This window comes from Cylindrospermum sp. FACHB-282 (assembly GCF_014697195.1).
Classification (GTDB): domain Bacteria; phylum Cyanobacteriota; class Cyanobacteriia; order Cyanobacteriales; family Nostocaceae; genus Cylindrospermum.
In genome coordinates this window covers 1-115,343 of the sequence record NZ_JACJRJ010000009.1, presented here as the reverse complement: position 1 = coordinate 115,343, position 115,343 = coordinate 1, and the positions used below count along the sequence as shown (strand labels likewise).

Here is a 115,343-nt window from a genome sequence, read left to right as displayed (position 1 = left end):
TTATCCCTCAGAAACTGCTAAACAGCCTTTAAACGTGTAAATGTGTAGAGTGGGTTAATAGCCCACCCTATTTACTAATTTATTTTTACCCATTACCAATCGCTAATCATCAATTACCAGATATCATAAGTATGTAAAGAGACATCATATAAAGGTTTGATTTTGAGGATTGTCAATAATGTATCAAACAGATCCGCCGCTTTCCCCTAAAGAGACATTACCGACAATGTATGATCTCAAGAGTGAAGACCCGGAGGAACCAGGTTTGCCAGATCAGTTTCATTTATTACAACCACAACTATTAACAGATACCTTTTGTCCATCTAATTATCCTACAGACCAAATATTTACAGTTAGTGACATGAATCTTTATTACGATTCTCGTCACCCACTGTGGTATAAACGCCCGGATTGGTTTGCGGTTTTAGGTGTTCCCTATCTTTATGAAAATAGAGATTTACGTTTAAGTTACGTAGTTTGGCAAGAATCAGTTAATCCTTATATTGTCGTTGAACTACTCTCACCTGGAACAGAAAAAGAAGATTTAGGTCAAACATTGCGAAATGTAGAAAAACCCCCTGGTAAATGGGAAGTTTACGAGCAAATTTTAAGAGTACCGTATTACGCCATTTTTGACCGTTATAAATCTGAATTTAGAATGTTTCAGTTAACTGGCGGTAGTTATGTAGAGAGGTTTCATGAAACTTCTATAAATTCCGATTCTCGGTTTTGGATTCCAGAAATAGAATTAGGTTTAGGAGTGTGGCAAGGAAGTTATAAAAATGTCGAAATGCCTTGGTTACGTTGGTATGATAAAGATGGTAATTGGCTTTTAACTACCGCCGAACAAGAACGTCAACGCGCAGAACAGGAAAGACAAAAAGCAGAACAAGAAAGGCAAAAAACAGAAAGATTAATAGCCCAACTGCGTGCCCTTGGTGTTGAACCTGATTTAGACTAAAGATAGTCGCTAACTGAGAAAGAGGAAATGCTGATTAGACGGGCGTATTGCAATACGCCCTTATCTTGTGCTAAAAAATATGTTTTATGGTCTAAACTCTGATATACTATAACTAATGAGGACGTTAATAGTTGTTAACCATAAACAATTACTTACTGTATTAAATATATGTCCAGCACAGCTTTTAAAGCCCAAGATATAGAAAATGCAAAGCACTTAATCGCAAACGATTTGGAAGAAACTATCAAATTTTTAAATCGTTGTGCTGAAGTTAGCCCTGAAAATGGCGAGGAAAAGAAAAAATTTGATGAATATATTAAAATTGCCCAAGGGAAAGGTAAATCGCTTGTAGAAGTCAAGCAAGATTTTTTGTTAGGAGTGAATAAATTTTTACAAGCAACGCAAATGCTATTAGAAAGTTCTGATTCAGATACTTTCTTAAAAACTAGTATTTTCGTATTCGATTTAATGACAGAATCTGTTGCTGAATGTTGGGATTTTTATTCATCAGATACACGAGAATCTTTAATAAAATTTGCTTTTGCTTGGGATGGCAGTGAATTTAACAGAAAATTAAAAAATATTTTAAGAAATATTGCTTCATCTGATGAATTTAGCCATCTTACCGCAATAGAAAAACGGAATATACTTGAAGACGCAGACAAACAACAAAAAGCAGTACAGAGATTTATCAACTCTGTCACAGGAGCGATAGACTGGAAAAATTGTGAAACAGATTTAGGAAAAAAGCTTTTTAAAATTAAAGAAAAAATCATTATGTCTGGAGAACCGCTTTTAACTTCAGCAGAATTTGATCAATATCTTGAAGAAGAAATAGAAAATAACTAAATAACCAATTTAATCTGGTGAAAAGAACTTATATAGATTCTTGCGTATTAATAGCAGCAGCTAGGTTAGACAATAGGGATCAAATCTGCCAAGAAGCTTTAAAAATTTTAGCTAGTGCCGAACGCTACTTTATTTCTAGTTATTATGTAAAATTTGAGGTATTACCTCATGCCATAAGAAATAAAAACAACCTAGAAGCGGAGTTTTATGAAACATTTTTTGATAGTGTACATGAATGGGTAGAACCTAATCAACAACTATTAGAATGCGCTTATAACGAAATTATAAAAAATAATAATGGACTGAGTGGAATTGATGCAATTCATGTTGCTGCTGCTTTAATAGGAAAAGCAGATGAATTAATTACCGCCGAAAAAAAAGAAAAGCCGATTTGTCAAGTTAAATCAATTAAAGTAATTACATTAAGAAAATAACTGTCGTTTCTACGGTAATGCTGAGTTTTTTGGTTAACAAAAGCCAGTACATTAGAAAGATGAAGTCAAAAATAAACTGATGAATCTCATTGCTTCTAGTCTTGCATCTATTGTCAGCGAAGAAAACGCTGTTATATCTTGGGAAAATATCGAACTCAGTCAGCAACAACCAATCCAGCAGGCTATTTTCTCCCCAACCCCTCCCAATTGTATCGTTTATCCCCGCACCCAAGAGCAACTAGCCGCAGTCATTGCCGAAGCAAACCGTAATAACTGGCGTGTTCTCCCTTGCGGTAGTGGCAGCAAACTAGGCTGGGGTGGTTTAGCCAAGAGTGTTGATATTGTCGTCAGCACAGAACACATAAACCAACTAATAGAACACGCCGTTGGTGATTTGACCGTCACCGTAGAAGCAGGGATGAAATTTGCTCATCTCCAAGCAATTTTGGCAAAATCTCGCCAATTTCTAGCCCTTGACCCCACAGTCCCAGATTTAGCAACCATTGGCGGCATTGTCGCCACAGCCGATACAGGTTCCCTGCGGCAGCGTTATGGTAGTGTGCGTGACCAACTGCTAGGCATTACCTTTGTCCGTGCTGATGGACAAATTGCCAAAGCCGGGGGGCGAGTGGTAAAAAATGTTGCCGGATACGACTTGATGAAGTTGTTTACTGGGTCTTACGGCACATTAGGAATTATCAGTCAAGTAACTTTTAGAGTTTATCCATTACAAGAAACTTCAGCATCAGTGGTGCTAACTGGTACATCTGAGGCTATATCCCAAGCTGCTGCTACTTTGCGGGGTTCGGCTCTAACACCAACTCAGGCTGATTTACTATCAACTAAACTAGTTTCTAGCTTAGATTTGGGTACAGAATTGGGATTAATTGCTCGCTTCCAAAGCATTAGCGAGAGTGTTAAGGAACAGTCAAACCGACTTTTGGAAGTAGGGCAAAAGTTGGGTTTAAATGGGACAATTTATGCAGCAGAGGATGAAGCTAATCTATGGCAGAGATTGCAAGAACGAATGCATTCTTCTGGCACAGAGTCTGACATTACCTGCAAAATAGGAGTATTACCGACTGCTGCTGTGGAGATTTTAACTCAGGTGGAAGTAGGTTTAATTCATATCAGTAGTGGTTTGGGGTTTTTGCAGTTTGAAGGACAAAATCAGGTATTAGCAGTGCGTGAGTTATGTCAATCTCATCGCGGCTTTCTGACAATTCTTGAAGCGCCTATTTCGGTTAAACAAAAGTTGGATGTTTGGGGCTACACTGGCAATGCTTTGCAGGTGATGCGGGGGATTAAAGTACAGTTTGATGGTAAGAATATTTTAAGTTCTGGTCGGTTTGTGGGTGGGATTTAAGAAACGAACCGCGAAGGACGCAAAGAACGCTAAGGAAGAGGGGAGAGAGATAAATGCCAGAAGTTTCGGAAAGTTCTGTTAAGAATAATGTTGCTAGTTTGAAGAATTTGAAGGGGTTTGATGGGAATAATCCGCCTGACCCGAAGTTGATTGATAGTTGTGTGCATTGTGGGTTTTGTCTTTCCACTTGTCCTAGTTATCGGGTGTTGGGTAAGGAGATGGATTCTCCTAGAGGACGCATCTATTTAATGGATGCGATTAATGAGGGTGAGATTGCTCTGAATACGGCAACGGTGCAACATTTTGATTCTTGTTTGGGGTGTCTTGCTTGTGTGTCAACTTGTCCTTCTGGTGTGCAATATGATAAGTTGATTTCGGCAACTCGTCATCAAGTTGAACGGAATTATCCCCGCACTTTGCCTGATAAGTTGGTGCGGCAATTGATATTTACTTTGTTTCCTAATCCTGATTTGTTGCGCTTGTTTTTGTTTCCCTTGTTTGTTTATCAAAAGTTAGGATTTCCTAAATTGTTTCGCGCTACGGGTTTACTTAAGAAGGTATCTCCCCGTTTGGCAGCAATGGAATCAATTTTGCCAGAAATTACGCTCAAATCTTTTCAAGATAATTTACCGGATGTGATTAGGGCACAAGGTGAGAAGCGTTACCGAGTTGGGGTGATTTTGGGATGTGTGCAACGGCTGTTTTTCTCTCCTGTGAATGAAGCAACGGTGCGGGTTTTAACGGCAAATGGTTGTGAGGTGGTGATTCCTAAATCTCAAGGTTGTTGTGCGGCACTTCCTGAACACCAAGGACAAACGGAACAAGCGAAGGCTTTAGCAAGGCAGATGATTGATAGTTTTGCTGATACTAATGTAGATTTTGTAATTATCAATGCTGCTGGTTGTGGTCATACTTTAAAAGAATATGGTCACATTTTAGCAGATGACCCAGAATATGCGGAAAAAGCAAAGGCATTTGCGGCTAAAGTTAAAGATGCTCAAGAGTTTTTAGCAACCGTTGGTTTAACTGCAAAACTGTCACCGCTAACTGATAAACCTTTGAATTTAGTTTATCAAGATGCTTGTCATTTATTGCATGGACAAAAAATTAGTGTGCAACCGCGTCAGGTGTTGCGGCAAATTCCTGGGGTGAAGTTAAGAGAACCATTAGATGCAGCTTTGTGTTGTGGTAGTGCGGGTGTTTATAATATGCTGCAACCGGAAGTTGCTGAAGAATTAGGTCAGCAAAAGGTGCAGAATTTATTGAATACTGGCGCTGATTTAATTACTTCTGCAAATCCGGGTTGTACGTTGCAAATTACTAAACATTTGCAGTTGCAAGGTAAAGCAATTTCTGTGTTGCATCCGATGGAGTTGTTAGATTATTCTATCCGGGGTGTGAAGTTAGAAATTTAGCACAATACATATCATTCTCGTTCCCAGTCTCCGACTGGGAATGACTTACAGAGGCTCTGCCTCAACTCACAAATCAATCAATTCCACCTCCAACAACCCCGGTAGACCCATGTAATTACGAGAACTAGAATAACGCCAGTAAATAGGCTCGTCTACATAACCACGTCGTACCGGATTATTGTGTATATAATCTAATTTTTGCCTAAACATTTCCTCATTCAAAATTGCCTGAGAATGAAATCCTTCTTGCCAAACCTGATACTCTTGTTTTGTCTTGTGTTTTAATTTATAAAATTCAAATTGGTTAAGTAGATAATTAGCATTATTTTTCTGGAGTGAGTCAATAATACAGCGAGCAGTGAATGATTTAAAATTTCCTATTTCTTTAGATAAATTTGTACCAGAGGCGATGAGATGGAGATGATTTTCCATTATTACATAAGCATATAAAATCAAACGCTGCTGAAGTTGTAGAAAGTTGAGAGAGTCTAAAATAATTTGTACAATTTCAATTTTGCCAAACAGAGGTATCCAGTTTACAACTGTGCAAGTGATAAAGTGTGGCTGATTTTCTAGTACATGATAGCGGCTGCGTCCCATTGTGTTATCTGGTGATGAGGTTGAGGCAGAGCCTCTAGTATGGCATTAAGAGTCGGAGACTGGGAACGAGAGAACGAGAGATAGATTTTAAGTAGAAAATAGTGTAAGTTTTATTTTGAGGCTTTAAAATTTATATACGCATTTCTTAACTAATGAACTCATTTGCTGTTTACCTTAGTAACCTGATTGAAATTCAATCTTCTGGTGCTGCTGTTAAGGAAACTTCTTATTATGGAGCTTTGGAGGTTTTTTTAAATGAGCTTGGAAAGTCTTTAAAACCGAGGGTGAGGTGTATCATTAACCTGAAAAATCAAGGTGCAGGACTTCCTGATGGTGGTTTGTTTACTGCTAACCAGTTTCAAAGGTCGAAAGATGCTGAACCGCGTGATTTGCAAAACCCAGAAAGAGGAGTAATTGAAGTTAAGGGAACTAAGGATGATGTGAGGGTAATTGGTGATAGTGATCAAGTTTCTCGATATTGGCAAAAGTACCGCCAAGTTTTAGTAACTAATTATCGAGATTTTATGTTAATCGGTCAGGATGAAAACGGGAATCCTGTTAAATTAGAAGAATATAGTTTAGCTAATAGCGAAGCAGAGTTTTGGAAAAAAGCCAGAAATGGTGATTTAGTCGAAGAACATTCTGATCGCATTATAGAATATCTCAAACGGGTAATGTTACAGGCTGCACCTATCGCTGCACCCGCTGATGTGGCTTGGTTTCTGGCTTCCTACGCCCGTGATGCTAAAGCCCGAATCGATGTACAAGCGACAATACCAGCCTTAACGGCGATTAGAACGGCTTTAGAGGAGGCTTTAGGGGCTAAGTTTGAAGGGGAAAAAGGCGATCGCTTTTTTCGGTCTACTTTCGTCCAAACTCTATTTTACAGTGTATTTTCTGCTTGGGTGCTGTGGCATAAAGAAAACCCCAGCAGACAAGATAAATTTGATTGGCGAACTACAGCTTATTATCTCCATGTCCCAATGATTGAGGCGCTATTTCGTCAAATGTCCACTCGCAGACAATTGAGAGAATTGGGATTAGTGGAAGTGCTAGACTGGACTGGAGGAGTTTTAAATCGTGTCCGACGAGAAGAGTTTTTTACAAAGTTTGCAGAAGCTGAAGCTGTACAATATTTTTATGAGCCTTTTTTGCAAGCTTTTGATCCAGAATTACGCAAAGAATTAGGCGTTTGGTACACTCCCCGCGAGATTGTACAATATATGGTTGCTCGTGTGGATACTGTGTTGCGGGAAGAATTAGGAATTGAGGATGGTTTAGCAGATCCAAATGTTTATATTCTTGACCCTTGTTGTGGTACTGGTGCATTTTTGGTAGAAGTTTTAAAGCGCATTGCAGAAATTAAGGGTGATGATGCTTTGGGAAGTTCTGAGGTTAAAAAAGCAGCGATTAAACGGGTTTTTGGTTTTGAAATTTTAACTGCTCCTTTTGTTGTCGCTCATCTCCAATTAGGGTTGTTTTTGCAAAATATTGGTGTACCTTTGGTAGATGAGAAAGAGCGAGTTGGTGTATATTTGACCAATGCTCTGACTGGTTGGGAACCACCGGACGAAGCAGCTAAACAGCAAATTCAACAATTAGAGTTAAATTTTCCTGAATTGAAGGAAGAACGAGATGCGGCTAATGAAGTAAAACGGGATAAGCCGATTTTAGTTATTTTAGGAAATCCTCCTTATAATGCGTTTGCTGGTATTAGTCCCAAGCAGGAAGAAGGTTTAGTAGAAGTATATAAACAAGGGTTAATTTCTGAATGGGGAATTAAGAAGTTTAACCTTGATGATTTATATGTGCGTTTTTTTAGATTGGCTGAACAGCGCATTGCTGAGAAGACACAAAAAGGTGTAGTTTGTTACGTTTCTAATTTCTCGTTTCTGAGTGATCCATCTTTTGTAGTCATGCGTCAACGCTTTTTAAGCGAATTTGATAAACTCTGGTTTGACTGTATGAATGGTGATAGTCGAGAAACCGGAAAACTCACACCAGAAGGTAACCCAGACCCTAGCGTTTTCTCTACAGAATATAACCGTGAAGGTATTAGAGTAGGAACTACGATATCATTAATGGTACGTCAAGAAAATCGCTCTCAAGAACCATTGGTTAGGTTTCGTCATTTTTGGGGAGTGAATAAACGTGCTGAGTTGTTAGAAAGTTTGAATAATCAAGATTTTGATATTCAATATGAATCTACAAATCCAACTGAAATAAATCGGTACTCATTTCGTAGTTCTGATGTATCTGCACAATATTTAAACTATCCTCAAGTGGTAGATTTATCTGCTCGTGAGCCTTTCAATGGAACAATAGAGAGGAGAGGTAATTCTTTAATTGTTTTTCAAAGTGATCAAGAGAAATTAGCATTACTTGAATCATATCTTGACGATAGTAAACCTAATGATGAGATAAAATCTATAGCTCCCCTATTTATGAAATCTTCGGGTGAGTTCAAAGCTGAAAAAACAAGAGCATTCCTAAAAGGAAGTGTAAAATACGACGCTACAAAAATTGTCCGATATCCTTTCAAGCCATTTGATTTACGTTTAGCTTATCTTGATGCTGATATTCAACCTCTTTTTTCTAGACCCAGCCCAGAACTACTAGAACAGCGTTTTAGTAACAATAAATTTTTGATTGTACGAGAAACAGGTGTTACAGAATCTAGTAGTTCTCCATTTTACTTTTCGTCTTTAATTTGTGATTACCACTGTTTAGTTGTAGAAGCAAAGCATATTCCTATTCGTATAATTCCTACATCTACGAAAAAAGGTAAAAAAGCACCTAAACAAGATGCACTTTTTAACCTTGATGAAGTTACAAATACAACATCAACAGCAAATATTTCATCAAAAGCGCGTACATATTTAACCCAACTAGGTATCACAAACCCTGATGCTGATGCTGACACAGCCGGATTAATATGGATGCACGCCTTAGCTATTGGCTATTCACCAGCATACCTAACAGAAAATGCTGATGGCTTGCGTGAAAATTGGCCAAGAATACCATTACCTAATTCTCAATCTGCATTACTCGCTTCAGCAGGATTAGGAAAACAAATCGCCGCACTTCTTGATACAGAAATTACTGTTTCTGGTGTAACATCGGGAATAATTCACTCCGAATTAAAAACAATAGCGGTAATATCCCGTGTCGGTGGAGGGCAATTAAACCCTGACACAGGAGAATTAGCAATTACAGCCGGTTGGGGTAATGCAGGTAAAGGAAGTATTACAATGCCAGGAAAAGGGAAAATCAACAGCCGTTCATATACTCCAGAAGAATTAACAGCTATTTCTTCAATTGACTTACTAGGAAAAAACACCTGTGATATTTATTTAAATGAAATAGCATATTGGCGCAATGTACCCAGCAAAGTTTGGGAATACACTATTGGCGGTTATCAAGTTATGAAAAAATGGCTCTCCTATCGAGAAGAAAAATTATTAGGACGTTCTCTGACGAGAGAAGAAATACGAGAAGTAACTAATATGGCTCGTCGCATCGCGGCAATTGTACTATTAGAAACTGCCTTAGATGCTAACTATCAAACTATTAAAAAGTCATGTTTCGACTGGGGAAACTTGCAGTAGACTTTTCATTAAGTAGAAATTTTGCGATCGCACTCACAAATAAAAATGCGATCGCATCCAGCGGGGTGTAGCTCATCACCTATTCCATCTTAAACTACACCCCAACCGGAATCTTCACCTGTTGCCGTTGAGCGGTTGCAACCAACCACTTACCGCCAGAAGGGGCTAAAGTCACACCACGGCGGATAGGCTTAACTGGAATATTATCAACTAACGCTAACTCCACATTTGACAACACCGTAGCTAAAACTAGTTTCATTTCAAACATAGCAAACGCCATACCCAAACAGCGACGATTCCCACCACCAAAGGGAATATATTCATACTGTGAATACTGCCGTTCTAAAAAGCGCTCTGGTTTAAACTGCTGGGGTTCTGGATATAAATCCGGTCGGCGATGGGTTAAATATATACAAGGCGCAAGCATTGTACCCGGTTGAAATTCATAACCACTGATTTTTATTGGTGACTTGACAATGCGAGGTAACGTAATCATCGCGATAGGATAAATGCGTAGCGTCTCTTGGCAGACTGCTGTAAGATAGGGCAAACGAGCAACTTCCGACAAATCTGCGTTATCACCAAAATTATCTAACTCAGCCAGCAGCTTTTCCCGCACTTCTGGCAAACGATGAATCCAGTAAAATGCCCATGTTAAACCTGAAGCGGTAGTTTCATGACCTGCGACTAACAGAGTCATCAACTCATCGCGCAACTCTTCATCCGTCATCGGTTCGCCATTTTCATCACGCGCTAACATCATCAATGAAAGGATATCGTTGCGAGATGGATCAGGATGATCTCTGCGTTCCTGAATCTCAAGATCCAGCAGCTGATTAATTTGCTGTTTTTGATGCAAAAATTTTCCCCAAGGACTCCACGTGCCCAAATCTACTTGTAATGCGGGAAAAAAGAATATACTTGCACGCATCGGAGAACCAGATAAATCTAGCAAAGAACCCAATAATTCTTCTAATTGTGCAAACCGCTCTCCCTCATGCAAACCAAAGACAGTTTGTAAAATCACCTTGAGAGAGATTTCTTGCATTGCCGAACGCACCGAAAAAGGTACGCCAATTTTCCAACCGCTAATGACCTCATTAGTGATTTTAGCCATAATTTGACCGTAAGTCTTCATCCGTTCTCCATGAAATGGCGGCGTCAACAACCGTCGCTGGCGTTGGTGAGATACACCATCTAGCAAAAGTAACGAATTTTCACCCATCAAAGGTTTAAGAACTGGGTTTGACCTCCCAGCATCAAAAGTTTCTGGAGAAGCGGTAAAAAGCTCCTGAATTGCTTGGGGATTGCTAAAAAATACTATGGGTTTCTGGCTAGTCAGGCATAATGCAAAACATTCGCCATGCGCCCTTGCAGATGTTTCCATCAGTTGCAAAGGATTAAAAAGCCACTGCATCCGCTGTATAAATTTTGGACTTTGTGGAATAGCTGGGAGTTGCATGATCAGGGTTCCTATTATTTATTTTTATACTAAACTAACAAATTTAGAAAAGAATAGATAGAAAATATATTTATAAAATCTACCTATAGGTTATCTATACATAAAGAAATCACAACTAAACTTGCAAAGTAACACCTGGATTTTATACAAACACCCATGGTAGATATATATATTATTGACCTGCTTGTGATTGGTCTACTCTTACTGGGAGTAACATTAGGCTCAGGCTGGATTTCGCGTTTACCTCTTTCCTTCGCACTCATCTATCTAGTAGTTGGTATTTTTCTAGGTCCCTATGGCTTAGGGCTGATTCAACTGCGTCGTGATGAAGTATTCAACGCTGAGTTTTTGGAGCGTCTAACGGAATTTGTGGTGATTATTTCTGTATTTAGCTGCGGGTTAAAAATAGTTATGCCCCTAAACTTAGCTGTTTGGGATATCACAGTGCGGCTGATTGGATTTTTGATGCCAATTTCAATTTTTGGCTTGGCTGCTGTGGGCAAATTATTTTTAGGAATGGATTGGGGTGCGGCTATTTTATTAGGGGCAATTCTCGCCCCAACTGACCCAGTTTTAGCTTCTGAAGTGCAACTGACTGATAAAAATGATAAAGATGAGTTGCGGTTTGGTTTAACTTCTGAAGGTGGGTTAAATGATGCCTTAGCGTTTCCCTTCGTTTATTTTGGTCTTTATGCTTTAAAAGATAATAACTGGGATAACTGGTTTAAACAATGGGTAATGGTTGATTTAATTTGGGCGATCGCATCAGCTATTGTTATGGGAATTATTGTAGCTAAAGCAGTAGTTTGGATTGATAAAAGAATTCAAAAGCGCCGTTCTGTTGATGAATTAATGGAAGATTTTATTGCCATAGGTGCAATTTTATTAACTTATTCTCTAACAGAAATTGTTAATGGCTATGGTTTTCTGGCGGTATTTGTTGCTGGGTTAGTAGTCCAACAAAGTTACAGAAATCCAGAAATACCGCTGGGACAATTAGAATTTCTTGAGCAAATGGAAAAGCTGCTAGAAGTTGGGACAATTTTGCTATTGGGATCAATATTATTATGGCCGCCAATGCTAAAATATGCACCTCAATCTTTGTTAGTCATAGTTTTGTTATTCTTTGTCATCCGACCTCTAGGGGTTTGGATCAGCACCATTGGTAAGCGTCCTGTTGGTTCATCCCGCCGAAGTTTAAATTCAGGAACTCGCTGGTTATTTGGTTGGTTTGGCATTCGCGGTGTTGGCTCTTTATATTATCTTGGTTATGCATTTGGTCATGGATTAAAAGGCGAAGTTGGCGAACAAATTGCCTGGATAACTTACACTACTATTGTAGTTTCTGTGATTGTACATGGCATTAGTGCAACTCCATTAATGAATTGGTATGAACGCAATATTGCTAACCAGATAAAGTCTACTCCTGCTGCTACAATTAATGAATTTAAATAGGTCTAGTTAATTGGCACATGAAAATATAAAATGAATGAGAATTTAGCTTGTGGTGAGGGATAAATCGCTCAATCAAAGAATTTTAAGGACTAAAGTCCTTACTACAAGCTTTAATTTTTAATTGTTTAAGATGGCGATAACCAATTATGATTAATTTGAATACCTCGGCTTTGCATTACTTGAATAAATAAATCTGTAGGTAGTGCTTCTTCCACCGGAAATACCCCTGGTTTGTTGAGTTTGCCATTTAGCAATAATTGGGCGATGCTTCCTGTGCCGCAACCAGAAGCGATGGCGGTATTTTCATGTACTAGAGTTGCACAATAAGCGGCTGTTTCGCCATTTTTTTGCCCTGTAACTTCTGCACGAACTGCTACGCCAATACCACTAAAGTTATTGGTGACATCGGTCATTAAATGACTAACATGAGACAAAAATTCAATCATGTAACGACGCTGCATTAACCATTTAGGAAATATATGTGCTGCTATCCAAGTTAGGTGATTGTAAAAATCAGGCACAGAGCCAAATTTAGTTATTACAGTTTTCACTGATGGAAAGGCATGGGGTAGGGTGAAAGTTTCTGGCATATCAAACCAGTAAACTCCATGGCGTCGATATGGTGGTGGGAAGTTAATAGATTCCCGGTCAGTATAAGGTTTAATTAATTGCCAATTACCATTAATCCAAGCTTCAAAAGGATGCTGTAACCCCAAAAAAGTTGTCCGCATCACTGTAACGCCAGCACCGCCAGAACCAGAAACTAAATAACTTAAATGTATTTTTTCTGGGATATCTAATTGCTCGATTCCCTGACGTACCATGCTGTTGGAAATGCCAGGAAAAATGCCAGTATTAATGATTGCCGTTACACCAGCAGCAGCAGCTTGTTGATGATAATTAAGCGCTTTGCTAGTATAGGAACGGTGATCGCTGACATCTAGATAGTTAACGCCTTGGGCAATGCAAAGTTCGAGAACATTAGTATCTCGGTAGTGAAAGGGCCCAGCGCAGTGAATGACTAAGTCAGAATTTGCGATCGCCTCCCGCACCTTGTCAACTTCCGCCAAGTCCAATAGCAAAAACTGCTCTCGTCCTCCCGAAGAAACGTTTACAGCCTCTCCCATCTCTGGAGAACGCCCAGTGATGGTAATTTGTGCCTGCGTGTGGGCGACTAGATCCTGAGCAACGCTGCTACCAATCCGCCCCCGTCCTCCAAGAATCAAAACCCTGTCTGTCATTACTCTGCCGTGAGCAACATCATTCTTATTTGACCAGTTTATTGTCCTGTTTGCCATCAGTAGCAAGTATGACTTACTTCACTAGAAAGAAAGAATTATCAATTACTGGTGCTGATAGAGGATTTCAGGGATTTGTAGAGTAACAGTTTCAGCAGGCATATTTAGTTATTAGCCCTACATCCGGGAAATATACAAGGACTAACTAATCCCAAAAACAGACCCAACGGTTGACTTAATCGAATTTCCTGCATCCTTTAAACCTTGGGCTATGGGATGTTTTGCCTGTAAAAATACACGGGCACAATTGCGCCCTGGCATTCCAGAAATAGAACCACCTGGATGAGTGCCGGCACCAGTCAAAAATAGATTTTCAATCGGAGTTTTGTAGTTCGCTAATTCTGGTAAAGGACGGAAAAATATCATTTGATCTAGGGTCATATCAATATGGTAATAATTTCCTTTACGTGCGCCTAATCTTTCTCCCAATTCTGCCGGACTTTCTACACGGCGGGCGATAGTTGCTTGTTTTACATTCGGTGCATAAGCTGCCAACTTATCAATTACCCTATCTGCAACTTTGTTTTTTAATTCATCTGTCCAACCCGTACCTTTTAACCCAGTACCTTCTGCACCAGCAATTTGATAGGGGGCAAAAAATTCAATCCATAGGGTATGTTTGCCTGGTGGTGCTAATGTGGGGTCAAGGGCGCTAGGCATGACTACATACATCGATGGGTCAGCATCGGGAATCTCTCCCAAGGTACATTTACTATGAGCTTGTTCTACATGAGCCACCGAATCTGCAATTAAAATAGAGCCAATCAGGTATTCGTCTTTGTGCGCGTGGAAGGGAAAGCGCAGAGGTTCGTCTAAAGCTAAATCTATCTTGAGGATAGTTTCATTATTATTGACGATGCGGCGTTCTAATCTTTCCCATAAATCAGGATCTACTGCATCAATATCACTTTTTTCGGTCATTTGTAAAAATAACCTCTGGGCGTCAATATTAGAAATCACGCCGTATTTAGCACGATATTCTCTATTACCAGCAACCCGCACACCTACAGCTTTTCCATCATCAATTAAGATTTTTTCCACGTGCTGATCTGTGAGGATAACGCCACCTTTACTTGTGACTAAGTTCACCAATGCTTGCACTAATGCACCCGTACCACCGCGAGGTCTAGCCATACCTGGATTATGACGCATTGCCATCATAATTGCACCAATGGCAATGGTTTTTTGTGAAGGTGGTGCACCAAGTTCTGAGGATAATCTTGCCAATGGCGCTTTGAGAAATTCGGAATCAAACCACTCGTTAAGTAAATCTTCGGCGCTGGTCATCATGTTGCGAATAAAGTCCAGCGTTTTCGATGGGGAACCAATGACTGAAAATAAATCTTTCAGCTTTTTGACATCGTAGTTACCAAAAATATCTATAATTGATTTGGGCGGGGCATTAAACATGGGAATCATTGCCCCCAGTGCCCGCTGCCAGTAGTCTGTAAATTCGGCATATTTTTGAGCGTCTCGCTCACTGTAACGGGCAATTTCAGCACAAGTTTTTTCTAAAGACTTATGCCCTAAAAAATACTTGCCATCTGGATGGGGACAGAATACAACTGGATCACACTCTAAATATTCTAAGCCGTATTTTGTCAGTTCTAATTCTTCAACGACTGGCCCCAAGTGAATAAATTCATGGTCAATGGCACAGAGGTTAAATTTAAATCCTGGTGCTTCTTTTGGCATGCATTCTTCTGTTGTGGCTGCACCACCAGGAACGGAACGTTTTTCTAGTAACAAGACGCTATAGCCCGCTTTCAGTAAATAAGCAGCACATACTAGCCCGTTATGTCCTGCGCCGATAATAACAACATCATACTCTTGCATAATTGTAATTGTAGACTTAGATTTATTTTATGATATTAGAAAATTGTGGAAAATTTAATGTCATTACCTACAGTTATTTTCAGGTAAATGAACTAAGCTGTTGGGCTTTTAATTTGAACATCAAGGGCGGGCAGGATGCCCACCCCACAAGAGTTAGATTGAATGATGGTATGCACATTATAGGATTGTCAGCTTACACAACAAAAACTCTAACTCGTTAAAGACGACGAAAAGAAATTTATAGTCCGTTTTAACGGAATGCGAGTTATTAGCCCTGAACTGAAGTTCAGGGGGAGTTATGTCTAGAACGGAATAGCCTTGTATTGACCATGAATTTGTGCTTTCTTAATAACCTATTACTGGTTACTATAAACTCTACCTCCTCAAGTGCGTATCTGTAGAAAGATATAACCAAATTGGAGGAGTTAGAACCCAGGGCGAATAGAGTTCCTGGAAGGATACAGGCAAAGTCTGGGTAGGCTGACTTGAGAAAATAAATAGGGATATTTACACATCAGGAGTTGTGATCATATTTGGGTTTCTTTGTGTATATTCCTAGGGTAGATACCATGGGGAACTTATGATATTGTGAGGCATTTTTTTCAGTAATTTTTATCTCGCGGATATGCCTCTAAGCACCCTGAACAAGGGGGCTATTTTTTTCTTTATCCCTTTATCTAATGTGGGGGATGTTATCGGAACTGTATTGGCAGGATTTGGGGTTGTTACCAAATTAGGGAGTTGAGTTTTCAGGAAAAGCAGAAGTTTTTGTGAGGTGAGGATTTAAGTTTCTTATTCTGTGGTTGCGAAAAAGCAATAAACTGTTACAGACAGAAAGATGTAAAATTTTTGTTAAATTAATCGAGCATCTACAGTTTTCCCTCATTTTATAAGGTATTCAGCATGACAGCAATCAGCCCAAAGGCATCTTCAGCACTTCCCGATTTTTGCGAAGGAATTCAATATTTTGGGGAAGCATTACCAGATTTTAAAACTTATGGTGCAAATCCTGCGATTGAGTTGGGTAAAGTGGCGATCGCATCCCCCACAGATCCAACTGCAGTTTATCAAACTGTACTCGCTGCCGATGCTCTCCGCTACTTAACGCTACAAGTGACTGGTAGTAAGGCTTCTGGACATCCTGGAGGTTTTGCTAGCCAAGCAGAAGCTTATGCCTCTCTGGTGATGCTGGGATATAAAAACATTATCACCGAAGTTGGACACCACGCCCCCGGTTTCTATAGTGCCATGTTTTTGGATCGTTCCTTAGAGGACATGGGAATTTTTACAGTCCAACAATTGCGCGATCGCTTTCGAGAAAAGCACGGTTTATTGGGGCATCTCTCTGGCTATATCCCCGGCATTTTAGCACCTGCCGGGCCTTTGGGGCAAGGACAGCATTTTGCCATGTCTGCTGCACTCCTGCACCAAGACAAGCTGTTTCCCTTCACCGTTGGAGATGGTGGATTGGGTGAACCTTATATCGTGAGTGCGATCGCCCATTTCCACACAGCTTACCCCACAGTCACCAACTTTTTACCAGTGCTAGTGTGGAACGGTTACAGCCAAGAACACCACAGCATGGTATCTCTAAAAACCAACGAACAGATGACGGCATTCTGGAAAGGTAACGGTTTTGACGAAGTCATATTAGTAGATGCCAAAGAATTTGATGATCAAAACCAACCAGGAGATTACGTTGATAGTACCGCTTTTTCTTTCGAGAAGCGCCTAGCATTTACCCAAGCAGTACTTTTGGGAGTAGATAAAGCTGCCCGTTCTGCTCTCAGCGGACAACTTACCGTATTTATTATTAAACAACTTAAAGGCGCAGGAGTCCACGCCAGAGGCGCAAAATCTCACAACCTTTATCCCAAAGATACCCTCGATGCTCCCCATATCATCAGCGCTTTACAAACCCGTGCTTTATCAGCAGAAGCTTGGCAAATAGTGCGAACAAATGCCGAACGTGCCGGCAGTGGCCCAGCAGCAAAAACAGTGGTAACAGAATTTGAATTACCATTAGCAGAATTGGGTAAATTGCCTTTAGAAGAATATGCAGTTGGGCCTATTCCTCAAGTTTCGACTACAGCCATGGGAAAATTAGTAGGAGTTGTAGGAAATATAGATAAAAGTTTCCTTGTCACCAACGCCGACGGTAACGAAGCATCAGGAATTGCCAACATTAACCAAGCATTAAAGATTATCCACCCCACCACCGACGACTTATATAACCAAGCACCAGGGGGACAAGTTTACGAACCATTGAGTGAAGATGCTTGTGCAGGTTTAGCTGCTGGTTTATCTTTAATGGGTGCGAGAACATTATGGTGTTCTTATGAATCTTTTGCCATCAACGGGTTACCAATTTGGCAAACTGTCACCCAAGCAATGGCAGAATTGCGCCGTCCAACTCCCTCAACTATTACATTATATACGGCAGGGGCATTAGAGCAAGGACGTAACGGTTGGACTCACCAAAGACCTGAAATTGAAGCTTACTTTGCAGCGTTGATGCGAAATGGCAATGTATTTCCGTTATTCCCCCCTGATGCTAACAGTATTCAAGTCTGTTATGACTGGGCTTTGAAAACTAAAAATAAGGGAATTGTGATTACTGCCAGTAAGTCACCTTTGCCAATTCGCACAAGTTTTGAACAAACTCATAAAGGCTTGCGAGATGGTGCGGTGTTATTGCATGAAGTTGCTGGTGCGAAGAAGGTTGTATTTGCGGTAATTGGTGATTTAACACTAATTCCCGTATTTGAAGCTGCTTCTTTCTTAGAAACTGAAGGTATTGGTGTAAAGATTGTTTCTATCATCAATCCTCGACGTTTATATCGTCCTGATGATACTGCATGGGAAACTTGTTCTGAACCAGACGGCGGTTTCTTGAGTGATGCCGATTTTGATAAATTGTTTGGTGGAGATGCCTTAATTGGTGTTACAGGTGGTGCTGCGGCGATGTTAGAACCAATTATGTTACGCAGTAATTCAAAGCGCGATACCTTCGCATGGAAGCGTGGAGAAACTACCGCCAGCGCTGGGGAACTCATGGCCTTTAATGGTTTGACGGCTGATGCGTTGACAAAAAGAGCGATCGCATTAGTGCATTAAGTTTTTTAAACCGCAGATGTACGCAGATAAATGCAGGTAATTTGGCGTTTTCTTGCGTGTATTTGCGGTATTTTTTTAAATTAGAAGTGCAATAATGAAGTAGTTTTTGAATTTATGTGTAATTTCTCTACCAAAAAAGAATATTCATGATTGAACAACAAGCCCAAAAATTCCTTGAAGCTTTTCAAGCAAAACTTCCAGTGGCGCGTGAAAAAAAGCTTGTATTCCTTTTAATTGGTCGTACAGGAGTTGGAAAATCTAGTACTGTAAATGCCTTAATGGGGAAACAGATTGCTGAAGTTGGAGACTATGAAGCAACAACAATGGGAGTTGAATCTTATGAGTCTGAACTTGATGGTATCAAGTTTCAAGTTATTGATACTCCGGGTCTATGTGATGACATTGAGGAAGCAGAAAGGGATCAGCAGTATTTAGACCTGATGCGTTCAAAAATAACGCAGATTGACTCAATGTGGTTTGTTAGCCCTCTGAATGATACAAGGGTTAGGAGCGATGAGATTCAAGCTATTGAATTGATTTCAAAAGCATTCGGTTCAAAAGTATGGGAACACGCTATTATCATTTTTACATTTGCTAACTCTGTTAGTGCAGTAAAGTATCCAGAAGCCTTAAAGAAGAGAACAGAGCTTATCCGCAAAGCGATAGCCAAGTGTGAAGACGTTGGCTTAGTTGTAGCAAACGAAATTCCATCACTTGCTGTAGATACTGGAAGCGAAATAACTCCAGATGGTGAAAAATGGCTTGGAGAACTTTTCACAAAAGTATTTTCAAGAATATCCGAACGTGGTACTATACCATTTTTTTTAGCTATGGCGGATAGCCTCAAATCGCCACAGTCGGGAAAGAAAAAATCTGAACTAGATTCTACACCATATGCTTCTGCTCAGGCTAGTCCTCAAAAACCACGCATCGAGCTTACTCAAGAACAGAAGAAGGAAGTCAAGAAAAGAATTGATGCTTCAATTATTCCAGGTTTAGCGATAGCAGGATCTGGCATTGGCTCGGTATTTGGGCCAGCTGGTGCTGCTATTGGTGGCGGAATTGGTGCTGCAATAGGATTAATTGCGTGGCTTTGGGATTAAATTTATATAGACTATAAAATCGAAATAATAATACCTCAGCAAGTAGGTTGGGTTTAGCAACAAAACCCAACAATTTTTGTGGGGAAGCAAGTAGGTTGGGTTGAGGAACGAAACCCAACAATAAAAAACATAACCCACCATTAATAACGCTAGATTACAACCCAAAAACCCTGTATCTGTTCACATCATCTCACCCAACCCACCCAACCATCACCAGCTATCATGTAAATAAGAGATGAGATAGAAATAGAACAATGACAGATATACCTGGAAAGATTCACCTCACCTGAGAATTATCACCCGAACTAAATCAAACGTCCTACCTACCATCACTGCATAGTTTATAATAGGATCATACTGAAAAATTATCCTCAATTGAGGAGTTAATGATGGTAATAAAAATTGAAGAAATATCTAGAGATATTGATACCTTACCAGAAGAAGCTCAAATCTTACTACTTGATTTTATTCAGTTACTCAAAAAGCGTTATCCACAACGAGAGCCAGAAAATCATAGTCAGGAAAAAAGTCTCTATGAAAAGTTTGATGAAATTGGATTAATTGGTTGTTGTGCTGTGGAAGAAAATTTATCAACCACATATAAAGAAGTTTTATCTAATACATTACCGAATAAATATGATCATCGTTGATACAGGATTTTGGTTAGCTCTTATTGATCAAAAAGACACCTACCACCAAATAGCAAAACAAGCTTTAAAACAATACAATGAACCTTTAATTACAACATGGTGTGTTGTCACAGAAACCTGTTATCTTTTGCTTACTCGCAAGGGAGTTGAAGCTCAAGTTACTTTTTTAAATAGTCTGCAACAAGAATTGTTTACGATTTTTAATTTAGAAGCTCACCATACTTCTCGAATTATTGAATTAATGAAAAGATATGCTAATCTTCCAATGGATTTAGCTGATGCTTCCCTAGTAATCCTAGCAGAACATTTAGGACATGGACGCATTTTTTCAGTAGATCAACGTGACTTCAACACCTATCGTTGGAAGCAAAGTTATCCTTTTGAAAATCTTCTATTTTGAGCTAATTAAAAACAGTGTGTCCATATAATCTTTATTAGTAGATAAATCACTGGCTGCTTCAACACAACCAACGTATTCTTGAGCAAGACTTAAAGCGGAAATTCCTGATTTATTTGGTTGATTATACAACCCTTGGTTTTGCATTTTGGCTAACAAAAACTCTACAAAATCTAACGCTTCTTGTTGCTTGTCAGGAGGTAAGATTTTTACTTTATCTATGATAATTTCTTCAATAGTCATTTTATTTGTCCTCTAGGAGAAATTAATATTTACTTTTCTGCTTTTATATTTTACCATCTACCGCTAGATTAGAACCCAAAAAATTTGTATCTGTTCACATTTTCTCACCCTACGCACCTAACCAACCCTATATTCTCATCACCAGCCATCATGTAACAATGATCTGTTAAGATATAAATGATAGACTTAACAGCAAAGTGATGATTAGATTACAAGAATTGCAAGAACAGGTATTAAAATTACCAATTAAAGAACGCTGGCACCTTGTGCAAACTGTTCTAGCGTCAATTCAACAAGAAACCCTCTCTTCTATTCCTCCTAACTTAAACCTAGAATCTTTATCTGAACTTGACCCCTGGACTCAAAGCCTAATAGGTGTAATTCGCTTAGAATCAGAGAATCTAGAAGAAAGTTATGTTAACTACCTAGAGAAGAAATATAGTTGAAACGGGTATTATTTGATAGCGATGTTTTGCTTGATATCTTAGCACAGCGTCAACCGTTTGTTGTTGCTTCAGCACGAGCATTAAATACAGTGATGCAAAAACAAGTACAAGGCTTCGTTTCAGGACACGCTGTTACAAATATTTTTTATATTTTACGCCGTCAAATTGGTAGCGAGACAGCACGTAAATTAATAGAAACTTTATTGCAAAATATTCAAATTGCCAGCGTTACACATGAGGTAATTCGTCAAGCTTTAAAAAGTCCAATTAAAGATTTTGAAGATGCCGTGACAAGTGCAGCAGCAATGGCAACAGGTTTAGAAATAATTGTAACACGAAACAAAGCTGATTTTGTAGCATCTTCAGTACCAGCAATGTTGCCAGAAGAGTTGTTAAAAATGCTTTCTGAATAAGCTGATATCCGTCCCACCATCTCACCCTACGCAACTTTTTTGAATAGTTGCTTTCATTCCAATGGCATAAAATGACAGGAACTGCCATAATATAGAAAAGCAGATTCAAGAAGTAACCCTCATGAAAAGTATGAATATTTCCTTACCTGACACCATGCGAGCTTATATAGAAGAACAGGTAGCTCAAGGTGGTTATAGCAGCGTCAGTGAATATTTTCGGGAATTAGTGCGACAAGACCAAAAACAGAGAGCAAATGAACGTCTACAAACTATGCTCCTGGAAGGATTAAACTCTGGAAATGCAACAGAAATGACTTCTCAAGATTGGGAAGATATCCGTCAAGCAGTCAGTGAAAGAATTAATAAACGTCAAGGTTCAATTTAGCCGTGATGTTTGCAATTAAAAAAAGACCTCAAGTTATCCGCGACTTGATAGATTTAGCAACCTATATAGCAGAAGATAGTTTAGACGTTTCCGACCGCTTTTTAATAGCAGCATAAACAACATTTAAACAATTAGCAAAAACTCCAGCTATGGGAAAGCTTTGCCAATTCCCCCATCCCGATTTAGCAGACATTCGACAGCAATCTATCAAAGGGTAAAGAAATTAGGTGCAATTAGAACAGAATCACAACGCTTTCTAGCAGCTAAACCACTCTAATATCATCAGGTATTATGTAATTAATAGATTGCATAAATTGTGCGTTAGGGAACGCACCCTACGGACAACGAAGCAAAAAAAATCAGTATTTTAAAACCTGGGTTGGCTGGTTTTGTTCATCTAGCCGCGACTTTAGTCGTTAGGCTAGCGGATAAAGCAAATATTAACCGAGCAAATTAGCTTATCGCTTTTGAAATAATAATTCAGTATGAATCGGCACAAAAAGACTAATTCACAGGAAAAATTTAGAGAAAAGTTTTGTGTTTAAGAAAACAAGCACACAACTGAGGAAGCAATTAAATTTATATGACAATCAAACAAGTTGCATCTATCAAAGGAGAGATTTTCTTGATAAGCTAAAGTAAAACAGTAAGCTGTAAACCCAAAGCGGCTTGTTGTGAGATATTGCCTGTGATTTTGGGCAAAATAGAAGTAGTGACATTCTGAGGGCATAAAAATGACTGCACAGCGGAAAAAGCAACGCACACAAATAAACCTGGACTTGTCAGCGGAACTTTACGAGACGTTAAATAATCTGGCACAACAGATTAACGGAGACAATGCTGATGTACTGTTAAAAGCGATCGCACTCATGGAGTTAGCAGTCGAAGCCAAGCAAAATGGCAAGCATATCTGGATTGCAGACGAGAACCAAAAACTTGAGGCGGAAGTTGTTGGTATTTAGCAGCATGGCAGATGTAAAAGATTTATCCCAGATAATCGCCAACAAAGGCGACAAGCCACTAGTTCTGTTACCAGTAAAATTACACACACAAGCAGACGCCGAACTTGAACGCCAGCTACGGGAACTCAAGGCTAAACAGGAACTGAGAAAAGATTGGATTTTATTTATTGTCAGGGATGTAGTAGTCTTTTCTGTCGCCATCCTCTTCATGTTTGCGGTAGGTGGCTATTCTGTATTCATCCAGATGAAAGCGCTATATTGATGATGTAGGAATCAATCACTTAGCTATGATTTTACAAACTTTAGATCAGATTACCACAATCCCAGAACAGCGGTTTCTCCTACCCGGTGATTACACTTGGGAAGAATTTGAGAAAATAGAAGTCTTAATGGCACAATCACCAGGTTTACGGATAACTTATCTTGATGGGTGTGTAGAACTTATGACTCTTGGTGAACAACATGAAATTATTAAAACTATTTTGGCTATCTTGCTAGAAGCCTTCTTTTTTGAAAAAGGTATAAACTTTATCCCCGTAGGTAGCGCCACCCGTCGCGCTAAAGAAAAGGGTGCTTCCTTTGAACCTGATGAATCTTATTATATCGGCGAAAAGAAAGAAAATCCAGATTTAGCAATTGAAGTTAATATTACCAGTGGCAGCATTGATAAATTAGAGAAATACAAGCGCTTTAAAATTACTGAAGTCTGGTTTTGGGAAAATAATCAGTTATCTCTATATCGCCTCACAAATGATAACTATGAGCAAATTACTCAAAGTGAATTGCTCCCAGAGTTAGATGTATCTTTATTAGCTAGTTGTGTTTTAATACCATCCATAATTGAGGCTAGAACAGTATTTCTTAAAGGAATTCGCCAGTAGTTAACCCAGAGGCTTGAAGTTATTCTCAACCTAAGTGTTGCTGCTAGACGTTCCCCTGGCTAGAATAGTTATTTAGCCCTGTCTCTACAGAGAGCCTTTATTTGGCAATTATAGAGCAAAGCAGGTGCGGGTGGGTTTATTTACATTTACAGGCTACTTGATTGGCTGTCATCTCTCTCTAGCATTAACCTATAACTAGTTATCCGCAGATAAAAGTAGCAGATTCTACAAAAATAACATTTTATATCTAGAAAAAGTTTGAATAAAATGCCAGCTTGAACACAATTTGATAAAGTAGATTGTTATATTATATTAAATTACTATTCTGGCAAGGATTGGGAAGCTGTGCGGGATGATTTACAAGGTTTGGAGATTAGTCAAAAGGAACTGCAACAATTGACTAATTTGCCTGTGAATAATGAATTGATTATAATTACTCATCCTCTGAAAAAGTTTGGCAAAAGATTGATAGCAAAAGTTAAAGGTACTGAAGGTCCTACTGTAGTTTTTATTGGATTTTCTACATTTGCTTTTACCTATCTACTATTTGAGTTAATTATCAAACTATTTGCTACCTGGATCACAATTCCATCCTGGCTATTGTTAATAATATTTGGTCTGTGGGTTGGTGGGGTTACACAAACTATCTTATATTTGGTATGGAAGAGTAGACGTAAATTTTTCAAATCTAATATGACAAATTCTCTGCAAATTCTGCTAAATGATGTTGATAGATATAATGCTGTTATTAAAGTAATAGATATTAATGACCAAATAGAAGAAGCTGGCAACCCAAATGTAGCTATACAGGAAAGAGATAGAGTTCTCGCTGCTCTAAAGCTCACTAGAGTAGATTTAATTCGCGCTTTAAAAACAGAAAAGATTTTGCGAGAAAATAAGAGTTTTATTTTGAGTAATACCGAGCTTTTTGTGAATAATTTAGCAACTTTAACAGCAATGCAAGTTAATGAGCAGGCGACTGAACATGGAAGATTATTAAATGAGGCGCTGCAAATTGCTTTAGATGTGCAATATGAAATGAAAAGATTGCAAAGTCAGGGTTAAAACTAATACTCTGGGTGAATGTGCCTCAAGGAAGTAGACAGGAGAGAGGGATGGCAAAAACCAGCTTTTTCCGGCATCCACCCCACCGTTGCGATCCCCGGACTAACATTAAAGAATATCAATCAAGCGATCGCACATCGGTATGGACTGGAAAGAAATCAGAGGCAACTGGGTAGTCATTCCCCGCAATCCCATCGGTATAATCCACTTCCTAGGAGGAGCATTTGTCGCCACCGCACCCCACCTGACTTACCGCTGGTTACTAGAACACTTGGCCAGCAAAGGATATGTTGTCATTGCTACGCCTTTTGTTAACACCTTGGATCATCAAGCGATCGCTAAATCTGCGCTGCTAAACTTCGAGCGCACCAGAGAACTCTTACATGATACTGGAGAATTACGCAAGCTATATCTCCCAATTTACGGCGTCGGGCACAGTATGGGCTGCAAACTCCACTTGCTTATTGGTAGCTTATTTGAAGTCGAACGCGCAGGTAATATTTTAATATCCTTCAACAACTACGCTGCCAAGGAAGCTATCCCCTTAGTAGAACAGTTAAATTCTACTTTGGCAATCGAGTTTACCCCCACACCCTTGGAAACTAACCAGCTTGTGCAAGAACGCTATCAAATCCGACGCAATTTATTAATAAAATTTAGCAATGATACCATCGACCAATCAGTAGCCTTAACCAAAATATTACAAGCACGCTTTCCTGAGATGGTGACAGTGCAAACATTGCCTGGAACTCATACCACACCTTTAGGTCAGGATATTAAATGGCAACCAGGAGTATCTTTCACCCCCTTTGACGCCCTAGGGCAATGGTTCAAGCAAGAAGTATACCGTGACTTGACTCAGCTAAAACGCGCTATGCTTTTGTGGTTGAATCCTCTCTCACCGCCATAATATGTAATGGCTCTCCAAAGGTCTGGAAGTCGCTGAGTCATGGATAATGGGTGACTGCTATGGACATAGAGGTACTACTAACCCATTAGTCCTTACTTTCTTTTTATTTTTATTCTTCTACAAAATATTAATTAGCATTTCCCTGGTTATTATGTTTCAAATACTAGTAATTGATGATGATCTTTCCATACAAATACTCCTAAAAAGGATGTTAGAAAAACAGGGCTATGATGTAGTCGCTGCCAGTAACGGAGAAGAAGGAATTGTCAAAGCGAGCCTCAGCCATCCAGCACTAATTATTTGTGATTGGATTATGCCGGGATTGAATGGTCTAGAAGTCTGCCACCGGATTAAGCGTGACCCTAGTTTATCCACCACATTCTTTATTTTATTAACATCTTTGGTTTCAGTTGCTGATCGTGTCAAGGGATTAGATGCAGGTGCTGATGATTTTATCTCTAAACCCATCGAGCAAAATGAATTGCAAGCGCGGGTAAGAGCAGGATTACGGCTACATCAGTTGAGTCGAGATTTACAAACCCAAAAGCTACTGTTAGAAACAGAACTGGCAGAAGCAGCAGAATACGTGCGATCCCTTCTGCCTCTCCCCGTGACTGCACCCTTGAGCATCGATTCCCGATTCATTCCCTCACGACAACTTGGCGGTGATTGTTTTGATTACTACTGGCTAGATTCTGATTATCTGGCAATTTACTTGCTGGATACAGCCGGACATGGTCTCAGAGCCACTCTTCCCTCTATTTCAGTCCTAAATCTACTCCGTTCTCGTGCGCTCAAAAGTTTGAATTACTATCAACCAAGTAATGTGCTGGCAGCTTTGAATGAAACCTTCCAGATGAGTTATCAAAATGACAAATACTTTACTATCTGGTATGGAGTTTATAACCGAGTCAATCGCCAATTAATTTATGCCAGTGCCGGTCATCCACCAGCAGTATTAGTATCTGGTAAATCTTCAAATAGTGCTGAAGTAAAACTCTTAAAAACCCCCGGTATGCCAGTTGGTATGTTTCCAGAAGCCAAATATGTTGATGGGTTTTGTCATATTGAAAAATGCAGTACCCTTTATATTTTTAGTGACGGTGCTTATGAGATTACTAAATCAAATGGCACACTTTGGAGTCTGGATGCTTTTATTCAGCTACTAGTTAGCTTACAGCATCCCACTGATTATCAACTCAATCATATACTGAATTACCTAATCAATTTAAACTCCAAAGAGGCTTTTGATGATGATTTATCTATCCTTCAGATTAAATTTGATTAATTAATTGGCGGATAGTACAATCCTATTAAATGCATCTTGACTAGGAAATATCTCAAAGACCTTATCCATACTAGTCAATTCAAATAATATCCTGACTTGCTCATTAATTGAGCAGAGAACCAGCTTGGTATCTGCTGCCCGCAGGGTTTTGAAAGCTAACACCAAAGCACCTAAACCAGAACTATCCATAAAGGTTACATCTTGACAATCAACTAACACAATTTTTACGCCAATTTCGAGAGTTTCTGTAATCGTTTGCCGAAATTCTTGTGAAGTGCTGGCGTTTAAATTTCCGCTGAGTTTAATAACTTTCACCTGCTGTCTCATAATAGGTCACTCTAATTAGCGTCAACAATGTTCTGATTTTGCTAGTATATACCAATCATAAGACATTTCAAAAATGCTCACCATATAAAATTCAGAGAGTATTCATGTCCCAAGCTTAGTAGATAAATTCTCAATTTTCACTTCTCCAATATTTAAGATTATTTTATTTATAATTACTCAGGCTTAATCTATAATTATCACCTGACCTGGAAAACCTGATTGAGTACAAATGAAAATATTTATGAAAGTTTTTAGTGAACATTAAAAACTGAAGACTTGTCTAGACAAGTTTCTTTATAAAGTTATCATTGATGTAAAGGGATAGTAATTACAAACTCAGAACCATTCCCTAGCTGGGAAAAACATTCTAAAGAGCCGCCATGCCGTTGGGAGATAATTTGGTAGCTAATGGATAGCCCCATGCCAGTACCTTTTCCAATGGGCTTTGTGGTAAAGAATGGATCAAATAGTCGATTTTTAACTTCCTCTGTAATTCCCCCTCCGTTATCAGCAATGCTAATTCTGACTTGATTTGCATCTACTAATTGAGTGCGAATATGAATCTGAGGATTGCCATTTAATTTGTTAGCGTTCATCGACTCTTCTATAGCATCAATTGCATTTGCCAAAATATTCATAAAGACTTGGTTGAGTTGCCCCGCATAACATTCCACCAATGGCAGTTTACTGTATTCTTTGACCACCTGAATTTCGCAGCGGACAGGTGTAGCTTTAATCCGATGTTCTAAAATCATGAGGGTACTATCAATACCCTCATGAATATTCACCTGTTTCATATCAGCTTCATCCATGCGGGAAAAGGTGCGTAGGGATACTACAATTTCCCGAATCCGCTGTGCCCCAATTTCGATAGACTTGAGGAGTTTTGGCAAGTCATCGATCATAAATCCTAGGTCTATCTCTGTTACTAGTTCCTGAATTTCCCGTATGGGATCGGAATAGTGTTGCTGGTAGAGTTTGACCAGTTTCATTAAATCTCGGATGTATTCGTTGGCATGAGTGAGGTTGCCGTAAATGAAGTTGACAGGGTTGTTTATTTCATGAGCAACACCTGCTACCAGTTGCCCTAGACCAGACATTTTCTCGCTTTGGATCAGCTGTATTTGAGTGTGCTGGAGTTCAAGTATGGCTGTTTCTAAGTCTTCTGCCTGCTGTTTTAGCTGAGTTTCTGCCAGTTTGCGCTCTGTGATATCAAGCACTATTGAGGCAATACTAATCACTTCACCATTGTCAGCTACTAAGGAGTTGTTATACCATTCGCAAGTAATTACCCTATTGTCTTTTGTCAGATTTTCATTGACACCCAAAATTTCGCCTTGTCTTTCCAACAGAGCAGCCATTACTAAATCTACATATTCTCTAGAAGCATCAGGAACTAAAAAGGTAAAATTACAACCCAGAACTTCACTTTTGCTGTATCCAAAAATTTTTTCTGCCGCCGGATTCCATTCCTGAATCTCAAAGTTGGTATTCCATTCAATCACACCTATTGGTGTTTGTTGAACCAACAAGGCTAATCTTTGCTGGGAAGCCCTCAATTCTATTTCTATCTGTTGCCGTTCGGTAATCTCAGCCTGTAGCGCCTCGTTACTGCGTGCCAATTCTTTAGTACGCTCTTCTACTCGTCTTTCTAGTTCTGCATAAGCTTGCTGTAGTGCCGCCTCTGCTTGCTTAATCGGGGTTATGTCCATTACTAGACCATCCCAGATCACTGACCCATCGGCTTGCTGTTCTGGACGGGATGCAGCCTTTACCCATTTGATTTGTCCGCTAGGAAAAAGCAGTCGCCTTTCCCACCGCCACGGTTCCAAGGTTTGGGCAGAAACAACAATGGATGCTTGAAAGTCCTGAAATTCATCTGGATGGATGAGTGACATTAGCGAGTAAGCATTTGCCAGAAGTTCCTCTGGTGTCAACCCGAATAGTTCGTAGGAACCAGAATTAACATAAGCGAAGGAGATAGAGCCATCGGAATGCAGTACAAATTGGTAGAGCATTCCCGGCACGTTTGCCGATAGCTTTTGGAAGTTGGCCTGACTTTGATGTAGGGCTTCTTCAGTTCGTTTGCGCTCGGTGATATCTTCGTAAGTACCAAGGATACCTACCACATTGCCTTGAGCGTCGCGCAGTGGAATTCTATTAGTATCTGCCCAACTCAGCTTGCCATCAGCTTGTTGTTGGGTTTCAATCATGTGCAGTTCTGCTATACCTGACTCCATTACACGGCGATCGCATGAACGACGCCAGTCAGACTCTTTGTTTGTCCAAGGCAAATCATAGTCAGTTAAACCCACAAGATGCTCTGGCGAATTCACACCGGCAACCCGGGCAAAGTTCTGGTTACAGCCTAGATATACTGACTTAAGGTCTTTCCAAAAAATTAACTGGGGAATGTTATCCATCACCTGCTGCAACAGTTGTTGTGAGGATCGCTGTTGCGTTTCTAACAAGGTGAGTTCCCGTAGGGCGGCCTGGCGATCGCTGATTTCTTGCTCCAATCTGTCAATTGCACGACTGAGTTCGGCAGTGCGTTCCTCTACTCTGTTCTCCAGTTGATTATTTAATTGCTGTAGGGCTAATTCTGCTTCTTTGCGAGTTGTGATATCTGTAAAATTACCAAGAATGCCAATGATATTACCCCCCTGATCGTGAAGCAGTATTCTATTGGTTTCTACCCACCGCTGTCGGCCATCTGCTTGCAATTGGGTTTCAATTAAACTATATTCCGGTGTCTGAGACTCCATCACACGGCGATCGCATTCTTGATACCAGTCAGCCTCTTCCTTTTTCCATGCCAACTCATAGTCTGTCTTACCCACAATGTTCTCTGGGGAATTTACCCCCGCCACAATCGCAAAGTTCTGGTTGCAACCCAAATATACTGAATTACGGTCTTTCCAAAAAATTGCCTGGGGAATATTATCCATTACTAGTTGCAGCATCTGTTTGGAGGCATGTAATTCAGCTTCCACCTGCCGATACTTTGTACTTTCTCGAATAGAACCAACTAGAAATTTATTACCTGCATTATCCACAAATAACCATTTTTTAGTAGAGATAACATGCACCACACCTAGAGTATTGGTCAAATATTCTTCATTTTCATTGGTAATGCCTGTGGTCAAAACCAATTCATCTTTTTCCCAAAACACATCAGCTTCAGCTTTGGGAAAAAACTCATAATCTGACTTGCCGATCAGTTCTTCTCGAGAACGCCCTAATAAATTACAGAAAGCATCATTTAACAGCACCCAGCGATGTTGGCAATCTTTAACAAAAATCGGATCTTCAGCAGCGTTGATGATTTGCAGCAGAAAGGCAACAGAGAAATTTTCCGGCTGGTTTGAGGGCGGATAATTGCTAACGGCTTCTTGTGATTGGTCGGGGGTATTCTTATTGTTCATACGCGAAGTCCTATTTGTAAGCTCTTAAACCCACTTTCCACCTTTTAGGCATCACACTTTAAGAAGTTTTGAATAAAATTTGCCTGAAATATTCAGTCAACCAGAATTTTAGTTTATATAAGCACCTTGCCTATGGTCAAAACTGATTCTCAATCAATACTATTCGTTGACAGCAAGGCTTTGACCAATGCGTAAAATCTTAATTTCTTGGTCAAAATTCTCATGTGTGCCTGTGACAAAGGCTAAATTTAAATTTAACCCTCCCATCCCTGGAAGTTAGTTGTACTGAGCCTCGAATAGCAGTTCTATGAGGCTCTTGACTATGCTGTTTTATTATTCTCAAGTCTAGTAAATTTATAGAAATAGTGCTTTTGGATGTAAAATCCTATCTTAAATTATAAGTGTTAATAATTAATTTAAAAACATCAATTAGGTTACTTATCAAAATCTAAATATTTACACAGGACTCACCTTGGCTCGATAAAGCAGCTTCTCTCCTTGATGGTAGCCAGTATAACGTACCTTAACTATTTCCCCTGGTTGTGCAATTCCCTCCATCAATTGGTGCAATTGGGGATTGTATGGTAGTTCTGCTCCTACAGGTGCGATCGCTTTGACTCCCCACGCCTGTAACAAGGTTTCTAGGGGCTTTTGCACCAACATTACTAATTTTATCGCCTCGAATTGGGGATTTTCCTGGGCTTTTTGCACTGCTGTCGGCCAAGACAACAGAAAAGACTCCAACAATTGCAAACTCGACTGTTGAAATTCTTGCAGTAATACCTCTCGCTGCTGTTCCAAGACTAGCAATATTCCCTGGTACTCTTTTTGCAAAACTGTAATTTGTTGTAATAATTCCTGCTCACTACCTGAAAATTGGGTGATTTTAGCTACGTCAACAGTACTTGGTACGGAGAAAGTTGCTACTAATTCACTCAATGAGACTTGTAGCACTTGTGAGAGCTTTAGCAGCCCATCCACCTGCATCTGCCCTAGCAATCCGCGCCGTAACCGCAAAATTTGACGCTCTGAAACGCCAGCAGCGCGACTCAGTGATTTAAAACTAGAAATACCCACCCGTTGCATTAAATCTTGCAACTGGTGGGTGAAGTCAATTTGGGAATTTTGGGAATTTAAGCTGTCATGCATAGTCAGGAATTGTTGACACTCTCAGGTCTAAAGACACGCTCGCTTTACGCGTACCGGGTAATCTTGTAATTTGGCAGAGGACATTATTCATTATCCCCAATGCCAATTCCTTTTATGCATGAGAAATCAATCTTCTGGCGAACTTTTTAGCATCCAGGCTGTTTTTACTAAATCGACTTGGTTTCAGATATCTCCCATCAGGGGTTTGACTCATGCCATGTGCATTTTAAGAACGCTCCGGGTAGCTCTGCGAACTCTGGCTAAGATGGTAAATTGGCCTAAACGTTGGCAAGCTTCATAGCGATGGCAACCAGAAAAGCCATAATACCGTCCATCTACTTCTAGTACCTCTATGGGTTCTTGCTGCCCAATTGCCGCTATCGATTCCATTAAGGTTTGTACTTTATGTGCATCGTTCTGACGCGGCAAGGGCCGATTAATCTGATTTAATGGAATTTCTTGTACTCTAACCATAGGGAGCTCTGCTGATTAGTTCTTTTTTATGACTTTAGATAAATCATAGTCATTCTGACTTCGATTTGCAAGTGTTCGGTGCGAAACGGGTAATGGTATCATTAGAGCGTTCATGCGACAAAACCACTACATTACAAAGCCAATTGAAAATCCTCCTCAACGCCGCACTGGGGGTTTCATTAAAGTTATCCAAAATTGGTCAGCCTTATCCAAAATCTATTCGTTAGATGCGCTAACTCGGTGCTTTTTTCCGGCATCACCCAATATCTACGGTGAAAACGAGATTCTCAAAGCCGCCAAAAAGCAAAGACTGACCAATTTTGGACAGGTTTTTCCCAAGGGACAAAATCAACTTTTCATGAAAATCTTCTTCTGGCGTTGTTCCTACACTGCACTGACGACATTTTGCTTAATGGGGCTGACAGCTGCCTCAGGGCCTGTGAGCAACTCCCAGGATATGGAACTGAGAATTGGAATTGTGCAGCGATTTGGTGACAGACCTACGAATAAGCTGCAACTGGCACCGACAAAAGGCGATCGCTTAAAACTAACATTTCCGGTAGGTAATAGGCAGGAAACCCTAATCACCCAAAACCCGATCAAGCTGGAGACAGCCATGGAGGCTTTACCCCAACCAGTAATTGAGGAAGTAGTGGTTTTGGGTAACTACCGCACCTTTGAAACCGCTGAAGACAGTGCCCAAAATTGGCGTTCTCAGGGAATAAAGGTAGAAATAGCCCAACCAGAACGTTGGCAAGTCTGGGCGAAACGGGATGTCTATAGCACTCCCTTACTGCGACGCTTATTATTGCAAAGCATAGAAGCATCTGGCCAGAAAATTGCCTACCTCGATACTAAAATACTCCAACAAGTGCCGCGAGTTAGTTGGGTAGTCAATGGCAGGCGCTACCAACAAAATTATCTGTCCATTAGCACTAACAAAAACTTGATTCGGGTGAATCAAGGCGAAAAACCGGAAAGCGATCGCCTTTACGCTGGGCGGATGAATTTGCAGCCAAACGCCTACGGTACTTATACTCTGGTTAATCAAGTCCCCCTAGAAACCTATGTGCGCGGGGTATTGCCCTATGAAATTGGTATCAGTGCCCCTGCTTCAGCCATGGAAGCCCAGGCGATAATTGCCCGCACCTACGCCCTGCGTAATATCCGTAGATTTGCTATAGACGACTATCAGTTATGTGCTGATACCCACTGCCAAGTCTATGAGGGACTACAGGGAGCTGCGGCAAGCACAGACCGAGCGATCGCCGCCACAAGGAGCATGGTACTAACTTATCAAAACGAGTTAGTGGATGCTCTGTATTCTTCTACCACAGGCGGCGTCACCGCCAACTTCAGTGATGTCTGGAATGGTGCGGATCGTCCCTATCTCAGGCCAGTAGTCGATGCACCGATGAATATTTGGAACTTATCTGGGCAGAGTTTAGCAGATGAAAAAAACTTCCAGCAGTTTATCAGTATGAAAACAGGATTTAATGAAAGCAGCTGGGGTGTATTTCGTTGGCGCAAAGAAACCAGCCTAGAAAATATTACCAAGGACATGCAAAAATTTTTGCGCGTAAAAAACAGCCCATACTCCAAACTCAAAAGCATTCAGGGCATAGCTGTAGTCAAGCGCAGTCAAAGCGGGCGCATTCTGGAACTGGCAGTCAAAACTGATATCGGCACTTTTAGCCTACACAAAGACGAAGTGCGTAGTGCCTTTGCGGCTCCTGTAAGCACACTTTTTTACCTACAACCCCTAAATAAAGGCCAACCAGAACTGTGGGGATATGCCTTTATTGGCGGTGGACTCGGACATGGAGTCGGCTTAAGTCAAACTGGTGCTCAAAATTTAGCCAAGCTAGGTTGGTCAAGTCCGAAAATCCTCCAGTTCTATTATCCCGGCACTCAAATTAAAATCCTAGAGCGAGACATTAAACCATAGCTAACCGAAAAAGGGATTGGGATCTGGGGTCTGGAAGGGGGAATTATTGGAGAAGTTTCATTCTTGTCTCCTCCTTTTTCCCAATTACCAATACCAATACCCATTGCCCCTAATCCCTTTCTATGAAAATCAAGTAAGCTTGCTAGACCCACTCATCCGAATACTTTCAGCTTGCCTTGTGCCTAATTTTTCAGGCAGGTTTATTGTTGAGGCTTGTGACGTACTCCACACACTCCGCGTTCGGGTGAGTGTAAGCTCTCTCAGGGACTCTTCTTTGAAGACATTGACTGAGCTTTAAGACCGTGCGCCCCACGGTTCTTTGGTTGATCCAAACAATTAGCTTTTATTTTAATAGGCTGCTTTTCAGCATTTAATTGGATTACACCTATCAATCGAATCGTATCACAAAGAGAGAAGAATAAGATTTGTTCGTTTGGGACCTGTTCTCCTCCCTCGCCTGGGGCATTGGTCGGAGAACTGTCGTCAACTCACTCGTATTCATCTCATCACCTCCCTATCGGGTAGGTGAGAGGCTTCTACTTTTTAAGCTAAACTTTTAGTAAAGATCTTCTTCTTTGTGGGTTTCGATTGTACAGTCAGAGGCTGGGTAGGCAACACAAGTTAGTACATATCCAGCTTCTATCTGGTCGTCATCTAAGAATGACTGATCAGACTGGTCAACGGTACCCGATGTAATTTTACCTGCACAGGTCGAGCAAGCACCAGCGCGGCAAGAGTAGGGCAGGTCAAGACCAGCTTCTTCGGCCGCGTCTAGAATATAGGTATCGTCCTCAACGTCAATTGTTGTATCTAAACCTTCGGCTTCGTGGATCAGTCTCACTTTGTAAGTAGCCATTTAGTAATCCTCTCTTTTTCAAACAGCAGTATAAGTTATCTTAAAGCAAATAGTACGGCTACTCTTATGGGAGTGGTCGCAGGTTCAAATTTGCTTCAATTCTGATACTACGGGAAAAGTTAAAGGATGTAACTGGAAATCGACCCCGATTAGTAATGAAATTTAGTTAGTTATTACCGATAAGTTTTTATTATGCAAAAAACGACTAGGGAAACGGCAATGAAATCTTTGCAGGGCTTTAGTTTTTTGCCAGTTCAGAGATTGTTGCCATAACTGTCAGAATATATTCTACACTACCCCAAACTCCCTATCTGTTAATGTTTTTTATCAAGCTGACAGGTGGTTGCTCTCCTTGAAAATCGAAATAGAACCAGTTTCTACCCAGAAAAAAGTAGAATTAGTGGGCATAGATTTACGATAATCAACAGTAACTATTTTGCTAACAGAGGATCATGTATAATTCCGAGGCACCTTTGTCTAAGTCAAGAGTGCGGGTGGGTTTAGTTGGTACCGGGTATGCAGCAAAGTTAAGGGCCGAGGCATTGTTGCATGATGAGCGTTTGCATCTAGTAGCGATTGTGGGTCATACCCCTGAAAAAACAGCAGCTTTTGCCAAAGAATTCCAGACTGAGGTGATGAGTTCTTGGCAACAGATGGTAGAGCGTGAAGATGTGGATCTGGTGGTAATCTCTACTGTTAATCGAGATCATGGTAAAATTGCCCGCGCAGCACTTGTTAGCGGCAAACATGTGGTTGTAGAGTATCCCCTTTCTGTGGATCTAAAGGAAGCTAAAGAACTCATTGCCTTAGCCAAAGCCCAAAACAAACTACTGCACGTCGAACACATTGAACTCTTGGGCGGCTTACATCAAGCTTTGAAGCAGCACTTAGCCAAAATAGGCGATTTATTTTATGTTCGCTACAGCACGATTAATCCCCAACATCCCGCACCCCGCAAGTGGACTTATCACCATGAACTTTTCGGCTTTCCCTTGATAGGAGCGCTTTCCCGGTTGCATCGCCTCACCAATTTGTTTGGCAAAGTTTTGACGGTTAACTGTCATCAGCGATATTGGGAAACAGAAGCAGAATATTACCAAACCTGTTTTTGCATGACTCAACTGTGTTTTGAAAGTGGGTTGTTAGCACAAGTGATCTATGGTAAGGGCGAAACCCTTTGGCAGTCAGAACGCAAATTTGAAGTTCATGGGGAAAAGGGGGGTTTAGTTTTTGATGGTGACACAGGTCTTTTAGTCCAGCCAGGGGAAACAACGCCGATTGAGGTTGGTACTCGTCGGGGTTTATTTGCCAAAGATACAAGCATGGTGTTGGATCATCTTTTTGATGGCACTCCCTTGTACGTTACGGCTACTGAGAGTTTGTACGCCCTGAAGGTAGCTGATGCTGCTCGCCGTGCAGCACAGACGGGTTTAACTATATTTTTAACAGAAGAGCAGTAAATCAAATTCCATGAAAACCGAGCTAATTGTGATTTTATCCCAACGAGAACTGGACAAAATGCGTCAGGCTGGACGCTTGGCTGCAAAGTTGCTACAACATCTAGAACCGTTGGTGAAGCCAGGGGTGAGTACTCTCCAACTCAATGATGAGGCTGAACGTTGGACGCAAGCTCAAGGTGCTAAAAGCGCACCTTTAGGTTATAAGGGCTATCCCAAGTCAATTTGTACCAGTGTGAATGAGGTGATCTGTCACGGTATTCCTAATGCCAAACAAATCCTCAAGGAAGGCGACATTATTAATATCGATGTTACACCGATTGTCGATGGCTACCACGGTGATACATCTAAAACATTCCTAGTCGGGACTCCTTCCCCAACTGCAAAAAAACTGGTGGAGGTAACACAAAAGTGTCTCAGCTTGGGTATTGCTGAGGTGAAACCAGGGGGACGTATTGGGGATATTGGTGCAGCTATTCAAGAGTATGCTGAGGCACAGGGTTTTTCTGTGGTGCGCGATTTCGTCGGACATGGCATCAGCAATATTTTTCACACTGCGCCGGATGTTCCTCACTATGGTACGCGGGATAAGGGTAAGCGTCTAAGACCAGGGATGGTGTTTACTATTGAGCCGATGATTAATGAGGGTAGTTATGAAGTGGAGATGCTGAATGATGGCTGGACTGCTGTGACTCGCGATCGCAAACTTTCAGCACAATTTGAGCATACCTTAGCAGTGACCGAAGATGGCGTGGAAATTCTGACTTTACCCTAACCACCGAATATCCCTCCCTCAAACGTTTGCACCTTTTTTGGTTTGATAGGGAGAGATTCGGTTAATAATGGGTTTATCAAGTCAACATCAGGAGTGGTGGTTATGCCTTTAGTAACTATTCCTAAGCGTTATCTCGTTTCTGAAGATGAGGATTCGATCACATTAGATTTACCAGAGTCTGTTTTAGTGTCATTGCAACGGGATTACGGGAAGGTTGCTCAGGCTAAGGGAATTCTTCAGCATCAAAAAGAGAAGATGTTGGCTCATCTGAATGCTGTACGTGGTGAATGGGAATGAACTATCTCTATGATACGAATATTCTTATTTACTATTTGGCAGGAGATGAGACAGTTTCTAAATTATTCTCGGATGCTTTCCTCAATCAGAATTACGTCATGATATCGCCGATTGTGCGGATTGAGTTACTTTGTTTTTCTGAGTTGTCTGATGATGATGCAGAGGTTATTGAAGATTTATTCACCTATAAAAAGTCCCTTATTATAGGGGTTGCCTCCTTGTAAAAAAACTTGCACCAATTTGGATACCCATAATTTTATTATCTCCCCAATTTATTGGGAATGCCTTCACAACCGCCGGGAATGGTGAGTCTGGTTTTTTCACCACCCCAGGCACAGCAGTAGCATCGGGTAGTATCAGACATCCGCTGTACATTGCTGAAATCGGCATTTTCTACTACAGCACCTGTGTGTTCGCCGGTTTCATAGTCTGGGGCTTGAGTGCGACTACGGGGTGATGCTTTTTCTAAGGAACCATAATATATACGAATGCCGTTGAGGTCAGCACCGCTGAGGTTGGCATCATATAAAATGGTGCGGGAGAGGTTGGCTTTGACTAAGTCGCAACCGCTTAAATTTGCACGGACAAGATTGGCTTCACTTAGATCAGTCCAACGCAAATCGTTGTCAGAAAGGTCTGCTCCCGCTAACATTACCCCTATGTCAATGACGCGCACACCTTCTAGACGGTCTTCGGCGTACCCCCCTATGCCGTTGAGAATTGGTCTGCCTAAACGGCGATCGCGTTTTAGGGGTGAGAGTAATTTGGAACGAGAGAGAAAGCGGAGTATTTTCGCTTTGCCACTACCATCAACACTGCTAAAAATGGCGGCGGTGCGTCCTTCGGCTATGGCTCTTTCTTGGGGCCAGTCTTCTAATAATCCTTCTTCATCTAATACTAAGTCGGAAATGCCTTGGAAATAGGAATCAATTGTCTGCTGCTGGGTGATGATATTTTGCTGTGCCGTCAGCAGGTTTTGCTGAATTGTCAAGTCTTTGGAAATCACGTATTGTCGCCAAGCAACGTAAACGGCGATGATGGCAATGAGAATTTGCCCTAGGGCACCAAACCAATCCGCTAGGGTACCAGCAACGTCCCAGTTAATCTTGCTTCCCCAAACCAATAGGCGATCGCCTGCACCAGTAAATTTTACCAAGCCGATAATGGCTACTATCAGTCCCAACAAAGCCACCAGTATGGTTATATCTTGGGGTGAAAACCACGATTTTAATGTCTGTTGCAACCAAGGTAACAGCATTGCCAGGGATAACAGCAAAGTTACCAGGATTCCCAAAACCCCCACAATCGAGTTATTGATGGCTAAACCGATCACAGTGATGGCGATCGCTACTAGGGTAATTACTAATGCCCTTGGTTGAGCTGCAAATTGATTGCTAGGGTGTTCCTGAAGGCTAGAACGGGCTTGTTTAAGGGCCACTGTATTCTGGGGAGATTGCAAAGACGCAATTACCCCTAAGGCTTGTTTTTTAGCCAGCCCTTCTGGGGTCAAGTTATTATGACTTGCTTCAGGAGCAAAGTCATCTGGTTGCAAGTCATCTTCCCGACTGGGTTCTGGTGCTGGTAGATTGTTTGAGTTAGATTCAATCGACATGGTTTCTATTCTTACCCAGCAGGCTTAGTGCTACATCTGTTTAATCTTAATTGCCAGTAACTAAGGTGTACAGGAGATTGGGAAACTCAGTACCCCTCTGGGTATTGGGTATTGGGCAATTCAATCTCAGAATTTCGGATTTTGGCTTTGACTTCATTTCCCCAATCTCAAATTTTTTGCCTCAGTTACTAGTACAGCACGGTGTAATTAAACAATTCAAAATTCAATTTTTTAAAATTAAACTAATCATTCAAAATCACACAAAAGCTGATAATATAAGCTTTTTATGCCTCTTTCAGAGAAGCCACCCTTACCCGTAGCCTGCCCCAGGCATATTTTTAATTCCGCAGTTAATTTTAGGGCAGTAATTTGGTTAATTTGGATTTTTAATTTTTAATTATATCTTGCCGCTTGATCTCAAATAGTCAATTCCCGATCTAAAATTTTTACAGTTAGTCTCACAAATCATCAACTAAGCTCAAACCACAGTAATTGCTTTTCTAAGCCTAAATATGATATGATGATTTTGCTTCATGCTTACTTAAAAAATAACTTTTTTCTGTGAAATAAAAAAAATAATTGATAAAAGTTTATATATTTTGCTAATATTTGAAAAACCAGTGAGGTTTTAGCCTTGTAGTACGAGTTCTGTAGGTATAAGATGGTCGTTTGGCGCGGCTTCGTTGCCTCTAGCGTTATCAGTTTGGTTATATGTAGCTGTGGTGATTCGGCGATTTCATCGACAGAAAATATCAAGCAAGTTGTGCAAGAAACTAATGTTGCTCAACTGCTGACAGAAGCACAGGCTAGTCAAAAAGCCAGAGATTTATTTACTCAAGGCAATAATTTATTAGACAGCCAAAGGTTTGAAGAAGCGATCGCATTCTATGACAAAGCGATCGCCATTAAACCCGGAAACGCGGAAACTTGGATTAACCGAGGGAATGCTTTAACAGCTTTGCAAAGCTATCCAGAAGCTTTAGCATCCTACGACAAAGCGATTGCCATTCAACCGAACAAAGATGAAGCTTGGTATAACCGTGGTAATAGCTTAACATCTTTGCAACGCTACCAAGATGCAGTTACAGCCTACAACAAAGCGATCGCCATCAAACCAAACAAGTATGAAGCTTTGATTAACCGAGGCATAGCCATGGCAAAATTGCAACAGTACAAAGAAGCCCTGGGATCATACGACAAAGCGATCGCCATCAAGCCAAATTTGCACGCCGCATACTATAACAAAGCTTGCTCTTATGCTTTACAAAGCAATGTAGATGAAGCCATTGAGAACCTAGACAAAGCCATCAAATTGGTTCCTAATAAATACCAGAAACTAGCAAAAACCGACCCAGACTTTGATAAAGTACGTGGTGATAAGCGGTTTCAAGAATTAATAAAATAGCAAAAATGCCAGACGATTAGAAATCGCGGCTACAAGAACAAAGTCTGCCTCCGCAGACTCAAAATTTCCTGATTCTATTAGTCCTTGTCTTGTGGACTTTGCGGAAAGTGCCGCGACTTCTAGTCGTTAGGGCTAAAAGTTTATTCTTTATAAAAATAAAAATCTAACACTATAGAATAGATATCAAATCAAAATTATCAGGTACAGCATGATATCTTGTCGCTGGTTGACTAGCTTTGTCGGCTTGAATTTTATCGCCCTATCTCTCACCAGTTGTCACCACCCCAAGACAGCGAGAGACATTGTTAAACAAGCCACAGAAAGCGTAGTTTTAATCAACTATGGCGACAAACTAGGACAAGGTACAGAACTGATTGCCAAACTCCAAGGTAAAACACCCCGAAGACAACAGCATTTTACAACAGGTGCAAATTCCCAAGCAGTTGATGCAGTTGGGATATTCAAATGGGGTATGCCGATAAATGTTGATTTGGCAAATGCTCTCCCTACTCTCACAGAGTCAGAAGCTGCCCAAAAGGCGGAGGAATTTTTCAATGAGGGTAATGATTACTTTGTTCAGCAAAACTATCAGCAAGCGATCGCATCATATGAAAGAGCGATCGCCATCAAACCTGACTACTATCAAGCTTGGTATAACCGAGGTAATGCCCTACGTCAGTTACAACGTTACTCCGAAGCGATCGCATCATACGAGAAAGCGATCGCCATCAAACCTGACTTGCATCAAGCTTGGAATAACCGAGGTTTTGCCCTTAGTGAGTTAAAACGCTACTCAGATGCGATCACATCATATGACAAAGCGATCGCCATCAAACCTGACAAATATGAAGCCTGGATTAACCGAGGTAATGACCTTAGTGAGTTAAAACGCTACTCCGAAGCGATCGCATCTTATGATAAAGCGATCGCCATCAAACCTGACAAATATGAAGCCTGGATTAACCGAGGTAATGACCTTAGTGAGTTAAAACGCTACTCCGAAGCGATCGCATCTTATGATAAAGCGATCGCCATCAAACCTGACAAATATGAAGCCTGGATTAACCGAGGTAATGACCTTAGTGAGTTAAAACGCTACTCCGAAGCGATCGCATCTTATGATAAAGCGATCGCCATCAAACCTGACAAATATGAAGCCTGGATTAACCGAGGTAATGCCCTTAGTGAGTTAAAACGCTACTCCGAAGCGATCGCATCATATGACAAAGCGATCGCCATCAAACCTGACTTAGACGAAGCGTATTATAACAAAGCTTGTTCCTATGCTTTGCAAAGCAATGCAGATCAAGCCATTGAGAACCTAAACAAAGCCATTCAATTAGCTCCTAATAAATACCAGAAATTAGCAAAAACTGACCCAGACTTTGATAAAATTCGCGACGACAAGCGGTTTCAAGAATTAATTAAATTATAGTAGAGACTTTGCATGCAACGTCTATAAATATGGTTCTAAATTAAATATGAAAAAACTCTTAATCACTGGTGCTAGTGGTTTCTTAGGATGGCATCTTTGCCAGTTAGCCAAGCAAGAATGGGAAGTTTATGGCACATATTTATTCCATTCTCTAGAAATTCCTGGCATCAAAATGCTGAAAGTTAACTTAACAGACTTTCAGGAATTGAAAAGCATATTTAGTCAAATTCAACCAACAGCAGTTATTCATACAGCCGCCCAATCTCAACCGAATTACTGTCAACTTCATCCCCAAGAATCATATATAATTAACGTCACCACATCTTGCAACATTGCTGGACTTTGTGCCGATTACGGGATTCCTTGCGCTTTCACCTCAACCGACTTAGTTTTTGATGGTTTAAATGCACCTTATCGGGAAACAGATATCGTTTCTCCTGTCAACATTTACGGTGAGCAAAAAGTCCAAGCTGAACAAGGTATGTTAGCAAGATATCCCCTAACCACAGTTTGCCGAATGCCGTTAATGTTTGGCAGAGAAACACCAACAGCTAAAAGCTTTATTCAGCCATTTATCCAAATATTAAAAGAGGGAAAAGAACTAAGTTTATTTATAGATGAATTTCGCACACCAGTAAGTGCTACAACTGCGGCAGAAGGAATATTATTAGTATTAGAAAAGGTGAACGGTTACATTCATTTAGGCGGTAAAGAAAGAATATCTCGTTATGAATTTGGGCGGTTATTAGTCGAAGTATTTCAACTCCCCGTTGAGAAGCTTAAATCTTGCCGACAAGAAGATGTAAAAATGGCAGCACCCAGACCGGCGGATATTTCCTTAGATAGTTCTCAAGCTTTTGCATTAGGTTATCAACCGCTATCTATTAAACAAGAATTAGAGAGATTGCTGAATATATAAATTTGATGCATCAGAGGACACATTTTACCTGTAGGGTGCGTTCCCTAACGCACGCCTAACGCACGGATTAAGATTTTCAATGAATAAAACCAGCCCACATATTTAGTTAAGAGGGCGGGGAAACCCCCTACAGAAAACTGTATCTCCTGAAATTAAATATGCATTATCCAGATACTTTTTAGAGACGTTCCGTGGAACGTCTCTACATTTTTTCACTCCTATGTCTATTGTGAATAAACTTCCATTGGTAGACAAGAACAAACAAAATTCCTGTCACCAAAAGCAGCATCAATTCTGCCTACATTCGGCCAGAATTTAGATTCTCTTGTCCAAGGCGCGGGGTAGGCAGCTTGTTCACGGGAATAGGAATGAAGCCATTCTCCAGCAATGAGACTTTCAGCAGTGTGGGGTGCATTTTTCAAGAGATTATCTTGGATATCTGCTTTGCCTAATTCAATTTCGGCAATTTCTTGGCGAATGGCAATCAACGCATCACAGAAACGATCTAACTCTTGTTTAGACTCGCTTTCTGTCGGTTCCACCATAATTGTACCGCCTACAGGCCAGGAGACAGTGGGCGCATGGAAACCATAATCTATCAGACGCTTGGCGACATCATCAATTTCGATGCTGGCAGATTTTTTCAAAGAACGCAAATCTAAAATACACTCATGGGCAACTAGACCATTTTTCCCTTGATACAAAACGGGATAATAAGACTCTAGTCTCTTGGCGATGTAGTTGGCGTTGAGAATTGCCACCTTAGTTGCATCTGTCAAACCATCTGCACCCATCATGGCGATGTACATCCAAGAAATTACCAAGATGCTAGCACTACCCCAAGGTGCAGCAGCAACCGCCCCAATGCCTTGTGTACCAGTTATCTTCACCACAGGGTGTCCGGGAAGGAAGGGGACAAGATGGGAAGCAACACCAATGGGCCCCATACCAGGGCCACCACCACCATGGGGAATACAGAAGGTTTTGTGCAAGTTCAAGTGACAGACATCTGCACCGATATCTCCAGGGCGACAAATTCCTACTTGGGCATTCATATTTGCCCCATCCATGTAAACTTGTCCACCGTGGCGATGAACTACAGCACAGATTTCTTGAATTGCTTCTTCAAAAACGCCGTGAGTTGAAGGATATGTCACCATCAAAGCAGCGAGCTCATGGCTGTGTTTTTCTGCTTTCGCTTTCAAGTCATCCAAATCAACGTTACCTTGGGAGTCACAAGCCACAGCTATTACTTTCATCCCGCACATTACCGCACTTGCTGGGTTTGTTCCATGTGCAGACTGGGGAATTAAACAAATGTTGCGGTGTCCTTCTCCACGGCTGGCGTGATATTGATGAATCACTAAAAGTCCTGTATATTCGCCTTGAGAACCAGCATTTGGTTGCAGAGATATGCCGGAAAATCCAGTAATTTCTGCTAACCAGGCTTCAAGTTGCTGGAAGAGGATTTGATAACCTCGTGTTTGGGATAAAGGTGCAAAAGGATGAATTTTGCCAAATTCTGCCCAAGTTACGGGTATCATCTCAGATGTGGCGTTTAACTTCATTGTGCAAGATCCCAAGGGAATCATTGATGTAGTTAAAGACAAATCTTTAGTTTCTAACTTGTGCAGATAACGTAACAACTCGGTTTCTGAGTGATAGCGGTTGAAGACGGGGTGAGTTAGGTAACTGCTTTGGCGGGAGGTTATCTGGTTGGGATATTCTAACTCTTCTATGGTGAAAGGTAGTTCATCAAGACCGGCGAAAATTTGCCAAAGGTCAATTAAGTCTTCTGGGGTTGTGGTTTCATCCAGAGAAATGCCGACGGCAGTTGTATCAAAAATCCGCAGATTAATATTTCGCGCTGTGGCAGCTTGGAGAATTGTTTCTAGATTGTGTGTTCCCAACTCTACCCGCAGGGTATCAAAGAAGTTTTCAGAACTGATGCTGTAACCTAGGCGTTTGAGTCCTGCTGCTAAAGTTGCAGTTAATTTGTGGATATTTTGCGCGATCGCTTTTAATCCATCTGCGCCATGATAGACAGCATACATACTCGCCATCACTGCCAACAACACTTGGGCTGTGCAGATATTACTGGTGGCTTTTTCTCGGCGGATGTGTTGTTCGCGGGTTTGCAAAGCCAGACGCAATGCAGGCTTACCGTTGACATCTTTAGAGACACCGACAATCCGCCCTGGAACCAGCCGTTTATACTCTTCCTTGGTGGCAAAGTAGGCGGCATGAGGCCCCCCAAAGCCCAAGGGAATACCAAAGCGCTGTGTGCTGCCTACGGCAATATCAGCGCCAAATTCGCCGGGGGGTGTGAGTAAAGTTAAGCTGAGAGGATCTGCGGCTACAGTCACCAATGCACCCTGAGCATGGGACTTTTCGATAAAAGCGCGGTAGTCGTGAATTGTGCCATCAGTGGCGGGATATTGGAGAATTGCCCCAAAAATCGGTTGATCAAATTCAAATGTCTGATGATCGCCGACAATGATCTTAATTCCCAAGGGTTTAGCCCGTGTTTGCAATACATCGATGGTTTGGGGATGGCATTCACGGGAGACAAAATAGCTATTGGCTTTATTTTTGCACACACCATAGCTGAGACTCATGGCTTCTGCTGCTGCTGTGGCTTCATCTAGTAAGGAAGCATTAGCAATTTCCAAACCCGTCAAATCAATAATCATCGTTTGGAAGTTCAGCAGTGCTTCTAATCGCCCTTGGGCAATTTCTGGCTGATAAGGAGTGTAAGCCGTATACCAACCGGGGTTTTCGAGAATATTCCGTTGAATCACCGCCGGGGTGATACAGTCGTAGTATCCTGTGCCAATGTACGAGCGGCAGACCTGATTTTTGGCAGCTATTTGTTTTAACTTTGCCAGTGCCCCATATTCGCTTTGTGCTAATGGTAATTGTAGCCCTTGAGTTAGGCGGATGGACTGGGGCACTGTTTGGTCGATGAGGGCATCAAGGCTAGAAAACCCTAATACATCAAGCATTTGCTGAATGTCATCAGCGTTTGGGCCGATGTGTCTTTGGGCAAAATTATTTAATTTTTGACTGCTTGCATCTAGCGATTGGCGATCGCTAGACTGAGTACGAGGGGCGTAACTTACCACAAATTGCTCTCCAGATGCTACTACTTAATATTTTGCAACAAATACTGATAAACTACCCTAACCTTAGCCTTCAGGCAGGTTAAAGTAGTTTACTAATTAATTCCCCTAGTCTCCCTTGTCTCCCCTAATCGCCTTCTACCAGGGCGCTATACTCTTCTGCTGTCAAGGTATCTTCAATTTCTAAATCATCGAGGCGCACCTTCAGAAGCCACCCCGCACCGTAGGTATCATCAATTATATCTTCAGGAGAATCAATCAAGGGTTGATTGCGTTCTATAACTGTACCGCTCACTGGTGAATTGAGTGTTTCCACAGCTTTCACTGATTCAATCGTGCCCAAACTATCCCCCTTGACTATAGCGGCACCAACTTCTAGCAAGTCCAAAAACACGATATCACCCATTTGATTAATAGCAAACTGCGTAATACCAATGGTGGCAATATCGTCATCTATCCGCACATATTCATGAGAATCCAGGTAATACAAATCCTGAGGATATTCCGAAGACATAACAATTCCCCTTACATATTCAAAAATTACAACACATTATTCCTCAAAACATCAGCCGTTATCAATTAATGGCTCGATTTTTTGAGCGATAAAAGGGACGTTTAACCACAACTGCGGGATAAGCTTTACCACGAATTTCCACAAATAGCTCCTGGCCGACAGTTGCTAGCTGGGTGGGAAGGTAAGTTAAAGCTATAGGATAACCAAGTGTAGGAGACAGAGTACCGCTGGTAATTTCCCCAACTACTTCACCTGCGGCTAACACTGGGTAGCCGTGACGGGCTATATTGCGCCCTTGGGTTTGTAAACCCACAAGTCGGCGTTTTACTCCAACCGCTTTTTGCTGTACCAAAACGTCACGTCCAATAAAATCGCCTTTAGTATCCAGATGAACCAACCACCCCAAACCCGCCTCTAAAGGGGTGGTGGTGTCGTCGATATCTTGCCCATAAAGTGCCATTGCAGCTTCGAGACGGAGGGTATCTCTGGCACCAAGTCCGCAAGGGATGACACCAGCATCATAAAGACGTTGCCATAATTCTATTGCCACTTCTGGATCTACCATGACTTCAAATCCATCTTCCCCGGTGTAACCTGTGCGGGCTAGGAAGGCTGGTTTGCCCAGTATTGTTGTTTCTAAATGACCGAAGGCTTTAACCGGTGTTAAGTCTGCTGATACTAAGGACTGGAGATGGCTGGTTGCTTTTGGCCCTTGGACGGCAATTAAGGCTTTTTCTAGGGAAAGGTCTTGGAATTGCACTGTATCGGGGTCAAGATGTTGCAATAGCCATGCTTTGTCTTTACTGGTGGTTGCGGCATTGACAATGATTACCGCTTTTTGAGTATCACTGGTGTCTGTTCCTTGGTAATAAATAATGATGTCGTCAATAATTCCGGCTTGGGCATTTAACAATACGGTGTATTGGGCTTGACCGGGTTGTAAGCGACTCAAATCTGAGGGAACTAAACTTTGGAGTTGAGAAATCAGGTTTTTACCTTGGAGGGTAAATTTGCCCATGTGGGAAATATCAAACATCCCGGCTGCATTTCTCACAGCTTCGTGTTCGCGGGAAATGCCGCTAAATTGCACGGGCATTTCCCAACCGCCAAAGCCGATAAAGCGTGCTTTGAGTTCTACACCCAGTTGATATAAAGGGGTTCGCCCTAGGGATTGGGAGATATCTTCTTGATTAGCCACAGATATTTATGCGATCGCACCTCAACATCTATCTATACTAGGAGATCGCTTCTAGTTTGGCAGGCAGGATGCATTGTGACCATTAACTACCGAGTGGCGGCGATCGCTGATCTCACTATCTTGCTAGAGTTGGTAAAGGAGTTTCATGAACACGAACACTTATCATTTGATCAAAAAAGTGATGGTGATGCGCTAACAACTTTTTTAGATGATCAGTCTCTGGGACAAGTCTGGCTAATTCAGCAAGACAGTGAGGTGATTGGTTATCTGATTTTGACCCTTGGTTATAGCCTGGAATTTCGGGGACGAGATGCCTTTATTGATGAATTTTACCTCCGCCCCCAGTATCGTCAGCAAGGGGTGGGAACTCAATCTCTAGCATTTGCAGAAAATGCCTGCCGGGTTCTGGGAGTGCAAGCACTTCATCTAGAAGTGGATTTTGACAATCCCGATGCACAGCGGCTTTATAGCAGAGTTGGCTATCAACGTCATCAGCGCTTTCTCATGACTAAACAGTTGGATAACCATTCTTTTAAACAAGAGTAGTTCTCTATTAAGGTTTAATGGTTAATGGTGCAATTGTTGAGATTTATTAAGAAGACGTTATGAAGTATTGGCAAATACTAGCTAGCTTTGTCTTAGCTATGGTGCTTTTTTTGTTTCCCCCATCGGCATGGGCTGCAAGTTCTTCCAGTGTTACCCGTTCTTTTGGTAATGAAGAACTCAGTGGGAAGGATTACGCTGGTCAAAGTTTAATTCGGACTGAGTTTAGCAATGTCAATTTAGAAAATGCTAATTTTAGCGGTGCTGACTTACGGGGCGTGGTGTTTAACGGTACCCTGTTGAAGGGTGTAAATCTCCATGGTGTGGATTTTAGCCAAGGTATTGCCTATCTGGTAAATTTCAGGGGCGCTAATTTCAGTGATGCGGTGTTGACAGATGCGATGATGTTGCGATCGCTTTTTGATGATGTCGATGTCACTGGTGCTGATTTCACCAATGCTGTTTTAGATATACCCCAGGTGAAAAAACTTTGTCTCAAAGCTAGTGGTGTGAATTCTAAGACTGGTGTGGATACTCGCGAGTCCTTGGGATGTAAGTAGCATCTTACTTTTCTCCCTTGGGAAAAGGCTGACCAATTTTGTCCAGGTTTTTCCCAAGGGTTCATGCTGTTTAAATTGAATAATAGATTGGGAAAGATTTGGCATCCTTCGGCTTGACATACACGCGCTGCTGTGGTTCTAACTCTAACTGATCAAAGCGATCGCGTGTTAAATGCGCCGTCATCGTTTGCCCATCATCTAATCTTAATTCCACTTGAATTTCCCAACCCAAATGAATCACTCGGCTGACTGACGCAGGTGTTGTTGTACCATTAGCAACTTTCTCGATAATCACATCTTGGGGACGCAAAAATACTTCTGGGTTTGGTGAATTGAAACCGCTGCTTTGGAAAATTTTGGAAGAACTGGGCAAAACATTCACCGGGCCGATGAAACTCATGACAAAGGCTGTAGCAGGATTATCGTAAATATCCGCTGGTGTCCCTATCTGTTCTACCCGTCCTTTATTCATCACCACGACTTCATCAGAGACTTCCATTGCTTCTTCTTGGTCGTGGGTGACAAAAACCGTGGTAACGTGAACCTCATCATGCAAGCGGCGTAACCATGCCCGTAAATCTTTGCGGACTTTGGCATCAAGTGCCCCGAAAGGTTCATCTAGCAATAATACATTAGGTTCTACAGCTAGGGCCCTAGCTAAAGCTACCCGTTGTCTTTGACCACCAGAAAGTTGTGATGGATAGCGATCGCCTAATCCACTCAGTTGCACCAATTCTAGCAACTGGTCTACCCGTCCCTTCACCTTCTTGGGCAGTGTTTTCCGAATTTCTAAGCCAAAAGCAATATTCTGCCGCACAGTCAAATGCTTGAACAGGGCATAGTGCTGAAACACAAATCCAATCTTCCGTTCTTGCACACTTTGATTTGTGGCATCTTTGCCAGTCAGCAAGATTTTGCCGCTATCTGGCTTTTCCAGACCGGCAATTAACCGCAGCAAGGTAGATTTACCAGACCCCGAAGGCCCTAGCAAAGCAACCAATGAACCACTCTGAATTTCCAAATTTACCTGATCAACTGCTTGGAAACTGCCAAATTTCTTGGAGACATTCTCAACTACTATGCCCACTGATGGTATACCTCTGCGACTAATCTACGGTTCGTTGCTCGGATTAACGTGTTTTATATATATCATACATACTGGCTTTTGAATTAATTAAATTACAGAAAAATTACCAACTACAACCCCCGCAATCCAGAAAACTGCAATCAGCACCACTGCAATCGAGAGCACCAAAATCGAGGGAACCGCAATCAGGAGTCATGGTGAGAAGTTCGGCACAACTACAGCTTAAATCAGCGCAGTCAGGGCAGGAAGAAATATCATTACCCGTGAATGAGAATCTTTGCGCAGCCTTAGCTGGTGCCTTTTGTTCTTTCTCCTCTTCCTCTGTCGGTTCTTTCTTTCTCGGTTTGGGAGTGCAAAATTTGATTAGCTTGCTTACAGGCAAGAAATCGTTCCCGTGACTTGATCAATGCTCTTTTTAAGCCATCTTGTGCGATCGCCCCCTTGATGTATTCAGAGCAAGACTCACCACCATATAAGACTCGATGAGCGCAAGCAAAGCCTTTGTGGGGCGAAATATGCCTTTGATATCCAGTAATTGCGGTGGTGCTGATTTGTCTAGTAAAAGAATCAAACAAAGAAATTTGCATTTTTTTTCTGTTATTGGCGAGTCTATCATTTAGATAACTTCCCATCTATAAATGCAGATTTTGCTGCTATTAAATATTATTTTTTTCTGAAATTTAATGGTCTCTAAAAGCTGATATTTGTATCGCAATGTTAAGGAATATTGCATTTCTATCAAAACCCTAAGGTTAAGCGAGAAATCAGCCAAAAGTCCGTGATACGATGCTTTCGGTAAATGTGAAGATTGGGAGAAAACCTTTGACACTACGGGTTGCTGTTGTTGGCTCAGGCCCAGCTGGTTCATCTGCCGCTGAAACACTGGCAAAAGCTGGAATTGAAACTTACCTGATTGAACGGAAGCTAGATAACGCTAAACCCTGTGGGGGCGCGATTCCTCTGTGTATGGTGAGTGAATTTGACCTACCACCAGAGATTATCGACCGTCGAGTGCGGAAGATGAAAATGATATCTCCCTCAAATCGTGAGGTTGATATCAATCTGATAAATGAAGATGAATATATAGGAATGTGCCGCCGGGAAGTCCTAGATGGTTTCCTGCGGGATCGGGCGGCAAAACTAGGTGCAATTTTAATAAATGCTACCGTTCATAAACTCGATATACCCACCAACAATACTGACCCCTACACCATCCATTACGTAGACCACACAGAAAGTGGGGCCCAGGGGATTGCCAAAACCCTGAAAGTAGATTTAGTAATTGGGGCAGATGGGGCTAATTCCCGCATTGCTAAAGAAATGGATGCTGGGGATTACAATTATGCGATCGCTTTTCAAGAGCGCATTCGCCTACCCCAAGACAAAATGGACTATTACAACGACCTCGCCGAAATGTACGTTGGCGATGACGTTTCCACCGACTTCTACGCTTGGGTTTTCCCCAAATATGACCACGTAGCCGTCGGTACTGGCACAATGCACGTTAACAAAGCCAGCATCAAACAATTACAAGCTGGTATCCGCGCCCGTGCCTCTGAAAAACTCGCAGGCGGTCAAATTATCAAAGTAGAAGCTCACCCCATCCCCGAACATCCCCGCCCCCGGCGCGTTGTCGGTCGCATAGCTCTAGTGGGAGATGCAGCTGGTTACGTTACCAAATCTTCTGGTGAAGGTATCTACTTTGCAGCTAAATCTGGGCGGATGTGTGCCGAAACCATTGTAGAAGCATCCAACAGCGGCGCCCGTATTCCCTCAGAAGGCGACCTCAAAGTTTACCTGAAGCGTTGGGATAAAAAATATGGACTCACCTACAAAGTGCTAGACATTCTCCAAAGCGTCTTTTATCGTTCCGACGCCACCCGCGAAGCCTTTGTAGAAATGTGCGGCGACATGGATGTACAAAAGCTAACATTCGATAGCTATCTGTATAAAACTGTGGTTCCAGCTAATCCCATCACCCAACTAAAAATTACTGCCAAAACCATTGGTAGCTTAATTCGCGGTAACGCCCTCGCACCCTAAGCAATTGTCTCAGGTTTGCGAGTATGCAGCAAAGAGGAAGTAATTCATAACTGTAATTGTGAATTACTTTCTCCATTTCAATAACATTAAATATATTTAATTCATTTAGTAATTTTATTATTTTTCATTTTAGAGTGACTTACAAAATAAATGATCCCGTAGGACAGGCGTCTCGCCTATTATACAGAATATTGGGGATATTTTGAAAGTTGGAAGCCCCTGAGAAAATGTTCTAGAATGGGAATAGGAGGCTACTATGACTAGCATCACCCTTAAAAAACTAACTTTTGAAGAATTTCTAGAACACCATCCTAATGATGGTATCTACGAATTGGTAAATGGGGAAATTGTCAAAGTGGAAGCAATTAGGGCACATAAAAATATAGCCAGATATCTTGTTAAATCTTTTGACAGAGAAAGTGAGCGGTTAGAACTTGATTATATTGTAGATAAAGATATAGTCATCAGAACTGTTACTGCTAATGGGGAAGAACGAGGGAGAAACCCAGATGTCAGCGTAGTAAGTGCATCTTTATGGAACACCAATGCTACAACTTACGGCGCTGTTATCGAACCCATTCAACTAGCTGTAGAAGTAACATCAACTAACTGGGAAGATGATTACATCGACAAACTAGATGAATATCAACGTTTGGGAATTAAAGAATATTGGATTGTGGATTATTTAGCTATTGCCTCTAGAACTTATCTAGGCAATCCTAAATCACCTACTATTTTTGTTTATAAGTTGGTTGATGGACAATATCAGGTACAAGCATTTACAGGAAAAGACAGAATAATTTCTCCTACTTTTACAGAATTAAATATAACAGTTGAGCAGGTTATTGCCGCTAGTCAGATATATAAACTGTGATATCTGAGTGAAGCCGTGAAATCAATTTCTGGCTCAAAGCGAAAACCCGTTGCAGCGGGTTAATTTTTCAGTGCATTTAGTCATCCGATTAGATGGCAGCCAGACTCCATGATTACTTCTAATCGCCATAACATAAGTTAAGTAAGTAGGCGAAAAGAAATCAAACTATGTTAAGCAAAGTAAAAACTATTGAAATTTGCTCGTAGTGAGGGCTAAAGCCCTCACTACCAACCTTGAATTATTTACGCCAACCTACTTAAGTTATTTTCATCTAAGTTGCTCCCTCTCGCACCCAAAACGCGAAAATCGTACGCGCTTGGCTGAAACTCTTAATCATCAAGCAACTTAGGAACTTAGAGCCTTGATAGGACATGAGAGCATTGAAACAGCATTAAGGGATTAAATTTATAATCAGCAAAAATAGCATGGTGAAGGAGGGATTGCTACTATATTAGAAAATATGAAAATACCAAGGACACGACTATGGCTACGGTGAACATTGCTGGGTATGAGCTTTGCGAACAACTCTACAATGGTTCTCGAACCTTGGTTTATCGGGGTTATCGAGAGATTGACCACAAATTTGTGGTTATCAAACTTCTAAAAAACCCAAATCCTACCTTCAATGAACTGGTGCAGTTTCGCAATCAATATACTATTGCTAAAAACCTCAACTCATCCCTAATTATCAAACTCTATAGCTTAGAACCATATCAGAACAGTTATGCCTTAATCATGGAGGATTTTGGGGGAGTTTCTTTAAAAGATTATTTTACCAGACAAGAAAAATCTTTACATGAATTTTTGCCCATAGCCCTTGCAATTACTAAAGGTTTAGAAATATTACATCAGCATTATATTATTCATAAAGATATTAAACCCAGCAATATTTTAATTAATCCTGGCACAGAAAAAGTTAAATTAATAGATTTTAGTATTGCATCTTTGCTGCCAAGGGAAACACAAACCCTGTTAAATCCTAATGTTTTAGAAGGCACACTGTCTTACATTTCACCAGAGCAAACAGGCAGAATGAATCGGGGAATTGACTACCGGAGTGACTTTTATTCATTGGGTGTAACTTTCTACGAATTACTCACAGGAGAGTTGCCTTTTTTATCAGATGACCTGATGGAGTTAGTACATTGTCATATTGCTAAAACATCTGAGCCAGTACATAAAATTAACCCTGAAATTCCGACCGTTATTTCCGAGATTATTAGTAAATTGATGGCAAAAAATGCGGAAGACCGCTATCAGAGTATATTGGGTTTGAAATCTGATTTAGAAAAATGCTGGGAGCAGCTAAGAGACACAGGTAAAATAGCAGAATTTCCCATAGCTCAAAGGGATGTAAGCGACAGATTTATTATCCCTGATAAATTATATGGCAGAGAAGAAGAAGTAAAAACTCTGCTCCAAGCTTTTACCAGAGTCAGCGAAGGAACAACAGAAATGATGTTAGCCGCGGGATTTTCAGGAATTGGGAAAACCGCAGTAGTAAACGAAGTTCACAAACCAATAGTCGGGCAAAGGGGCTATTTTATCAAAGGAAAATATGACCAATTTCAAAGAAATATTCCCTTCCGTGCCTTTGTACAAGCATTTCGAGATTTAATGAATCAATTATTAACAGAAAGTCAGGCACAAATTCAGTTATGGAAAAACCAAATATTAGAAGCAGTGGGAGAAAATGGACAGGTAATAATAGAAGTAATACCGGAATTAGAAAGAATAATAGGACAACAGCCACCAGCTATAGAATTATCAGGAACAGCAGCCCAAAATCGGTTTAATTCATTGTTTCAGAAATTTGTCCGAGTATTTACAACAAAACAACATCCATTAGTAATGTTCTTAGATGATTTACAGTGGGCAGATTCATCATCATTAAAATTAATACAATTGCTGATGACTGAATTAAGAGGAGAGTACTTTTTATTAATAGGTGCTTATCGAGACAATGAAGTATCTGCGGCTCATCCTTTAATGTTAACTCTGGAAGAAACAAAGAAAACAAAAGCCATAATTAATACTATTACCCTAGCTCCTTTGAGCAAGGACAGCTTAAATCAACTGGTAGGGGATACCCTTAATTGTGCAACAGAAATTGCTAAACCATTAACTCAACTAGTCTACCAAAAAACCAAAGGAAATCCATTTTTTAGCACACAATTTCTCAAGGCACTGTATGAAGATGGACTAATTAAATTTGAATGGGAAGGGGGAAATTGGCAGTGTGATATTACCAAAGTGCGGAAATTAGCCCTGTCTAATAATGTAGTAGAGTTCATGGCAGAGCAATTAAACAAACTGCCAGAAATCACACAGAATGTGTTAAAGTTAGCAGCTAGTATCGGTAACCAATTTGATTTGACAACGTTGGCAATAGTATTACAACAATCAGAAATAGAAGTAGCAGCTGGTTTATGGCAAGTATTACAGGAAGGCTTAATTTTACCCCAAAGTGAAATTTATAAGTTCTATTTAGGCAATGAAGCGCAAGAGATTAAACAAGATAGACACATAGCTAATTATAAGTTTCTCCATGACCGCGTTCAACAAGCTGCTTATTCCTTGATTCCCGAAGACCAAAAACAAACAACACATTACCAAATTGGACAACTGCTGTTAAAGCAAATTTCACCATTAGCTAGAGAAGAGCGAATTTTTGAACTGGTGAACCAATTAAATTACGGAACAGGTTTAATTACGCAACAAAATGAACGCAATGAACTAGCTCAACTCAATTTGATTGCTTGTCGTAAAGCTAAAAGTACAACTGCCTATCAAGCAGGACTTGAATATGCCAAAATTGGATTGTCTTTGTTAGGAGAAAATGCCTGGCAACAAGAATATGAAATGACTTTAGAATTCCATGACTTAGCAGCAGAATTGGCTTCGTTATGCGGCGACTTTGAGAGCATGGAACAATTCATAGAAACAGTTATTAATCAGGCAAAATCTTTACTAAAACAGGTGAATGCTTATCGAATTAGAATTCAAGCAAATACTTCTCAGAATAAACCGACCGAAGCGATTGCCACTGGACTACAATTCTTAGAAAAATTGGGTTTCACCTTTCCTCAAACACCAACACAGGATCAAATTCAACAGGCGATAATAGAGACTGGACAACTGATTGGAGAAAGGAAAATTACAGATTTATTTCACTTACCCATTATGACAGATAAGGATAAAATTGCTATTGCTCAGATTAGCAGTAGCCTTTTTGCACCTGCCTACATCTCTGGTTCTCCCTTGCTTGCCTTACTGGTTCCTAATACAGTCAAGCTATTAATTCAGTATGGGAATACACCTGTTTCAGCCTTTACTTATGCCGTCTATGGCTTGATTATTTGCAATGTTTTGCAAGATATCAATACAGGAGTAGACTTTGGTCAGTTGGCACTCCAGTTCGTTTTTCAACTCGATGCCAAAGCCGTAAAACCAGAGGTATTATATGTAATAGGAATTTTTATCTGGCATCAAAAGTTTCACATTAAGGAAACACTGCCATTTTTCCAAGAGGGTTACACAATCAGCTTAGAAGTTGGTAATCATGACTTTGCCGGATACAATGCCCACGGGTTTTGTCTCTATTCTTTTTGTAGAGGTCAGTCCCTTGCGACCTTAAAACAAGAGGCTTATGCTTACTGGAATACTTTATTACAGTTAAATCAATTAACAACAGCCAATTACTGCTGGATTTATTGGCAATCTATTTTAAATTTATTGGAGGTTTCAGATTATCCCAGTATTTTGTCTGGAAAAGCTATAGAAGAAACAAAATTTCTGACCCTACTACTCCAAGCGTCTGACTTGACTGGAATATCTTTATTCTATATATATAAGCTGAACCTGAGCTACCTGTTTGGGGAAATTGAATTAGCTAAAGAATATGCAACTGAGGCTAAAAAATATTTAATAAGCGTTACTGGATTTGTTAGCAAATCAGTATTTTATTTATATGATTCTTTGGTTATTACAGCAGAATTAAATCCACAAATAGAAGAGATATATGAATTATTAGAACAGGTGGAGCAAAACCAAACTCAGTTAAAGCTTTGGGCGCATTATGCCCCTATGAATTACCAACATAAGGTTGATTTGATAGAAGCTGAGAAACACAGAGTATTAGGACGAAAAACAGAAGCTATTGAGTTATACGACAAAGCGATAGCTGGAGCAAAAGCTAATGAATACATTCAAGAACAAGCTTTAGCTAATGAATTGGCTGCCAAGTTTTATCTCGATTGGGGTAAAGAAAAAATTGCTCAATCTTACCTGCTTGATGCTTATGACTGTTATAATATTTGGGGAGCTAAGGCAAAGGTTGAACATTTAAAAAATTCCTATCCTCACTTACTTAAGTCGGTTATTAACCCACAAATAAACAACATAGATATTAATGATATCAATGATTTAATATCTAACTCAAGTACTGATTCTACTAGTAGCACAAATATTTCAGCCCAGTTAGATTTAGAAACTGTGACGAAAGCGGCTTTAGCCATTTCTTCGGAAATCTATATTGAACAATTAATTTCTAAGTTAATGCAAGTAACTTTAGAGAATGTAGGAGCAGATAAAGCTGCTTTAATTCTCCAGAAAGAAGAAAATTTAATTTTAGTAGCTGATTGTGCAAATTATCAACAATGTAATTTACAGTCTACTCTAATTAATACTGTTCAAAATCTGCCCATGAGTATTATAAATTATGTCTCTAATAGTAGAGAAACTATATTAATTAATGATGCTGTAAATGAGAATAATTTCTCTTCAGATACTTATATTATCAATACTCAACCCAAATCTATATTATGTACTCCCATCCTCAATCAAGGGCAATTTATTGGTATTATTTATTTAGAGAATAGTCTAACTGCTGATGTATTTACCCCTGAAAGGTTGAAAATATTAAAACTTCTTTCTTCTCAGGCAGCTATCTCTTTAGAGAATGCTCAACTTTACTCAAATTTAGAAGAAAAAGTTGCTAGTAGAACTAAGGAATTAAATGCTAAAAATTTACAACTGCAACAAACTCTAGATAAATTAAAAAGCACACAGATGCAATTAATTCAAACCGAAAAAATGTCTAGTTTAGGACAAACAGTTGCAGGTGTAGCCCATGAAATCAACAATCCTATTAATTTTATTTACGCCAATATTCAACCTACCAATGGTTATATCAATGATTTAGTACGATTAGTAGAAGTATATCAACAAGAATATGCTAATCCTTCACCAATTGTTCAAGAAACTATCGAACAAATAGATTTAAATTTCTTGATTCAAGACTCGCAAAAAATTCTCGGTTCGATGAAATTGGGTGCTGAACGTATCCGCAATATTGTGTTAGGGTTACGTAATTTCTCACGATTGGATGAAGCTGACATGAAACTTGTAGATATCCATGAGGGAATTGAAAATACATTAATGCTTTTACAATCTCGGTTTAGAGAAAAATTAGGTGATGTGGAAAATATAGTAGTTAAAAATTATGCACAATTACCTTTAGTTAATTGTTATGCTTCCCAACTGAATCAAGTATTTATGAATATTCTCAATAATGCTATTGATGCCTTATCTAAGCGTAATCAACAATTATCACTCACAGAACAACAAAATAATCCAAGCCAGATTCTTATTTATACTCAATTGCTTAATGCTGAATGGGTGATAATTGGTTTTAAAGATAATGGTTTAGGTATGACTGAAGAAATTAAAAACCGCATTTTTGACCCGTTCTTTACTACTAAACATGTGGGTGAAGGTACAGGTTTAGGTTTATCAATTAGTTATCAGATTATAGTGCAAAAACATCAAGGTAAAATTGAATGTACTTCTGAACCTGGTGGAGGTGCAGAGTTTATAATTGAGATTCCTATTAAATAGGAATAACCAGTAGTTTTGCCTACAAAATTCACTTGTGGAAATAGAGAACAGGGGAGAGGAAAAAGGGGAAAATCATTTGTGTAAGTACTAATGCCTTTTATTAGAAGGCATTGTTACTTAACTAATCAGAAAAACCATTCATCGTTTTCACCAACAATTGGTTCATTCTGTTTAGTCCCAAAGTTTTGTTGTGTTAATATTGCTTTGGCGCATTGCATTGCAGATATAACCGTAGCCTCAACACATCCTGAATTGTAACCATTATTCACCCAATCTCCAGCCATATAAAGGTTGTCAAATCCTGACTCATCCACTTTCAGTCGGTAACGTGTACTCCCAGGAACAGACATAACGTATCTCTCTGATGGGTTTAGGTTGAATCTCCAATATTGCGAATAAAATCTATCTCTGCCTGTTCTGTTCAAAGGATCTACTAACAAGTCCCAATTAAAACCTGGGGGACAGGCTCCTGTACGTGATTCATTCCACAAATAACCAATATGATTTTCTAAAAAGTTGATTGCTGAGAGATTGAGTTCGTCAATATCCTTCTGCGGAAAAGTTAGAGGAATGCCAGGATCTTTAATTACTCCTGTAAAGTAGGCAAGGGAGTAAGGGTAATTTTTTTCACTCCAATACTCAATTTTGATCAGATCAGTCATATCAGCGTATACGCTAATTGGCTCAACATAAGCACCAAGCACTGGACTTGACTTTTTCCAACCAAGCCCATTCAAAGTTGATTTCAGCCATAACTGTCCCCCTTGTGTAGGCACAGTTTTTACCATACAGAGCATATCGCGCCACTCATCTGATCTGTCTACAATTTCTTTGCAGATGAAAGATAAGGGAGCAAGGGAAGTAGCTAAAACTGCGATATCAAAATCTTCGCCTTTTTGCAATTTTTTAGTTTCTCCCTTCCAATTAGTCCAAAAAGACTCCAAATCGATCCCATCTTGCTGGAGTTGCTCGGCTTGCTCATACACAATCTGATCATACAGAGGTTTATTAGGCCAACAGTCTAGGCTTTTAAACTCGATCAAAGGTTCATATTCCGCTTGTTTTAGATCAACTTGCTTCTCAACAGTGATACCAGCAATGGTGTTTCCGTCAATATGCAATTGTTTGACGGTATGGAAAAATTTGAATTTTACACCCCGCTGTTTGAGGAGTTTGTAGATAGGCGAAACAACCACATCAGCAAAACCGGCTTGGGGTTTCCACATAATTGCACCATTATATTTAAACAGCACAGTTATAAAAACCCTAATTGCCACTCCCGCGGCTAGGCTCGGCTTGCTTGTGTCACCTTTAGGAAAAGCATAAACAAGGTCATAGAGGACTCGAATAAAACAAGATTCCGTACTTTCTTTTCTTGCTCCATGTTTTTTCAACCAATCTCGATAATCTTGGTTATCGAGACTATCTAAGTTTTTACCATAAATAATCCCATCAACAATTAGTCCGCGAATGTTGGCTAATGCTAGGTCGAGCAAAGCCAGCCGCCAACTGGTGTCAAAATCACGACTGACAATTCTCAACACTTTTTCTCTAAATTGCTCCAAAAGGTGCAATACCAGCTTCTGGTGTGAAGGCTTTTTACTGTTAATATTAGATGCTTTGTCCAGTATCTGAATTGATAAGTTTTCGGGATCTAAATTTCCAAATTCTTTTTGTCCACCTAAAATCAGCAATATTTCTTCTGTGATTTCAATAAATCCAGAGAGTAACAATAATTGAACTAAATCTTTACCTGATTCTAGGAAATTCAATATTGAACCTTTATCTGAGGCTTTATCTGAGGGTTGTTTCAACTCACCATAAGTTTGCAGCACAAATTTAATTGTTGTGAGAACATGATCCCATAAGGTTCCTTTAGAACTCTCATCCCAAGGCACTAATTTATTCTGCGATAAATTGAACTCCAAAGTTTTCCACTTACCTTGAAAATATTCGGTTAGGAAAATATCTGAGTGAGGCTTGAAAGCATCTTCTAAACTTTTAAATGGGCCTGCTCCTCCTATTTCTTTATAACATTGATTTAAAAGCCTAAAAGTATTTACATAAAAGCCAAAGAATATGTGTAAACCATGCTCCTCCACTCGGTAGTCGGCAGGATTACTGCCGTAACTTACTATATTTCTACCAGTGGCGCATTTCCCACCTAGCCTCCAACCCTGTTGGTAAATCTCTATTGAGTATTTTTTTTCCCATCCGGGAATGCTGGTTAGTTCGTATGCCAAAGCTAATCCGGCCATTCCACCACCTAAAATCGCTATTTTCTTAGTCATAATCTCACTATCAAGATTGGATGTTGTATGTTAGGAGTTGAATATTGGAAATCCAGAAAAACTATCAGTCTAAATCTGTCTCTTGATCTTTCCATCTCTTCTGCCACCCCTCCTCCCAAAGCACTTTACCATTGTCCACTTGAAAGTCAAAATTGATGTAGAAGCTCAAGCTAGGAGTGATTTCTGCTACCTGTGCATCTGAGTTTGATAGCCCCAGTTCTTGACAAATCCGGTGACTAGCATAGTTGTGAATTTTCACTAAAGAATTTTTAATGATTGTCCCTCGGGAAAAATTTGTGACTCTCATCGGAGTATAGACTATTGCTTTATAACAAGCGGTTGATGAATCTTCTATGTCCCGAAATTCCTTTAAACCGATTATGTTGACTGCTTTTCCCAGTGCGCCAGAAATTAAGTCTAAACTAATATCAAAATTGGGAATAGTAACTTGGTTGATTTTGAGATTATTTACCATATCTGCCAAGAATTCAGCAGGATCTTCATAGCTATTAGTTTGATCATTTAGAGATTTTTTAGTTTTAACTTCTATTATTCGTGCTTCTTCCGCTTTTAAATTTTGAAAAAATTTCTTAAAAACTAGAGTATCAACCGACAAAGGTTCAGTTTCCCCTGGTTGTGATGGGAAGGTGAATGTGGCTATTTGTTTTGGGAAACCGAATATTTCTCTGCCAGAAACTAAAACTGGAGAGTTATTGACAAATAGGTATGCCATAAACCAGACTAATCTCTCTGGCTTAAATAAAAGCCCAACTTTTGTACCCATGAGAACAGGAACCCAGAAAATTGCCTCTTGCTCAGTTACGTAACCTTTTTCGGAGTCAGGAGAATTAATAGATTGCAGAGATTCAATATTATTTATTGTCAAAACTACATATGGAGCAGCTGGACAATAAAATTTAGAAGAGCCGATATTCAAATACTTGTCGCAAATTTCTTGCAATTTATAACATTTAGCATTGAGCAAAAAACCGTACATATCAACACCTTTAATAAGGTAGGGTTGATTAAAGGCTTGCTCATCTACCCTTTCAATGTACTTTCTGCTTGGCGTTTGACCGCAGAAGTGCATTTTCAGCAGTTGCCAAAAATCCTCTTCAATCTTCTGACCTTTTAAATCTAGTTCTTGAATTAAGGTTAGGGGATTTTTGTCAATTAATAATTCCCCAGCAAGAAGCTTGCTTAAAGCACCTAGTATTACTTTCACCAGAAATTCTCACATACACAATGTTTACATTGTACCCGCAGGGCGATCGCATCTAAGTATTGACGGGACTGAATCAGAGTAAAATTCACCAATACCCTGACCAAATAAGGCTTACAGGAAATTAAATGCCCAGGTTTATAGTAATGATACTCATATAATTTTAAATAAATTGGCACTCCTGGAAAGATTCAAGGAGTGCCAATTTTGTCATTAGTGAAGGGAAGTGAGCAAATTAAGAGATATATTTACTCAACTACTGTTGTGGTAACCCCCTCACTTGCTGACTGTACACTGGGTAACTCTAGACAGTATCCCGCACCATATACCGTCTTGATATAGCGAGGGTGGCGGGGATCTGGTTCGAGTTTGGTTCGCAAATGGCGGATATGGACTCGAATTGTTTCGATATCATCATCTGGATCGTAACCCCAGACTTCTCTAAGAATTTCGCTGGGGGAAACTGTTTGTCCGTGGCGCTGAAGCAAACAGTGAAGTAGCTCAAATTCCAAGTGAGTCAGTTTTACAGTCTCATTGAACCATATAGCCTCAAATCTTTCTGGAACGAGGGTAAGAGGCCCATAGTTGAGAATTTCACTATGCTTTGCTGCTTGGGGAATGCGGTCAGTACGCCGCAAGAGGGCCCGCACTCGTGCCAGCATTTCTTCCAGTTCAAAGGGCTTAGTGAGGTAGTCATCTGCGCCGGCGTTAAAGCCTTCTACCTTGTTCTGAGTTTGGCTTAAAGCCGTCAACATTAAGACGGGGATCTCAGCGGTGCGCTCATCCCGACGCAAGCGTTGGCAAACGGTAAAGCCGTCTACCCTGGGCAACATCAGATCGAGCATGATCAGGTCTGGTTGTAGCTGGAGGGCCAGCGCTTGACCTTTGATGCCGTCTTCGGCTTGGCTAACATCGTAGCCAGCCATCTCTAGATTGACAGCAACGAGTTCTGAAATCGCTGGGTCATCGTCTATGACAAGAATCCTCGGCATTCTTAAAAAATTATGGCTACTTATTTAAGGATAATTAAGAACCTTTGATAGATACAAAGATTGCTGTCCTGATTATAAAAAAGATTTTAAATCTTACATAAATATTAAGATTAAAGAATCGTCAAATCAAGACCAAATCACTCGAAATTCCATCTATGAAGCATTATCCAGCCTATAAACCGCCGCAGTTGCTGCAAAACGGTGTAGCTCTGACTGTGTACACTGCTTTGTGGGGAGAACGTAATTGGGAGAATACCACTCTACATCCAGAGCCGCCTTACCACAAAATGATCTTTATGGGTGGGCAAGGTGTGCCAATTTTTGGTTGGGTGGCCATACCGGAAAATGCTCACAGCACAATTGTGGGTACTTATGGCATTACAGGGGATTTAGATGAAGGTTGGTCTTTGCGACTGCTGGGACGGAAAGCTTATGCTCAAGGATACGCCGTGGTGTTATTTGATTGGCGTGCCCACGGCAAAACCGCCGAGTTGTCGCCGACTTTGACCTCCGATGGCTTGTATGAGGGGGAAGATTTTGTGCATATTGCAGCGGCGGCGGCAAATATGGGATGTCCGAAGAAATTTTGGTTTACAGGGTTTTCATTGGGGGGGCAATTGGCGCTTTGGGGGCTGAAAATTGCGGCGGATTTGATGAGGGGAAATGAGTATTTAGGGCTAAAAGACAGTGACATTGCGGGTGGGGCGGTAATTTGTCCGAGTTTGGATTCTTTGCGATCGCTCACTTATTTAGTCAAACAACCGATTGGCAAATACTTTGAAGCCGGGATTGCCAAAGATTTGAAAAAACTCGCCTGGAAAATACATAATGCTCATCCTGGTAGCCTTGACCCAGAAGCGATTTCACGGGCAAACAGCATTTGGGGATTTGATGAACAACTGGTAATTAAGCGCTTGGGTTTTTCCACTGTGGAAGCATATTATGAAGCCAGTAGTGCTTTACAACTGTTACCCAAACTTTCTAAACCGACCTTAATTGTCTATGCTGCCGATGACCCATTTTTTCATCCAGCGATTGTACCCGAATTGGAAGCTGGCTGTGCTAGCAACCCGGTAATTGATTTGTTACTTACCCGTCATGGGGGACACCTGGGCTATTTGAGTAGCAAACAATGCCAGCGGCAAGCCCAAGACCCTGATCCTTGGTGGGCATGGAATCGCGTGTTACAGTGGCTGGGGGAAAAACGGCAAGAAAAGATAGAGAGCATTTCACTGGTTAGATAATTTATCTTCCAGTTCATCAAACATCCTGACCATCCCTCCTGCTTAAATTTTGAATTGCTTGTGACTGATTCTAATTATCCCTGGCTGCCCGCACCCACAGATTTAACTTTATCGCCCAAGGATGTGCATATCTGGAAAATAGACCTTGATCAACCAGAAGCACAACTACAATCTTTAGCCGCAACCCTCTCCAGCGATGAAATAGCGAGGGCTGAACGGTTTTATTTTCAAGAGCATCGGCAGCGGTTTATCGCTGGACGTGGTAGCCTCAGAGCTATATTAGGGCGCTATTTGGGTATCGAGCCGGCAAAAGTGCAGTTTGATTATCAACCCCGTGGCAAGCCGATGTTAGGGGAGATATTTGCTGATAGCGGACTGTTTTTTAACTTGTCTCACTCTGAGGGGTTGGGTTTGTGTGGGGTGAGTTGCGGCCAAATTGGTGTAGATATAGAATACATCCGCCCTGTTTCTGACCTGGAAAGCCTGGCCAAGCGGTTCTTTTTACCAAGAGAATATGATGTAGTGCGCTCATTAACTGCAAAAGAGCAACCAGAGGTGTTTTTCCGGTACTGGACTTGCAAGGAAGCCTATTTAAAAGCAACTGGAGACGGACTAGCTCAACTAGAGGAAATTGAGGTGTCCCTGACTCCCACAGAACCAGCTAAGTTGCTGATATCTCAAGACTGGAGTCTTAAGGAATTAGTGCCTGATAGCAATTATCGAGCTGCTGTGGTTGTTGCGGGTGATGGTTGGTGTTTCCAGTACTGGCATTATTGATTTATTTATCTTCCTGCATAGTTCTCACAATTCTTGTCACCAGCTTTCTGGGTACAAACCTGACACATTTGGCAAGTAGCCGATTTAGCAAACCAGGAATGACAACCGTTTTACCCTTCATTAGAGCCTGATAACCAATCTGAGCTACTGTTTGGGCATCCATCATCTTCTTACCCTTGAGCAACTTAGAGTCTGCCATCCCTGTTCTTTCGTGAAAAGCAGATGTAGTTGAACCTGGACAAAGAACTGTCACACTGACACCAGTACCTTCTAATTCATTGGCGATCGCTTCTGAAAAATATAAGATATAAGCCTTAGTAGCAAAATAAACTGCCATCAAAGGGCCTGGTTGAAAAGCCGCCGCCGAAGAAACATTTAATATTTTGCCCTTGCCTTGCTTGACCATTTCCTTCAAAAATAACTTGGTTAAATGGGTGAGACAAACCAAATTCACCTGAATCATTTCCAATTCGATAGGTAGGTCTGTTTCATTAAATAACCCATAAGTACCAAATCCAGCATTATTCACTAGCACATCAACCTTAATACCTGCTTGCTGCAACTCTGTGAATATTTCTTGAGGAGATGTTGATACGGATAGATCCTTGACAATAACTCTAACAGAAATTTCCAATTCTTGTTGAAACTGCACCGCCATCTCTGAGAGTTTTAACCCGTTTCTATCTACTAATACAAGATTGTAATCATCATGGGCAAAAATACAGGCTAATTCGTAGCCGATTCCACTAGCTGCCCCAGTAATCAGAGCAGTTTGTTTACACTGAATTTGTTCTGTTGTTTTCATATCAGCAATTTGGTGAAGTCAACTTGATGAAGCTGCCCTGGATATGAGCGTGGTTTTCAGTTGCCTACAATCAAGTAACTGTCATATTTGAACCACCAGAAATGTCTGAAGTCGTTCCCCTTGCAAATGCTTAAAAAAGCTCGTAGTCAGGACTTCAGTCCTTAAAATAATTTAACTGAGCGATAAATCGCTCACTACAAACAAAATTTTAATCCTGCATCTAATTGTAGTTAATCCTGAATAAAGAATGAAGAAAATATTTACTCATCATTTTTCTTCATTCTTACTCAGAAAATACTATTATAACTGAGCCATATTCAAGAAACCAGTTTGAACCAAGTAGGAGGTGTAAGTGATCAACAATTGAGAGTCAATCGGTGGACAGACAATAGAACTGCCTGCGAGTGCATTTAGGGTATATTGGCAGCTAATATGAGGTCTTCTAGCTTGCAAATACAAATCAGGAATAGTCAGTTGCTCATCAGACCAACGCTCTAGCAAAAAAGGTCGCAGGGTGTATAAAGGATTGTCCACAGAAGAGACATCATTAATTAACTTGTCTTGCCATTGTTGATAGGGAATCATCTCAATTGAAAAACCAAAAGAGCGAATCCAGTCAATTAAAGCTTTCAAAGGAACAGGTTGGGGATGTTGTAAATTAAAAGCCTTACCAATAGATGATTTTTGCTGGGATAGATAAACAACCGCTTTGCTAACATAGTCTACAGGAGACATATCTAACATATAGTCTACATCAGGAAATGCTCCCATTTGTAAACAGCCTTTGACCATCAAATTGATAAAATCATGTGTGTTACAAATACCTGTTTTGCTATCTCCTGAAATTAAAGGTGGTCTATGGATGGTGACAGGAAGTCCTCGGTCACGAGCTACCTTAACTAACTTTTCTGCTACCCATTTAGTCTGAGAATAACCAAGAAAAATACCTTCCCAGTGATTGAAGTCATCCTGTTCTTGAACAAGCTTACCAGCATAAGCAGGTGATTCAAAAACAGCGACACTAGAAACGTAATGTACAGGTTTAACTTTGACACGACAAGCCAAGCGCAAAACTTCTTGAGTTCCCAAAACATTGGCTGCTTTAAGTGCCGAGTAGGGAAAAACATAATTCAGCAAAGCAGCGCTGTGGTAGATAGTATCAATATTTGCCGCAAGTACTTGAAACTGTTCAGCGCCAATTCCCAACAATGGCTGAGACAAATCACCAACAATCGGGATAATTCTGGAATTAAACTGCTCATCCCAAAGTGCATAAGCTTCCAGGTTTTTTTGCAGTTTAATCTTGCCTTCTGCGGCATTATCAGCACGCACTAAGCAATAGATATTCGCCTGAGTTTTTTGTAATAATTCCTGGATAATAAAAGCGCCTAAATAGCCTGTTCCTCCAGTTAAAAATATCTGCTTAGGTTCATCTACAGCCACATAAGAGGCAATATCAGGTTGGATAGTAGAATCAAGAATAACTTCCGCACCCAAATCTAAGATAGGGGTAGCAGTCTTGACAGGAGAGAGGGTATCTTGAACCTGAGAATTGGCTGGTAATTCTTCCGCTAAACGCTGGGAAAGAGCTTCAATATTTGGGTAATGCCATAGGAGAAGCGGAGATGGTTGAAATCCCAGCAATTTCTCCAACTTACTCACCAAAATCATTGCCTGGGCTGAATCTAAACCGTAGTTTTCTAAATGTTCTTTAACATCTATTTCATCTGTAGAAACCCCGATTAATTCAGCCAGGTTAGCCACTAACCATGATTGAATATCTTCGGCAGTATAAGACTGTTTAAAACTCATTTTTACATCTCCTATTTAGCACAAAATGGTTGAAATTGACTATAATGATCAGATATTTGCAGCCCTTGAATTTTCAAACTTTGCATACGGTATAAATACGCTGCTCCCGTCATAATTTGGTCGGCAACGTCAACTACACGACGATTATTTGGTTCAGACAAGTAGGAACCCCGAACCCAGTCGTTGAAACTACCCATTGCCGGGCCACACCAAATTTGATAATCGGCTTCTCGTCCTTTTTCTCCAGCAAGAGACCAACGGGAAGACAATCCTAAATACCAGCGGAAAATCACAGCCATTTTCAGTTTGGGATTATTGACTGCCTTGCCCAATTTCTCAGGATTTCTTTGAGATAAATAAGCGGCACTGCCTTCCCATACTTCGGCAATAGTTTTGCGAAAAACTTGTTTTTCTAACTTCTCTCTTTCTGCTAGAGGAATTTCTTCAATTGAGTCATAGCTGCGGTAGAGTTCAAATAGTTTTTGCGCGCGCATTGGGAACATTGTGCCGCGTTTGAGGACTTGCAGCTTAACGCCCATTTCAAACATATCTGCCGCTGGAGCCATCATCATATCGGCCATTTCGGCTTGAGCTAGTAACTTCTTGGTGTGTTCTGAGCTTCCAGCTTCAATGCAAGACTGATTGATTGAGCCTGTCATCACATAAGCTGCCCCCATCATCAAGGCAGCTAAGGCTGATTGTGGCGTACCAATTCCACCAGCAGCACCTACTCTAATGGGTTTTGCGTAATGATATTGTGCTTGAATTTCATCCCGCAAGCTAATGATAGAAGGTAACAAACAAACTAAGGGACGATTATCTGTATGACCACCAGAATCAGCTTCTACGGTAATATCATCAGCCATGGGAACTTTGGTGGCGAGAGTTGCTTGTAACTCACTAATTAGTCCTTGCTCAACAAGTTCTTTGAGAATTCTTGCTGGTGCTGGCTGCAAAAATTTAGTGGCAACTTCTCGGCGAGAAATTTTGGCAATGACTTTATTTTTAATTTCAATTTGATTAGCAGCATTCAAACTTAGCCCAGCTGCCCGGTAATAGACAATGTTAGCGGTTAAGTCTAGGAATGCAGAAGCTTCTACTGTTCTCACCTCATATTTGAGGTATAAATCTACTGCGCGGCGTTCAATTGCCGGTTCACTAGGACTGTGAATTAAATTGAAAGCATAAGGGCCGTGAGGTAAAGCTTGTTGAATGCGGTTAATGGCTGATTCTAAACGATCTGGACTTAAACCGCCTGCACCAAAAGAGCTTAATATTTTCTCTTTTCCGAGTGCAATTACCATTTCTTCAGAAGCAATACCGCCAGCCATTGCCCCAGTTATGTAGGCATATTTGACTCCATGAAAGGCGAGAAAATTTGGATCGCCTAACTGTTGAATGCGGAGTGGGGGAACAGACAATAGTAGTTCTACTTGGGCGGCATTGTTATCGGCAGGGGATAAATACCCATCATTAGTAACACCGATTTTTTCGGCGACTTTAACAATGTAACAAGATTTATCCAATGCCAGCAATTTATCTTTGATGGCGTTTTGCTCAAAAGATATGCAATCTAATGAACCTTTCCATACTTGGGTTTGATTGTAAAAACAGGGGAAAAAATCAAGACCATTATTATGTTTGCTGCGTACCGTATCTACGGTTGTCACGGAAGTTATCCCTCAAGTTATTAAATAGGAGGCAAGGAGGCGGGAGCCTCTGAGAATGCATTCCCAGTCAGAGACTGGGAACGAGTAAAAACTAGGGAAAGTTTGGGTTAAATCAGGATTTTTCGTTGAGCAAATTTTGGGCGCAAGCTAATTGCAATTGAATGATTTCGCTCATTTGCTGACTGAAATCCTGTCTAGCTTGTAAAAAACTAGTGTGTGCTTGAGCCAATTTTGAATTGTTAGCATTCAGCTTTTGATACTGAGATGTATTTAAATCCGGCATGGTAATTGTATTACCAGGTTCCTGAGCGAGAGCGGGTTGAGGACTTAGGGGTGTCATGGCAGTTAACTCTGAAGATTGTAATTGCTCTCTCGGTTCAAAACCGTTACCCATGATAGTTTTCATTACAACTTTTTCTAGCTGGGGATTGGATGGTGGTATGGGGCGAGAATTAATTGCACTAAGGCTAATTTCGCTGTGAGCCTTGAGGGAATTAATAATTTTAGATTCTCGGTATTTAGCTATGCTTTGATGGTGTTGTTGCCTCTGCTCACTGAGGAAAAGTTGTCGGTTTTCTTCACTTAAGATAGAAGTAGTAATTGAGTTGCCGCCCAAGGTGATTTTCCTGAGTGTTAATTTAGTTTGGTTGGCAGTATCTGGTGAAGGAGAATACAGTGGTGATAAATCCAAAGACACTCGATGGCTGAGGAGTTTTGCTAGTGCTTTGACAAGAGAAGTATGGTCATCCATACCTCGGCGATTTAGAGATACGGTGATGTGTTCTTTGTGGGCGAGTATTTTATCAATCCATCGAGAACAAACACCACCAGCGCCAGCTTCGATAAAGATTTTGGCACCATCATCGTAGATGCGGTTAACTAGTTGGGGAAAGTCTAGTTGTTGGCACAGTCCTTTGGCAATATTGTGGGCAACTGCATCGCTATCTAGGGCCACTGGTTGATAATCAGCGGCGGAGTAAAATACAATACCGGGGACTTCTTGGGTTGGTAAGGTGTTTACCTTTTTGATTTCGCCATATTGCGATCGCATCGCCTCAGCATGAATTGCATGGTCAAAGGGAGCCGCAAAGGCATTACAGCCAAGGGTTTTAATCACTCTCTGACAAGCTGCGTCATCCCCAGCAATTAATACTTCTTCTAGTGTATTAATCTGAGTTAAATAGACATGATTTTCTTGTTTAATACATTCTCTCACCTGGGCAGGTGTGGCCATGAGAACATAGGTATTCCAGAAACTCTTGTCTTCTGAGTCTGTAGAATTCGGTAATCCCCAATACTCACGCACAGCATTTTTCGGGCCAGATAACTTGTCTCCAAATAGGGGAGATGAGTTTAAGGTGTTACTTCCACCCTCAAAATCACTCCAAACCCCTTGAGCCACCATCATGCTAGTTTCACCCAAGCTATAGCCAAAAACAAATTGGGGCTTAACTTGAAAATCATCACGGAAAATCGCCGTCATGTATCTAGCAAAGGCGATTTCACTCTCAAACATGGCCAGGGAATCATCCAACAATCGTTTTTCGAGAGTTTCTAGTTGCCTGGTAGATAATTTCGGCAAGCTTCTGGGGTAAACTAGTTTCTCAACATCGGCAGCGCGGTTGTAGAGATTGTTGCTTTTCAAGTCCTCAAAGACTTTGGGGAATAAGCGGAAGACGCTGCGACCGATGCCGACATAGGAATTTACAGCCGCTGGATACACATAAGCAGTGGCCCCTTCTTTACCCAATGGTTTAGCGGTAAAGTAACTACCAAGGGGTGTTTGCCAATCTGTACCTTTCTCAAAGGCATCATTTACGCCTTTGTGAGCAGATTCGATTTGTTTGAGTATTTCTTTTTTGTTTCGTCCGGTGATGGCTAGGACATACTTGGCTTGAGAATGCTGCTGATAGGTAGCATAAGTTTGGCTAGCGCTATTGGATAAAGAGGAACTATTTTCAATAGTTTGTTGGAGATTGTTCAGTACCTCTAAGATAGTTGTGCTGCACTCACCTGCCAAGGGAAACAGATAAAAGGGCATTTGCTGCAAATACTTGCTGCTGCGTTCTTCTTGGCTGGGTTCTTCCGACAAAATTAAATGAGCATAAGTGCCATCACAACCCAGGCTATTAATTGCCGCTACTCGGTTAACACCATCTTTCACAAACCAAGGTCTTGACTCTGTAGCGACGTAGAAAGGGCTACCCTCCCACACTTGGGGTGTTTTTACACCTGACCAGTTGGGGGTGGCGGGAATGTATCTGTAATGGATACAGAGGGCAGTTTTGATTAAACTAGCAATTCCTGAAGCCACGTAAGTATGGCCAATATTCGCTTTGACGCTACCAATCGCACAATGCAAACCATTGCCCACGGGGGGATAAGCTTGCAGTAATCCGGTGATTTCTGCTTCGTCTTCTTGAGGGATTCCACTGCCGCAAACCTCCACATAGTTGACATCTGTGGGTTGAATGCCTGCCATTTCAAAAGCTTGATTGCAGACTTGGTTGACAGTTGCTGCATCGGCAGCTACAGAATGAGCTTGTCCGATGTTAACGGCATCAATAACTGCATAGATACGCTCGCTATTTTCTAAAGCAGTTTCCTGACGCTTAAGAACAACAGCACCGGCACCTTCCCCAACCATCCAGCCGTTAGCTTTTTGGTCAAAACTCAAGGTATTGACACCAGTGTTAATTGCCCCCCATTGATTTCGCAGCAACACATTTTCTACACCACCAGCTAAATCGACGGCACCAACGACAACTGCATCTACTTCTCCAGTCGTCAGCAACATTTGTGCCAATTCTAAAGCCTTGAAAGTGGCTGTTTCCACAGCGCTGATGGTGAAAGAAGGCCCGGTGAAATTCCACATAGCCGAAATCCGACCCGCCATAATGTTGGCGATATAGCTGAGATATTCACCGGTCTCTACTTGCTGGTGCAGACTGTCTTTAACAATGGTTTCCAGTTGAGCAATTTTATCTCCAGGTAAGGCAATTTCCGCTGCGTTCAAACCGTCTTTAATCTGCCAAGATAAATTCCAGCGTTGTTGTAACTGGTGGACAGAAAATTCGGTTTCAGCAACGATAATTACAGCTACATTGCCCCCTTCAGACATTTTCGCATCTTTCAAAGCGCGATCGGCAACCTTTAGCAGTAGCAACTGTTGAGAATTCAGCTTTTCAATTTCATTTGGGGGGATTTTGTAAGCCAAAGTATCGACTTCAAAATCTGTAATGTATGCCCCCAAAGGTGCTTTCCCCTCTGGCAAACCATACTCTTTCAGTAGGTTTTCTTGCTCATCTATGCCATGCCATCTTTTTGGAGGTAGGGGAATGAAATGCTGTTTTCCGTCGTAGATACTGCGTTCAAAGGCATCTAAACCATTACATTCACCAAAAATCGCATCCATGCCGACAATTGCCAGTTTCCCGTTGCTTCCTTGTTCAAGACTCATTAGATTACTTCCCCTTGTTCCAAAATTAGATGAGAGTTCGTTCCACCAAAACCAAAAGCACTTAAAGCCGCGTGTTTAGTTGCCCCTTTGCTGGGCCATTGCGTGGTAGTTCTCACAATGTTTTGGGCGGAAATCACACTATTTTCAGAACCGAGAGGTTCAGTAACATTAATAGTCGCGGGAATCACGCCATGAGACATACTCAAAACTGTCTTTGTCAAGCTCACCATACCAGCAGCAACGAGCAAATGACCGACATTACTTTTGGCAGAACCGACCAAAGGTGCTGCTTGGTGTTGACCAAAAAAGCTATCAATGGAGTTTAATTCGGTGGTATCTCCCAGAGAAGTGCCAGTTGCGTGACACTCCATATAGTCAATTGCTTGGGGGCTAAGTTTGGCTTCAGTGTAAGCTCGTTCAAAGGCTAGAGTTTGTCCCTTAGAATTGGGGCTGAGTATGTGTTTGCCCTTGCCATCATTAGAGAGTCCATTGCCGCAAATAGTAGCAAGAATGCGATCGCCATCTCTCACAGCATCACTATAGCGCTTTAGCATCACCATCCCAATGCCTTCGGATGTAATTAGTCCTTTAGATGACTTATCTAATGGGTGACTAATGCCATTTTCGGGATATCCTTGAACCCCAGAAAATAACATCCTTAAAAACAGCGGATCTGTGCAACTAATAGCACCAGCTAACATGACATCAGCTTTCCGTGACCAGAGATAATGAGATGCCATCTTAATCGCATAAAATGATGAAGAACAAGCAGCATCTATACAGAAATGAATCCCCGAAAGATAAAATGCTTGAGCAACAATAGCTGCTGGCAAGCCGGAAATCATGGCATTACATGGAGAGGCTTTAGTGGTTGGTAAAGCAGGTAAATGGAAATCTGGCTCCTGTAAAAGTTCGCTGATCGCGGGTTCAATTGTTTGCTGATAAATTGGGGCAAACAATTGATTAGAAGACTTGGTGGGAAAGGAGAGATTTCCTAAAACTACACCACATTTAGCGAGTACAGCTTGATTTCCCAAATAACCACTTTGTTGAATTGCTTGTTTAGCAGCATAAAGTGACCATTTAAAGGTGTTATCTAAGCTTTGGAGAAATTCTGTAGGTAAGTTGTAGTCGCTGGCATCAAACTTAAAGTCGCGGACGAATCCTCCTTTTTTAAAATAGATTTTTTCGGGTTTTCCTTTTTGGGAATCGTAAAAAACTGCGGGGTCTACTCCAATTTCGGCGACGGTTACGGATGATGTTGAATCTTTTTCGTCGGTCAGATTCTGCCAAAATTCTTCTGGGTTGTTAGCGTCTGGGAAGAGGCATGATAACCCAATGATGGCGATTTTTTCCACTGTTGAAATCCTCGTTGGGGCGAACTTTTTAGGATTTACGCAGTTCCCCAAAACGGCAAGGATTTAACGATTTACGCTAATTGCCTTTGATGCAGAGGTGTGTTGACTTGGGCGGTGATGTTTTGTGGAAAATACTTTTTAAACGAACCGCAAAGGGCGCAAAGATCGCAAAGGGAAGAAAGAAAAGAAGGAAGAAGAGATTTTTTTGGAGAGGTTAGTTTGAGCAATAGCAAATAGCTTGCCGTAGACAGAACTCAACCTACTAGCTTCCTCTTTCCTCCCTCCTTCTTCCCTCTTCCTTCGCGTACTTTGCGTACTTTGCGGTTCGTTCCTCTAAAGTCTTTTCCACAATTATTCAGAGATTATTTTTACTTGAGTAGTTTCATTGGCCAAATTACTGCTTTTGCACCTAATATCTGTGAGTATATCTCACCTGTGCGGCTGTGGAGTATGAAGTTGGCGTTGACGCCAGTATCTGTTTTGCTGATGATTTCACAGGATACATAAAAAGGTTCGTTGCATGGTGTGGGTGCAAATTGTTCGGAGTGTGTTAATTGCCCTGGTAAACAAACTTCTTGATGGAAATGGCTTAACCACAGCCATAAGGATTGGGTGCTGATGTCGTTGGTATAAGGGTTGTGCCAGTTAACAGGAAATTGTCCCTGTTGTTGAAGGCTGATTTCTTCCCAAAAGCATTCGGCTGTGAGTTTGGTAGGGCTGACATTTAAGACTCTGGTAATTTTCTGAAATGCTGGCCCATGAAATAATGATGAATCTCCATTTTGATAAAAGTCTTTACCTGTGGTGGTAATGATGTTATCTTCTGTGAGATCCACTGATTGGTAAATGGGAATAGGTGGTTTTTTTCTGACTAGTTTGATGAAGGATGAGAAGTGATACTGGGTTTTACCTTTGGGATTGATGCTGAAGATTTTGGTCTGAAATTCGATGGTTTCGCCATCGATTTTTGTCACTTCTTGAATGTCTATAATGTATTCGTCGGCAAGATTTTCATTGAAGGTAATACCTTTTAAAACTTTGAAATCTTGACAACGTAAATAACTATAGCCTGGATACAGTCCTTCACAGGCGTTGATCATCCAAGACATGGCGCAGGTTGCTGGTAATACTGGTGAACCTGCTATTGTATGATCGTGCAAAAAGGGGTTTTCTGCTAATATCATCCGTCGTCGGATGCGATAGCTTCGCAGTTGGGAATCTAGGGGTGCAGGTGGTAGGGTAATTGGATGTCCAATGACTACTTGTGCTGTGTCATGATATGCGGGATGCAGTTCGTTAACTAACATTTGAGCGCCAACTTCTACAGGAATAATCTCAATTCCCCTTTCTGCAAAAGCTTTTTTGAGTTCTGGTGTTACCATGCCACTATCCCAACCGCCCCAATTAATTGCGACTACATGGGACTGGGGATGGTATTGTTTGATTAGTTGGGCTGATTTGTTGAGGATTTCATTAGCGATCGCATAATCAGTTTGTCCAATATTCCCATAAAACCCTGTAACTGACGAAAATAGCACTAAATGCTGTAGTTGCTCTAGGTTTACGCAATTCAGCAAATTCTCTAATCCCTGAACTTTGGCGGTGTAAACTTTCTCAAAGTCCTGTTCTGTCTTCTTTTCAATTAATTTATCAGCTAAGTTTCCCGCACCATGAATAATCCCTGTAATTTCCCCTAAGCGTTGCACAGCAGCATTTAGTTTCTCCTGTACAGCCGACTTATCGGTAATATCAACGCTAATATATTCGGCTTTTCCCCCTGCTGCGGTAATTGCTGCTAGAGTTATTTTAATTTCGCGGCTAGATGTAATCTGATTAAATACTTTTTGCACACTGTTGGGTGTGGGTTTCTCACCTTGGGAAATCAGATGCTCCATGATGCGTTTTTTTAAGGCGGCATCTTCAAAACAATCACGAGCAAATTCTGGCTCTGTTTCTAATAGCTCTGAACGACCAAGAAGAATAAATTTGCTCTTTTGATGCTGTGCTAATTTAATTGTACATTGGGCTGTAATCCCTTTAGCACCACCACTGACAACAAAAACAGATGATGGATAATCGCGGACTGTTTGTGTCATAAATCCTCTAAAATACCTGGACAAACTAGCTTTTTTATTAGTTATTAGTCAGTTGCTTAATTGGAGCTCCTCCCTTGGAAAGGGGGCTATTTTCTCCTATTTCTCTTGTGGCATGGGCATCTTGCCCTACAGGGGTTGAGATTAGGGCAGGCAAGATGCCCGCCCTACAGGGGTTTAATCAGCTTTAGCAACTAAAGTTACTCGTCCTTGAGAACTGTAGCCAACTTCAGCAATATATCTATTGGCATCGTGCAATTCTGCAATGATATATTGGGCTGATTGGTGTGGATCTAAAGTGGGATTTAAGTCAATGGCGCGGGCAAATACTTTGGGCCATTCCCATCTCAAACTTTTGGTTAATCCAAATAAACCGGCAGCAATTGGGCTAAAGTTTTGCTGATGTTCTAACCCAAAGGCGCCATCAAGATGGGCAACTGTGCAAAAACAACTCCGTCCGTGTTCCGCTGCTGTATTTAGGGATTGTTTGAGATGTTTTGCCATCAAAAACACATACTTGACAATCGCCTTTTCTGCTTCTGAATAAGTCAGTTTACCTGTGTTTTCTGCTGCAAATCGAGGATGTAAATGGATGAAAGTGGCGATCGCACCGCAGTGATTTACAATTGCCTGTAGTTGTTGTTGCAAATGCTCTTCACTCAAGTTTGCCAATGTCACGCGGGTTACACCTGTGGGTAAAGGCACTTGGGAAGCAACAAGGGATTGCGGGAAACTCAAAACTACTACTTTCCAGCCTTGTTCCATCAGCGAATACGCTAGTTTGGCAGTGGTGAGGGAACCATCATCGGTGATTAAACCGATGTGTCCCTCTGGTAAACTGAAGTCTAAAAAGTCTGGACGGGGTAGGGTTTTAAGCTTTGCCGGCAGTCTGGGAGTATTGGGATCTACCGCTGGAGGTGGGGGAGATACAACCCCTACCTCAAACTGAGACTTTTTTTTTTCACCTCCAACCAGCTTTTGGAGATAATCAACTATTTGCCCGATGGTGCGGAGTTCACCTAGTTCTTCTAGGTTTGGTTTGGGTAAGTCGGGATATAACTCTTGCAATCCTCCCAAAATTTCTACCCGTTTGATGGAGTCAATCCCTAAGTCTGCTTCCATATCCATATCTAATTCCAGCATCTCGACGGGGTAGCCGGTCTTTTCGCTGGTGATGGCTAACAGGGTTTCAGCCAAGTTAGCAAATTCGTTGCTAGCTGGTGCTTCTGGTTCTGGAATTAAGGTGATAACTGGCTCAGGTGCAGTAATTACGGGCATCTCGATTGCCTTTGGTACTTCCTGGGGCGCAATTACTACTGAGGAATTTTGAGAAATGTGGGATTGCAGATACTCGACAACTTGGCCAATGGTGCGTTTTTCTGCCAGTTCTTCTAAGTTTGGCTTGGGTAAGTCGGGGTATATCTCTTGCAACCCTCCCAAAATTTCTACCCGTTTGATGGAGTCAATCCCTAAGTCTGCCTCCATATCCATATCTAATTCCAGCATCTCGACGGGGTAGCCGGTCTTTTCGCTGGTGATGGCTAACAGGTTTTTACCCAAGTCAGCAATATTAATGCCAGATGTCGCTGGGGGTTCGACAATTTTCGCAACTTGTACTGCAATTACAGGTTCAGGAATTTTCGCAACTGGTGCTGCAATTACAGGTTCAGGAATTTTCGCAACTGGTGCTGCAATTACAGGTTCAGGAATTTTCGCAACTGGTGCTGCAATTACAGGTTCAGGAATTTTCGCAACTGGTGCTGCAATTACAGGTTCAGGAATTTTCGCAACTGGTGCTGCAATTACAGGTTCAGGAATTTTCTCTGCTGTCAAAGGCAATAAACCTTTGCCGTTGCTGAGTTTCTCCGTTAGAGATTGAATTGTCACTTCTCCAGAGAGTAACCGAGAATATTCTTGTTGGATGAGTTGGAAAAAGTTTTTGGCATATTCCACCTGTTCCTGGAGATATTGCTCATGAATGCGGAGGGTTTCACCTTGTTGGCTGTGAAACTGCATCATGCTGCGTTCTAAACTTTCCATTACCACAAGTTTAAGCTGGGCGGCTTCAGGAGAAGAGTTACTGTTGGCAAACAGGGCATTTTGCTGTTGTATCAGTTGGAAAAACGTTTTGGCGTATTCCATCTGATGGTGAAGATAAGTCCCGTGGACTTGTAAATTTTCAGTTTGATTTTGCTGAAACTGGGTGAGAAGGTTTTCTAAACTTTCTAAAGCCAGTTGGAAATTTACAAGTTTTTCTGGTGTTGTTTGCATCTTCCCTCCGGGACGTTGCGCTAACGGTTCTGGGGCTGGTTGATGTGGAACGGTTGCAGTCTTTTTATGTCCGTTACCATTACTCATTGCTGCAATCTCAGAAAATTCTGGGGTGGGACTGGAGATGACAGCGGCAGGTAAGGTGACTTGATGGCCATCCTGCAAAGCTTGAGTGAAGGCGTTTTTGGTTTTGTCGGATACGTAGTTAATGCCGTTTAAACGCACATTTAGCGTTTTCTTGGTCTCCGTTGGGGGCAGTACTGGGGGCAGTTGGTAAGGGTCGAGGTTGCCCAGAGACATACCGATAACGCGCAACTGTACCGCTGCTTCTCGCAGAGAGCGATCGCTACTTTTTTGGGTGCTGGGGTTGAGAGATACGGTAATGTGGGGGCGATCGCCTAAAATATCTTTAACCAAGTTGGTCAGAATCCGCTTCGGCCCAAATTCCACAAAACATTGACCACCGGCAGCATAGATATTTTCAATTTCCTGCTTAAACAACACCGAGTTAGAGAGGTGAGTTTCCAGGATTTTTTGGATCGCTTGGGGTTCTTTGGGATATGATCTACCGGTAACATTGCTGAAAACCGGAATTTTCGGATTTTGGAAAGCTACAGACTTAGTGGCAATCGCAAATGATTTTTGAGCAAAGGCAATCAGCGATGTGTGGAAAGCTGCGGAGACGGGTAACAACACCGCCCCATAGCCTAAATCTTGCAACGCTAGGCGGATTTTAGCGATTTCTGCCGTTGGCCCCGCCAAGACAACTTGAGTTGGAGAATTGAAATTAGCGATCGTCACCAGGGGAAAATGCCTCAGCACCGCTTCCACCTTGACAATATCTTCTTTCACCGCCAGCATACTGCCAGCATCATGATCCGGGTCTTCTGGCGCCGCCATAGCTTGACCTCTGGACTTCACCAGAAACAAGTAATCTTCCTCACTCAAAACCCCAGCAGCCCACAAAGCCGTCAATTCCCCAAAGCTGTGTCCAGCAGTAAAATCTGACTTAAACCCAGCTTGTTGCAATATCGAATATAGCCCAGCGCTAAACACACCAATCGCCGGTTGTGCATATTCTGTCCGTTGCAAAGCCGCAATCTGGGCATTTTTTTCCGCTTCCTCAAACACCGGATGGGGAAAAACAATATCCGAAATCCGCTGCAAATTATCATTCAGCAACAGACTGTCCATCTTTCCATAAAGACGACGCAGGGCCGGAAAATTCATCGCCGCTTCCCGGCCCATCTCTAAATATTGTGAACCCTGTCCAGAAAACAGGGCCACAACTTTACCGCCCAACTCCATCCCCGAAGCGCGGTAATAAATCCCTTGGGGATGCTCCCAAGATGCTGCCGACTCTTTGAGTTTCAGCAAATCAATACTAGTTTGCAGTAACTTGCAAGCCTCAGCCAAATTCTCAGCCACAAAGCCAACCCTAGCCGCAGCCAGGGGAATTACCTGGGTTTGACACTCCAGAACTAATTCTGCAAAGTGTCTGTCACCACCCTCAGACTGCAACTTACCTAAAACCTCAGTCGCCTTCAGCAACAACGCAGCCGGAGAAGAACCAAACAGCAGCACTTCACTAGGGGCATTATGTAAACGGTAGGCGTCTTTTTGTTCAGCTTCATATTCTTCCAGCACAACATGGTAATTTGTGCCGCCAAAACCAAAGGAACTCACACCCGCACGTCTTGGTGCTTCACCAGCTGCCCGAATCCAAGGTCTAGTTTCGGTATTCAAATAAAATGCCGAATTTTTAATATTCAGTTTCGGGTTCGGCTCAGTAATATTAATTGTCGCTGGCAAAATTTTGTGATGTAGCGCCAGAGCAGTTTTGATTAAGCTAGCCGCACCCGCAGCCGCTTTCGTATGTCCAATTTGAGATTTGACACTACCCAAGGCGATATGCTGCCTTTTAGAATCATGTAGATCAAAGTAGTCTCTTAAAGAACCAAACTCTGTGGGATCTCCAGCCATTGTCCCAGTACCGTGTGCTTCCATCAAGCCAACAGTCGCAGGAGAAAAACCAGCATCATCATAAGCACGTTCTAAGGCTTTGACTTGTCCTTCTTTGCGAGGAGCATAAATGCTCTTGTAACGACCATCGCTAGAAGTACCAATTCCCTTAATCACTGCATAGATTTTGTCCCCGTCTCGTTCGGCATCTTCCAAGCGTCGGAGAACCAGCATACAAATACCTTCACCCAACATCATCCCGTCAGATTTAGCATCAAAGGGTTTGACATTTTCGCTGGGAGTTACAGCAGGAGTTTTGCTAAAGGAGATGTAAGCCATGATGGTGTTGTCAGTATCCACACCACCAGTTAGCATCATGTCGCTGCGGTACTCAATTAGCTCACTAATTGCCATTTTTAAAGCACCGAAAGAACTAGCGCAAGCCGCATCAACAACGCAGTTTGTCCCGCCAAAGTTTAGCCGATTGGCAATTCTTCCCGCTACAACGTTAGCCAACATACCGGGGAAAGCATTTTCATCCCACTTGATATAAGCGCTTTTAATTTTCTCAACAATTTTTTGGGTATCTTCGTCAGATAAACCACTGCTTTTGAGTACTTTTTCCCAAACTGGATACTCTAATCTAGCCGACAGTGGCATCCCTAATTGCTTCGCTTGGGCTACGCCTAAGATTACCCCAATTTTCTCCCGGCTAAACTCCCGTGCTTCGTTATATCCAGCATCTTCCATTGCCTCTTTGGCAACTACTAAACTCAACAGTTGTGATACATCTGTGACTTCTAAGATGCTGGGAGGAATGCCAAATTCCATCGGGTTAAAATCAACTTCAGGAATAAAACCACCTCTTTTACAGTAGGTTTTATCTTCGGTTGTTCTGGGGTTGGGGTCATAGTAATCTTTGACGCTCCAGTGTGTTTCAGGAACATCGGTGATACAATCAATTTTGTTAACGATATTGCGCCAGTATTCTCGCAAATTTCTCGATTGCGGTAATAGAGATGCCATACCCACAATCGCTATAGGATTTTGTTGCAGTTGTCTGTTAATTTTGCTGGTTGACACCGATGTTTCTGTCCTCATCTTTTTTTCCTCTATAGACCTAATTACAGCCTTTTCACAACTGTTAATCAGGCTCTCTAACTCCGCCAAGGCATTATCAATTGAATAAGCAGACATAGGACATAGACTAATCTTGAGTACTGTGGATTGTGTAGCTACAGTAATTTCTGTTGCTTACGAATAATGAGGATTTACCTCTTCTTACAAGCAGCTAGCTATCCTATGTGCGATCGCCAGGCCAAATGCTTTGCTCCAAACCAATACCACAGGACACATTCTTACCTCACTTAGCCCAAATAATTGATGCTTTTGGGACTGTGAGGAAATTTTGGTATGCTGCGATCGTGAAAAAATTCTATACAATTAACGACTCTTGATATTGTGACAACAGGTCGATTACATTGTGGAAATTGGTAACTAATTCAGGGAATTCAATTTTTGGTCAATTATCTCCGACTGGAAAAATTGAAACTTAGAAGTAGTTATGAGGACAGAAACGCATTTTTTGCCCAAACCAGTTTGATTGTTTAGCTTCAATGTTCTGTAGCTTGATCAATACCATGTCTAGTTTCAACATCCGGGATAATATATTTTAGGGTATAAGACCAGTAAAAGTTGCCAAATTCGTTACAGAACCAACACTACTTTTAATCCAAATTCCGGAAATATGAAAAAATACTTAAACCTTCTTAGAGTGATGATAATGCAGCTAAGTTTTAGTATTTCTTCCCTTTTTACTCTCAATCAATCAACTAATTACCTTACTGATTTAAAACATTGAATTAATCAAAACACTAGCATATCTTAAAGCAGTTAAAAAGTTCATTTAAAGTTATTTTCTAAAAAAGTTTTCCACAAAACACCAAATAACTAGTATAATTCATAACTTTTTCCCCGTAAAAAATTTTATCTTGATGGAGCAATAGCGAGCAATCAATCCGGAGAGCATGAAGAACAATCTTAGAGAATGAAGATAATGTCTTATGGTACACAGCTAGCATAATAGCAGTCTGTTAATAATACTAAAGTTGGTTGATCATTAATAACCCATCAGGATTCTTAATTCAAAATAACTCAGTACCTAATCTCCCTCTAATAGATATTATGTTCAACTTTGTCAACTAATGCTAATTAAATTATTTGACAAAAGCCCAGATTTTTGCGAGAATAAAAAACGAGTTTGAGCCAGCTTTTTTGCTCATTTAAATTAACGCTTCCTTCCAAATTGAGATTGAGTTTTTCTAACTGGCACTACCGTATTTTACGCTACATCATTCAATGCTCATTAACGATAAAACTTAGGATAATTGATAGTAACGCCAGAGATAATTTAGCCGCTTATCTAATAATCCGTGTTGGCGGTAAAGGCGGACAACAATTAATTTCAAACTAATGAAAACTATCCCCTCGCCAAACATGAAGTTATAGAGGATAGAGCCTCTATTGGTGAATTAGCGGATAAGTCTATTGAAATCAACTGATATAGCCCTTTTGGCTATCCCCTGGTAGAGCATAATGGGAATGAAAATATGGCAGTAAACAAAGCAAGCCAGTTACTCAAAAAAGCCACTGGTCAGTGGAAAATGATTTTGGCAGCTTCTATCGCTTTAACTACTGGGTTAGTAGCTTTCTACGGTTTTTCGCAATTTGGGGTGAGAACCACTGTTCAACCCCCTCCAGTAGATCCCCCAAAGGTGAATTCAGCTAAAGTAGCTGTAACAGCTTTAGGACGCTTGCAGCCAGAAGGTAAAGTTACTTATTTGTCTGCTCCCAATTCCATCAACGGTGTCCGAGTAGAAAAACTGTTGGTGAAAGAAGGAGATGAGGTAAACCAAGGGCAAGTATTGGCTTATCTGGAAGATTATGCTCGCGCTAAAGCTGCTTTGGAACAGTCTTTAGACAAACTGCAAGTTGCTAAAGCCAAATTAGCCCAGGTAAAAGCTGGGGCTAAAAACGGAGACATCAATGCTCAAAAAGCAGCGATCGCTCGTTTAGAATCTCAATTAAAAGGAGACATTGCATCTCAAGCAGCGACAATCAACCGCATTCAAGCTGAGGTAGACAATGCTCAAACCGAGAATGATCGCTATCAGCAGCTAAACAAAGAAGGTGCAATTTCCGCTTCCACCGCAGATACTAAAGCTTTACAACTCAAGACAACACAACAGCAGCTGACAGAAGCTAAAGCCAATCTCAGCCGAACACAAGACACTCTCCAACAACAGCTAAAAGAAGCTAAAGCCAGACTCAATAGTGTTAGCGAGGTGCGTACTGTAGATGTTGCAGCAGCACAAACCGAGGTTAAGAGTGCGACGACTGCCATCAAACAAGCAAAAGCAGACCTGGATTTAACTTACATCCAATCTCCCTTAAATGGCAAAATTTTGAAAATTCACTCCAAAGCTGGAGAAGTAATTTCTACTTCTGGCTTTGCGGAAGTCGGTAAAATATCTCAAATGTATGTAGTTGCAGAAGTGTATCAAACCGATATTGCAAAAGTGCGTCCAGGACAAAAAGTTTCTATTACTAGCGCCGCATTTTCGGGAAAATTACATGGCACTGTCAACGAAATTGGTTGGCAAATTGACAAACAAAGCATCTTCAGTATTAATCCCGGATCAGACACAGACCGCAGAATAGTTGAGGTAAAAATCAGCATCGATAATCCCGCAGATAGTAAAAAGGTGGCTCGTTTAACTAACTTACAAGTGGATGTCGCCATCCAAATCTAACCACCACCCAATAAAATCTGCAATTGCTCCCAAAACTATATCTTCTTTTTACTGGAATTATGAATTTCAAGATTCCTTTGGCATGGCTACAGCTAGCCCAACAAAAGATTCGATTTGTCGTAGCTATAGCCGGGATTGCTTTCATTATCCTATTAATGTTTGTTCAACTTGGTTTCCGAGATGCGCTTTATTCTAGTGCTACCGCAATGCATCAAAACCTGCGCGGCGATTTATTTTTAGTCAGTTCGCAATATAAATCTTTGACCTCCAATCAAAGTTTTTCGCGGACTCGTTTATACCAAGTTTTGGGCTTTGATGGTGTAGAGTCAGTTAGCCCAATGTATTTACAATTTGCCAAGTTAAAAAATCCCGCTACTGGTGAAAAATATTCTATATATGTGATTGGCTTCGATCCAGGAGAATCTGTCCTCAATATTCCAGAAATTGAGCAAAATTTAGACAAACTCAAAATCCCAGATGTGATGCTTTTTGACCGGGATTCTCGCCCAGAGTTTGGCCCCATCGCTGAAAAATTTAACGCCGAAAAAACCGACCAGACAATTGAAATATTCCCCTTCAATTCCTTAATTGGCTACAGAGTCAGAATTGGTGGTTTATTCAGTTTGGGCCCTTCCTTTGGCGTAGATGGCAATTTAATTGTTAGTGACTCAACTTTCCTGAGAATCAACCCCAATAATACCCGTCCAGCAGAAATGATAGATGTGGGTTTAATCACCCTCAAACCTGATGCTGATCCAGTTAAGGTGTTGAAAAATTTACAAACAATTTTACCTAATGATGTCCAAATTTTTACTCGCCAAGGTTTTATTAACTTTGAGAAAAAATATTGGTCTGTCAGAACTCCTATCGGTTTTATCCTCAATCTAATGTTAACAATGGCTTCTATTGTTGGTGTAGTGATTGTTTATCAAATTCTCTACAGTAACATAGCTACACAATTCATCGCTTATGCAACTTTAAAAGCCATAGGTTATCCAAACAAATATTTATTAACTGTAGTTTTACAACAAGCTTTAATTTTAGCTTTTTCTAGCTATATCCCAGGTTTTATTGCTTCTATAGGTTTATATGACTTTGCTATGAAATCTACTAAACTACCAATTATGATGACTGTCAATAATGCAGTATTGGTTTTAGTGTCAACGGTATTAATGTGTATAACTTCTGGGGCACTTGCTATCAACAAACTCCGCTCTGCCGACCCGGCTGACATCTTCTAGTAGTCTATCAAAACAAGTTCGTAGTAAGGACTTTAGTCCTGATTTTTCTAAGCACTAAAGTGCTTACTACAAACCCTCAAACCTAACCTGACAAGAGTCAGTCGTTAAAATCAACATTACCAATTATTTACACCCTATGAATTTCACCACTAAAACCCTCCTAATTACCGGAACTGACGAATTTATAGGTTTGCGCGCAGCCGAGTTAGCTAGAGCACAGGGCATAAAAGTACGGGGATTACAAAGTTCTCCAGACCAAGATAAAAAAGCGCAAAATTTAGGTGTTGAGGTAATTGTTGGAAGTATTACCGATGCTGCTATTGCCCAAAAGGCTTGTCAGGGAGTAGACATCGTTTTACACACAACTCAAGTTACTCAAGAAGCTGGGGACATCAAGCATTTTCGTGAAGTCAATGTTGGCGGTACTCTCAACATAGCAAAAGCTGCTAAACAAGCTGGCGTTAAAAGCTTTATACATCTCTCTAGCGCCATGGTCTACGGCTTTAACTATCCTAATGAAGTTACGGAATCTGGCCCACTTTCTGGGGAAAATAATCCCTACTGTCAAACGAAAATTGAAGCGGAAACTGAGCTCTTAAAACTTAATGCACCGCCAGATTTTGGCATAATTATTATGCGTGCTGGAGATGTTTATGGACCTGGAAGTATTCCCTGGATAGTCAGACCAATTCTGATGATGCGTCAAAAATTATTTGCCTATGCTAATGATGGTAAGGGAGTGATGAATCATGTGTATATAGACAATCTGATTGATGCTATGTTCCTAGCTATAGAAAAACAAACCTATGGAGAAGTTTTCAATATCACCGATGGACAAGAGACTTCCTGGAAAGATTATTTTATCCAGTTAGCAGCAATGGAAGGTTTACCTGCTCCTATGTCTCTACCTAAAGATGAAATGAAATTATTTCTCAAACTGCGTCATCAGGGACAAAAACTGTTTCGGCAAAAGGCTGATATTCTACCAGAGTCTGTAGATTTTATGACTCGTCCTTACGCTTATTCTATTGACAGGGCAAAAAGCCTATTAAATTACAAACCAACTATTAATTTAGAAGAGGGAATGCGGCGCACACATCAATGGGTGCAAAAAACCGATCTTCAGAAATTAATCAAGTGATAAAACCCGCTGTTGCATAAAAGGTCTAGCTATGGAAAATGCTATATGAGTTAAAGAGGTCATACTTAAAGATGGACTTTTAACATTAAGTATACCCAATCTCAATTATAGCTAATCCATAGCTAAATAATTCCGTTGTTAAGGAATTATCAGGGGATAGTAAATGAATTCTGCTCTAAATTAAAAGTTATAGCTTGTGCTGAATTTTGGAAGGAAGTGATTTAGGTCTTTTTGATTTTATTGATGCATGGATAAATTAGTCTTTGCCTTTAGTGCTAAGTTAGGTGAATAGGGGAAATGACAATTTCTTAAAACAGCTTTTCTTAGTGTCAAAAAAATAGCAAATTTACCTGTAGGAGATTACCAAGTTATGTTAAATTTAACTCGCTGGCGCCATGTATTGCTCGCTACTATGTTGGGTATGAGTTGTGCTAATGCAGCTTATGCTGAACCAACTGCAAAACTGACTGTGGTAGTAAATGGCATAACTCACCAAAAGGGTGAAATTTGTTTGAGAGTTTACGCTTCGGAGAAAGGATTTCCGATGAGTAAGACAGGTGAAGTCCAAAGCGGCTGCACTAAGATTACAGGAACTACTGTTACGAAAGTATTTTCTGGCTTGAAACCTGGTACTTATGCTGTTGCAGCAGTTGACGATCAGAATGGCGATCGCAAACTCAACAAAGATTTTTTTGGTATTCCTACAGAAGGTTTTGGGATGTCTAAAAATCCTACTGTATCAATACAAACTGGTACGCCTAAGTTTAGCAAAGTCAGCTTTCCCCTGAAACAAAATACAACCATCAATATTTTGATGAAATATTCTCTTGATCAATAAGATGGGGTAATTGCTAATTGCTAAGGGGAGGAAATGAGGAAGAGATGAATTTAATAATTCTCTCTTCCTTTACCCAAATCCTTCAGGTTTGATTTCTGGTGTTGTTGTAAAAAACCTACATCCGTGAGATCCCCGTTCCCAGTCCCCTAAACAAACCGATATTTTGCCGGAGACTTGAGATTTGATGCAAGATTTAATGATATTTCTGTCTAAGTCTTTGCTAGGTTGGCTGGTGATTCAGGTGGTTTTAACGCTGGTCTTTGTATGGTATCTGCGTTCGCACCAGAAAAGCTTATTACCAGATGAACAGTTACCTAAAACAGCGGTGATTATCTGTCTACGGGGTGCTGATCCATATCTACCCAATTGTTTGCGATCGCTATTGAAACAGAATTACCCACAATATGATTTAAAGGTGATCCTCGATAGTCAGGAAGATCCCGCGGGAAAAATTACTACTGAGGCGATCGCCGAATTAGGCGCCACCAATGTCCAAATTACTCATTTGCGGATAGTACGCCACAATTGTAGCCTCAAATGCAGTTCTTTAGTCCAAGCTGTCTCAGATTTAGACGATTCTTACAAGGTAGTAGCCTTTGTTGATGCTGATACAATAGTTCATCCCAATTGGCTGCGGGAATTAGTCCAACCTCTGGCAGATGCGAAAGTGGGAGCCACAACAGGTAACCGTTGGTATTCACCCACAGGTAATTATTGGGGTTCTTTGGTGCGATATGCCGGCAATGTCTCTACCGTGGTGCAAATGTTCCTCTTTCAGATTCCTTGGGGTGGAACTTTAGCGGTAAAAACAGAAGTGTTTCACCAAACAGAACTCCTAGAAAAGTGGGGACAAGCCTTAAACGATGATTTGATGATGCACAATCTCCTAAAAAAACATAAGTTACAGGTGAAGTTTGTGCCTTCCTTATTAATGGTAAATCGGGAAGAAAGCGATTTACTAGATTTACTAGATAATCTCAAGCGTTTATTACTTTGCTCTCGACTGTATCACCCCCGTTGGTTGGCTTTAGTGAGTGATGCTATTTCCAGCATTTTATTTCCAACTCTAGTGATTGTGTTAATTCTCCAGTCATTGTTAGAGGGAAATTGGTATGCTGCATCTCTCTTATTTAGTTGCTATGGCATCTATATTCTAGGATTACTCTTGCTGATGCTGGTCTTGGAACAAGGAGTACAGCGAGTAATGCACTTTCAAGGTCAGGCGATCGCTAAATGGACACCTGCCGCAGCCCTGAAAATGTTGATTGTCATCCCTTTAACACAGTGGGTTTATGGCATAGCAATGCTATCCTCCCTCTGGATGTCAACAGTCAAATGGCGCGGACTCACCTATCGAGTCCAAGGCCCTTGGAATATTCGCTTAGTTGAATACCGCCCTTATCATTGGTTAGATCAACCAATTGATCCAAAAGCTTCTCTCTAATAGGTAATGGGTAATGGGTAATAGGTAATGGGTAATGGGTAACGCCAGGCTATTTTATTCTCAAAAACCGCCATGAATTGCCTCACCCTGCCCTATCAAAATCAATTCTGAGTCTAATAGCACTCATTCCTCTAAAGAGGAAAAAAATAAATATTTTCTAGTCCGTTTTAACGGACTTTAGTTATTAGCCCTGACCTTGAGTTCAGGGCGGGTTATTTCTATAACGAAATAGTCCTAATAGTAATTGTTTTCTCATTACCAACTTTTGCTCAAAAATCCATTTTAATTTATGACAAAGCAACCTCTTCGTATTGCACTTTTTACAGGATTGTATGCCCCCTTCTTAACAGGAGTCTCCGTTGCAGTGCATCAACGGGTTCGCTGGTTGCTACAGCAGGGACATGAAGTTTTTCTGATTCATCCAGAAATCAACAACCAGTACCCAAAACACGTTGGAAATCGTCCCATGGCGGGGCTAGAAGAATTACAATCTTTTCCCAACTTCTCCTCCTATGCATTCCCCACAAAGCCGCTAATTTTTTACAAATCTCTTCCTCAACCATTGCATTATCGACATTGGAGTGATACCAAGTTACTCTTAAAATTTCAACCAGACATCATTGTGGTTGAAGAAGCACCGCAAATGAGAGGGTTCTACTCACTCTTTTTGCAAGGTTATGGTCGTCCTGTGGGAACTGAATACGCAAAGCGAACAGGCATCCCAATTATATCTATGTTCCATACCGATATTGTTGCCTATATCGAATATTATTTAGGAAATCTGATCTTTAGCTTAATTCGTCCAATTCTGCCAATTTTAGTCAAGCAGTCTACTGAAGCTTACGACCTGAATTTATTTCCTTCTCAAGAACAACTCAAAAAATACAAAAAGTTGAAATCTCAACGCAGTGAATACCTGCCTTATCAAGGTATTGATTGCGAAAAATTTCACCCCCGAAATATCTCTTATGACCCTATTCCTAACGACCACCGACCAACTATTTTATTTGTTGGCCGGATAACTGCGGAAAAAAATGTCAACCAACTCTTGGATGCATATCCATTCATCGCTGCCAAAATTCCTGATGTTCATTTGGTGATTATTGGTAGTGGCCCAATGGATGAAGAAATCCGTCAGCGTGCCCAAAGCTTTGGTTCTGGTGTTACAGTTTGGGGTGAGTCCCACGGTACAGAACTTTTGGGTTGGTTCGCTAGCGCAGACGTATTTGTTAACCCCTCCGCTACAGAAAATTTCTGCACCACCAACAACGAAGCGCTGGCTTCTGGCACTCCTGTAGTGGCAGTTGTCGCACCCTCAACAGCCGAGCAAGTATACCCTGGTAAAAACGGCTTCCTCGCTGAACCCAACAACCCGAAAGATTTTGCCCAAAAGGTGATTGCGATTTTGGCAAATCCTGACCTCAAAGCAGAGATGACTCAGCAGGCTCGCTCTTCTATATTGGCCTTTGATTGGTCGGCTTGTACTCAAAAGTTTGAAGATAAACTCTACCAAATAGTTGAACAATCATCAAAGGTAGTCCTGGGAAAATAATTGGTCAGTGATCGTCCGTTTTCAATGGCGGGAAATACAGTTGTCTCTGCCTAGAAAAAAAACGCGCCAAATTGGCTACAAGTCTTTGATTGTCTCTGGTAGATTATTGAGGTAATAACTTGTGGGCTTTTAGGTTACAAGTTTGAGATTCTCAGAAATCCGCCAAAGAGAAGTGTTAGTTGAGTGATTGTCTACCTAGACTAACACCATCATTGCTATTGTCCTAAACTGTGCCTAAAAATACTCATGCCTCAGAAGTAATCGCTTCTGGGGTTTTTTTGTTTTTTCATTACTATTTCTGGAGGAATGCAAAAATAAAATGTTTAATTTGATAAAAATTCAGACATAATTCTCTTAGTTATGTCTCAAGTTGCAGTTAGATAAATTACCATATTCATAACCTTACTGTTAAGTCAACTATCTAAAATAAGAAATATCTACAAATATTGGATCTAAATAATATTTTTTTTAGACATAACTCCTTAACTTATGTCTCTAGCTTCTATTAGAGGGACTTGATTTTTATAGCTTTGTCAGGAAAAATATATTTAAGTCTAACAACTTGTAGGCTCTCTTGGTGACAACTTAACCTTATCCAATGTCCACAGTCCGCGAAAGCGGACTTTCTTTTTGGGTATTTTTAGAAGACAGTAAAAATTCCCATAATGGAGAATTAGGGATTGGCGATAATTGCAGATTTTTAGGGAATATCCCCCCATCGGGGGGCTGAATTTATCCAAACGTTTAACCGAAAAAAGAAAGGATAAGGATATAGAGTCACCTGAACTGAATTTATTTATCAGCAGGAGTTGAGAGTTTTTCAATTTGCTGAGTAAAGTATGCTTCTTGGTGTTTGAGTTCTTGGGCTAGTTCTAGACCTTTTTGAAAGGCTGTGAGTGCTTGGGGATACTGTTGGCGTTCTAAATATAATTTTCCCATTTCGTCGTAGGCTTGCATCAAGCCATAAAAGTTGGTGGCTAGTTGTTCTGCAGTTAGGAGAATCTGGCTAGTTTGCAAAGCGGCTTCTATTTGTCCTTGAGAACGGTACAGCGCGATGATCTTTTGCAAAGCTTCACTAGCAATCACAAACTGTTGCAGTTGCCAAGCAGTGGTATAAGCTTCTTGATAGTTGTTAAAAGCCTGTTGCAGTAAACTGGGATTTTCCTGTCCTAGGGATTCGTAATTTGTGGCGATCGCAATTTTCAACCCAGAAATTTGAGTCAGATTGTTTTCATTAGTGTAGATTTTTACTAGCTTATCAAGTACATTAATGGCTTTCTGTGGCTGTTTTGCCTGCTGGTAAATATACGCTAGCTGTTGCAAATATGCTATTTCGTTGACTCCATCACCCTGGATGGTAGCAAAGCCCAGCAATTCCTCATAGGTGGCTGCGGCGCTTAGATAATCAAACCAACTCAGATGCAGTTCCCCAATCGTTTTCAGGGTTTCTAGTTCTGCGGTGGTATCTTTTTGCTGTCGCACCAATGCTAAAACTTGGTTATAAGCTTCTATGGCTAATTTGGGTACACGGATTTTTTGGTAAGCCTCACCAAGCGATCGCCAAAGTTCTAAATCAGGGGTTTTTGGGGCATCCTTTTTTTTCGCTGGTTTCGGCTTTTGAATGGCTTGCAATCGCTGTGTAATATACTTTAGTTCTTCCCGTTCATTTTGATTCCAGGCGATCGCACCCACTCGTGACAGCGCTTGCACCTCAGCTAATGAACCCAAAAGACGCCGCAACCGCAGTTCCCGATTCCAAATCTCATAGGCTTTTACCCTATCCCCCCCTTGTAACGTCACCGCTGCTTCTTGATTTAACTCATCTAGCGCCGTCTCCAACTTTTGCCGTTGTTCCAGAGTTAACGGCTGTTTGTCCCACAAAGGTGGTAGCAGTGGATCGGGTATAATAACTTCTAATGGGCCTGGAAGAAATTTATCCAGTTGTTCCGGCTTTTTAGTCTCTGCCAGGGTCACAGCACTGCACAGATGCCAGAAAATAACAGTAGTGACTATAAAACTTAAGCGCCGTAGCATGGTTACTTTACCTCAATTTAAGTGACATCTTTGGAGTACCAAATACAGTGAGAGCCTTCTGCTGTTTTAGGTAAATTGTCTGGGGATGACCAATTTGTTTGACGCATTAAGCAACGTTAATTATCCCTTATTGCCCATTTTCCATGACCAAGCTTTAAAATATTCCCAGATTATTTTTACCCCTAACCCCCAGTCCCCAATCCCTAAAATGACTCATTCTTCAGACATTGCCACTTTAGCCCGCTGGATGGCAGCCGATTTTAGTAATCAAGCGCAAGCATTTGAAAACCCACCTTTTTTCGCTCATATTCGCGTTTGTATGCGTCCCTTGCCCCTAGAAGTGTTATCAGGGGTAGGTTTGTTTGTCGAACAAGCTTATGACTATATGCTAAATGACCCTTATCGCTTGCGGGTGTTGAAGTTGATCAACGCCGGAGATCACATCCAAATAGAAAACTACATTGTCAAAAACGAAGAAAAGTTCTACGGTGCATCCCGTGACTTGCAACGCCTCCAAACTTTAAACAGCGATGACTTAGAAAAATTATCAGGCTGTAATATGCTTGTCGAGTGGACTGGTAACAGCTTCAAAGGCAAGGTTGAACCAGGCAAAGGTTGCATCGTCTTTCGCAAAGGGCACAAAACCTATTTGGATAGTGAATTTGAGATTAACGAAGAGAAATTTATCAGCCTCGACAGAGGACGGGATCTAGAAAATAATCAGCATATTTGGGGTTCTGTCGCCGGGCCATTTCACTTTGTGCGTTGGGGTAGTTTTGCCGATGAAGTGAAAGTCAGCGCTGAGTGATCAGTGATGAGTGCTGAGTAGTCAATACTCAGCATTCTGCTAATATTCTTTGGCTTCTGACTCTGGAGGGCAAAAATAAGGAACACGTTCCACCCAAGTTTCCCAAGTCCCGTTGGGGTAAAGTTTTAGTAGACGAAACCCAGGGAATTTATCATCAATGGCAAAAGTGGGACTGTCTGACAGAAACTGAACGCAAGTTGAGGGACTACTCAAATAGTCAACATTGTGACGGGTGCGTTGAAATTCCTGGTGAATGTGACCAAATAAAACTAACTTGACTTGCGAGTGGCGATCTAAAATAGCAAACAATTCCTCAGAATTTTGTAGGGTGTTAATATCCAGCCATTCAGAATTTACGAGAAAAGGTGGATGATGTAGTGACACCAAAGTCGGGTTGTTGCCTAGCAATTTTAACTCCGAGTCCAGCCAATCTAGAGTTTTAGCTGAAAGATGACCATGCATAGACCCCGCTACGGAGGAGTTAAGTAAGATAAAATTCCAATTACCACGTTTAAAAGATTTCCTTCGGGAAACCATCCCCAGATTTAAGACTTCATCCATGGCGATGCCTCCTCCCGGCGTGGCGATCGCACAATCATGATTTCCCGGTAACCAATACGTCGGTATTTTCAGCGGATTCAGTAAATCTTGCAGATTTTCATAAGATTCACCCGTAGCATCACCAGACAAATTTCCTGTTAATATTAAAAAATCAAGTTCAGATTGTAGTTCCTTTAATCGCTTGATCACTGCCTGAAAAGACTCCGTAGTTGGCATTCCTAGCAGCCGTTGATCTTCCGCCGCAAACAGATGTATATCTGTGAGTTGGGCAATGAATACCGGAGAAACTTGATTTATGTTCGCTGAAACCAAAGTATGCGTCTTAATATCCGATTCTCCTTGCCGGAAAGTAACTTATTTTAACTCAACTAACCAAATTAGCCTGATAGCTAAAACAACCTCACCAAATTCACCAATTCACCTCCTAGATCATAGACTATGTATAAATTTAGTTAACTAGGCTGTACTTAATACGTTAATTTATTTTTATACAAATTATCCCAGAAATTAACTAATTTTATTTTTTACCTATCTTAAGGTAGATGATCTAAGATTTGTTTGATCTTCATGCAATAAACATCTTACCAACGCTGCCATTTACCCCTGACTTACTCAAACCCCAAAATTTTTCTGGCAGGGGATGCCATTTACAGTCAAATGCTGCTAATATAGGTAATTGTGAGTCCGGCGGCATAGCCAAGTGGTAAGGCAGAGGTCTGCAAAACCTCCACCCCCAGTTCAAATCTGGGTGCCGCCTTTAATCTTTTCAGCCTTTTCGGTAAGGCCAAATCAACCCGGTTTAACGCTAGAACAGGCGGGACGCCTGTTAAACATAGTGATAGTCACTAGAGCAATAGCTGTGTATTTTGGCTTAAACAACTAAAAAAATAAGCATGAGTACGAAAAACTTTCTTTACTCCTGCATAAACCAGGAAAGTCTATCCTATTCAAATTGTGTAAGCATCTAAAACAAACAAAAAGATTATGCATTGCATACACAAATTGATTAACATGACACTCTTGGCAACTGTGGTAGTCTCTCCTGCTGCTATGGCACAGCAGCAATCGCTAACCACACAACCAGGTGGTCTTGAACAACAGGTACCATGCACAGATAGTCGTGGCTTGCCCATCAAGTGCCCCTGGGAAAAGAAAAAACCCTTGGGGATACCTACCCATCAGCCCCAAACAACCAGTGAGATTAGCGATCAGAAACTGACTTCAGGGCGACCCTCTACTGGTACTGCTGCTAAGAAGCGACCGAATGGGACAGTAATACTAGGTGAACCTACTTGCACTCAAAATGGCAAACGCATTGAGTGTCCCTAGATTGACTTAGAGAAAAAACACAGGATTGTGCGATCGCCCGTTGGTAAAATCTATCCCGTGTTACAAAAAGAATACGGCAGGCTTTCAACCTCTCTTGGGAAAAACCTGCCTAAAATTGGCAAGCCAACCCTTGTTGGCGGCTTATATAATTAGGACTTACTGCCTTTGGAAATTCATCCTAATTTTGGGCTTTTTTAATGGTGTTTTGATGGGTCTCTTGACGCATCCTACCCGTAGCGTGCGTTCCCTAACGCACGGATTAAGATTTTCAATGAATAAAGCCAGCCGACACATATTTAGCATTTTTTGTCAATGCGTAAGTCCTAATAATCTCGTTTTCACACAATATCTTCGGTGATACCGCCAAAAAACACCGAGTTTACGCATCTAATACCAAAAAAGAAAAATGATGGCGACAGATGGTTCTATAGAACCCTGACACAGAAGGGGATTCCCAATCCAAAACCTAAAATCCAAAATGGCATACAGCGCCGTAAATCACAGTTTTATTTGTGTCAATACTAAAACAATTATGTCCCAATATATCAGGCCGCAGTAGTTGCTTTGGTAGCTGTTAAATGTCAATCTATATCTTAGTCACAATACAATGTATTAGTACTTTCAAGACCTATGACATTTATTTTAAATTCACATAATATTTTTGATTATTTAGTGGCACAGAGTTTATTTAATGGGTCTGAGCAACCTCCCAGTCATATAGAACGACTTACAGGCAAAAACTTTAATTTATTACTGAGTTTTTCAGATAGCAATAAAGTGTTAGTTAAGCAAGAACGGCACAATCAGGAAGGAAAAACGGCTGGTGAATTTTTGAGTGAGTGGCGAATTCAAGACTTTCTACAAAAATTTCCTGATCTTGATAAATATCGATTCTTCTTGTCAGAGGTGCTACATTTTGATCCAGAAAATTCTATTATTGTCTTTAGATATCTGGATGATTATCAGGATTTAATGGAATTCTATGATAAAGGTAAAAACTTCCCTGTAGAAATCGCTACGAAACTTGGCACTATTCTAGGGACTATTCATAGTGATACCTTCAACCATCAAGAATATCAGGAGTTCTTCTCTCAGCCTTCGCAGAATTTAATTCCTGATCAAGTATCGCTGATGATTCAGGAATTAGAACGGGTTGAACCAGAAATATTTGGTTTAGTTCCTGATGATGGTTTAAAGTTTTTTGCTCTCTATCAACGTTATGATAGTTTGGGGCAGGCTATAGCTGAATTGGCTAATGCTGTAATTCCCTCTTGTCTGACTCACAATGATTTGAAACTGAATAATATCCTGCTGCAAAAAGATTGGCAGGATTCCAGTAATAATATTATCCGATTAATTGATTGGGAACGTTCCAATTGGGGAGATCCAGCTTTTGATTTGGGAACACTTATTGGTAGCTATATCCAAATCTGGCTAAGTAGTTTAGTTATTAGTAATTCTTTGACTATTGAAGAATCTCTACGTTTAGCGATAACACCTTTAGAACTAGTTCAGCCTTCAATTAGTTCATTAACTCTAGCTTATTTAAACACTTTCCCAGAAATTATCAAACACCGCCCTGATTTTTTGCAGCGAGTAGTGCAATTTGCAGGATTTACTTTAATTCAACAGATTCAAGCGATGATTCAATATCAAAAATTATTTGGCAATATGGGAATTGCTATGCTTCAAGTTGCTAAAACTTTATTAAGCCGTCCTGTACAATCAATGCCAACCATTTTTGGTGCTGCTGCTGTTGAATTAAATCGTTTTAATAGTTCTACTGTTTAAGTCATTTTGTTACTACTAAATCATTATGGAATTATTACAAACTGGTGCAACTAGGCAATTACTAGAAGTTTTCCAAGATATTGCTCAGAAAGTTGAAATTAAATCTGATTTTTCCATCCACCATCCAGATTACAAACCCTTAGAATTACCAGTTGAACTTGTTGAACGTTTCCAGACGATGCCAGCCCAAATGCAGCAGAAATATCTGAGCTTGCAACTGCGAAGTTTTCTTTATGGTATTTATTATAACGGCTCGATGCAAAGTGCATTGGCATTAGATGGAGAAGAAAATAATTTACCTCTAGATTTGGAAAATAATACTGTTATGGGGGTAGATGTGAGATTTTATGAACGATTGCATAAAAGTAATTGTGGAGAGGGGTATTTTGATTCTGGCTGGGCTATTCTTAGAGAAGAAATTGATGGTAGTGTAGCAGTAACTAAGGGCGGTTTGAGGCTACATATTCAGAGAAATAAACATCTTCAAGCTGTTGAACAAGATGCTGCCGTCGGTAATTTAGTAGCAATTCGTTTACCAAAAAATCGAGTACAAAATGGTTTTTATGTGGCAGTAGGCAATCAGGGATTTGAGCGTTTTGATGATACTAAGTCTCAACCGATAACTGTGCGAATTTATTTTAATTTTACTCCTGAAGGTGCTGTAGCAGTGATGGGGAGTTTAACACAGCATTTGAATGAGTTAGCAATTCCTTTTAGATTTAAAGTTTTGTATAATCCCAAGGACTACAGACGGCATGATTCAGGAGTTTTGTATTTTGATAAAAGGGATTATGAGGCAGTTAGGGAAGTTTTGCAGGTTGTGTATGGGGAAAATAAAGTGTATTTTCGGTCAGAAATTCCTCTATTTACAATGCAGCTTGCACCAGGGTTAGGGTTGGCTGAAGAACCAGATCAAAAGTTTGCTGAACAAGAAAGTTTTGGCATGAATCGCTGTCAAATTGTGGCGAATGGGTTGTTAAAGGCTTGGTATCAAGGGGATAACTCAATTGATGGGAGAATCCAGGCTATTTATGAGCAATTTTCTACTTTGAAAATTGATTTACAACGAGTTTATTTGAATGCTAATTCTGAGGATATTTACAATTTTTTGTATTGACTTTGGCTAATTGGCTTTTTCCTCGTTGCCTCGTTTTCAGTTCCCTCGTTCCCTCGTTCCCAGTCTCCGACTGGGAATGCCATATAGAGGCTCTGCCTCCAGTATTTAGTATCAATGAAGGCAGAGCCTTCAGTAACTCATTCCCCTACAGAGTATGGGAACGAGAAAAATATTGAAATATACGTAGGGTGGGTTAGCGACAGCGTAACCCACCATCTGATAGCATAGCTTGGTGTTGGTTCCATACTTGAGTGCTAACACACCCTACAAATACTAATTAATCAGGAGAAGATTATGTCTCCTGATTTGTTTCTGTTTGAGAAAATTTCCCAAATTAAGTAAGTAGGCGAAAAGAAATCAAACTATGTTAAGCAAAGTAAAAACTATTGAAGTTTGCTCGTAGTGAGGGCTTCAGCCCTCAAAGTAGGGCTAAAGCCCTCACTACCAACAGGGACATAATTGTTTCAGTTTTATCTCTTTTAAGGCTACTCTAATTCTGTAATTGCCTTTTTATTGAGGATATTTTTAACTCTAAAGGGCATAATTACGGTTGTTTGGCTGAAAATGCTGTCACAATCAAGCTATTTTGATTGATAAAACCGTAACTTTTATGTCCCGTTTACTTGATGGAAATCTCTAGACATATTTTTTTATGTTTAATAAGATGCAATCAGAAATCAGATTTTTACATTTGATTCTTGAAGAAAACAAGTTTGAAAAGAGGAAAAACTCAAATGGCTGACATTAAGATTAATGACATCCAACCAGCAGGTTTGGAATTGTTTGCTGATGTTGAAAGTTTTATGCATCAGCTAACTGATAATGAAATGATGGGAATCGTAGGTGGTAAAATCTACCCTATTTATAATACGAAAACAGTGGTAATAAGTTATATCCAGGTTGAAACCAAGTAAAAGAAATAGAGGTAAGGTGGGTATTGCCCACCTTACTTATGTAAATTTTTTGAAAAACTTTAAAAACTGGCTTTATACTCGAAATACAGTTATAAATTACTGATAAAGTTAACTTCTTCAACTTGTTTTTTCAGCCATTCAACAAACAAATCTGAAGCAATTTTCTCGTGCAATTTTTTCTCTAACTGCGCTTGAATTATCTCTTCAACAAAAATCAAGTGTACTCCTTTAGCTGTCACAATTGGTTTGAGAACTTGTGGTGGTGTCGCAGCAAAAACAGCAGCAGAAATCTCCGGCTTTAAATCTTGGCGACGCAATAGCCCCAAATATCCCCCTTTACGACGTAATTCTACATCCTGAATATATTTGTGAGACACATCATAGAAACTCATCTCACCTTCTTTAATTGCATAGAAGAGTTCTAGGGCGAAATCTTTATCATCCAAGACAACTTCATACATGAGGACACCAGAATAATCTAACTGATGTTCAAAAAAGTAAGGTTCGACTTTATCTGAAAATAAATGTTGGCTTAACTTCCCACAAATTACGCCGTGATAAACTATTTCTTCAAAATCATCTATAGACAACCTATGTTTTTCTAACCATTTCCAAGTATCATCTGCACTGGTGAGTTTATTCGTTAATCGCAATAAATCCGCTGCTTTTTGTAATTCTTCTGTCTCCACTTTTATCCCAGCTTCCTCCGCAGCAGCTATAATCACCTTCTGGCTAAGAACCTGCTCAATTATCTCAGGAATTCTACAGGATAGCTTGACTTGTTGAAAAATATCTTCCTTGGTAATAGTGATAGGTTCGGACATAATTTGCTCCTTAAATTAGATGAAATTAGACAATTTGAAAAATACAACAACGCAGTGAAACTTCTACAACTTTACCCCACCCTGTTGCAACTTTTTAAACGGGTCAATTAGAAAATCAATAATCCGTCGCTGACGCACAATCACTTCAGCCGTTGCTGTGTCACCTGGACGCAAAGAAATACACGTATTAGCAGAGGGAATACAACTCTGTTTGAGAGAAATTTCTAAGTTATAAGCTGCCACTTTTCCATTAGGCGTATCTATCTCTATCGTATTAGGAGAAATCTTAACTAACTCCCCTGATACAATGCCATAATCCTGAAAAGGATAAGCATCAAATTTCAACTTTACTGGCAATCCTAACCGCAAAAAACTACTTTCATTGGTCTGCATTTGCGCTCGAATTATTAAAGGTGAATCTTGCGCTGCGATTTCGGCAACCAATGTCCCTACCTGTACAACTGAACCAGGCTTTTGAATTGGTAACTGAAATAATATACCATTTACAGAAGCTTTAATTTCTCGTTGTCCTAACTGAAATTTTAACGATTCAATCTGACTCTTACTTTGTGCAATCTCTGATTTAAGGGAAGTAATATCTGTATCTAAACTTTTCTGTTGTTCGGCAATTTTTAACACAGCTAACTGACCCGAACTGGTTAAAGTTTGATAGCCTCTTTCCTGTTCTTGCAGTCGCAATTTAGCCTGTTCAATATCTGCATTAGCTTGACGCAGATTTCGCTCATAACTACTTTCTTGTTCTGCTAAACGTAACTTAGCCTGTTGAATATCTGATTTAGTTTGTGCATACAATTTTTGTTTGTCTTTAGCTATATCTTGCTTTTCTACTAGATTAATGTCTGGAATTACTCCTTGCTGTTTTAGTTGAGTATACCGTGTCACTTCTCGCTGACTACTTGCCAAAGTACTCTCTACTAACTGATTAGTAGTATGGTTATTGATGAGAGTTTGTCGGGCTTGATTAAGTTGAGATAATCTTTCTTCTTTCTGAAATTGATAGGCACTCCTGAGACTATTAATATTCTGTTGGGCTTGATCAACTTGTGCCTGTTTTTCTAGCTGCTGAGATTGATTTTGCTGCTGTTGAGTTGCTAAAGAGACTATTAGCTGGTTTTTGGAGGAATTTAACTGAGAAAGTCGATTTAATTGCCCCTCCAATTTATCTTGGGCTTGACGCAAATCTGACTTGACTAATTCCGATTCCAATAATAATAAAGTTTGTCCTGCTTTGACTGTTTCACCTTCTTTAACCTGAATTTCCGCAACAGTTCCCGCTACTGCTGCATCCAGTTTGACTGTTTTATCTTTAGGCTCAATGCGTCCTCTACCCGTACCTGTTTCATCTACTTTAGATAGCATTGCCCAAGGTAAAACTAGGGACACAATCAAGACTAGAAGATATAGCAATCCCCTCGTCCAAACTTGAGGTAGGCTATCAAGTGATTCTTTAGTAATTTCTGACCAATCTTCACTGGTAATTTCCGGTAATGGCAGTGGTAAAATTTCCGGTTCATTAATGTCTGCTATGATTTGGTTTTTAACATTGCCATTCAATGTACTTGTCATAATTGTATTTACCCTACTACTTGCAATTGCTGTTGATTAAGATAGAAATAATGTCCTCGTTTGGCCATTAATTCGTCATGAGTTCCACTTTCAATTAACACACCTCTGTCTAGTACCAAAATCAAATCGGCATTACGTACAGTAGAAAGACGATGAGCAATTAGTAATGTGGTTCTTCCCTTGAGAATTCTGCTGAAATTATGCTGAATAATCCTTTCTGATTCAGTATCTAGATGGGAAGTTGCTTCATCTAAAATCAACAAGTTGGGATTACCTAATAACGCCCTAGCAATTGCTATCCTCTGTCTTTGTCCACCAGATAATAAACCTCCACCTTCACCGATTTGACTTTCATATCCCATCGGTAATTTTTTAATAAATTCATCAGCACCAGCGAGTTTTGCTGCTTCCATAACCTCTGCTAAAGGTAATCCAGGGTGCCCTAAACTAATATTTTCTCGAATTGTGCCACCAAATAAAAATGTGTCTTGATCAACTACGCCAATTTGTTGCCGTAAGGAACGTAAGGAAAGACTGGTAATATCTTGTCCATCAATCAATACTTTGCCATCTGTGGGGGGATATAAGCCGACAACTAATTTAGAAATGGTGGTTTTTCCTGAACCACTGCGTCCAACTAAGGCTACCATTTGTCCTGGTTTGATTTCAAAAGTGAGATTTTCTAAAATATTAATATCGCTTTCTGGGTGATAGCGAAATGTCACATTGTCAAAGCGGATATTACCCTGAATTGGTGGTAAGTTTTGCCGTGATTGGTGTAGTAAATCTTCCTCTGGTTCTGTATCTAACACATCATTAATCCGTTCTACGGCAATCACGACTTCCTGCAATTGATTCCACAATACAATTAAGCGTTGGAAGGGCTGTATAATATTTCCTAGTAGCATATTAAATGCTACTAATTGACCAACAGTTAATTGGTTATGAATTACCAAATATGCCCCAAACCATAATAAGGCAGTGGTAGCGATCGCTTCAATTGTGTTACTGAAAATTTGTAAGCGATTGCTGATGATTTGCCCGGAAAAGTTGGTCTTTACTTCTTTATTTAATAATTCTTCCCAATGCCATCTGACTGTTTGTTCTACTGCTGTAGCTTTCACTGTTCGCACACCAGTTAGGGCTTCTATTAAATAGCTACTTTCTTTGGCAACTGCATTAAATATTTCTCTGGAAATTCTTTGTAAAAAAGGTGTGGCTATCAGGGCTAATAAGGCAAAAGGTGGGACAATTAATAAAGCTAATAATGCCATTTTCCAACTGTACCAAAACATCAATCCTACATAGATAAACACAGTGAATAAATCTAGAAGGATTGATAATGCTTCACCGGAAAGGAAGCGTTGAATTTTGCGGTTTTCTTGAACGCGAGAAATAATATCCCCGACATAACGAGACTCGAAGAAGCTCAAGGGTAGCCGCAGTGTATGACGAATAAATCCGACAATAAGTGCTAGGTCTATGCGATTGGCTGTGTGGTCTAGAAGATATTGCCGTAAACCGGTCATAGCCACACGAAAGAGGCTAAACATCAGCAACCCTATTCCCACTGCTGTGAGGGTGAGTTCTGATCTCTGTACCACCACGCGGTCTAAAATTAATTGGGTAAAGAGGGGGGTAACAAGTCCAAATATCTGGATAAATATGGAAGCTATAAATACTTCCAACATTACTAAAGAGTGGGGCTTGAGCAATTCAAAGAACTGCCAAAAAGGTGTGGAAGTTTCTTTAGCATCTTTGAGCATGGCTGTTGGTTGCAACAGCAATGTATAACCAGTCCAGTCGGCTTGAAATTCTGCGTGAGTGAGGTGGCGTTGACCAAGAGCGGGGTCGGCAACAATTACATATTTAGAGGTAATTTCGTAGACAACGATGTAATGGTTGCCTTCCCAGTGGGCTATGGCTGGTAATTTTTGTTTCGCCAGCTGGTTTAAACTAGCTTTTACAGGCCGTGTGGCAAAACCAAGGCTTTCTGCTGCTGTCAATAACCCTCGCAAGGATGCACCATTGCGGTCTACATTGGCGATATCCCGCAACCGATTGACACTAAAGCGTTTCCCCCAATAGCGGGACACCATGACTAAACAAGCTGCTCCGCAGTCAGAACCACTCTGTTGGGCAAAGAATGGATAGCGTCGCATCACCTTTTGCCATAAATGCCCAACTCTTTGTGTGGGACTGGGAAAATAGGCTTTGCTAATCTTTGGTTCTGACTGGAAATCTGGGGTTGACGCTGGTAAAAGTTCTGGTTTTTGGTTGTTGTTTTCTAGAGTGGTTAGTTTTACTGGTGTATAATCTGCATCTTCTAGTAGGGAGTGGGCTTTCTGCCTTAAATGTTCTCGAATTTGGGGATACTTGTCCATTAGGGGCGACAGTAACTTTTCCGGCAAAAAGCACAGATGTAAATTTACTGAAGCCCTGGCTCCATAAGGCTTAAATTCAGATTGGGGAAACAAGGTAAATTCAGCAAATGATTCTCCGGTTTCTAGAGTGGCAATTAATTCATCTGTATTATCTAACAGTCTGACTTTGCCAGTAATTATGATGTAGATGCCAGGTTCAACATCACTTCCTGTCCAGAATTTGCCGACTTTTGGGTTGAGAGATTTAAGTTGTGGAAGATAGTGCTGAAATTCTTCTGGGGTCAGTGAATACCCTAAAGTATTGTTGATTTGTTGCAGAGATACTAACTGAGCGGACAGATTGTGCGCCATAAATGTCTGAATCTTTCGCTAGTTTGGCAAAATTAATAGGTAGGAATTCGGAGTAATCGGGGGGATTTGCTGTTGTGAGGTCAGCAATGAATATTTTGGCTTCTTTGTTTGATTTGAGGCTATTTTGTGGAGCATTACTGGTTTTGGCTCGCGTCGATAAGCCCATTTGTTTGAGGAGTCGCTTAATGTGGCGATCGCTCACTTCAACCCCAAATTCCCTGGCTAGATGTTTCTGCAACCAGTTCGCTGTCCAGCGCCGAAAAGAATAACCATGATCGCGGGGACTACTACCGACTAGTTCTTTCAATCGCTCTAAATACTCTTCGTTGACTGTTTTAGGGCGACCAATCGGACAATCTTGCCATTGGTGCGCCATCCCTGTACGCGCTATGTGTATCCAATGTCTTGCTGTTGCAGCACAACATCCTAAAATTTGACAAATTTCTGTTTGAGTTTTCCCCTCATCTGCCAACAACATGATTTCAATACGTTGACGGTAGGACTCAGGGTAATCTTCTTGTAGATTTTTTTCTAGAAGTTTACGTTGAAAAGGTGTTAAAACTTTACCATTATCAGCTAAATTACTTGGTTCCCTAATCTCAACGTCTGATTGATAGTCGGACATGATGCACCCCAGAAATGTTCAATCCAGATACAAAACTTTACATATCAAAATCTAGCTATTATGCAACCAGTAGAAAACTTAATATTTATCCAGATCATAAGATAGCCATCAGTCAATAAAAAAACGAGTATTCAACACTGGATAATCGTTTTTTGGTATTCCTGTGAGGGTAGATTTGACAATCTTGAGAAATGAATTTCTAATCATTAGCAAACAAATATATTTTAATGCTTAACCAAAAATTTAACACATTTTGGTCTTTTTTATCACATTTTTCTTAACATTCAACACTTCTGGAGTTGTTGCTGAACGTCTAGCAACAAACCTACTTCTTGTTCCCTTTTTTCTATACGCTGGCAGATGTCTTCAACCAGTTTCTTGACCCTGGCTAGAGTTCTTTTCCCATCCTCTTATGGTATCTGCTTGATGTAGGCAAAGGGTTGTTTTTCCATGACTTTTAGCTTACTATCTGCTGGTCGTTCTAATTAGCGATCGCCTACGGTACTGCGCCCTCGTCCTGAGTCCTTTGGACAACCTACGCGTTAGCGAACCTTTGGCTGTCTTCGATACCCGCAAACCCCCCTGAACGGTTACACCCTACTTGCACTCAAGTAAACCTATCAACTGTACCTAGATTCGCTTAGAGAAAAAACCAGGATGATGCGATCGCCCGTTGGTAAAATCTATCCCCTATTACCAAAAAAATACGGCATTGGTAAAATACTCTTAGGGAGTGGTCTGTTAAAAAATAATCATCTCACACTGAAGAAATAGCACAAACCTGCAACCCGACAGGGGTGTGAATAATCACAGATTCTACGCCAAAAACCTCAGCTATAGTGTTTGGTGTCAGCACAGCGGCAGGTGTGCCAACTTCCCAAAGATGTCCTAGTTTTAATAAAGCAATGCGGGAACTGTAGCGCGCGGCTAAATTCAATTCGTGCAACACAGTGATAATAGTTAATTCTTGCTGCTGGTTAAGATTTTTAAGTAATTCTAAAAGTTGTAATTGATAATTAATATCTAAATAAGTTGTAGGTTCATCTAATAATAGTACTTTTGGTTCCTGTGCCAGAGCTAAAGCTAAAAAAGCCCGTTGTCTTTCGCCGCCAGACAGTTCTTCAATTAGGCGATCGCTAAAATTTTCGAGTTGGGTTTTTTTGATTGCCGCTGTAACTTTTTGCCAATCTTCGGCGGTTAACTCCCATTGCCACCAAGGTTGATAGGGAGTACGCCCTAAACTAACTAATTGGCGCACTGTTAAGCCCACGGGAACCGTCTGCTGTTGCGGTAACAAAGCCAATTTTTGAGCAACTAAATTTGGCGGTTGAGAGTGAATTTCTTTACCATCAAGTAGCACTATTCCCTGCTGTGGGGAAAGAATCCGACTGAGCAATTTTAATAAAGTAGATTTACCAGAACCATTAGCACCTACCAAACTCAACCATTCTCCTGTTTGCAGGGTGAGGTTAATGTTTTCGAGAATTGGCGCGGCGGTGTAACCACCTGTGAGATTTTGCAGTTCTAGGGGCATTTTTAAGAATTTGGCGATAGTGGGAAAAGTTAAAATTTACCTAAATTACCAGAACGCCGATAAAGCAACCAGATAAACAACGGCGAACCTAGCAAAGCCGTGACAGAACCTACTGGTAATTCTACTGCTCCCAGCCTAGAGAGTAAATCTGCAAAGACTAGCAACCACGCACCCGCCAAGGCTGAAAGGGGCAAAACAAAGCGGTGATCTGTACCGACAATGAGGCGGACGCCGTGAGGCACAACAAGCCCGACAAAACCAATTAAACCGCTGATACTGACTGCACCGGCGGCTAATAAAGTAGCGACACCACCAATTAAAAGGCGCGATCGCATTAAGGATACACCCAAGCCCACAGTTAAATCATCACCCAAAGCTAACACGTTAAGCGATCGCGCCAGCAAACACCCCACCAACAAAGCCGCGATAATGTAAGGCCCAGCCGTAGTAATTTCTTGCCAACCCCGGCCGTTAAGGCTACCCACCAACCAACTCAAGGCGATTTGAATTTGACCATCTTCGGCTAATAAAAGCAGTGTACTTTGGAGAGCACCCAATAAAGAACTCACCGCCACTCCACCTAAAATTAGCCGTTCAATAGAAATTCCCGACCCCGTACGACCGAGTAAAATGACTAATGCAGAAGTCAAAATTGCCCCCACCCACGCCGCCAAGGGAATCGCTAGAGGGAAAATTTGCCAAACTATCATGAGAATGACAATTAGCCCTGCACCTGCGGAAATACCGAGGATGAATGGATCAGCCAGGCTATTGCGTAACATTCCTTGCAGTAGTGCGCCAGACATACCCAAAGCTGCACCGACAATCAGCGCCGCCACAATGCGCGGCAGCCGTAAATCCCAAACAATTGTCTGTTTAACAGGATCGCCTTGGTGGAGAATCGCTTGCCAAAATTGTGTAAAACTTAAGGGTACTGCACCTTGAAAAAGAGACAGCCCTATTGTCACCACTAAGGCGCTACTGAGGAGTAAAACCGCCCAAAATAGCCGATGTTTGGTAAAAATTGTCTGCAATGGTCTTGTCAGCTAAAGGATGAACTATAGGTTACAAATAACATCTCCGGGCTGAAAAAGGTATGATGGGAAATTTCCCCAATCTAGATTAAAAACCGCAACATACCTTGTTTTTTCAGCCTTCAGCCTTAAATTACGTTAATTCCAACCATCCTTGATAGCCAGTCACGATGCGGTTACCATCTTTGAGAATGTGAACTTCTATCTGGTCGCTAGCCCAGCTAACTTGGTCGAGGAAGGCGGGATTGAATATATGTACCTGTTGATTCTTGGAAGAAACGGGAGAGGTAGGAGAATTAATTGCTTGAGACTCCACAAAAGGCCCGTCAATCAGAATATCTAATTGTTCTATTAGTTCTTGGGCACCCTCCGGCGCAGATTCTGATTGTAGTTGCTTCAAGGTGTACCCAGTAAAAGACATGACATTTAACCCAGCAGTTTTTACCTTCTTGGCTAAAGCAGCTAGTGCAGTTGCTTGCCCAAAGGGTTCGCCGCCGGAAAATGTGACACCTGTGTTCTTGGGGTTGCTGAGAATATTTTCGGCCAGGGTATCAACAGCAATCAGCTGGTTAATCTCAAATGTCCAGGAGTCAGGATTAAAGCAGCCAGGACACTCACGGGGACAGCCTTGCACCCAGACGACAGCACGAGAACCAGGACCGTTGACTTCTGAGTGATCAACGTAACCCATGATGTTGAGATAGCCAGGGGGAATTTCTCCGAGTGCTAACGATGGACTGTTTGGCTTTGTTTCCATCTCTCTACTCCTTTATACTTTTGCCTATTAATCGTTAATATAGCGAAGTTTTTGCGAACTTAGTATTAGCAAGTCTTTTGAGTTTCTTAGCAATTAGTTCTACTCAACTGCTACTCAATTGCTACTTAAAAAGCGTGATTTGCTGCTGATCACCGCAATATTTTACTGCTCAAATACTACTCATCTTAAATGCGCACTTCACTCACTAGAGATGCGATCGCATCACCTTTTGCTACTCAATTGCTCTCCTACGTGGTAGATTATGTAGTTATAGAGTTATACAACCATCAACCAATGACTAAATCAACACTGGCAGAGATATTTGGAGCGAACGCTACCCAAACCAGCACCAGTATTACAATTCAAAAAGCCGATTTGACAACGCTAACAGCCTCTGCGACGAATAGCGGATCAGCGATTCTTTCAGCCATCTTAATCAATAATCAAGCGGTGCTTACCAAGCCCAACTTTGATGCTGATATAGACAAATCAATTTATATCGAACCAGGGTACTCCTCTTTTATTTCCAGAGGAACTACTAGTACTTCTTATCGAGTAGACCAAATAGTAGTGAATCTAGCGAAAGTAGATTCTGGTGCTGACCTAGACGCAGACGATTACTCATAATGGCTATTTACTGCGAAACGGGTGAAACAGCCCGTATCACATTACCTAATCAGATCCTTGAATTTCCAGGACCGATAGATATAACGTGTAACACTGACACCAAGTGTTATAGAATCAATTACTTTTGTACTGTTCGAGAAACTTCAGACCCGACGAACAGCGCAAGTTACGAAGGTACAACGGGTCAAAGGTACCGCCCACCGTTTAGTTCAAGGATTTCACAGAGTACGTCAACGAGAGCTTTTAATGTTGATAGTAAATGCGACAGCTTACTAGTAGCAGAGGTACCGATATCTTTTGAAATAGTAAATTACGGCTTCAATTTAATAGAAGGTTCATGCAACCGTATACGGAATTGCCCTCCAGTCGCCGGCATTGTGATTAAAAGTATTAACGGTACCATTCTTTATCAAGACACTACCAACAATTGTAATTTTACTGTTGAGTGTCTGCCTCCGAATAGCCTAGACTGTGGAGATTGCTATCTCGGTTGCGATGGCATCTTTAATGAAATTTCATCAATACGGAGTTTAATATCAAGGCTTAAATAATGACTAGTTGTAGTGAGATTTCCAGTCAGATATCTGCTTTAAGAGCGGATATTGCGGCTCTTGATGGAAGATATGTTCTTCAATCAGAAAAAAGTCAACTTATTACTGAATCAGTAAATCAGTCTTATAACTTTATTTACCCAAAAAGCGTTGCTTACATTGACCAAGAAATAAACGGAGTGACTTTAGCTTTGCAAGCAGCAGTTTTAGCAATTGCCGCTTTAAGAGCAGGTTTCGATGTTTTAAAAGGGGTTGTGAATGGATTACAAACATCGCTTGAAGGATTTTTTGGGATATACGGGAGAGTTGCGTCCTTAGACCAAAGAGTTTCTTTGGTGGAGAATCTACAATCTAGGGCTTTATCTCTTTTTCAAACTGTTAAAAATACTGCTGATGAATCATTGAGGCTCTCTCAAAGAGCCTATGAAGTTGGTGCGCTTGCAAAGCACATTGCTGAAGAAGCTTTACAGAAAGCACGCATCCCCGGTCCGCAAGGTAAACCAGGGCTTGATGGTAAGCCGGGACTGCAAGGTAAACCAGGGCTTGATGGTAAGCCGGGACTGCAAGGTAAACCAGGGCTTGATGGTAAGCCGGGACTGCAAGGTAAACCAGGGCTTGATGGTAAGCCGGGACTGCAAGGTAAACCAGGGCTTGATGGTAAGCCGGGACTGCAAGGTAAACCAGGGCTTGATGGTAAGCCGGGACTGCAAGGTAAACCAGGGCTTGATGGTATAACAACTGTTGTGCAGATTCCTGGACAGCCTGGGCGCGATGGCAAGGATGGGAGGGACGGGAGAAATGGAAGTGACGGGAGGGATCTAGAGGTGGATGCTGAGATGAAGGCTTTGATAAGGCAAATATCGGGAAATACTGCTTTTATTCCGGCGCTAGTATCCCGTCCGGCGCCTTTGAATTTTGGGCAATCTGTAAATGCATCTGCCACTGGCACTTGCCAAACTATGCAGCCGGGTGGTTGTGGGCATACGGCTATTAATGGTGCTGTCAATGGTTTGTTGAATAATGTTTCTAATTTAAATAACTAAGCAGAGAGAAACATAAGCTATTCTCATTAAGCATCTGCATTATTGACAATGAACAGAGGCGATCGCACTTCACCCCAAAAATGCGATCGCTTTTTCATGACTCTTGTAACCGAATTTCATCTATCCCAGCAACCACTAGCTTTCTGCCATCCTGATTAAAGACATATTGATTAGTGACTGGAGGATTGGGGACAGATACGAGTACACAATCTAGAAACCAGAGGTAATCATTGTCGCCTATCTGTTGAACAGAGTAGAGCCTACCCTTTTTAAGCATCGCCTTGGATTGCCACGCTTCAATCTTTTCTAGAGCGATCGCCTTAATCGCCTCAATAGATTTCTCCTTCCCCAATGTTGGGATAGAGGCATTTTTGAGCCGCGCCCCTTTCCCTGATGGGAAGGTGAAGCTGATATTAAAGAGTAGCCCCCCTTTTTTGGGGCGGCCGGTAAATTCCACCAAGGCTTTGGATTCTCCAAATACCCCAGGGAAGGAAAATTCCATTGGTTCTGGCACTGGTGGAATGGCTGGGGTACTCGTTGAGGGAGGATCAAGCTGGGCTTTCTTCACCAGGGTCAGAAAACGGAAAGGCAATCTTCCATTTACCTTTAGCATCGCCTCTTGCGCCATTGAGTAGATGGCCATAATTTCATCCTCCAGCCCAAAGCATTTGCAGTTCTGATTGATGATTTTTACTCTGTCTCCGGGGCTGAAATCCTGGTTTACATCGCAGTAGTCGTCAATTTTCTTCACATGCCCAACGTAAACTATCTCATTATCGTTGGTCTGTATGAAGTCAAAATCTTGTTTCCCCTGTGAAACATAGGGGTAGCTCTGAACAACAAGCTCCCCTGGGTGCATTGGACTTGTGAACATCATGCGATCGCCTGGCTTGTATCCCCTGTCTGTGCCTAGCACCATATTGCCCTCCTCGTATCTCACGTCTGACTGATTGGGGGCGCTATCACTTGGCTTATCATCCGTTACCAGTCTAATATCTGAACACCTAGCCGCCTTGCCATCAGTGAGCATTACCATACTCGTTTTGGTAAGATTGTCATGCTGCCCAGTAGTGCATCTGACAATTTTCTCAACGGCACCAACCCAATCAGGTCTTGTCTCATGAGAGACAATTTCTACTGTTTCCCCGACGGAGAAGTAATGGATTTCAGAAGTGCGATCGCTTTTACCTGGTTTGGCGTCCACCGCTTCTTGAATGGGCGATATGTCAGCAAAATTCGCCGACATATCGCCCATGAGAACAGATTTATAACCAAATGCCCTAATACGTCCCTGTTTGCCAATCCAGTCATCGCGTTTTGGGTGACGCATTATTTGGACTAGCTGCCCTAAATAAAAGCCATTAGCAGTAATGGTTGGGTCAACCACCACACCATCTATATCGCCAATTTTCAATTCTGAAGTGCGATCAGTTGGGTCAACTACTAGACCGCTTTCGTTACTATCGGTTGCTGATTGGTTTTGTACAGAATTAATTGCAAGTTTAGTTGGTTTTACTTCCTCCCCCAGTGAAATAGGGTTTGACCCGCCGTCACCCGAAACCGCCTTGTTTAGCAAGGGTTCTGACCCGACACCTGACCCGACACCTGACCCGACACCACCCGAAACTCGTTCCATAAGATAGTAATCGTAGGTTGGGATGTGATCATCTATTCCGGTATGCCGCAGCCGCAATCCCTTGATAACCTTGACTGTTTTAGTGGCTTGCTTGCTGACTGGCCAGTTTAAAATGGTATGACATAATTCGATTAGGTCAGGGCTAAAAACCTTGCTGCTCTTGGGGGAGTCGCCCGATGCTAGGCAATGGCGGATGTACGAGCCAAACAAGGTATAAACCTCAGCACCGTTCGCACCTTCGTTCCTGTCGTTGCCAATCTGAGTTGTTGCCATCGGATCATAAATAACTTTTTCGTTGACCCACGCCGCGACGGAATCACCCTTCATCTGGTTTTCCCAGAACTCAAGGGTGCACTGGGGAATTTCCTTCTCTCCCTTGAGTACAGCGGTAACGTGATCATCTGAAAGTGAAAGCAGGTGGTTGGTGAAGGACGCTAATTCTGGTTCAAAAACCTTAGATAGCTGTTTTCGTTGCTTCTCAGGGACAGTCTTGTTGCAAGGTACCGTTATTGTCCGGCGTTTGGCGCGGCTGCTGCTGCCACCGCTAAACACTGGGAAGTTAGAAACTACAAGGGTCATCCCTTGATAGTCAAAGTTAAACGCGCGCTTCCCTTTTTCCTCAGCCCGAACTTTATCTTCACCAGTTAAACCGAGGAATCTGCCTATACTTCCCCTGTAGGGGTCTTCATCTGGGAATATCACCAGGCGCTTACCAAAAGCATTGGCTCCCTCAAACTGGTTCGTGCACCAAGCCGGTAAATTAGTTACCAGAACATTTTGGTCTCCAATCAGTTCAGTTACCAATCGGGTGAAAGTTCCTTTACCTGTTCCTCCAAGCCCAATTAGGTGAATAAATTTCTGAAGGTCATACCGTCCCTTGATTACAGCGTTACAGTAGCAAATCAGCAGTTCTTTGATGTCAGCATTGCCGTTTGATAAGTGTTCTAGGAAGTTGCTGATATTGTCCCAGCTACCACCATCTTGCGAATAGTCTCTTGGTAGGCTCCAGGTGAGTTTATAGCCAGGCTCGTGCCTTAGTAGCTTACCTGTACTAATCTCTACTACTCCATTGGTAAAAGGCAGGTACTCACGTGGTGACGCCTCATTCCATCGGCGCTGTATAAGTTCGTGGCGCAAGAGCTTGACGATGCTGCTAACGTAATCAGCGCCAAAGTTGAATGCTCCCTCAGTGTTCAAGATTTTGTAGACAATGGCTTCCATATACTCGTTGGATTCAGGCGACCAAACGCCATTAGAATCAGCCTGATACCTCATCCACTGCTTAGTTTCATCGTTAAATGCCAGGTTGGTGCGATAGTCATCGGCTATCTTTTTCGCCATCTGGTCAGGTGGTGCATTTTTATGTTTTTCCTGTTCGCTTTCAGATGCGCTGCCTTTGGCTGAAAATTGTTTCTCTAGTCTGGCTAACGCACGGGTGTAAGCGGTATCAAAAGACCCAAATCCTTTGTTAACTATCAGGTCATCAACTCCTTTCCCATCGTCTGATGACCAAATAATATCCTCTGTGTAGTTCTTGAATCCGTCTTTAGCCAAAACCCGCCCTAAGTCGCGCTTGGCTGCGTTAACCGTTCGCTTTGTTTTCTCTTTGCTGTCACGATCCAGAGCAAAGAGCCAAATCGAACCTTCCTGATTAAATTGCCGCAGGTCTGGGATTAGTTCTTTCCTCCCACCGCACGTACAGCCGTACAGTGTCAGCGGTATATACCCTTGGGTCAGAAGCGACAGTCCTTTTTTGCCGCCTTCGGTAATAACTCGTGGGACTTGTAATGGAACCATGCTAAGGGTGTAAGAGGTAAGATCGCCTGCTTGCCTGGCTGGGGAAGTTTCTAGTTGAGTCGCAGTTTTTAACCACTCCCAGAAACTTCCATCTTCTGGAATTTCTACGCCATAGCGGGAGCCAATTTTCTTCCGAATGCTGACAGGTACTGGAGGAAGAAAAACGCGATCGCCGTTTTCGTTTGGAGCACGATATATATAGGGCCGTTGAGAGTCTTCGTCCCATTGGCTAATTATGCCCTGCCATATAGTGCCGTCTTCATTTTTGAGGAGTGCGGCATACATTGTCTCTCGTGCTTGATGCCCGAATCGGGTGACTTTCCAGTTTAAGCCCTCGTGAATTGGGTATTCTGCGTCGTTCCCGGCGCTAGCTTCTAGGTCTTCGTGAAATTCAACGCACTCGGCAAATAGTTCGGGGGCGATGCCACTTCCTTCTATGAAGCTGGTCTTAACAAATGTTTTGAATTCTTGGAAGCTAGTAAATTTGTTTTGCTTTTGACTTGCTGGTTCTGGAGCCTGTATGTCTTGCGACTGTAGCGTTTGGGCTTGTCCGTCTGTTATAATTACATTAGATTGTTTTAATGTTTTTGCGGGTGAAGTTAGCGCTTTTCCGCTTTTTTTTGTTCTTGCCATATTATACATTACTTGTCCTTCCAAAGTGGCTATCTATATCTGGTGGTGGATGCTGTGGTTTCGACTGCGATTAATACCATCGGTTTATTTTTGGTGGTGGCGGGTCAGGTGGCGGGTCAGGTGGCGGGTCAGGTGGCGGGTCAGAACCTTGCTAAACAAGGCGGTTTCGGGTGGTGGCGGGTCAAACCCTATTTCACTGGGGGAGGACATAGCGAAGACGTGACTTTTTACTAAAAGGGAATTGGGCGATCGCACTCCCCATCACTCAGAAGCGCGATCGCACTTTAAAATTTCTGCCAATCAAGTTGCTCATTGACTGGATTGGCAATGTGGACTGATTTTTCCAACAGTTGGTATAC

86 protein-coding genes and 1 tRNA gene (1 of these 87 running past the window's edge) are annotated in these 115,343 nt (G+C 41.1%); 51 read left to right on the top strand and 36 right to left on the bottom strand.

What is annotated here, in order from left to right; all coding sequences use genetic code 11:
- The 6 genes from H6G32_RS06935 to H6G32_RS06910 form a co-directional block, all read left to right on the top strand.
- Positions 1–40: the 3' end of an NAD(P)/FAD-dependent oxidoreductase gene (locus tag H6G32_RS06935; RefSeq protein WP_190456469.1), read on the top strand. The gene continues 1,319 nt to the left of window position 1, outside the view; 40 of the gene's 1,359 nt are visible here — the last part of the coding sequence; its start codon lies beyond the left edge, outside the window; the stop codon is at positions 38–40.
- 138 nt (positions 41–178) lie between these two features.
- The gene (locus H6G32_RS06930) at positions 179–961 is read left to right on the top strand and encodes a Uma2 family endonuclease (protein WP_190456467.1); all 783 of its coding nucleotides are present in this window, start codon (positions 179–181) and stop codon (positions 959–961) included.
- Positions 962–1,129: 168 nt separating this feature from the next.
- Positions 1,130–1,810 (top strand): hypothetical protein, encoded by a 681-nt coding sequence (locus H6G32_RS06925; protein WP_190456465.1) that lies wholly within the window; start codon positions 1,130–1,132, stop codon positions 1,808–1,810.
- Between the two features lie 17 nt (positions 1,811–1,827).
- A complete protein-coding gene (locus H6G32_RS06920) occupies positions 1,828–2,244 on the top strand; it encodes a type II toxin-antitoxin system VapC family toxin (RefSeq protein WP_190456464.1) in 417 nt (138 codons plus the stop codon).
- A gap of 79 nt (positions 2,245–2,323) precedes the next feature.
- A complete protein-coding gene (locus H6G32_RS06915; RefSeq protein ID WP_190456462.1) occupies positions 2,324–3,610 on the top strand; it encodes an FAD-binding oxidoreductase in 1,287 nt (428 codons plus the stop codon).
- Positions 3,611–3,663: 53 nt separating this feature from the next.
- Positions 3,664–5,025, top strand: a complete 1,362-nt coding sequence (locus tag H6G32_RS06910; RefSeq protein WP_190456459.1) for a (Fe-S)-binding protein — start codon at positions 3,664–3,666, stop codon at positions 5,023–5,025.
- Between the two features lie 66 nt (positions 5,026–5,091).
- Here the strand turns inward: H6G32_RS06910 and H6G32_RS06905 are convergent, their stop codons facing one another.
- Positions 5,092–5,625, bottom strand: a complete 534-nt coding sequence (locus tag H6G32_RS06905) for an REP-associated tyrosine transposase (protein WP_190456457.1) — start codon at positions 5,623–5,625, stop codon at positions 5,092–5,094.
- Positions 5,626–5,777: 152 nt separating this feature from the next.
- On the opposite strand from H6G32_RS06905, the gene H6G32_RS06900 reads away from it, so the two are divergent.
- Positions 5,778–9,233, top strand: a complete 3,456-nt coding sequence (locus H6G32_RS06900; protein ID WP_190456455.1) for a type ISP restriction/modification enzyme — start codon at positions 5,778–5,780, stop codon at positions 9,231–9,233.
- Positions 9,234–9,327: 94 nt separating this feature from the next.
- Here the strand turns inward: H6G32_RS06900 and H6G32_RS06895 are convergent, their stop codons facing one another.
- On the bottom strand, positions 9,328–10,695 hold the full coding sequence (locus tag H6G32_RS06895; RefSeq protein WP_190456454.1) for a cytochrome P450: 1,368 nt from the start codon (positions 10,693–10,695) through the stop codon (positions 9,328–9,330).
- Between the two features lie 156 nt (positions 10,696–10,851).
- On the opposite strand from H6G32_RS06895, the gene H6G32_RS06890 reads away from it, so the two are divergent.
- Entirely contained in the window at positions 10,852–12,150 is a 1,299-nt protein-coding gene (locus H6G32_RS06890) for a cation:proton antiporter (protein ID WP_190456452.1), read from the top strand.
- A 125-nt stretch (positions 12,151–12,275) separates the two neighbouring features.
- Here the strand turns inward: H6G32_RS06890 and H6G32_RS06885 are convergent, their stop codons facing one another.
- Entirely contained in the window at positions 12,276–13,391 is a 1,116-nt protein-coding gene (locus tag H6G32_RS06885) for a saccharopine dehydrogenase family protein (RefSeq protein WP_190456450.1), read from the bottom strand.
- A 198-nt stretch (positions 13,392–13,589) separates the two neighbouring features.
- Positions 13,590–15,284, bottom strand: coding sequence for a beta-carotene ketolase CrtO (crtO, locus tag H6G32_RS06880; protein ID WP_190456448.1), 1,695 nt, complete (start codon positions 15,282–15,284; stop codon positions 13,590–13,592).
- A 903-nt stretch (positions 15,285–16,187) separates the two neighbouring features.
- Between crtO and H6G32_RS06875 the strand changes: the two genes are divergently transcribed.
- The 4 genes from H6G32_RS06875 to H6G32_RS06860 all read left to right on the top strand — a co-directional run bounded on the left by H6G32_RS06875 (position 16,188) and on the right by H6G32_RS06860 (position 20,554).
- Positions 16,188–18,401: a phosphoketolase gene (locus H6G32_RS06875; RefSeq protein ID WP_190456446.1), complete on the top strand. Its 2,214-nt coding sequence runs from the start codon at positions 16,188–16,190 to the stop codon at positions 18,399–18,401.
- 146 nt (positions 18,402–18,547) lie between these two features.
- Positions 18,548–19,504: a GTPase gene (locus H6G32_RS06870; RefSeq protein ID WP_190456444.1), complete on the top strand. Its 957-nt coding sequence runs from the start codon at positions 18,548–18,550 to the stop codon at positions 19,502–19,504.
- A 386-nt stretch (positions 19,505–19,890) separates the two neighbouring features.
- A complete protein-coding gene (locus H6G32_RS06865) occupies positions 19,891–20,154 on the top strand; it encodes a DUF2281 domain-containing protein (protein WP_304523782.1) in 264 nt (87 codons plus the stop codon).
- Positions 20,141–20,554, top strand: coding sequence for a type II toxin-antitoxin system VapC family toxin (locus tag H6G32_RS06860; protein ID WP_190456442.1), 414 nt, complete (start codon positions 20,141–20,143; stop codon positions 20,552–20,554). Before H6G32_RS06865 ends, H6G32_RS06860 begins: the two co-directional genes overlap by 14 nt.
- Here H6G32_RS06860 and H6G32_RS06855 read toward each other — a convergent pair.
- A complete protein-coding gene (locus H6G32_RS06855; RefSeq protein ID WP_190456440.1) occupies positions 20,546–20,794 on the bottom strand; it encodes a DUF2281 domain-containing protein in 249 nt (82 codons plus the stop codon). The genes H6G32_RS06860 and H6G32_RS06855 overlap by 9 nt on opposite strands.
- Before the next feature lie 200 nt (positions 20,795–20,994).
- Here H6G32_RS06855 and H6G32_RS06850 point away from each other — a divergent pair, with 200 nt between their 5' ends.
- The 10 genes from H6G32_RS06850 to H6G32_RS06810 all read left to right on the top strand — a co-directional run bounded on the left by H6G32_RS06850 (position 20,995) and on the right by H6G32_RS06810 (position 27,144).
- Positions 20,995–21,240, top strand: a complete 246-nt coding sequence (locus H6G32_RS06850) for a hypothetical protein (protein ID WP_190456438.1) — start codon at positions 20,995–20,997, stop codon at positions 21,238–21,240.
- Positions 21,237–21,653, top strand: a complete 417-nt coding sequence (locus H6G32_RS06845) for a PIN domain-containing protein (protein ID WP_190456436.1) — start codon at positions 21,237–21,239, stop codon at positions 21,651–21,653. The genes H6G32_RS06850 and H6G32_RS06845 overlap by 4 nt, the downstream gene beginning before the upstream one ends.
- A 121-nt stretch (positions 21,654–21,774) precedes the next feature.
- Positions 21,775–22,038 (top strand): type II toxin-antitoxin system ParD family antitoxin, encoded by a 264-nt coding sequence (locus H6G32_RS06840; protein WP_190456434.1) that lies wholly within the window; start codon positions 21,775–21,777, stop codon positions 22,036–22,038.
- 734 nt (positions 22,039–22,772) lie between these two features.
- Entirely contained in the window at positions 22,773–23,000 is a 228-nt protein-coding gene (locus H6G32_RS06835) for a DNA-binding protein (RefSeq protein ID WP_190456432.1), read from the top strand.
- 4 nt (positions 23,001–23,004) lie between these two features.
- Positions 23,005–23,262: a hypothetical protein gene (locus H6G32_RS06830; protein ID WP_190456430.1), complete on the top strand. Its 258-nt coding sequence runs from the start codon at positions 23,005–23,007 to the stop codon at positions 23,260–23,262.
- Positions 23,263–23,287: 25 nt separating this feature from the next.
- On the top strand, positions 23,288–23,881 hold the full coding sequence (locus tag H6G32_RS06825) for a Uma2 family endonuclease (RefSeq protein ID WP_190456428.1): 594 nt from the start codon (positions 23,288–23,290) through the stop codon (positions 23,879–23,881).
- Positions 23,882–24,226: 345 nt separating this feature from the next.
- The gene (locus H6G32_RS06820; protein ID WP_190456426.1) at positions 24,227–24,946 is read left to right on the top strand and encodes a hypothetical protein; all 720 of its coding nucleotides are present in this window, start codon (positions 24,227–24,229) and stop codon (positions 24,944–24,946) included.
- A gap of 50 nt (positions 24,947–24,996) precedes the next feature.
- Positions 24,997–25,122 carry a hypothetical protein gene (locus tag H6G32_RS27050; RefSeq protein WP_255502408.1) on the top strand — a complete coding sequence of 42 codons (126 nt, stop codon included), beginning with the start codon at positions 24,997–24,999 and terminating at the stop codon, positions 25,120–25,122.
- Entirely contained in the window at positions 25,089–25,856 is a 768-nt protein-coding gene (locus H6G32_RS06815; protein WP_190456424.1) for a DUF1350 family protein, read from the top strand. Before H6G32_RS27050 ends, H6G32_RS06815 begins: the two co-directional genes overlap by 34 nt.
- A gap of 151 nt (positions 25,857–26,007) precedes the next feature.
- On the top strand, positions 26,008–27,144 hold the full coding sequence (locus H6G32_RS06810) for a PP2C family protein-serine/threonine phosphatase (protein ID WP_190456422.1): 1,137 nt from the start codon (positions 26,008–26,010) through the stop codon (positions 27,142–27,144).
- Here H6G32_RS06810 and H6G32_RS06805 read toward each other — a convergent pair whose 3' ends face one another.
- From H6G32_RS06805 to H6G32_RS06790, 4 genes are all read right to left on the bottom strand, one after another.
- A complete protein-coding gene (locus tag H6G32_RS06805; protein ID WP_190456420.1) occupies positions 27,145–27,471 on the bottom strand; it encodes an STAS domain-containing protein in 327 nt (108 codons plus the stop codon).
- Positions 27,472–27,776: 305 nt separating this feature from the next.
- On the bottom strand, positions 27,777–30,896 hold the full coding sequence (locus H6G32_RS06800) for a PAS domain-containing sensor histidine kinase (protein WP_190456418.1): 3,120 nt from the start codon (positions 30,894–30,896) through the stop codon (positions 27,777–27,779).
- A 456-nt stretch (positions 30,897–31,352) separates the two neighbouring features.
- Positions 31,353–32,045, bottom strand: coding sequence for a nucleotide exchange factor GrpE (grpE, locus tag H6G32_RS06795; RefSeq protein WP_190456416.1), 693 nt, complete (start codon positions 32,043–32,045; stop codon positions 31,353–31,355).
- A gap of 210 nt (positions 32,046–32,255) precedes the next feature.
- The gene (locus H6G32_RS06790) at positions 32,256–32,519 is read right to left on the bottom strand and encodes a sulfiredoxin (RefSeq protein ID WP_190456415.1); all 264 of its coding nucleotides are present in this window, start codon (positions 32,517–32,519) and stop codon (positions 32,256–32,258) included.
- A 358-nt stretch (positions 32,520–32,877) separates the two neighbouring features.
- Between H6G32_RS06790 and H6G32_RS06785 the strand changes: the two genes are divergently transcribed.
- Positions 32,878–34,467: a SpoIID/LytB domain-containing protein gene (locus H6G32_RS06785; protein ID WP_190456519.1), complete on the top strand. Its 1,590-nt coding sequence runs from the start codon at positions 32,878–32,880 to the stop codon at positions 34,465–34,467.
- A 556-nt stretch (positions 34,468–35,023) separates the two neighbouring features.
- Here H6G32_RS06785 and H6G32_RS06780 read toward each other — a convergent pair.
- On the bottom strand, positions 35,024–35,323 hold the full coding sequence (locus tag H6G32_RS06780) for a ferredoxin (protein ID WP_190456413.1): 300 nt from the start codon (positions 35,321–35,323) through the stop codon (positions 35,024–35,026).
- Between the two features lie 452 nt (positions 35,324–35,775).
- On the opposite strand from H6G32_RS06780, the gene H6G32_RS06775 reads away from it, so the two are divergent.
- From H6G32_RS06775 to H6G32_RS06765, 3 genes are all read left to right on the top strand, one after another.
- Positions 35,776–36,783 carry a Gfo/Idh/MocA family protein gene (locus H6G32_RS06775; protein WP_190456411.1) on the top strand — a complete coding sequence of 336 codons (1,008 nt, stop codon included), beginning with the start codon at positions 35,776–35,778 and terminating at the stop codon, positions 36,781–36,783.
- 10 nt (positions 36,784–36,793) lie between these two features.
- On the top strand, positions 36,794–37,555 hold the full coding sequence (gene map / locus H6G32_RS06770; RefSeq protein ID WP_190456409.1) for a type I methionyl aminopeptidase: 762 nt from the start codon (positions 36,794–36,796) through the stop codon (positions 37,553–37,555).
- 102 nt (positions 37,556–37,657) lie between these two features.
- Positions 37,658–37,852: a hypothetical protein gene (locus H6G32_RS06765; protein WP_190456407.1), complete on the top strand. Its 195-nt coding sequence runs from the start codon at positions 37,658–37,660 to the stop codon at positions 37,850–37,852.
- A 259-nt stretch (positions 37,853–38,111) separates the two neighbouring features.
- Here H6G32_RS06765 and H6G32_RS06760 read toward each other — a convergent pair whose 3' ends face one another.
- On the bottom strand, positions 38,112–39,464 hold the full coding sequence (locus tag H6G32_RS06760) for a pentapeptide repeat-containing protein (RefSeq protein ID WP_190456404.1): 1,353 nt from the start codon (positions 39,462–39,464) through the stop codon (positions 38,112–38,114).
- A gap of 661 nt (positions 39,465–40,125) precedes the next feature.
- Between H6G32_RS06760 and H6G32_RS06755 the strand changes: the two genes are divergently transcribed.
- From H6G32_RS06755 to H6G32_RS06745, 3 genes are all read left to right on the top strand, one after another.
- Positions 40,126–40,869 carry a tetratricopeptide repeat protein gene (locus H6G32_RS06755; protein WP_190456403.1) on the top strand — a complete coding sequence of 248 codons (744 nt, stop codon included), beginning with the start codon at positions 40,126–40,128 and terminating at the stop codon, positions 40,867–40,869.
- 208 nt (positions 40,870–41,077) lie between these two features.
- Positions 41,078–42,304: a tetratricopeptide repeat protein gene (locus tag H6G32_RS06750; protein ID WP_190456401.1), complete on the top strand. Its 1,227-nt coding sequence runs from the start codon at positions 41,078–41,080 to the stop codon at positions 42,302–42,304.
- Between the two features lie 46 nt (positions 42,305–42,350).
- Positions 42,351–43,223: an SDR family oxidoreductase gene (locus H6G32_RS06745; protein WP_190456399.1), complete on the top strand. Its 873-nt coding sequence runs from the start codon at positions 42,351–42,353 to the stop codon at positions 43,221–43,223.
- Between the two features lie 224 nt (positions 43,224–43,447).
- On the opposite strand, the gene gcvP is transcribed toward H6G32_RS06745, so the two are convergent.
- The 3 genes from gcvP to gcvT all read right to left on the bottom strand — a co-directional run bounded on the left by gcvP (position 43,448) and on the right by gcvT (position 48,057).
- Positions 43,448–46,348, bottom strand: a complete 2,901-nt coding sequence (gene gcvP / locus H6G32_RS06740) for an aminomethyl-transferring glycine dehydrogenase (RefSeq protein ID WP_190456397.1) — start codon at positions 46,346–46,348, stop codon at positions 43,448–43,450.
- Between the two features lie 124 nt (positions 46,349–46,472).
- On the bottom strand, positions 46,473–46,859 hold the full coding sequence (gene gcvH / locus H6G32_RS06735) for a glycine cleavage system protein GcvH (RefSeq protein WP_190456395.1): 387 nt from the start codon (positions 46,857–46,859) through the stop codon (positions 46,473–46,475).
- A 61-nt stretch (positions 46,860–46,920) separates the two neighbouring features.
- The gene (gcvT, locus tag H6G32_RS06730; protein ID WP_190456392.1) at positions 46,921–48,057 is read right to left on the bottom strand and encodes a glycine cleavage system aminomethyltransferase GcvT; all 1,137 of its coding nucleotides are present in this window, start codon (positions 48,055–48,057) and stop codon (positions 46,921–46,923) included.
- Positions 48,058–48,132: 75 nt separating this feature from the next.
- On the opposite strand from gcvT, the gene H6G32_RS06725 reads away from it, so the two are divergent.
- Together H6G32_RS06725 and H6G32_RS06720 are read left to right on the top strand one after the other, a co-directional pair.
- On the top strand, positions 48,133–48,603 hold the full coding sequence (locus tag H6G32_RS06725; protein WP_190456516.1) for a GNAT family N-acetyltransferase: 471 nt from the start codon (positions 48,133–48,135) through the stop codon (positions 48,601–48,603).
- A gap of 59 nt (positions 48,604–48,662) precedes the next feature.
- Entirely contained in the window at positions 48,663–49,160 is a 498-nt protein-coding gene (locus H6G32_RS06720) for a pentapeptide repeat-containing protein (RefSeq protein ID WP_190456391.1), read from the top strand.
- Positions 49,161–49,230: 70 nt separating this feature from the next.
- On the opposite strand, the gene H6G32_RS06715 is transcribed toward H6G32_RS06720, so the two are convergent.
- Both H6G32_RS06715 and yidD read right to left on the bottom strand, forming a co-directional pair.
- Positions 49,231–50,247 carry a sulfate/molybdate ABC transporter ATP-binding protein gene (locus H6G32_RS06715; protein WP_190456388.1) on the bottom strand — a complete coding sequence of 339 codons (1,017 nt, stop codon included), beginning with the start codon at positions 50,245–50,247 and terminating at the stop codon, positions 49,231–49,233.
- Between the two features lie 287 nt (positions 50,248–50,534).
- Complete coding sequence (gene yidD, locus H6G32_RS27345; protein ID WP_375539788.1) at positions 50,535–50,834, bottom strand: membrane protein insertion efficiency factor YidD; 300 nt, start codon at positions 50,832–50,834, stop codon at positions 50,535–50,537.
- Between the two features lie 199 nt (positions 50,835–51,033).
- Here yidD and chlP point away from each other — a divergent pair, with 199 nt between their 5' ends.
- The 3 genes from chlP to H6G32_RS06695 all read left to right on the top strand — a co-directional run bounded on the left by chlP (position 51,034) and on the right by H6G32_RS06695 (position 59,062).
- The gene (chlP, locus tag H6G32_RS06705) at positions 51,034–52,290 is read left to right on the top strand and encodes a geranylgeranyl reductase (protein WP_190456386.1); all 1,257 of its coding nucleotides are present in this window, start codon (positions 51,034–51,036) and stop codon (positions 52,288–52,290) included.
- A 256-nt stretch (positions 52,291–52,546) separates the two neighbouring features.
- Entirely contained in the window at positions 52,547–53,164 is a 618-nt protein-coding gene (locus tag H6G32_RS06700; RefSeq protein WP_190456384.1) for a Uma2 family endonuclease, read from the top strand.
- Between the two features lie 483 nt (positions 53,165–53,647).
- The gene (locus tag H6G32_RS06695) at positions 53,648–59,062 is read left to right on the top strand and encodes an ATP-binding sensor histidine kinase (protein WP_190456383.1); all 5,415 of its coding nucleotides are present in this window, start codon (positions 53,648–53,650) and stop codon (positions 59,060–59,062) included.
- A 125-nt stretch (positions 59,063–59,187) separates the two neighbouring features.
- Here the strand turns inward: H6G32_RS06695 and H6G32_RS06690 are convergent, their stop codons facing one another.
- The 3 genes from H6G32_RS06690 to H6G32_RS06680 all read right to left on the bottom strand — a co-directional run bounded on the left by H6G32_RS06690 (position 59,188) and on the right by H6G32_RS06680 (position 63,567).
- Positions 59,188–61,353 carry an NAD(P)-binding protein gene (locus tag H6G32_RS06690; protein ID WP_190456381.1) on the bottom strand — a complete coding sequence of 722 codons (2,166 nt, stop codon included), beginning with the start codon at positions 61,351–61,353 and terminating at the stop codon, positions 59,188–59,190.
- Between the two features lie 64 nt (positions 61,354–61,417).
- The gene (locus H6G32_RS06685; RefSeq protein ID WP_190456378.1) at positions 61,418–62,578 is read right to left on the bottom strand and encodes a hypothetical protein; all 1,161 of its coding nucleotides are present in this window, start codon (positions 62,576–62,578) and stop codon (positions 61,418–61,420) included.
- A 245-nt stretch (positions 62,579–62,823) separates the two neighbouring features.
- Entirely contained in the window at positions 62,824–63,567 is a 744-nt protein-coding gene (locus tag H6G32_RS06680; RefSeq protein ID WP_190456376.1) for a response regulator transcription factor, read from the bottom strand.
- A 155-nt stretch (positions 63,568–63,722) separates the two neighbouring features.
- Here H6G32_RS06680 and H6G32_RS06675 point away from each other — a divergent pair, with 155 nt between their 5' ends.
- Positions 63,723–64,811 (top strand): YheT family hydrolase, encoded by a 1,089-nt coding sequence (locus H6G32_RS06675; RefSeq protein WP_190456374.1) that lies wholly within the window; start codon positions 63,723–63,725, stop codon positions 64,809–64,811.
- 60 nt (positions 64,812–64,871) lie between these two features.
- Positions 64,872–65,588 carry a 4'-phosphopantetheinyl transferase HetI gene (gene hetI, locus H6G32_RS06670; protein ID WP_190456372.1) on the top strand — a complete coding sequence of 239 codons (717 nt, stop codon included), beginning with the start codon at positions 64,872–64,874 and terminating at the stop codon, positions 65,586–65,588.
- Position 65,589: 1 nt separating this feature from the next.
- On the opposite strand, the gene H6G32_RS06665 is transcribed toward hetI, so the two are convergent.
- The 7 genes from H6G32_RS06665 to H6G32_RS06635 form a co-directional block, all read right to left on the bottom strand.
- Positions 65,590–66,393 carry an SDR family NAD(P)-dependent oxidoreductase gene (locus tag H6G32_RS06665; RefSeq protein WP_190456370.1) on the bottom strand — a complete coding sequence of 268 codons (804 nt, stop codon included), beginning with the start codon at positions 66,391–66,393 and terminating at the stop codon, positions 65,590–65,592.
- Between the two features lie 300 nt (positions 66,394–66,693).
- A complete protein-coding gene (locus H6G32_RS06660) occupies positions 66,694–68,205 on the bottom strand; it encodes a thioester reductase domain-containing protein (protein ID WP_190456368.1) in 1,512 nt (503 codons plus the stop codon).
- A gap of 11 nt (positions 68,206–68,216) precedes the next feature.
- Complete coding sequence (locus tag H6G32_RS06655; protein ID WP_190456366.1) at positions 68,217–69,875, bottom strand: PfaD family polyunsaturated fatty acid/polyketide biosynthesis protein; 1,659 nt, start codon at positions 69,873–69,875, stop codon at positions 68,217–68,219.
- A gap of 112 nt (positions 69,876–69,987) precedes the next feature.
- Positions 69,988–73,335, bottom strand: coding sequence for a PfaB family protein (locus H6G32_RS06650; RefSeq protein WP_190456364.1), 3,348 nt, complete (start codon positions 73,333–73,335; stop codon positions 69,988–69,990).
- The gene (locus H6G32_RS06645; RefSeq protein WP_190456362.1) at positions 73,335–74,693 is read right to left on the bottom strand and encodes a polyketide synthase; all 1,359 of its coding nucleotides are present in this window, start codon (positions 74,691–74,693) and stop codon (positions 73,335–73,337) included. The genes H6G32_RS06650 and H6G32_RS06645 overlap by 1 nt, the downstream gene beginning before the upstream one ends.
- Positions 74,694–75,061: 368 nt before the next feature.
- The gene (locus H6G32_RS06640) at positions 75,062–76,789 is read right to left on the bottom strand and encodes an SDR family NAD(P)-dependent oxidoreductase (RefSeq protein ID WP_190456360.1); all 1,728 of its coding nucleotides are present in this window, start codon (positions 76,787–76,789) and stop codon (positions 75,062–75,064) included.
- Positions 76,790–76,963: 174 nt separating this feature from the next.
- Complete coding sequence (locus tag H6G32_RS06635) at positions 76,964–82,216, bottom strand: type I polyketide synthase (protein WP_190456358.1); 5,253 nt, start codon at positions 82,214–82,216, stop codon at positions 76,964–76,966.
- 1,412 nt (positions 82,217–83,628) lie between these two features.
- Here H6G32_RS06635 and H6G32_RS06630 point away from each other — a divergent pair.
- The 6 genes from H6G32_RS06630 to H6G32_RS06605 all read left to right on the top strand — a co-directional run bounded on the left by H6G32_RS06630 (position 83,629) and on the right by H6G32_RS06605 (position 91,047).
- Positions 83,629–84,831 carry an ABC exporter membrane fusion protein gene (locus H6G32_RS06630; protein WP_190456356.1) on the top strand — a complete coding sequence of 401 codons (1,203 nt, stop codon included), beginning with the start codon at positions 83,629–83,631 and terminating at the stop codon, positions 84,829–84,831.
- A gap of 59 nt (positions 84,832–84,890) precedes the next feature.
- Positions 84,891–86,072, top strand: coding sequence for an ABC transporter permease DevC (devC, locus tag H6G32_RS06625; protein ID WP_190456354.1), 1,182 nt, complete (start codon positions 84,891–84,893; stop codon positions 86,070–86,072).
- A gap of 136 nt (positions 86,073–86,208) precedes the next feature.
- Entirely contained in the window at positions 86,209–87,213 is a 1,005-nt protein-coding gene (locus H6G32_RS06620; protein ID WP_190456351.1) for an NAD-dependent epimerase/dehydratase family protein, read from the top strand.
- Positions 87,214–87,583: 370 nt separating this feature from the next.
- Positions 87,584–88,051: a DUF2141 domain-containing protein gene (locus H6G32_RS06615; RefSeq protein WP_190456349.1), complete on the top strand. Its 468-nt coding sequence runs from the start codon at positions 87,584–87,586 to the stop codon at positions 88,049–88,051.
- Between the two features lie 184 nt (positions 88,052–88,235).
- The gene (locus H6G32_RS06610) at positions 88,236–89,495 is read left to right on the top strand and encodes a glycosyltransferase (protein ID WP_190456514.1); all 1,260 of its coding nucleotides are present in this window, start codon (positions 88,236–88,238) and stop codon (positions 89,493–89,495) included.
- A gap of 289 nt (positions 89,496–89,784) precedes the next feature.
- Positions 89,785–91,047 carry a glycosyltransferase gene (locus tag H6G32_RS06605; protein ID WP_190456347.1) on the top strand — a complete coding sequence of 421 codons (1,263 nt, stop codon included), beginning with the start codon at positions 89,785–89,787 and terminating at the stop codon, positions 91,045–91,047.
- Positions 91,048–91,839: 792 nt separating this feature from the next.
- Here the strand turns inward: H6G32_RS06605 and H6G32_RS06600 are convergent.
- The gene (locus H6G32_RS06600; protein ID WP_190456345.1) at positions 91,840–93,081 is read right to left on the bottom strand and encodes a tetratricopeptide repeat protein; all 1,242 of its coding nucleotides are present in this window, start codon (positions 93,079–93,081) and stop codon (positions 91,840–91,842) included.
- Positions 93,082–93,289: 208 nt separating this feature from the next.
- On the opposite strand from H6G32_RS06600, the gene H6G32_RS06595 reads away from it, so the two are divergent.
- The gene (locus H6G32_RS06595; RefSeq protein ID WP_190456343.1) at positions 93,290–93,889 is read left to right on the top strand and encodes a chromophore lyase CpcT/CpeT; all 600 of its coding nucleotides are present in this window, start codon (positions 93,290–93,292) and stop codon (positions 93,887–93,889) included.
- A gap of 39 nt (positions 93,890–93,928) precedes the next feature.
- Here H6G32_RS06595 and cpdA read toward each other — a convergent pair whose 3' ends face one another.
- On the bottom strand, positions 93,929–94,747 hold the full coding sequence (gene cpdA / locus H6G32_RS06590) for a 3',5'-cyclic-AMP phosphodiesterase (protein WP_190456511.1): 819 nt from the start codon (positions 94,745–94,747) through the stop codon (positions 93,929–93,931).
- 389 nt (positions 94,748–95,136) lie between these two features.
- On the opposite strand from cpdA, the gene H6G32_RS06585 reads away from it, so the two are divergent.
- From H6G32_RS06585 to H6G32_RS06565, 5 genes are all read left to right on the top strand, one after another.
- Positions 95,137–95,207 (top strand) — tRNA-Cys (locus H6G32_RS06585).
- A 254-nt stretch (positions 95,208–95,461) separates the two neighbouring features.
- Positions 95,462–95,779 (top strand): hypothetical protein, encoded by a 318-nt coding sequence (locus H6G32_RS06580; RefSeq protein WP_190456341.1) that lies wholly within the window; start codon positions 95,462–95,464, stop codon positions 95,777–95,779.
- Between the two features lie 630 nt (positions 95,780–96,409).
- Positions 96,410–97,570 carry a phosphotransferase gene (locus tag H6G32_RS06575; RefSeq protein ID WP_190456339.1) on the top strand — a complete coding sequence of 387 codons (1,161 nt, stop codon included), beginning with the start codon at positions 96,410–96,412 and terminating at the stop codon, positions 97,568–97,570.
- Positions 97,571–97,595: 25 nt separating this feature from the next.
- Positions 97,596–98,687 (top strand): T3SS effector HopA1 family protein, encoded by a 1,092-nt coding sequence (locus H6G32_RS06570; protein ID WP_190456337.1) that lies wholly within the window; start codon positions 97,596–97,598, stop codon positions 98,685–98,687.
- A 734-nt stretch (positions 98,688–99,421) separates the two neighbouring features.
- Positions 99,422–99,601 (top strand): hypothetical protein, encoded by a 180-nt coding sequence (locus tag H6G32_RS06565; RefSeq protein ID WP_190456335.1) that lies wholly within the window; start codon positions 99,422–99,424, stop codon positions 99,599–99,601.
- 89 nt (positions 99,602–99,690) lie between these two features.
- Here H6G32_RS06565 and H6G32_RS06560 read toward each other — a convergent pair whose 3' ends face one another.
- The 7 genes from H6G32_RS06560 to H6G32_RS06530 form a co-directional block, all read right to left on the bottom strand.
- Positions 99,691–100,425 (bottom strand): peptidylprolyl isomerase, encoded by a 735-nt coding sequence (locus H6G32_RS06560; RefSeq protein WP_190456333.1) that lies wholly within the window; start codon positions 100,423–100,425, stop codon positions 99,691–99,693.
- Positions 100,426–100,488: 63 nt separating this feature from the next.
- Complete coding sequence (locus tag H6G32_RS06555) at positions 100,489–102,012, bottom strand: HlyD family efflux transporter periplasmic adaptor subunit (RefSeq protein ID WP_190456331.1); 1,524 nt, start codon at positions 102,010–102,012, stop codon at positions 100,489–100,491.
- Between the two features lie 8 nt (positions 102,013–102,020).
- Complete coding sequence (locus tag H6G32_RS06550; RefSeq protein WP_190456329.1) at positions 102,021–104,747, bottom strand: peptidase domain-containing ABC transporter; 2,727 nt, start codon at positions 104,745–104,747, stop codon at positions 102,021–102,023.
- Positions 104,641–105,372, bottom strand: a complete 732-nt coding sequence (locus H6G32_RS06545; protein ID WP_190456327.1) for a helix-turn-helix domain-containing protein — start codon at positions 105,370–105,372, stop codon at positions 104,641–104,643. The genes H6G32_RS06550 and H6G32_RS06545 overlap by 107 nt, the downstream gene beginning before the upstream one ends.
- Before the next feature lie 757 nt (positions 105,373–106,129).
- On the bottom strand, positions 106,130–106,906 hold the full coding sequence (locus H6G32_RS06540; protein ID WP_190456325.1) for an ABC transporter ATP-binding protein: 777 nt from the start codon (positions 106,904–106,906) through the stop codon (positions 106,130–106,132).
- A 29-nt stretch (positions 106,907–106,935) separates the two neighbouring features.
- Positions 106,936–107,940, bottom strand: a complete 1,005-nt coding sequence (locus H6G32_RS06535; RefSeq protein ID WP_190456323.1) for a FecCD family ABC transporter permease — start codon at positions 107,938–107,940, stop codon at positions 106,936–106,938.
- 133 nt (positions 107,941–108,073) lie between these two features.
- A complete protein-coding gene (locus H6G32_RS06530; protein ID WP_190456321.1) occupies positions 108,074–108,697 on the bottom strand; it encodes a 4Fe-4S single cluster domain-containing protein in 624 nt (207 codons plus the stop codon).
- A gap of 189 nt (positions 108,698–108,886) precedes the next feature.
- Between H6G32_RS06530 and H6G32_RS06525 the strand changes: the two genes are divergently transcribed.
- Positions 108,887–109,324, top strand: coding sequence for a hypothetical protein (locus tag H6G32_RS06525; RefSeq protein ID WP_242046518.1), 438 nt, complete (start codon positions 108,887–108,889; stop codon positions 109,322–109,324).
- Positions 109,325–109,874: 550 nt separating this feature from the next.
- Positions 109,875–110,918, top strand: coding sequence for a collagen-like protein (locus H6G32_RS06520; protein ID WP_190456319.1), 1,044 nt, complete (start codon positions 109,875–109,877; stop codon positions 110,916–110,918).
- 94 nt (positions 110,919–111,012) lie between these two features.
- Here the strand turns inward: H6G32_RS06520 and H6G32_RS06515 are convergent, their stop codons facing one another.
- A complete protein-coding gene (locus tag H6G32_RS06515; protein ID WP_190456317.1) occupies positions 111,013–114,984 on the bottom strand; it encodes a DUF3854 domain-containing protein in 3,972 nt (1,323 codons plus the stop codon).
- 12 nt (positions 114,985–114,996) lie between these two features.
- On the opposite strand from H6G32_RS06515, the gene H6G32_RS26510 reads away from it, so the two are divergent.
- Entirely contained in the window at positions 114,997–115,218 is a 222-nt protein-coding gene (locus H6G32_RS26510) for a hypothetical protein (protein ID WP_206757958.1), read from the top strand.
- Positions 115,219–115,343 lie beyond the last annotated feature (125 nt).

Bases quoted from the DNA above. Each gene is read 5' to 3' on its own strand.
- H6G32_RS06640 (WP_190456360.1), bottom strand. From the start codon at position 76,789: ATGACACAAACAGTCCGCGATTATCCATCATCTGTTTTTGTTGTCAGT.
- H6G32_RS06660 (WP_190456368.1), bottom strand. From the start codon at position 68,205: ATGAGTTTTAAACAGTCTTATACTGCCGAAGATATTCAATCATGGTTA.
- H6G32_RS06605 (WP_190456347.1), top strand. From the start codon at position 89,785: ATGACAAAGCAACCTCTTCGTATTGCACTTTTTACAGGATTGTATGCC.
- H6G32_RS06600 (WP_190456345.1), bottom strand. From the start codon at position 93,081: ATGCTACGGCGCTTAAGTTTTATAGTCACTACTGTTATTTTCTGGCAT.
- H6G32_RS06810 (WP_190456422.1), top strand. From the start codon at position 26,008: ATGTTTCAAATACTAGTAATTGATGATGATCTTTCCATACAAATACTC.
- H6G32_RS06815 (WP_190456424.1), top strand. From the start codon at position 25,089: ATGGACTGGAAAGAAATCAGAGGCAACTGGGTAGTCATTCCCCGCAAT.
- H6G32_RS06805 (WP_190456420.1), bottom strand. From the start codon at position 27,471: ATGAGACAGCAGGTGAAAGTTATTAAACTCAGCGGAAATTTAAACGCC.
- H6G32_RS06925 (WP_190456465.1), top strand. From the start codon at position 1,130: ATGTCCAGCACAGCTTTTAAAGCCCAAGATATAGAAAATGCAAAGCAC.
- H6G32_RS06635 (WP_190456358.1), bottom strand. From the start codon at position 82,216: ATGTCTGCTTATTCAATTGATAATGCCTTGGCGGAGTTAGAGAGCCTG.
- yidD (WP_375539788.1), bottom strand. From the start codon at position 50,834: ATGCAAATTTCTTTGTTTGATTCTTTTACTAGACAAATCAGCACCACC.
- H6G32_RS06615 (WP_190456349.1), top strand. From the start codon at position 87,584: ATGTTAAATTTAACTCGCTGGCGCCATGTATTGCTCGCTACTATGTTG.
- H6G32_RS06780 (WP_190456413.1), bottom strand. From the start codon at position 35,323: ATGGCTACTTACAAAGTGAGACTGATCCACGAAGCCGAAGGTTTAGAT.
- H6G32_RS06675 (WP_190456374.1), top strand. From the start codon at position 63,723: ATGAAGCATTATCCAGCCTATAAACCGCCGCAGTTGCTGCAAAACGGT.
- H6G32_RS06785 (WP_190456519.1), top strand. From the start codon at position 32,878: ATGAAAATCTTCTTCTGGCGTTGTTCCTACACTGCACTGACGACATTT.
- H6G32_RS06550 (WP_190456329.1), bottom strand. From the start codon at position 104,747: ATGGCGCACAATCTGTCCGCTCAGTTAGTATCTCTGCAACAAATCAAC.
- H6G32_RS06610 (WP_190456514.1), top strand. From the start codon at position 88,236: ATGCAAGATTTAATGATATTTCTGTCTAAGTCTTTGCTAGGTTGGCTG.
- devC (WP_190456354.1), top strand. From the start codon at position 84,891: ATGAATTTCAAGATTCCTTTGGCATGGCTACAGCTAGCCCAACAAAAG.
- H6G32_RS06910 (WP_190456459.1), top strand. From the start codon at position 3,664: ATGCCAGAAGTTTCGGAAAGTTCTGTTAAGAATAATGTTGCTAGTTTG.
- H6G32_RS06520 (WP_190456319.1), top strand. From the start codon at position 109,875: ATGACTAGTTGTAGTGAGATTTCCAGTCAGATATCTGCTTTAAGAGCG.
- H6G32_RS06850 (WP_190456438.1), top strand. From the start codon at position 20,995: ATGATTAGATTACAAGAATTGCAAGAACAGGTATTAAAATTACCAATT.
- H6G32_RS06650 (WP_190456364.1), bottom strand. From the start codon at position 73,335: ATGAGTCTTGAACAAGGAAGCAACGGGAAACTGGCAATTGTCGGCATG.
- H6G32_RS06595 (WP_190456343.1), top strand. From the start codon at position 93,290: ATGACTCATTCTTCAGACATTGCCACTTTAGCCCGCTGGATGGCAGCC.
- H6G32_RS06825 (WP_190456428.1), top strand. From the start codon at position 23,288: ATGATTTTACAAACTTTAGATCAGATTACCACAATCCCAGAACAGCGG.
- H6G32_RS06760 (WP_190456404.1), bottom strand. From the start codon at position 39,464: ATGTCGATTGAATCTAACTCAAACAATCTACCAGCACCAGAACCCAGT.
- H6G32_RS06630 (WP_190456356.1), top strand. From the start codon at position 83,629: ATGGCAGTAAACAAAGCAAGCCAGTTACTCAAAAAAGCCACTGGTCAG.
- H6G32_RS06695 (WP_190456383.1), top strand. From the start codon at position 53,648: ATGGCTACGGTGAACATTGCTGGGTATGAGCTTTGCGAACAACTCTAC.
- H6G32_RS06700 (WP_190456384.1), top strand. From the start codon at position 52,547: ATGACTAGCATCACCCTTAAAAAACTAACTTTTGAAGAATTTCTAGAA.
- H6G32_RS06875 (WP_190456446.1), top strand. From the start codon at position 16,188: ATGACAGCAATCAGCCCAAAGGCATCTTCAGCACTTCCCGATTTTTGC.
- chlP (WP_190456386.1), top strand. From the start codon at position 51,034: ATGCTTTCGGTAAATGTGAAGATTGGGAGAAAACCTTTGACACTACGG.
- H6G32_RS06570 (WP_190456337.1), top strand. From the start codon at position 97,596: ATGGAATTATTACAAACTGGTGCAACTAGGCAATTACTAGAAGTTTTC.
- H6G32_RS06560 (WP_190456333.1), bottom strand. From the start codon at position 100,425: ATGTCCGAACCTATCACTATTACCAAGGAAGATATTTTTCAACAAGTC.
- H6G32_RS06555 (WP_190456331.1), bottom strand. From the start codon at position 102,012: ATGACAAGTACATTGAATGGCAATGTTAAAAACCAAATCATAGCAGAC.
- H6G32_RS06545 (WP_190456327.1), bottom strand. From the start codon at position 105,372: ATGTCCGACTATCAATCAGACGTTGAGATTAGGGAACCAAGTAATTTA.
- H6G32_RS06680 (WP_190456376.1), bottom strand. From the start codon at position 63,567: ATGCCGAGGATTCTTGTCATAGACGATGACCCAGCGATTTCAGAACTC.
- H6G32_RS06900 (WP_190456455.1), top strand. From the start codon at position 5,778: ATGAACTCATTTGCTGTTTACCTTAGTAACCTGATTGAAATTCAATCT.
- H6G32_RS06895 (WP_190456454.1), bottom strand. From the start codon at position 10,695: ATGCAACTCCCAGCTATTCCACAAAGTCCAAAATTTATACAGCGGATG.
- H6G32_RS06860 (WP_190456442.1), top strand. From the start codon at position 20,141: ATGATCATCGTTGATACAGGATTTTGGTTAGCTCTTATTGATCAAAAA.
- grpE (WP_190456416.1), bottom strand. From the start codon at position 32,045: ATGCATGACAGCTTAAATTCCCAAAATTCCCAAATTGACTTCACCCAC.
- H6G32_RS06515 (WP_190456317.1), bottom strand. From the start codon at position 114,984: ATGGCAAGAACAAAAAAAAGCGGAAAAGCGCTAACTTCACCCGCAAAA.
- H6G32_RS06870 (WP_190456444.1), top strand. From the start codon at position 18,548: ATGATTGAACAACAAGCCCAAAAATTCCTTGAAGCTTTTCAAGCAAAA.
- H6G32_RS06720 (WP_190456391.1), top strand. From the start codon at position 48,663: ATGAAGTATTGGCAAATACTAGCTAGCTTTGTCTTAGCTATGGTGCTT.
- H6G32_RS06690 (WP_190456381.1), bottom strand. From the start codon at position 61,353: ATGACTAAGAAAATAGCGATTTTAGGTGGTGGAATGGCCGGATTAGCT.
- H6G32_RS06765 (WP_190456407.1), top strand. From the start codon at position 37,658: ATGCCTTTAGTAACTATTCCTAAGCGTTATCTCGTTTCTGAAGATGAG.
- H6G32_RS06885 (WP_190456450.1), bottom strand. From the start codon at position 13,391: ATGACAGACAGGGTTTTGATTCTTGGAGGACGGGGGCGGATTGGTAGC.
- H6G32_RS06930 (WP_190456467.1), top strand. From the start codon at position 179: ATGTATCAAACAGATCCGCCGCTTTCCCCTAAAGAGACATTACCGACA.
- H6G32_RS06775 (WP_190456411.1), top strand. From the start codon at position 35,776: ATGTATAATTCCGAGGCACCTTTGTCTAAGTCAAGAGTGCGGGTGGGT.
- map (WP_190456409.1), top strand. From the start codon at position 36,794: ATGAAAACCGAGCTAATTGTGATTTTATCCCAACGAGAACTGGACAAA.
- H6G32_RS06800 (WP_190456418.1), bottom strand. From the start codon at position 30,896: ATGAACAATAAGAATACCCCCGACCAATCACAAGAAGCCGTTAGCAAT.
- H6G32_RS06530 (WP_190456321.1), bottom strand. From the start codon at position 108,697: ATGGAAACAAAGCCAAACAGTCCATCGTTAGCACTCGGAGAAATTCCC.
- H6G32_RS06790 (WP_190456415.1), bottom strand. From the start codon at position 32,519: ATGGTTAGAGTACAAGAAATTCCATTAAATCAGATTAATCGGCCCTTG.
- H6G32_RS06865 (WP_304523782.1), top strand. From the start codon at position 19,891: ATGATGGTAATAAAAATTGAAGAAATATCTAGAGATATTGATACCTTA.
- crtO (WP_190456448.1), bottom strand. From the start codon at position 15,284: ATGCAAGAGTATGATGTTGTTATTATCGGCGCAGGACATAACGGGCTA.
- H6G32_RS06915 (WP_190456462.1), top strand. From the start codon at position 2,324: ATGAATCTCATTGCTTCTAGTCTTGCATCTATTGTCAGCGAAGAAAAC.
- H6G32_RS06575 (WP_190456339.1), top strand. From the start codon at position 96,410: ATGACATTTATTTTAAATTCACATAATATTTTTGATTATTTAGTGGCA.
- H6G32_RS27050 (WP_255502408.1), top strand. From the start codon at position 24,997: ATGGCAAAAACCAGCTTTTTCCGGCATCCACCCCACCGTTGCGATCCC.
- gcvH (WP_190456395.1), bottom strand. From the start codon at position 46,859: ATGTCTTCGGAATATCCTCAGGATTTGTATTACCTGGATTCTCATGAA.
- H6G32_RS06840 (WP_190456434.1), top strand. From the start codon at position 21,775: ATGAAAAGTATGAATATTTCCTTACCTGACACCATGCGAGCTTATATA.
- H6G32_RS06835 (WP_190456432.1), top strand. From the start codon at position 22,773: ATGACTGCACAGCGGAAAAAGCAACGCACACAAATAAACCTGGACTTG.
- H6G32_RS06665 (WP_190456370.1), bottom strand. From the start codon at position 66,393: ATGAAAACAACAGAACAAATTCAGTGTAAACAAACTGCTCTGATTACT.
- H6G32_RS06905 (WP_190456457.1), bottom strand. From the start codon at position 5,625: ATGGGACGCAGCCGCTATCATGTACTAGAAAATCAGCCACACTTTATC.
- H6G32_RS06525 (WP_242046518.1), top strand. From the start codon at position 108,887: ATGCGCACTTCACTCACTAGAGATGCGATCGCATCACCTTTTGCTACT.
- H6G32_RS06580 (WP_190456341.1), top strand. From the start codon at position 95,462: ATGACACTCTTGGCAACTGTGGTAGTCTCTCCTGCTGCTATGGCACAG.
- H6G32_RS06890 (WP_190456452.1), top strand. From the start codon at position 10,852: ATGGTAGATATATATATTATTGACCTGCTTGTGATTGGTCTACTCTTA.
- H6G32_RS06755 (WP_190456403.1), top strand. From the start codon at position 40,126: ATGGTCGTTTGGCGCGGCTTCGTTGCCTCTAGCGTTATCAGTTTGGTT.
- H6G32_RS06750 (WP_190456401.1), top strand. From the start codon at position 41,078: ATGATATCTTGTCGCTGGTTGACTAGCTTTGTCGGCTTGAATTTTATC.
- H6G32_RS06620 (WP_190456351.1), top strand. From the start codon at position 86,209: ATGAATTTCACCACTAAAACCCTCCTAATTACCGGAACTGACGAATTT.
- H6G32_RS06855 (WP_190456440.1), bottom strand. From the start codon at position 20,794: ATGACTATTGAAGAAATTATCATAGATAAAGTAAAAATCTTACCTCCT.
- H6G32_RS06830 (WP_190456430.1), top strand. From the start codon at position 23,005: ATGGCAGATGTAAAAGATTTATCCCAGATAATCGCCAACAAAGGCGAC.
- H6G32_RS06565 (WP_190456335.1), top strand. From the start codon at position 99,422: ATGGCTGACATTAAGATTAATGACATCCAACCAGCAGGTTTGGAATTG.
- H6G32_RS06540 (WP_190456325.1), bottom strand. From the start codon at position 106,906: ATGCCCCTAGAACTGCAAAATCTCACAGGTGGTTACACCGCCGCGCCA.
- H6G32_RS06745 (WP_190456399.1), top strand. From the start codon at position 42,351: ATGAAAAAACTCTTAATCACTGGTGCTAGTGGTTTCTTAGGATGGCAT.